This window comes from Pseudomonas sp. MSSRFD41 (assembly GCF_014230245.1).
Classification (GTDB): domain Bacteria; phylum Pseudomonadota; class Gammaproteobacteria; order Pseudomonadales; family Pseudomonadaceae; genus Aquipseudomonas; species Aquipseudomonas piscis.
The window spans coordinates 1-115,343 of record NZ_JACKZK010000016.1 but is presented as its reverse complement, the minus strand read 5'-3'; the positions used below and the strand labels follow the sequence as shown (position 1 = coordinate 115,343).

Sequence of the window (115,343 nt, the reverse complement as noted above, 5' to 3'; positions counted from 1 at the left end):
CCAGAAAGTCACCGGCTCGCGTACCGGCAACGGTGTCTGCCTGAGCGTCGGCCGCGGCTGCCCGAGGGTTGGAGCCATCAGCACTGCCGACGTGCTGAACAAGTCCAGTGACTTCCCTGACCCAACCATCAATAGCTACGCGCTGTTCGCCCAGGACCAGATCAGTTGGAATGCCTGGACCTTCACCCCGGGCCTGCGCTACGACTACATCCAGCTCAAGCCGCATACGACCCAAGAGTTCCTCAATGCCGTCAATCCCAAAGGCACTACCCAGGTCAATGTCGATGAGAAGACCTGGCACCGGGTCTCGCCCAAGTTCGGCCTGACCTACGCCTTCGACAAGCACTACACCGCCTATGGCCAATATGCCGAGGGCTTCCGCACGCCGTCAGCCAAGGCGCTCTACGGGCGTTTCGAGAACCTCGCAGACGGTTATGTGGTCGAGCCCAACTCCAACCTCAAGCCTGAGACCAGCAAAGGCATCGAGACCGGCCTGCGGGGCAAGTTCGACGCCGGTTCCTTCGACATCTCGGTGTTCTACAACCAGTACCGCGACTTCATCAACGAAGACGCGATCAATCCAGGCGCGCAACAAACAGCAGTCATCCAGAGCAACAACATCAAGCGCGCCACCATCAAGGGTGCCGAAGCCAAGGGCCGCTTGAACCTGGATGCCTTCGGCGCCCCCCAGGGCCTGTACAGTATTGGCTCGGTGGCTTACGCCCATGGGCGCAACAACGATACTGGAGAGCCGATCAACAGCGTCAATCCACTCAAGGGCGTGTTCGGCCTGGGCTATGAACAGGACGACTATGGCACGCTGCTGAGCTGGACCCTGGTCAAGCGCAAGGACCGAGTCGACAGCACCACCTTCAAGGCTCCGGATGGCGCCAGCAGCCAGTTCAAGACCCCCGGCTTCGGCATCCTCGACCTCACCGGCTTCTACAAGGTCACCGACGACCTGACCGTCAATGCCGGCCTGTACAACCTCACCGACAAGAAATACTGGAACTGGGATGACGTACGTGGCTACGACGGTGTCGGCGAAGCTGGTGCCACAGCCCCCGCCAACCTCGACCGCCTGACCATGCCCGGCCGTAACTTCTCGGTGAACCTGGTCTGGGATATCTGACCCTGCCCCTCACTGCTCTTTTTCATTCAGGGCAGTGAGGATTTTTTACTGTGTCGCGTCTTCTTGTTCGTCTAGTCACTAAGTGCCTCTCATTCTCAAGGACATCGGTATGACCGCCCAGGCTTGCGCCCAACCTCATCACCTGCGCTCCCAGCGCCTGAACCAGATCACCCACGAGCCGCATTCCAAGCTCGATGCCCTGGTCAAGGCCCACGCGCCCTTCGAAACCCAGGGCGCCTTCGCCCGTTTCGTGGTGGCCCAGTACCTGTTCCAGTCGGAACTGGTGGAGCTGTACAACGATCCCGAGCTGATCGCGATCGTCCCTGACCTGGCCCAGCGTTGCCGCGCCGAAGCGGCCAAGGCCGACCTCGCCGACCTGGACACCGACGTACCGGCGCCGGTCGCCGGTGCCGTGCGCAATCCGAGCAAGGCCGAGGCCCTGGGCTGGATCTTCGTTTCCGAGGGCTCCAAGCTTGGCGCCGCGTTCCTGATCAAGCGCGCCGTGGGCCTGGGCCTGAGCGAAACCTTCGGTGCCCGCCACCTGGGCGAACCGGCCGGTGGCCGCGCCGAAGGCTGGAAGACCTTCACCCGCATCCTCGACGGCCTGGAGTTCAGCGCCGAGGAAGAAGCAGCCGCGGAAAAGGGCGCCCTGGATGCCTTCAATCGCTTCACCGTGCTGCTGGAACAGGCTTACTCCAGCGCGGCACAACCGGCCTGATCCCCCGCGACTGTGGCCAGGGCACGGTGGAGTGTCCTGGCCCACAGCGGTATCCTCTGCCGCGGCCCGTCTCGCGGATCAGCCGTACCACGCGTTACCTCAGCATCGACGCCATGACCCCCATTCGCCCCCCCGCTTCGAAAATCTCCCGCCTGCTGTTCGGCGCGCTGGCCTATGTCAGCCTGGCCATCGGCCTGATCGCCATCGTGGTGCCGGGCCTGCCGACCACCGAGTTCATCCTCCTGGCCGCCTGGGCCGCCACCAAGAGCTCGCCAAGGCTCAGCGCCTGGATGGAGAACCACCGCCTGTTCGGGCCGATCCTGAGCAACTGGCGCAATGGCCGGATCGTCAGCCGCAAGACCAAGGTCAGCGCCACCGTCAGCATGCTGCTGTGCGCCGGCCTGATGCTGGGCCTGCTCAATCACCACTGGACCCTGTATGCCGCCATCGCCGGCATGACCCTGGGCAACCTGTGGATCTGGTCACGCCCCGAGAGCCTGCCGCAAGCCTCCTGAAGCCCGTTATTGGCGGCTATGCCTTATGCCTCGCGGCATATATGCCAAGGACATGACCGTTCGTCGGCGGCGCCTCACGCAAAGGCCACCCGAGCCGATGTTCCGGGCATGGCGCTGAAATGGACTTGGCGAGCGGGGTCGTCCGACTCCGTGCTTTGCATCTGTCCTTTCGCGAGATCGCCCCATGTTCGACTCTCTCTCCATTCGCCTGAAGATCGTGCTGCTGTCCGGACTGTGCCTGCTGGGGGTCGTGGCCCTGATCGTCAGCATGAACCTGTACCAGAGCCGGCAGAACAATCAGCTGGTCAACGCCTCCAGCACGCGCATGCTGACCGCCGGGGTCGAAGACCTGCTGCAGGCCAAGGCGGCCGACCAGGCGGTGCGCATCCAGAAGACCTTCGGCGAGAGCCAGCTGGCGCTCAACGCCCTGGCGGACCAGGTCCGCGACCTGCGCCAGATGGCCAGCAAGCGCGGACTGGAAGCCTCGGCCCTGCGCGAGGAGCTCAACCACAGCCTCAAGACTGCCTTCGAGCGCAACGCCCGGGTGCTCGGTATCTGGCTGGCCTACGAACCCAACGCCCTGGATGGCAAGGACAGTGAGTTCGCCAACGATACGGCCCGCGCCTCCAACGAGCGCGGACGCTTCGCCACCTACTGGAGCCGTTCCGGTGGCCAAGGGCTCAACACGGTGATGGTCGAGGACGACCTGACCAAGACCACCCTCAACCTCAGCGGTACCCCCTACAACATCTGGTACACCTGCCCCCGGGACAACCGCCGCACCTGCCTGCTCGATCCCTATGCCGACACCATCGGCGAGGACAAGAAGCAGGTGCTGATGACCACCATCTCCCAACCCCTGCTGGTGGATGGCAAGGTGATCGGGGTGATGGGCATCGACATCGCCCTGGACTCGCTCCAGGCCGCCGCCGGCGAAGCCCAGCGATTCCTGTTCGATGGCGCCGGGCACATGATGATCGTCGCTGGCAGCGGCTTGCTGGCGGCGGTCGGCGCCGATGCCGGCCAGGTGGGCAAGAGCATCAACGATACCCTGGGCACAGAAGGCAAGGACCTGCTCGCGGCGGTGACCGGCAACCAGGCCAAGACCCTGCAGCAAGGCGAGCTGATCCGCTCGGTCTACCCTTTCAGCCCGATCGCCGATGCCAAGCCCTGGGGCGTGACCATCGACCTGCCCCGGCAGGTGCTGCTGGCCGACTCGGTGAAGCTGCAGACACTGCTGGACGACGCCCAGACCAGCGGCACGCTCAAGACCGTGCTGGTCGCCATCGGCGCCGGCCTGCTGGGCCTGGCGTTGATCTGGCTCAGCGCGTCGGGCGTGACCCGGCCGATCAACAGCGTGGCGCAGATGCTCAAGGCCATCGCCAGCGGCGACGGCGACCTGACCCAGCGCCTGGACTACAGCAAGAAGGACGAGCTGGGTGAGCTGGTGGGCTGGTTCAACCGCTTCCTCGACAAGCTGCAACCGACCATCGCCCAGATCAAGCAAAGCATCATCGAAGCCCGCGGCACCGCCGACCAGTCTTCGGAAATCGCCCGCCAGACCAGCGAAGGTATGCAGGTCCAGTTCCGCGAAATCGACCAGGTGGCCACTGCCTCCAACGAAATGAGCGCCACCGCCCACGAGGTCGCCAGCAGTGCGGCCAACGCCGCCCAGGCCGCCCGCGGCGCCGACCAGTCGGCCAGGGAAGGCCTGACCATCATCGAACGCAGCACCCAGGACATCAGCCTGCTGGCCGACGAGGTGAGCAAGGCGGTGGGTGAAGTCGAGGCCCTGGCGGTGAGCAGCGAGCAGATCGGTTCGGTGCTGGAGGTGATCCGCAGCATCGCCGAGCAGACCAACCTGCTGGCCCTCAACGCCGCCATCGAGGCTGCCCGTGCCGGTGAAAGCGGCCGTGGTTTCGCGGTGGTGGCCGATGAAGTACGCAACCTGGCCAAGCGCACCCAGGACTCGGTGGAAGAGATTCGCGTGGTGATCGAGCGCATCCAGAGCGGCACCCGTGACGTGGTGACCACCATGCATGCCAGCCAGGATCAGGCGCAGAGCAATGCCGGGCAGATCCAGCAAGCGGTCCAGGCCCTGGGCAAGATCAGCGACGCGGTGACGGTGATCAGCGACATGAACTTGCAGATCGCCAGTGCCGCCGAAGAACAGAGCGCGGTGGCCGAAGAGGTCAACCGCAATGTCTCGGCGATCCGCAGCGTCACCGAGACCCTTACCGAACAGGCCAGCGAGTCGGCCCAGGTCAGCAGCCAGCTCAATGCCCTGGCCACCCAGCAGATGCAGCTGATGGACCAGTTCCGCGTCTGAGTCCGGCCCTTGTGACGCGGCAACCCGCGTCACAAGGGCCGCGCCTGCGCCTCGACAGGCCATGGGGTTTCAGGGTGCAATGCCCTCCTCTTGTCGAGAGGAGCCGTCCATGCACCCGCTACTGACATCCATCCAAGCCGCCCTGGACCTGCCGCCGTCCCATCTCACCGAACAAGGCGAGGGCGCCCTGCCCTCGGCCTTCGCCGTCAGTGACCTGGCCAGCGCCAGCATCGGCGCCGCCGGGCAGGCACTCGCCGAATTCTTGTACCACCACACCGGCCGCCGGCCGGCTGTCAGCGTCGACCGGCGCCTGGCCTCGTTCTGGTTCGCCAGCTCGCTACGTCCCCTGGGCTGGAACCCGCCCGCACTCTGGGACCCGATCGCCGGTGACTACGCCACCTGCGATGGCTGGATTCGCCTGCATACCAACGCTCCTCACCATCGAGCCGTGGCCGAACACGTCCTGGGCGCCGCCAGCGACCGCGCGACCATGGCCACCCGGGTGGCCGGCTGGAACGCCCTGGAACTGGAGCAGGCCATGGTCGAGCAAGGTGGCTGCGCGGCGCAGATGCGCAGTTGGGCCCAATGGCAGGCCCACCCCCAGGGCCAGGCAGTGGCCGGCGAGCCCCTGGTGCACTGGCTGCCCGGTGGCGAACCCCGGGGCAAGGCCTGGAGCGGTTGCAGCGAACGGCCACTGGCCGGGCTCAAGGTCCTGGACCTGACCCGGGTCCTGGCCGGCCCCGTGGCCAGCCGCCTGCTGGCCGGGCTCGGCGCCGACGTGCTGCGCATCGATCCACCCTGGTGGAACGAACCGGCCGTCGAACCGGAAATGACCCTGGGCAAGCGCTGCGCCCGCCTGGACCTGCACGATCGCCAAGACCGCGCCACCTTCGAAGGCTTGCTGGCCCAGGCCGACCTGCTGCTGCATGGCTACCGCGGCGACGCCCTGGACGGGCTGGGCTATGACAGCGAGCAGCGCCAGCGCCTAGCCCCGGGGCTGATCGAGGTGAGCCTCAACGCCTACGGCTGGAGCGGTCCGTGGCGCAACCGCCGGGGGTTCGACAGCCTGGTGCAGATGAGCAGCGGGATCGCCGAGGCGGGCATGGCCTGGAAAGCTGCGCAGCGCCCCACGCCATTGCCGGTCCAGGCCCTGGACCACGCCACTGGCTACCTGATGGCCGCCAGTGCCCTGCGGGCCCTGGATCCGTCCTGGCGCCACGGTGGCCAGGCGCGCCTGTCCCTGGCGCGTACCGCGCAGTTGCTGGTCGAGCATTCAGGCCAGGGGCCAGCCACCAGCGGGTTGCGCGGGGAAGATCAGGACGACCAGGGGCTGGTGCTGGAGCAGACCGCCTGGGGCCCGGCCCGTCGCCTGCGCGTGCCCCTGCAGATCAGCGGCACGCCGATCCAGTGGGATTGCCCGGCCGGCCCCCTGGGCGCCCATCGCGCCCGCTGGTGGTAGGCGCCTGGCTCCTCAGCTACCCAATGTCCACAACTGCTGCGCCGCATAACCGCGCCAGGGCCGCCAGGCCTCGGCGCGGGCCAGCAGTTGCCGGGCACTGGGCCGCTGGCCCTGGAGGGTGGCCATGGCATTGAGCAGGCCCACGTCGGCCGCCGGGAAAGCGTCCATCTCACGCATGTGCCGCAAGGCGATGTAATGCGCCGTCCAGTCACCGATGCCCACCAGCCGCAGCAGGCCATCGAGCCCTTGCTGCAAGCTGGCCTTGGGGTCGAGCAAACCCGGATCCGCCAGCAATGCCTGGGCCACGGTGGACAAGGTCCGGCCACGGCTGGCGGGCATGCCCAGGGCAGCCAGGTCCGCCACGGCCAGGGCGGCGGGCGTGGCGAACACCTGGGTCAGGCCCGGCCAGCCGGGATCGGCGAGTGCCAGGGGCTGGCCATGCACGGCCACCAGCCGAGTGGCGAGGCGGATCGCACCCGCTACCGTGATCTGCTGGCCCAGTACCGCGCGGATCGCCAGTTCGAAGCCATCCCAGGCACCCGGAACACGCAACCCGCGACGCGCCTGCAGCAAGGGTTGCAACAACGGGTCGGCGGCCAGCTCATGGTGGATGCGCAGTACGTCGGCATCCAGGTCGAACTGTCGGCGCACGCGCCTCACCACCTGGTCGATCAGCGCCGGGGACGGTTCCTCGCCCCCCAGGTTCAAGCGCAAATCCAACTGCTCGCCAGGCCCGGGCCGCAGGCTCAGGGTGCCCTGTCGCCCGTCGAGCTCGAAGCTGCGAGCGTAGACACCGTCCTGCACCACCTCCAGGCCGCCGATGGCGCGCACCGCGAAGAACCCCAGCATGGCCTGCCAGTCATAGGGCCCCTGGTAGGGCAGCAGGAGCCGCTGCTGCGGATTCATAGCGCCAGCAAGCCGCTGTACAGACCATAGGCGGCCAGCAACGCACCGACGATCACGGCACTGAAGATCAGCTTCTCCGGCAGGGTGAACAACGGCTCGCCCTGCTCGTGCTTGGCCTTGGCGAACAGGATCACTCCCGGCGCGTAGAGCAGCGCCGAGAGCAGCAGGTACTTGACCCCGCCGGCATACAGCAACCAGATGGCATAGCTCAGGGCGACCACGGCGATGCACAGGTCCTTGAAGCGTTCCCCCGAGGCTTGCTCATAGGTTTCGCCGCGGCCACTGAGCAACACCGCATAGGCCGCCGACCACAGGTAGGGCACCAGGATCATCGACGAGGCCAGGTAGATCAGCTTGGTGTAGGTGCCGGCGGACACCAGGGTGATCAACAGGAACGCCTGGATCATCACGTTGGTCAGCCACAGGGCGTTGACCGGTACATGGTTGGCGTTTTCCTTGCGCAAGAAGGCCGGCATGGTCCGGTCGCTCGCGGTGGCGTGGAGGATCTCCGCGCACAACAGGGCCCAGGACAACAGGGCCCCCAGCAGCGATACCGCCAGGCCGACGCTGATCAACAAGGCGCCCCAGGGCCCGACGATATGCTCCAGTACCGCCGCCAGGGACGGGTTCTGCAACCTGGCCAGTTCCGGCTGGCTCATGATCCCCAGCGACAGCACGTTGACCAGCACCAACAACGCCAGCACGCCGAGGAAACCTATCACCGTGGCCCGCCCGACATCCGCGCGCTTCTGCGCCCGCGCCGAATACACACTGGCCCCCTCGATGCCGATGAACACGAATACCGTGACCAGCATCATGTTGCGCACCTGGTCCAGCACTCCGCCGAAATTCGGGTTGGCGCGTCCCCAGATATCGCGGGTGAAGATCTCCGCCTTGAAGGCCACCGCGGCGATCACGATGAACATCACAAGGGGCACGATCTTGGCCACCGTGGTCAGCTGGTTGATGAACGTGGCTTCCTTGATCCCGCGCAGTACCAGAAAGTGCACGGCCCACAGCAGCAGCGATGCACAACCGATGGCCACCGGGGTGTTGCCCTGGCCGAACACCGGGAAGAAGTAGCCCAGGGTGCTGAACAGCAGGACGAAGTAGCCGACGTTGCCCAGCCAGGCGCTGATCCAGTAGCCCCAGGCCGAAGAAAAACCCATGTAGTCGCCGAAGCCGGCCTTGGCATAGGCGTAGACCCCGGAATCCAGTTCAGGCTTGCGATTGGCCAGGGTCTGGAACACGAAGGCCAGGGTCAGCATGCCGACCGCGGTAATCGCCCAGCCGATCAGTACCGCCCCGGCGTCGGCCCGGGCCGCCATGTTCTGCGGCAGGGAAAAGATCCCCCCGCCAATCATCGAGCCCACCACCAACGCGATCAGCGCACCCAATTGAAGTTTCTGTGCCGGTTGTGACATCCCTACTCCTTATATCAGCGAGTCGCCCTGGCGATAAAATTAGACGCAATTAAATAACTTTCTAGGAATTTGATTCTGATAGTAACAGTCAATTAACCATCCTTTATTCGGATACTCTGCCACTACCTGCCAGAACACACTGAATAACCGAGTATTTCGTTAAGAGTATGTACCAAGTGCCATCACCACCTTCGCCTTAATTAGCAAGCGACAGGATTTGCATAATCTTTGAAAGGGTCTAGCGTCAATCGACATCGATAATGGAAGTCACCTCTTGAAAGGAGATCGAAGCCTCATGGGATGGGCCTTGCAGGGCTGCATTCTACCTCTGGCTACAAACCTTAAGTCATTCATTCACAACGAAATGCAGCAATTGACTGATCCAAGTCAGCAGTTTGGATTGGCGACAGACTTAATCTGAAGTCTCTCTTCTCCTGCATTGGAGTCATGCAATGTCTGAATCTCCCGGAAAACTAAAACTGGGCGCATTAGTCGCCCTGGTAGTGGGTTCCATGATTGGCGGGGGGATCTTTTCCCTGCCGCAGAACATGGCAGCCAGCGCCGATGTCGGGGCAGTTCTTATTGGTTGGGCAATTACTGCAGTCGGCATGTTGACATTGGCATTCGTCTTTCAAACCCTGGCCAATCGAAAACCTGACCTGGATGGCGGTGTCTATGCCTACGCCAAGGCCGGATTCGGCGACTACATGGGCTTCTCCTCGGCCTGGGGCTACTGGATCAGCGCCTGGTTGGGCAACGTCGGCTACTTCGTCCTGCTGTTCAGCACCCTGGGTTACTTCTTCCCGATATTTGGGGAGGGAAACACTCCTGCGGCGGTGATCGGTGCCTCCGTCCTGCTCTGGGCCGTGCACTTTCTGGTGCTGCGCGGGATCAAGGAAGCGGCCTTCATCAACCTGGTGACCACGGTGGCCAAGGTGGTGCCGCTGCTGCTGTTCGTACTGATCGCGCTCTTCGCCTTCAAGCTGGACATCTTCACCGCTGACATCTGGGGCGTGAAGAACCCGGACCTGGGCAGCGTGATGAACCAGGTGCGCAACATGATGCTGGTCACCGTCTGGGTGTTCATCGGCATCGAGGGCGCGAGCATCTTCTCTTCCCGGGCGGAAAAACGCTCCGACGTGGGCAAGGCCACCGTCATCGGCTTCATCACCGTGCTGCTGTTCCTGGTGCTGGTGAACGTGCTGTCCCTGGGGATCATGACCCAGCCGGAACTGGCCAAGCTGCAGAACCCATCCATGGCCGCAGTCCTGGAACACGTGGTGGGCCACTGGGGCGCGCTGCTGATCAGCATCGGCCTGATCATCTCGCTGGTGGGAGCGCTGCTGTCGTGGGTCCTGCTGTGCGCCGAGATCATGTTCGCCGCCGCCAAGGACCACACCATGCCGGAGTTCCTGCGCCGCGAGAACGCCAACCACGTACCGGCCAACGCCCTGTGGCTGACCAACGTCATGGTGCAGGTCTTCCTGGTCATCACCCTGTTTTCCAAGGGCACCTACCTGTCGCTGATCTACCTCGCCACCTCGATGATCCTGGTGCCGTACTTCTGGTCGGCGGCTTACGCGGTGCTCCTGGCGGTGCGTGGCGAAAGCTACGAGCAAGCCCTGGCCGAGCGCAAGAAGGACCTGGTGATCGGCGCCATCGCCCTGCTCTACGCGGTGTGGCTGCTGTACGCCGGCGGGGTCAAGTACCTGCTGCTCTCGGCCCTGCTCTACGCCCCCGGCGCGGTGCTCTTCGCCAAGGCCAAGATGGAATTGCACAAACCGGTTTTCACTCCTGTCGAGAAGCTGATCTTCGCGGCCGTGCTCCTGGGCGCCGCCCTGGCGGCCTACGGCCTCTACGACGGCTTCCTGACCCTATAGCTGCACCGGCAACACCCCCTGATTGTTTTGTCTCTGGAGGATCACAGTAATGACCACGGAAAAAGTTAAGTACGGCGTCCATTCCGAAGCCGGCAAACTGCGCAAAGTCATGGTTTGCTCCCCAGGCCTGGCCCATCAGCGGCTGACTCCGAACAACTGCGATGAACTGCTGTTCGACGACGTGCTGTGGGTGGCCCAGGCCAAGCGCGATCACTTCGACTTCGTCACCAAGATGCGCGAGCGGGATATCGATGTGCTGGAGATGCACAACCTGCTGACCGACATCGTCGCCATCCCCGAAGCCCTGGACTGGATCCTGGAGCGCAAGATCACCGCCAACACCGTGGGCCTGGGGCTGGTGGAGGAAGTCGGCTCGTGGTTGCGCAGCCTGGAGCCGCGCAAGATCGCCGAATACCTCATCGGCGGGGTCTCGGCCGACGACCTGCCCAGCAGCTTCGGCGGCAGGACCATCGAGATGTTCCGCGACTTCCTCGGCCACGCCAGCTTCATCCTGCCGCCGCTGCCCAACACCCAGTTCACCCGCGATACCACCTGCTGGATCTATGGCGGCGTGACGCTCAACCCCATGTACTGGCCGGCGCGACGCCAGGAAACCCTGCTGACCACCGCCATCTACAAGTTCCACCCCGAGTTCACCAACGCCGACTTCCAGATCTGGTACGGCGACCCCGACCAGGAACATGGTGCCTCCACCCTGGAAGGCGGTGACGTCATGCCCATTGGCAACGGCGTGGTCCTGATCGGCATGGGCGAGCGTTCGTCCCACCAGGCCATCGGCCAACTGGCGCGCAACCTGTTCAAGAACAAGGCCGTGGAGCGGGTGATCGTTGCCGGCCTGCCGAAATCCCGCGCAGCGATGCACCTGGACACCGTGTTCAGTTTCTGCGACCGCGACCTGGTCACCATCTTCCCCGAAGTGGTCAATCAGATCGTTCCTTTCACCCTGCGCCCTGACGAGAGCAAGCCCCACGGCATCGCTATCCAGCGCGAGAAGACCAACTTCCTCGACACCGTGGCCGCCGCCCTCAACCTCAAGGCCCTGCGGGTCGTGGAGACCGGCGGCAACAGCTTCGCCGCCGAACGCGAGCAATGGGACGACGGCAACAACGTGGTGGCCGTGGAGCCCGGCGTGGTCATCGGCTACGACCGCAACACCTACACCAACACCCTGCTGCGCAAGGCCGGCGTGGAAGTCATCACCATCAGCGCCGGCGAACTGGGCCGCGGCCGTGGCGGCGGCCATTGCATGACCTGCCCGATCGTGCGCGACCCGATCGACTACTGAGCCTTTAGACGACCCACTGTCCGACCGCGCCTGCCCGGCGCCGGTCGGGCCGATCAGCGAATTCGAGGAAAATCACCATGGCCTTCAACATCCACAACCGCAACCTGCTGAGCCTGGAACACCACACCCCGCGTGAGCTGCGCTACCTGCTGGACCTGTCCCGCGACCTCAAGCGCGCCAAGTACACCGGCACCGAGCAGCAGCACCTGAAGGGCAACAACATCGCCCTGATCTTCGAAAAGACCTCCACCCGTACCCGCTGCGCCTTCGAGGTAGCGGCCTATGACCAAGGGGCCAACGTCACCTACATCGACCCCAACTCCTCGCAGATCGGCCACAAGGAAAGCATGAAGGACACCGCCCGGGTGCTGGGGCGCATGTACGACGCCATCGAGTATCGCGGCTTCAAGCAGGAGATCGTCGAGGAACTGGCGAAGTTCGCCGGGGTGCCGGTGTTCAACGGCCTGACCGACGAATACCACCCGACCCAGATGATCGCCGACGTGCTGACCATGCGTGAGCACGCCGACAAGCCGATCCACGAGATCAGCTACGCCTACCTGGGCGATGCTCGCAACAACATGGGCAACTCGCTGCTGCTGGTGGGCGCCAAGCTCGGCATGGACGTGCGCATCTGCGCGCCCAAGGCCCTGTGGCCCCATGACGACCTGGTCGAGCGCTGCAAGAAATACGCTGAGGAAAGCGGTGCGCGCATCACCCTCACCGAGGACCCGAAAGCCGCGGTCAAGGGCGTGGACTTCATCCACACCGACGTCTGGGTCTCCATGGGCGAGCCGGTGGAAGCCTGGGCCGAGCGCATCGAGCAACTGCTGCCCTACCAGGTCAACACCCAGCTGATGAAGGCCACCGGCAACCCTCGGACCAAGTTCATGCACTGCCTGCCGGCCTTCCACAACAGCGACACCAAGGTCGGCAAGCAGATCGCCGAGCAGTATCCGCACCTGGCCAACGGCATCGAAGTCACCGATGACGTATTCGAGTCCCCGGCCTGCATCGCCTTCGAGCAGGCGGAGAACCGCATGCACACCATCAAGGCGATCCTGGTCTCGACCCTGGCCGACCTGTAATTCCCCTTCGGTACCGGCGCTGCCCAGGTAGCGCCGGCACCGGACTCTAGAAGGACTGCATTATGCGTATCGTCGTTGCATTGGGCGGTAACGCCCTGCTCCGCCGTGGTGAGCCCATGACCGCGGACAACCAGCGCGCCAACATCCGCATCGCCACCGAACAGATCGCCAAGATCCATCCCGGCAACCAGCTGGTGATCGCCCACGGCAATGGTCCGCAAGTGGGGCTGCTGTCGCTGCAGGCGGCGGCCTACACCCAGGTCTCGCCCTACCCGCTGGACGTGCTCGGGGCCGAGACCGAGGGCATGATCGGCTACATCATCGAACAGGAACTGGGCAACCTGCTGGACTTCGAGGTGCCGTTCGCCACCCTGCTGACCCAGGTGGAAGTGGACGCCAAGGACCCGGCATTCAAGAACCCGACCAAGCCCATCGGCCCGGTCTATGACAAGGAAGAAGCCGAGCGCCTGGCCAAGGAAAAAGGCTGGGCCATCGCTGCGGACGGCGACAAGTTCCGCCGCGTGGTGGCGAGCCCGAAACCCAAGCGCATCTTCGAGATCCGCCCGATCAAGTGGCTGCTGGAGAAAAGCAGCATCGTGATCTGCGCCGGCGGTGGCGGCATCCCGACCCTGTATGGCGAGGACGGCAAGCTCAAGGGCATCGAGGCGGTGATCGACAAGGACCTGTGCTCGGCACTGCTGGCCCGACAACTGGAAGCCGACCTGCTGGTGATCGCCACCGACGTCAACGCGGCGTTCGTCGACTTCGGCAAGCCGACCCAGAAGGCCATCGCCCAGGCCCATCCGGACGAAATCGAGAAGCTGGGCTTTGCCGCCGGCTCCATGGGCCCCAAGGTCCAGGCGGCCTGCGAATTCGCCCGGCAGACTGGAAAAGTCGCGGTGATCGGTTCACTCTCGGACATCGAAGCCATCGTCCAGGGCCAGGCCGGCACGCGCATCAGCACGGCGAAACCCGGCATCAGCTACCTGTAGACGCCCGCTGCCAGAATACGGGCAGGCCCGCGGCCTGTCCCTTCTTCAACGCCCAGGAGGACAACGCCTATGGCCATGTTTGAGCCCGGTCACCTGCATATCGAGCGCCATGCGCTGAACAAGGACGACTACAGCTACAACCTGTGCATCGACTACGAACTGGCCCAGGACCCCAAGGAGGGCCGGGGCATGCAGTTCACCCTGCACGGCACCATCGAGGACAAGCCCCTCAAGGAACAGTTCTTCCTGGCCAAGGACCAGGCCTTCGATTTCGCTCGCCATGCCGCGCGTATCGCCCAGCAACACGGGATGCCCAAGAGCGCCAATATCTCGTCCCTGCACAAGTACTACGACGAAATGTTCGAAGACGTGCGCAAGCAACTGGACATCAAGTCCGGCGACCCGATGAATCCCGAACACCTGGAATAAGCCCCGGGCAGTTGCCAGCCTGCCGGCGCCAGTCACGCCGGCAGACTTGCGCACCTGCCCCGGACCTTGCGCCGGCGCCGGCCACGGCGATTTCGACTAAGCCCCGCGCCCAAGGCATACTGGCACCCCTCCAGTGCCCCAGAACCCTCCGCCACCCCCATGCGTATCCACGTCAGCTTCATCGACCGCGTCGGCATCACCCAGGAAGTCCTGGCCCTGCTGGGCGGGCGCAACCTCAACCTGGATGCGGTGGAAATGGTGCCGCCCAACGTCTACATCGACGCCCCGACCCTGAGCCCGCAAGTCCTGGATGAACTGCGCGACGCCCTGTTCAACGTGCGCGGCGTGCAAGCGGTGACGGTGGTCGACATCCTCCCCGGGCAACGCCGCCACCTGCAGCTCGATGCCCTGCTGGCCGCCATGACCGACCCGGTGCTGGCCCTGGACAGCGCCGGCAAGGTGCTGCTGGCCAACCCGGCGCTGGTGGCCCTGTACGGCCGCGAGCCTGCGGGAGAAAGCGTGGCCGAGCTGTTCGCCGACCCCGGCCTGCTGGCTACGCTGCTGGAACAGGGGTTTCGCCTGCCGCTGCGGGAGGTCACGGTCAATGGCCAGACCTTGTTGCTCGACGCCATGCCCATCACCGACGCCGGCGCACTGCTGACCCTGTACCAGCCCAATCGCATCGGCGAGCAGTTGTCGGCCCTGCACCACGATCATGCCGAGGGCTTCGATGCCCTGCTCGGCGAGTCGCCGGCGATCCGCACCCTCAAGGCTCGGGCGCAACGGGTCGCGGCCCTGGATGCGCCGTTGCTGATCCAGGGTGAAACCGGCACCGGCAAGGAACTGGTGGCCCGCGCCTGCCACGCCATCAGCGCTCGCCATAGCGCGCCGTTCCTGGCCCTGAACTGCGCGGCGCTGCCGGAAAACCTCGCCGAGAGCGAGTTGTTCGGTTATGCCCCCGGCGCCTTCACCGGAGCCCAGCGCGGGGGCAAGCCAGGGCTGATGGAACTGGCCAACCAGGGCACGGTATTCCTCGATGAAATTGGCGAGATGTCGCCCTACCTGCAAGCCAAGTTGCTGCGCTTTCTCAACGACGGCAGCTTTCGCCGGGTCGGTGGCGACCGCGAGATCAAGGTCGATGTGCGCATCCTCAGCGCTACCCATCGCGACCTGGAGAAAATGGTCGCCGAGGGCAGCTTCCGCGAGGACCTGTTCTACCGCCTCAATGTGCTGACCATCCAAGTACCGCCATTGCGCGAACGCGGCCAGGACATCCTGTTGCTGGCCCGCTACTTCATGCAGCAGGCCTGCACCCAGATCCAGCGCCCGGTATGCCGGCTGACCCCGGGCACCTACCCAGCGCTGCTGGGCAACCGCTGGCCGGGCAATGTGCGCCAGCTGCAGAACGTGATCTTTCGCGCGGCGGCGATCTGCGACGGCAACCTGGTGGACATCGGCGACCTGGACATCGCCGGGACCTCGGTGGCGCGCCAGAACGATGCCGAGGTCGAGAGCCTGGAGCAGGCGGTGGAAGGTTTCGAGAAAGAGCTGCTGGAAAGCCTCTATGTCCATTACCCCTCGACCCGGCAGCTGGCCAACCGCCTGCAGACCTCCCACACCGCCATCGCCCATCGCCTGCGCAAGTACGGTATCCCCGGCAAGCCCTGAAACAGACTGCACTGCTTCTTTAGCAGCGAAGCTCGCTCGCGAAAATCTCAACGACGCCGCGATGCCTGGAGCCTGCGCAGCGCCCTCGGCCTCTATCGCGAGCAAGCTGCGCTCCTACAAAAAACGGGCGAAAAGCGACCTCCATCTGTACTGAAAGCGCTACAGCGGAACGATATCGCTACAGCCGCGCCAAGCCTCTGTTCTCCAAGACTTTGATCCCCAAAGCGTTTTTTTCGCAGCCAGGGCTGTAGCGATTTCGCTACAGCCGATCCAGTCATTTGCTCGCCAAAATAACTCAAGCAATTGATTTATAAAGAATAAATACAAATTGGCCATGTTCTTGCTATGGATATCGCCATTCGGCTCGGCCCCGCACGAGCATTCAATCGCGTCCACCAGACGAAATCTGGCCCCTGAGGAGTTTCCATGAGCGAGTTGCGTTTTACCGAAGATCACGAATGGCTGCGTGCTGAAGCCGATGGCAGCGTCACCGTTGGCATCACGGCTTTCGCGCAGAACGCCCTGGGCGATGTGGTGTTCGTGCAACTGCCCGAATTGCAGGGCTACGACAAGGGCGCCGAAGCCGCCACCGTGGAATCGGTGAAGGCTGCCAGCGGCGTGTACATGCCCCTGGACGGCGAAGTGGTCGCCATCAACCCGGCCCTGGAAGACCGCCCGGAACTGGTCAACGAAGACCCGCTGGGCGAAGGCTGGTTCTTCCGCTTCATTCCTGCCGATGCCGGCACTGTTGGCCAACTGCTCGACCAGGACGCCTACGACCGCCTGATCAAAGCCAACGCCCAAGCCTGAGGAATCCGTGATGACCGTCAACCTCACCACCGCCAACGAATTCATCAGCCGCCATATCGGCCCACGCCAGGACGACGAGCAAGCCATGCTCAACCGCCTGGGCTTCGACTCCCTGGAAGCCCTGAGCGCCAGCGTGATCCCCGAGAGCATCAAGGGCACCAGCGTGCTGGAACTCGGCGCCGGCCAGAGCGAAGCCGATGCCCTGGCTTCGATCAAGGCCATCGCCGCCAACAACCAGCTGTTCAAGACTTATATCGGCCAGGGCTACTACAGCTGCCATACGCCTTCGCCGATCCTGCGCAACCTGCTGGAAAACCCGGCCTGGTACACCGCCTATACCCCATACCAGCCGGAGATTTCCCAAGGCCGCCTGGAAGCCCTGCTGAACTTCCAGACCCTGATCAGCGACCTGACCGGCCTGCCGATCGCCAACGCCTCCTTGCTCGACGAAGGCACCGCCGCCGCCGAAGCCATGACCTTCTGCAAGCGCCTGAGCAAGAACAAGGGCAGCCATGCCTTCTTCGCCTCCGTGCATTGCCACCCGCAGACCCTGGACGTACTGCGCACCCGCGCCGAACCCCTGGGCATCGAAGTGGTGGTGGGCGACGAACGCCAGTTGACCGATGTCAGCCCGTTCTTCGGCGCCCTGCTGCAATACCCGGCCAGTAATGGCGACCTGTTCGACTACCGTGAGCTGGCCGAACGTTTCCATGGGGCCAATGCCCTGGTGGCCGTGGCCGCCGACCTGCTGGCCCTGACCCTGTTGACCCCGCCGGGCGAATTCGGCGCCGACGTAGCCATCGGCAGCGCCCAGCGCTTTGGCGTGCCACTGGGCTTCGGTGGCCCGCACGCGGCCTATTTCTCCACGCGCGATGCGTTCAAGCGCGACATGCCTGGCCGCCTGGTCGGCGTCTCGGTGGACCGTTTCGGCAAGCCGGCGCTGCGCCTGGCCATGCAGACCCGCGAACAGCACATCCGTCGCGAGAAGGCCACCAGCAACATCTGCACCGCCCAGGTCCTGCTGGCCAACATCGCCAGCATGTATGCCGTGTACCACGGTCCCAAGGGCCTGGTGCAGATCGCCCAGCGCATCCACCAGCTGACCGCGATCCTCGCCCAGGGCCTGGCGCAACTCGGCCTGGCCCCGGAACAGCAGGACTTCTTCGATACCCTGAGCCTGCACACCGGCGCCCGCACTGGCGCATTGCATGAACAAGCGCGTGCGCAGCGCATCAACCTGCGGGTGATCGACGCCGAGCGCCTGGGCCTGTCCCTGGACGAGACCTGCTCCCAGGCCGACGTCGAAACCCTGTGGCAGCTGCTGGCCGAAGGCAAGCCGGTACCGGACTTCGCCAGCGTGGCCCAGGCCGTCTCCAGCCGCATTCCAGCGGCGCTGGTACGCCAGTCGGCGATCCTCAGCCACCCGGTGTTCAACCGCTACCACTCGGAAACCGAGCTGATGCGCTACCTGCGCAAGCTGGCGGACAAGGACCTGGCCCTGGATCGCACCATGATCCCGCTGGGCTCGTGCACCATGAAGCTCAACGCCGCCAGCGAGATGATCCCGATCACCTGGGCCGAGTTCGGCGCGTTGCACCCCTTCGCCCCGACCGAGCAAAGCGCCGGCTACCAGCAACTGACCGACGAACTGGAGGCGATGCTCTGCGCCGCCACGGGCTATGACGCCGTGTCGCTGCAGCCCAACGCCGGCTCCCAGGGCGAGTACGCCGGCCTGCTGGCGATCCGTGCCTATCACCAGAGCCGTGGCGAAGGCCGCCGCGATATCTGCCTGATTCCATCCTCGGCCCACGGCACCAACCCGGCCACCGCCAACATGGCCGGCATGCGCGTGGTGGTCACCGCCTGCGACGCCCGGGGCAACGTGGATATCGAGGACCTGCGAGCCAAGGCCATCGAGCATCGTGAGCACCTGGCCGCGCTGATGATCACCTACCCGTCGACCCACGGCGTGTTCGAGGAAGGCATCCGCGAGATCTGCGGCATCATTCATGACAATGGCGGCCAGGTGTACATCGACGGCGCCAACATGAACGCCATGGTCGGCCTCTGCGCCCCGGGCAAGTTCGGCGGCGACGTGTCCCACCTGAACCTGCACAAGACCTTCTGCATTCCCCATGGCGGTGGCGGCCCGGGTGTCGGCCCGATCGGCGTCAAGTCGCACCTGGCACCGTTCATGCCGGGCCACGCGGTGCTGGACAACAAGCAGGGCGCCGTCAGCGCCGCGCCTTTCGGCAGCGCCAGCATCCTGCCGATCACCTGGATGTACATCCGCATGATGGGCGGTGCCGGGCTCAAGCGTGCCTCGCAATTGGCGATCCTCAACGCCAACTACATCGCCCGGCGCCTGGAAGAGCACTACCCCGTGCTCTATACCGGTAGCAACGGCCTGGTGGCCCACGAGTGCATCCTCGACCTGCGTCCACTCAAGGACAGCAGCGGCATCAGCGTCGACGACGTGGCCAAGCGCCTGATCGACTTCGGCTTCCATGCCCCGACCATGTCGTTCCCGGTGGCCGGCACGCTGATGATCGAACCGACCGAAAGCGAGTCCAAGGAAGAACTGGATCGTTTCTGCGACGCCATGATCCGCATCCGCGAGGAGATCCGCGCCGTGGAGAACGGCACCCTGGACAAGGATGACAATCCACTGAAGAACGCTCCGCACACTGCGGCGGAACTGGTGGGCGAGTGGACGCACCCGTACAGCCGCGAGCAGGCGGTGTACCCGGTGGCGTCGCTGGTCGAAGGCAAGTACTGGCCACCGGTGGGCCGGGTCGACAACGTGTTCGGCGACCGCAACCTGGTGTGCGCCTGCCCGTCGATCGAAAACTACGCTTAAGGCAGCCACAAGCTAATAGCCTCAAGCTGCAAGCAAGAGTTGCCCGACTTCTGACTTGCGGCTTGCGGCTTGCGGCTTGCGACTTACAGCTGCCGCTATAACAAGAAACCGGAGAACCAACATGTCCCTGAGCGTGTTCGACCTGTTCAAGATCGGCATCGGCCCCTCCAGCTCCCACACCGTCGGCCCGATGCGCGCAGCCGCGCGCTTCGTCGAGGGCTTGCGGCGTGAACAGCTGCTGGCCGCCACCGCCAGCGTCAAGGTCGAGCTGTATGGCTCGCTGGGCGCCACCGGCAAGGGCCACGGCAGCGACAAGGCCGTGCTGCTGGGTCTGGAAGGCGAACACCCGGACACCGTGGATACCGAAAGCATCGGCGCTCGCCTGCACGCGATACGCAGCAGCGCAAGCATCAACCTGCTCGGCGAACAACGCATCGCGTTCAACGAGAAAGAACACCTGGCGCTGATCCGCAAGCCCCTGCCCTATCACCCCAACGGCATGATCTTCCGTGCCTTCGATAGCGCCGGATTGCAGATCCGCAGCCGCGAGTACTACTCCGTGGGCGGTGGTTTCGTCGTCGATGAAGACGCCGCCGGCGCCGACCGCATCGTCGAGGACGCCACGCCACTCACCTTTCCTTTCAAGACCGCCCGGGAGCTGATGCAGCATTGCAGCACCTACGGCCTGTCCATCAGCCAGGTGATGCTGGGCAACGAAAGCGCCTGGCGCCCGGAAGCCCAGACCCGCGAGGGCCTGCTGAAGATCTGGCAGGTCATGCAGGATTGCGTGGATGCCGGCTGCCGGCATGAAGGGATATTGCCCGGCGGGCTCAAGGTCAAGCGCCGGGCCCCGGCCCTGTACCGGCAGTTGTGCAAGCACCCGGAAGCCGCGCTGCGCGATGCGCTGTCGGTACTGGATTGGGTCAACCTCTACGCCCTGGCGGTCAACGAGGAAAACGCCAATGGCGGTCGGGTGGTCACCGCCCCCACCAACGGCGCGGCCGGCATCATCCCGGCGGTCCTGCACTACTACATGCGCTTCATTCCCGGGGCCAATGAGGACGGGGTGGTGCGTTTTCTCCTGACTGCCGCCGCCATCGGCATCCTGTACAAGGAAAACGCCTCGATCTCCGGCGCCGAAGTCGGCTGCCAGGGTGAAGTGGGCGTGGCCTGCTCGATGGCCGCCGGTGCCCTGTGCGAAGTCCTGGGCGGCAGCGTGCAGCAAGTGGAGAACGCCGCGGAAATCGGCATGGAGCACAACCTCGGGCTGACCTGCGATCCCATCGGCGGACTGGTGCAGGTGCCCTGCATCGAGCGCAACGCCATGGGTTCGGTGAAAGCCATCAACGCGGTGCGCATGGCCTTGCGCGGAGACGGGCAGCACTTCGTGTCCCTGGACAAGGTCATCCGCACCATGCGCCAGACCGGCGCCGACATGAAAAGCAAATACAAGGAGACCGCCCGTGGCGGTCTGGCCGTGAACATCATCGAGTGCTGATACCCACACTGGGTCTCGGTCCATTTTTCAGGAGTCGTCATGTCCACCCAAACACTGTTGAAAACCCCATTGCACAGCCTGCACCTGGAACTCGGCGCGCGCATGGTGCCGTTCGCCGGCTACGACATGCCGGTGCAGTACCCATTGGGCGTGATGAAGGAACACCAGCACAGCCGCGAGCAGGCCGGGCTGTTCGATGTGTCCCACATGGGCCAGATGCTGCTGCGCGGCGCCAACGCCGCCCAGGCCCTGGAGACCCTGGTGCCGGTGGATATCATCGACCTGCCGGTGGGCATGCAGCGCTACGCCATGTTCACCAATGAACAAGGCGGCATTCTCGACGACCTGATGGTGGCCAACCTGGGCGACGAGCAACTGTTCCTGGTGGTCAACGCCGCCTGCAAGGACCAGGACCTGGCCCACCTGCGCCGGCACATTGGCGAGCAGTGCGAGATCCAGCCGCTGTTCGAGGAGCGTGCCCTGCTGGCCCTGCAAGGCCCGGCGGCAGTCACCGTGCTGGCGCGCCTGGCGCCGCAAGTGGCGCAGATGACCTTCATGCAGTTCAAGCCGGTGACGCTGCTGGGCGTCGACTGCTTCGTCAGTCGTTCGGGCTACACCGGCGAAGACGGCTTCGAAATCTCGATCCCCACGGCCCAGGCCGAGAAGATCGCCCGCGCCCTGCTGGCCGAACCGGAAGTGGCCCCGATCGGCCTCGGCGCCCGCGATTCGCTGCGCCTGGAAGCCGGCCTTTGCCTCTATGGCCATGACATGAACGAACAGACCACGCCGATCCAGGCCAGCCTGCTCTGGGCCATCTCCAAGGCCCGTCGGGCCGACGGCCCACGGGCGGGTGGCTTCCCCGGTGCCGCAGTGATCTTCGCCCAGCAGCAAGAGGGCGTGGCGCGCAAGCGTGTCGGCCTGCTGCCCCAGGAGCGCACGCCGGTTCGCGAAGGTGCGGAAATCGTCGATGCCGACGGCAATATCATCGGCAGTGTCTGCAGCGGCGGTTTCGGCCCGACCCTGGGCGGCCCGCTGGCCATGGGTTACCTGGATATCCGGTACACAGCGCTCGACACGCAGGTTTGCGCAATAGTTCGTGGGAAAAAGGTGCCAATGCTTGTAAGCAAAATGCCATTCGTGCCTCAACGCTACTATCGCGGCTAAACGACTGTTTCTATAAGTAACGCGGTTGCGTTAAAAGTGCACTAATCTGTAACGCCACCGCCATAAAACAGTGCATATTTTCGATACTGAAAGGCACTTATAACGCTCGAAAACAATTGAACAACTCTATCGAATAAGCCGTGCACGCTAGTTCCGCCAAACCTCGGCAAGCTGTGTAAAACCGGGGCTTCGCGGGGCTTGTTTTTTCTCCCATAGTTGGCGTAGAGTCTCCCCACTGTGTTTGCATGGGTCGCTTGGAATCGTGACCTGGGCAGTAGCTAACAAGTTTGCTACACCCGTTCGACGTCTCTTACTTTCCTGCAACCCAGCCCAGTACTCTTCCCCAAGGAAGAGACTGTCATTAATTTTTTAGCGTCAAAGGAAATAAGAAATGTCCCAACGTCAGAGCGGTACCGTCAAGTGGTTTAACGACGAGAAAGGTTTTGGTTTTATCACTCCAGAGAGCGGTCCGGATCTGTTCGTACACTTCCGCGCCATTCAAGGTAACGGCTTCAAGAGCCTGAAAGAAGGCCAGAAAGTGACCTTCATCGCTGTGCAAGGCCAGAAAGGCATGCAGGCTGACGAAGTACAAGCTGAAGCTTAATCGTCTGCAACGAAAAAGCCCCTGATGCTGACATCAGGGGCTTTTTTGTGCGCGCAAATCCGTAAAATGGCTTCTTTTTCCAGACGAGAGCCTGTCATGCCCAAACACCTGCTAAGCCCCCAGGGCGAATACCCCGCCGCCGGCCTGGGCCGTCGCCTGGCAGCGATGTTCTATGACTTCCTGTTGTGCGTCGCCCTGCTGATCGTCACGGGCGGCATCTACAAGCTGATCCAGATGCAGATCATTGGCGAAACCCGCATGCGCGCCCTGACCGAGTCCGGGGCCCTGGATGGTGATCCGCTGTACTCCACGGTCCTGTTGTTCGTGCTGTTCGGTTTCTTCGCCAAGTTCTGGACCCACTCCGGCCAGACCCTGGGCATGCAGGTCTGGGGCATCCGGGTACAGAACGCCGACGGCAGCCGTATCAGCCTGTGGCAAGCGCTGCTGCGCTTCATGGTGTCCATCGCCTCCTGGCTATGTGCCGGCCTGGGCTTTTTCTGGGTGCTGGTGGACAAGCAGAAACGCAGCTGGCACGACATCTATTCCAACACCCAGTTGGTGCGCATCCCCAAGCGGAAGAAATAATCCGTCCCCAATGAAAAACGCCCCGACGGATCGGGGCGTTTTCTTGTCCGTGACAACAGCCTCAGGCGTTGCCGGCCAGCTTCATCCGCGCGGCCTGGGTGAAATCCAGCATGCGCTTGAGCGGGCGGATGGCGTTGGGGATCAGCGCCGGGTCCACATGGATCTCGTTGCTGCCCTGCTGCAGGCAATGCAGGGTACGCTCCAGGGTGTTCATGGCCATCCACGGGCAGTGGGCACAACTGCGGCAGGCCGCGCCGTTGCCCGCAGTAGGTGCCTCGATGAACACCTTGTCCGGACACAGCTGCTGCATCTTGTAGAAAATGCCGCGGTCGGTGGCGACGATGAAGGTCTTGTTCGGCAGGCGCTGCGCCGCAGCGATCAACTGGCTGGTGGAACCCACCGCATCGGCCAGTTCGATCACCGAGCTGGGCGACTCCGGGTGCACCAGGATCGCCGCATCCGGATACAACGCCCGCATGTCTTCGAGCTGCTTGGACTTGAACTCTTCGTGGACGATGCAGGCACCGTCCCACAGCAGCATGTCGGCGCCGGTCTGGCGCTGGATGTAGGTGCCCAGGTGCTTGTCGGGCCCCCAGATGATCTTCTCGCCGTTGTCCATCAGGCTCTCGACGATCTCCAGGGCGCAGCTGGAAGTCACCACCCAGTCGGCCCGGGCCTTCACCGCAGCGGAGGTGTTGGCATACACCACCACGGTGCGCTCGGGATGCTGGTCGCAGAACGCCGAGAACTCATCCACCGGGCACCCCAGGTCCAGGGAACAGGTGGCTTCCAGGGTCGGCATGAGCACGCGTTTTTCGGGGTTGAGGATCTTCGCCGTCTCGCCCATGAAGCGCACCCCGGCCACCACCACGGTCTTGGCCGGATGGGCATTGCCGAAACGGGCCATTTCCAGGGAGTCGGAAACACAGCCACCGGTCTCTTCGGCCAGGGCCTGGATCACCGGATCGCAATAGAAGTGGGCAACCAGCACCGCGTCCTGGGCCTTGAGCTCAGCCGCGATGGCGGTACGGAAATGGGCTTCTTGCTCGGCACTCAACGGCACGGGTTGCTTGGCGTCGAGGTGGGCTTGAACCAGAAGGCGTTCGGAAATTTGCGTCATGTTCGCAAGACCTGCAGGCGCTTGGGCGCGAAAGTCGAGTATACCACCGGCTCCGGACCGCTCAGGGCCCCGCCGGGAGAGTGAATTCATCAGGCACGGACAACGTTGGAGCCGCGCAAGGCTACAGAATATCCCGGGTATTCAAAAGCTTATTCTGTCCGCCGGCTGATCTTCACAGTGCATACCGACTGACGGGCAAAACGCTGTTGGCCCGGCTAGCGGCTCGACCGGGCCAACGGCCATTGGCACTCAGTCGGCGCCCAAGCTGGAGGGCTCCTCCAGTACCCGCTTGGGATGCATGCCATTGACCATGCCCATGAACGGCGCATGGATCGAGTAGCCCAGCAAACGCTGGATGTGTTCGCTGCACTGGCGCACGGTATCGCGCGGGATCGACAGGCTGAAGTTCTCCTGCTGGCGTGCCCAGGGCTCGCAATACTGTGCCGTCAGGGCCAAGCGCGGTGCCTGGCTGCGATTGGCGCCACCGCCATGCCAGAGCGTGCCGAGAAAGAACACCACCGATCCCTTGGGCATCACCACCGGTTGCGCGCAGGCCCGCTCCGCCTCGGTGGGTAGGCGACCATCCCAGAGATGGCTACCGGGGATGACCAGGGTGGCGCCGTTGTCCGCGGTGAAGTCATCCACCGCCATGACCGTGGCTGCGCCATAAGGTGGCCGCGGACGCGCCATCGGATAGAACGCATCATCGTAATGCAGGCTCTGCGCGGACTCTCCCGGCAGGATATTGATGGCCTGCAGTTGGGACAGCAGGTAGTTCGGTGCCAGGATCCGATCCAGCAGTCCGAGCACCAGCGGATGCTCCACCAGAGGGTTGCAAGCCAAGGTCTTGGCGATCACCGCATACAAACGCTGGGTACGCATGCCCTCGAAGGCATTGCGTCCGGTGTGATGCGAAAAGAGCCCACCAAGCGCCCTGCGCATCTCATCCACCTGCTGCTCATCGAACAGGCGCTCGAGCACCACGAAGCCATCGCGCTGCAAGTCCCTGACAAGGTTTTCCAGCAGCGCCGGTGCCACGGCTTCCTGGCTGCCGGCGGTCGAGGGATGGGTCCTGGCATAACCGCTGTGCATGTAGTCGTGCTGCTCGGGCAAGGTCTTGTTATTCATTGCGCTGCTCCCGGGTGGTAGGTCGCATCAATTTGTAGGACCCTGGCGCAACCGCCAATGACGCTTTGCCTCAACTGACATGACCGACTGGATCGTTGCCCCGACCATTCCCGCCCGCTTTGCCCGCGAACTGCTGGCCCAGTTGCGCCTGGATGCAACCACCCACGACGCCCTGCTGCAACGCTGCGGGTTGTCCAGGGAGATGCTGCGTGACGGTCATCGGCTGGCTCCTCTCACCTACCGGGCCTTGAGCCGGCTGGCCGTAGGAGCCAGTCACGACGAAGCCTTCGGGTTCTTCGCCCGGCCCGTCCCGCTGGGAAGCTTCGCGCAATTGCTGCGACTGCTGGTGCACCTACCCACCCTGGCCGACGCTCTTGAAGAAGCAGCGCGTTTTTACCAATTGTTCGATGGTGCACGGCCCTGGCAGCTGGAAAAGGACCTCAACAGTGCCCGCTTGGTACTGGTTCCCCGAACAAAAGCCCAGGCCGACTCCACGCTCTGGCCCCATATGTTGCTACTGGCGCTCTGGCACAGCGCAAGCTGGCTCACAGGGCAAACCCTGCCGTTGCGCCAGATTGTCCTTCCCGAGCAACTCGCCACGTTCGCCCCGCAATCGCGCTTCCTGTTCGGCCACCAGCCCCTGTGCGGTACCAGGGCCCTGCTGGAACTACCAGTGGCCAGCCTGCGTGCCCCGATCATGCGTCGCCCCGAGGAAGTGGCACGTTTCACCCGCCACTTGGTGCCGACCCTGATCGCGCAAGCTCCCGCGCCCCACCTCGAGACCCAGCTGCGCAGCCTGCTTTGCGCGGCCGAGCCCTTCGCCAGCCTGTCCGAGATCGCTGCAGCCCAGGCCCTGGGGCTTTCCCGACAAACCCTGGCACGCAAGCTGGCAAGCCTGGGCACCAGCTTCCTCGGTATCCGCGAAGACCTGCGGCGCGACCTGGCCTGCGCCCAACTGGCACGCGGAACGATGAGCGTCGCAGACCTGGCACACCTGCTGGGCTACTCCGAACCCAGTGCGTTCCAACGTGCCTTCAAGCAATGGACTGGGCTTCCGCCAGGAGCCTATCGCGGTGGGCGGCGGGTGAATAGAACCGGCTGACTCTTCCCCTGCGCGAGGTATCGGCAAGCGGCTCTCCACCAACGAGACTCGTGAACCTGGCTACATCACTCTGGTGAGCGATGGTCGTAGCGATATGAGTCACTGAACCGCACAGGTCTCAATCACCCCGCTGCCGTCCAGTTCCCGAAAGGAAGAAGGTCTCGATCATATGGCTGCATCCGGCACGAGCAATCCGCCCTCGCCGCCCGGCATCGATGACCGCCCATACCGTCGCCATGAACAATTCCGACATGGCCACTGCTGACAGCTCGATACGGAAAGCGCCTGCTTGCTGCCCCTGTAGGAAAAACTCGTCCAGGGCCTGGATATAGCCCCGCCAACGCTCGCCACCGTTGGACTCCCTCAAGGTATCGGGGGGAGTCTGGAACATCAGGAAATGAATGAACTCGCTCTGCTCCAGGTGCCTGGCGGTCAAACGTTGCAGGGCGCTACCCGGACTGGAGGCATGCAACTCTGCCCCAATAACCAGATGATTGAGCACCTTCGAAGCATGATCGAGAAGCATCTCGACCAAGTTGTCCCGAGTACCGCAGAACCGATGGAGACTCGCCTTGCTCATCCCCGCCAACGTTGCAAGCTCCCTCAAGGTGGCGTGGGGCCGAGCTGCAATGGCCTGGGCCAATAAGCGCAATGTGCGCTCGTCTGGGCTGTTCCTGAACACTTCCTACTCCCTGCTAGCCGGTGGTGACCCAATCACCTGACGGGAGCACCATGAAACATTTAGCACCAAATGAAACACTGTAAATCATTGTGGATCAATATTGCTCCAAAAAAATCCAAATGACATCATCCCACCCCTTTAAACCGTTAAGCCTTTGAGGGGAAAAATGGATAGCAAAGTCCGCTGCCGAGTCCTGGCACTAGTAACCTGCCTGACGCCGGCCAGCCTTGCGGGATGCCTGCAGGAGCAACCTGCACAAGAGCCGACCATCAAGCTGGTCAGCGTCGAGAGAGTCGCCTCCCAGACACTGCAACTGACCGCCCAGCTACCCGGGCGGGTCGAACCGATACGCGTTGCGGAAATCCGTGCCCGAGTTGCCGGTATCGTCACCAAACGCCATTTCGAAGAAGGGGCCGAGGTCAAGAGCGGAGACCTGCTGTTCGAGATCGACCCGGCCCCCATGAAGGCGGCGCTCGCCCGGGCCCAGGGTGAATTGGCAAAAGCCAGCGCCGATGTCATGGATGCTCAATCGAAGGTCAAGCGCTACGAACCTCTGGTCGCGATCAATGCCATCAGTTCGGAGGATTTCGACACCGCTGTCGCCACGCTGGAACGCGCCAAGGCGGCACAGCACAGCGCACGGGCAGACCTGGAGACGGCCCAACTGAACCTGGGCTACGCCTACGTCAGGGCTCCCATTTCCGGCAAGATCGGCAAGGCTATGGTCACAGAGGGAGCACTGGTCGGCCAGGGCGAGGCCTCGCTAATGGCCGAGATCAAGCAGCTTGACCCGATCTATGTGGACTTCAACCAGTCAGCCTCGCAAGCCATCAGGCTCAAGGCCGCATTGGCCGACGGCACACTCTCGACCGACTCCGACCAACGCCTGCGGGTACAGATAGACGACACCCGATACAACCGCGAAGGCGAGTTGCTGTTTGCCGATGTAGCGGTCGATCCCGGTACCGGACAGGTAACCCTGCGCGGACACTTTGCCAATGAAGATCGCTTGCTGCTGCCTGGCATGTATGTTCGGGTCAGCGCTCCCCAGGGCACCGATCACCAGGCGGTCCTGGTGCCGCAACGGGCCATCCAGCGTGACAAGCAGGGTCAGGCACAGGTCTGGGTGGTGAATGATGAAAATCTGCTCGAACCACGCCTGGTCCAGACGGGAGACATGCATGCATCACGCTGGCACATCACCGAGGGTCTGAAGACCGGCGAGCTGGTGGTGGTGAGCAACCTGGACGGCCTGAGCGCAGGCGACAAGGTCAACCTCACGCCTTCGGCAAATCATCCGCGACAGACGTCGACTGACTGAAGCGGCAAGAAGCAGAGGAACCCACCATGCCTGCGTTTTTTATCCAGCGTCCCAACTTTGCCTGGGTCGTGGCCCTGTTCATCTCGATGTTCGGGCTTTTGCTGATCCCCTCCTTGCCAGTGGCGCAATACCCGGATGTCGCCCCACCACAGATCAACATTTATGCAACCTATCCTGGCGCCTCCGCCACGACGCTGACCAACTCCGTTACCAGTGTCATCGAGGAAGAACTCAGCGGCGCCAAGGGCCTGCTCTATTTCGAGTCCGCCAGTAACTCCAACGGCGTGGCCGAAATCATCGTGACCTTCAGTCCGGGAACCGATCCGGACCTGGCCCAGGTCGACGTGCAGAATCGCCTGAAGCAGGCAGAGGCCAGGCTACCCCAACCGGTGCTCACTCAAGGGCTGGAGGTCGAGCAGACCACTTCCGGCTTCCTGATGATCTACGCCCTCAAGTACAAGAACAGTCAAGCCGGCGATGACACCAGCGCCCTGGCGGACTACATGGCGCGCACCATCAACCCGGAGATCCGCCGCTTGCAGGGAGTCGGCAAGCTGCAGTTCTTTGCCGCAGAGGGGGCCATGCGAGTCTGGGTCGATACCCAGAAGCTGATCGGCTTCGGGTTGTCCATCGACGACGTGAGCAACGCGATCAAAGCCCAGAACGTCGAAGTCCCCGCTGGCAGCTTCGGCGCCGCGCCAACACCCGGCAAACAACAGGTCACCGCGACCCTGGCGGTCAAGGGCACCCTGAGCACGCCAGCCGAATTCGGCGAAATCGTCTTGCGGGCCAACACCGATGGTTCCCAGGTCAAGCTCCGCGACGTGGCACGTGTGGAGATTGGTAGCCAGGACTACAGTTTTGCCACCCGCCTCAACGGACAACCTGCCGTAGGCAGCGCCGTGCAATTGTCGCCAGGTGCCAACGCCCTGGCCACCGCCGAGGCCGTCAAGACACGCCTCGCCGAACTATCCCCGTACTTTCCGGACAACGTCGAGTTCGTCGTGCCCTACGACACTTCCAGATTCGTCAAGGTCGCGATCGAGAAAGTCATCTACACGCTGCTCGAGGCGATGGTTCTGGTGTTCCTGGTGATGTTCCTGTTCCTGCAGAACGTGCGCTACACCCTGATTCCATCCATCGTGGTGCCGGTGTGCCTGCTCGGTACCCTGGCGGTGATGTACCTGCTGGGCTTCTCGGTGAACATGATGACCATGTTCGGCATGGTGTTGGCCATCGGCATCCTGGTGGACGACGCCATCGTGGTGGTGGAGAACGTCGAGCGGATCATGGCCGAGGAGGGCCTGTCTCCGGTCGAGGCCACGGCCAAGGCGATGCAACAAGTGTCCGGCGCCATCATCGGGATCACCCTGGTCCTAGCCGCGGTGTTCCTGCCGCTGGCCCTGATGGGGGGGTCGGTAGGGGTGATCTACCGGCAATTCTCCATCTCGCTGGCCATTTCCATCCTGTTCTCCGGCTTCCTCGCCCTGACCTTCACCCCCGCACTCTGCGCCACCCTACTCAAGCCGGTGATTCACGGCCATGAGCCAAAGCGCGGGTTCTTCGGCGCGTTCAATCGGTATTTCGCTGCCCTGACCGAACGCTACAGCGTGCTCAACACTCGCCTGGTGAAACAGACCGGGCGCTACATGCTGATCTACGCGGGCCTCTTGGCAGTGCTGGGCCTGACCTACCTGCGGCTCCCGGAATCATTCGTGCCCAACGAAGACCAGGGTTATACGATCGTCGACATCCAGTTGCCGCCCGGAGCCACCCGCGAGCGCACATCGGCCGTCAGCGACGAACTGGAACAGTACCTGCTAGCTCGCCCCGCCACGGCGTCCACGTTCCTCTTGATGGGCTACAGCTTCTCGGGGATGGGCGAGAATGCCGCGCTGATTTTCCCTAGCCTCAAGGATTGGGCCGAACGCGACACCGAACAATCCGCTGCCGTCGAAACCCAGAAACTCAACGAACGTTTTGCCCAGGCATCGGACGGCACTGTACTGGCGATCAGTCCGCCGCCCATCGAAGGCCTTGGCAATTCCGGAGGCTTTGCCCTGCGCTTGCAGGATCGCGGCAACGTCGGACGTGAAGCCTTGCTCGAAGCACGGGACCAATTGCTGGAAAAAGCCAACGCCAACCCGAAGATCCTCTACGCCATGATGGAAGGACTGAACGAAGCACCACAATTGCGCGTAGCCATCGATCGAGAAAAAGCCCAGGCCATGGGGGTGGGTTTCGACGCCATCAGCAACGCGCTGGCCAATGCCTTCGGGTCTGCGGTGATCAACGACTTCTCCAATGCCGGACGCCAGCAACGGGTAGTGATCCAAGCCCGGGCCGAGGACCGGGTCCGGCCAGAGACCATCCTCAATCTCTATGTCGGCAACAGCAGCGGCAACCTTGTGCCACTGAGCGCCTTCGTAACGCTGAAATGGGAAGAAGGCCCGGTGCAGATCGTCAGGTACAACGCCTACCCCAGCATCAAGATTGCCGGCGATGCCGCGCCGGGCACCAGCACCGGTGAGGCCATGGCGGAGATGGAGAAGCTGGCCAGCCAGCTACCCGCCGGGATCGGCTACGAGTGGACCGGCCTGTCCTATCAGGAAAAAGTCGCCAGCGGACAGGCCGGTCAGTTGCTGCTTCTAGCGGTTGTCGTGGTGTTCCTGCTGCTGGTGGCGCTCTACGAGAGCTGGGCCATTCCCATGAGTGTCATGCTCATCGTTCCCATCGGAGCCCTCGGTGCCGTGGCTGCGGTGACCATCGCCGGCATGCCCAACGACGTCTATTTCAAGGTGGGACTGATCACCATCATCGGGCTGGCGGCGAAGAACGCGATCCTGATCGTCGAGTTCGCCAAGGATCTGCTCGAACAAGGCCGCTCATTGAAGGAGGCAGCCGTTGAGGCGGCGCGCCTGCGCTTTCGCCCGATCATCATGACCTCGATGGCCTTCATCCTCGGCGTGATACCCCTGACTCTGGCCGTCGGCGCCGGCGCAGCCAGCCAGAAGGCGATCGGGACCGGGGTCATTGGCGGGATGATCTCAGCCACCTTCCTGGGGGTAATACTCGTACCGATCTTCTTCGTCTCGGTCCTGGGCCTGTTGCCCAGGAAGCGGCCCATGCAGCAGCCAAACGACACGGTTCCAGAAGCACTGAAGGAGTAACTCCGGTGACACGTATTCATCACCAACACCCAGCCCTGGTGGCTTTGCTCCTGGCACTCGCCGGCTGCTCGCTGGCGCCCGAGCACCAACGCCCGGGCTTGCCCGTGGCCGAGCAATGGCCACAGTCGCCGGAGCAGGTATCCCCAGGCCAGGCTCGGCACCAGGGATATCGGGCGTTCATCACCGACCCGCACTTGCTCAAGGTGGTCGAGACGGCGCTGGGCAACAACCGCTCGCTCCGCCAGACCCTGCTGGATATCGAGGCTGCCAGGGCGCAATACCGCATCCAGCGCAGTGAACGCCTGCCATCGCTGAACGCCGATGCCAGTGCCCATCGCGCCCATGTGCCAGCCGACCTTTCCAGCTCAGGCAAGGAAGGCGTCGCATCCAGCTACAAGGTCGGCTTGAGTCTCCCCGAATATGAACTGGATCTGTTCGGCCGGCTCAACAGCCTGAGCGACTCGGCACTGGAGCACTTCCTGGCAGCACAAGAAACGGCAGCAAGCGCACGCATTGCCCTGATTGCCGAGACAATCCAAGGCTATCTCAATCTGGAGGGAGCCCAGCGTCAACGCCTGCTGACCCACCAGACTCTCCTGGCACGCCAAGCTTCGCTGAATCTGGTCAGGCAACAGCTGGCCAACGGTACGGCTACCGCCCTGGACTTTCAGGAAGCACGTGGCCTGGTGGAACATGCCAGGGCCGACCTGGAAAACAGCGAACGCCTGCTGCGCCAGGCACGCAATGCCCTGGTCCTGCTGGTGGGTACACAGGATGCTGCCAAGCTGTTGCCCACCCGACCGGGCGAGCAGAGGCGCATCCTCCAGCAACTCTCCCCCGGGGCACCCTCGCAGTTGCTGGAGCAACGCCCCGACATCCTCGCCAGCGAACATGTACTAAGGGCCAGGAATGCCGATATCGGAGCCGCCCGGGCGGCGTTCTTCCCGCGTATCACCCTGACCGGCTCCTTCGGCAGTTCCAGTACCGAGATGTCTCGGCTGTTCGACGGCGGCTCGCGTGCCTGGACCTTCATCCCGAACCTGGAGCTGCCTCTGTTCCACGGCGGGCGCAACCGCGCCAACCTGGACCTGGCCAAGGTACGCAAGGACTCCGCCGTGGCCAGCTACGAACAGACCGTACAAACCGCGTTCCGGGAAGTGGCCGATGCGTTGGATGCCACCGACACCCTGCACCGGGAGGTCCAGGCAAGAAACGAACTGGCCGGAGCCAGTGGCGAGGCCCTGGTCCTGGCCAAGGCTCGCTACGAGCGGGGCGTGGACAATCACCTGCGTTACCTGGAGGCCCAGCGCAGCCACTTCAATGATCAGCTCGGCCTGATCCGGATCAGCACTGAGCAGCAACTGGCACTGGTTGCCCTGTACCGGGCGCTGGGAGGTGCCTGGTACTGAACCCGCAATGCCGCGCTATGGGGAACCGATAGCGCGGCATCCGCCAATTTGCCCCAATCACCGACTGGCCATGTAGACTTTTGCGTTTGTCCCAGTGAAGGAAGGAACTCACATGCGAACAGCAGTCATTGACGAGCACGTCATCAGCGAACTCGTCATTGCCTTGGCTCGTAATCCACGTGCCTCCCTGCAGGAGCTGGCTACAACCGTACGCATCGGCAAGACCACCCTCTACCGATACGCCAAGACGCGCGAAGAGCTGATCGACACACTGCGCGAGCGCTGCGTCAGCACCATGCTGGAGGCCGCGCAATCAGCCCTGCAGGATAGCTTGCCGTTGGTGGAGGCCTTCTCCAGGCTGGTGCACAACCACCTGGCCCACAAGGACGCCTGCGCCTTTCTGCTGAGCTATGGACGCTCCCCGCAGACCCCGCGTGCACAGGAGGTCGACCAGAAACTGCAGACCTATGAACAGATCATGGAAGCCTTCTTCATCCGAGGGCAAAAAGAGGGGCTGTTCAAGATCGGCCTCACGGCGATCGGCCTGACCGACCTCTTCAACTACGCCCTCGCCGGCCTGGCAGAGTCGGCCCTGGCGGGCCGTGTTGCATCACTGGGCCTGGAGAACATCGCCACAGACCTGTTGCTCAATGGACTGCGTGCCTAAAAGGCTCGCGGAACACCGGCCTGCCGATATTCTCGGGCAGGCCGTCCTTCTCCCTCAATAACCCGCCACGTAGTCGGTAATCTCCTGCTGGTACGCAGCCTTCCTGTCAGCCGACGCCCAACTGGCATCGAAGGAGTTCCGCGCCAGTTGCACCATCTCGGCCGGGGTCATCGGGTAGTTCTGCGCCAGGGCGAACATGTCGTCGGACACATAGCTCTGGAAGTACGCCGGGTCATCGGAGTTGACCGTGACCTTCACCCCGGCCCTGAGCAATTGCAGGATCTCATTGCCCTTCATGTCGCCGACGAAGCCATTGGACACCGGGCAGCACGTCAGGCCGATCCCCTTGTCCCGCACATAGGCCACCAGCTCCGGGTCCTCGACGATGTTGGTGCCGTGATCCAGGCGGTCGACCTGGATGTCCAGCAAGGCCTGGCGAATATTGCCGATGGAATTGTGCTGGTCGATGTCGCAATGCATGGTCAGGTGGAAACCCGCCTGCCTGGCCTTGCCGAACACCTCGCGGAATTTGCTTGGCGGGTTGCCGTTCTCGTCGGAGTCCAGGCCGACCCCGAGGATCTTGTCCCGGTGCACCAAGGCCTGTTCCAGGGTGTCGGCGGCCGACTGTGCGGACATGTCCCGCAAAAAGCGCATGACCAGGGCGGTTTCCACGCCAAGGGCACGGCTCTCGCGGACAGCCCGGTGATAGCCGTCGATGACGGTTTCGAAAGCGATGCCACGGCTGGTGTGGGCCTGGGGATCGAAGAACAGCTCGACATAGCGGACATTGTGTTCCCGGGCCTTGTGCAGGTAGGCCATGGCCAATTGATAGAAGTCCTCCTCCTGCTGCAGGACGTTCATCGCCGGGTAGTACACCTGCAGGAATGACGACAGCGAATCGAACCTGTAGCTGCGCTTGATCTCCTCGATGGTGGTTTGGCCGATATCGACCCGGTTCCTCTCTGCCAGGGCCAGCTTCAGTTCGGGCTCCAGCGTGCCCTCCAGGTGCAGGTGCAATTCGGCCTTCGGCAGGCCCTTGATGAAATCGTGGGTAAGGGTGGTCGGTAACATCGGATCAGGCTCCTGTTTTTATTATCACGTCGGGTTCATTGCGTTGAGTGGGGCCCTGGTCGCCCGTGGCGGCTATCGGCCGGTCGACCAAGAGGAAATAGGCCAAGGCCGACAGGCAGGCCACGCCCGCCGCCAATACGAAGGCCAGGGCAATGGAGTGGGTACGGTCGATGATCCAGCCGCTCACCACCGGGGCGAACGAGCCGCCGAAAAAGCCGATGAAATTCTGGATGCTGCCCAGCGACGCCACCAGCTGGGGCGGCGCCGCCACGCTCACCAGGCCCCAGGCCGAACCACCCGCCAAGTTGACGAAGAACATCGCCAGCGACAGGTAGGCGATGCAGGCAACGATGCTGTCGACGAACACCGAAGGCACGCAGAACAACGCGCCGCCCAACAAGCCGGCGATCAATGGCAGCTTCCTGCTGGCGATGGGACTGGTACCGGCTGCGATCAAGCGATCGGCCACCCAGCCGCTGCTGAACATGCCCAGTGTCGCGAACAGGTAGGGAATGGTCAGCACCCAGCCGGTGCCTTCCACGCCCAATTGGCGCTCTCCGGCCAGGTACCCGGGCAACCAGGCCAGGGTCAGCAGCACCATGTACATCACGCCGACGAACCCCAGGGCGATGCCCCAGGTGGTGCGATGCAGGAACAAGCCCTTCCAGTCGGCGAAGCTGGCCTTGGGCACCGCTACCTCGGTGTCGTCCTGGAAGTAGGCCTGGTCCTCGGGGCCGAGCCGCCCCTCGTTGCGATCGCGATAAACCACCAGCCAGACCACCGCCAGCAAGCCGCCCACCACGCCCATGATGACGAACATGCCGCGCCAGCCGAAAGTGACCATCAAGCTGGTCAGCAACGGCGGCGCAATCATCGAGCCCAGGGTGGTGGAAGCCAGGAACGCACCGGTGGGCAGGCCGCGTTCGCTCACCGGGAACCAGTCGCTGACCACCTTGACCCCGCCGGTGTATTGCGGTGACTCGCCGACGCCCAGGCAGACCCGCGCCACCAGCAACTGCGACATCGAGGTGGCCAGGCCACAGACCGCCTGGGCCGCGGACCATGCCGCCAGGGCCCAGCCGAGCACCAGTCGCGCCCCCTTGCGGTCCACCAGGGCCCCACTGGGCAATTGCGCAAAGGCATAGGCCCAGGAGAAGGCCGAGAAAATCCAGCCCATCTGCGTGGCGGACAGCGACAGGTCGGCGCTCAACAAATGGTTGGCGATCGCCACCGTGCTTCTGTCGAAATAATTGACGATGCCCATCAACATCAACAGCACCACCGCCGTCCACTGTGAGCGGCGCAGGTGCCGGGGCTTGGCATGGCTCATCATGATGACTCCCGAACGTCGCGACAGCTTGGCCTAGGCGGCCCGTGCGCCGATGTAGGGCGGCTTGATCCGGGACCAGACCTGGACGATGAGCCGGTCGATTTCCCGGGAGAATGTCTCATGCAACGTCCGCTTGGCAGCAGCATCCAGCCAGCAGGCATCGACCCCGGCCAGGGCCAGCTGGCGAGCCTGGTGGATACCCCAGCCGCAGTGGCTGAACAGTTTGGCCCAGGAGTGTTCCAGGTCGGTGTGGTGCAGGTAGGGATCGTCGGTACCGATGTTCAAGCGCAGGCCGGCATCGTGCATCAGCTTGATTGCGTCCATGCGGTTGCCCAGGTTGCTTTTCTTGGCGGTGCACACGGTGACATTGAAGGCAATGCCCTGCTCCCGGGCCGCAATCACCGCTTCCGGGTCGGCCAGCAGGTTGTAGCCATGGTCGACGCGATCGCAGGCCAGCGCCTCGATGCAGGTCCGCAGGTGAGTGGGCGGCGCCAGCGCCAGGGGCTGGTTGTCCTCGCAGACATGGGCGGTGCGCCGCAGGCCATGGCGCGCCGCCAGTTGGTAGGCCTCGATGAACCGTTGCGGCGGCCCCTTGCCCTCGGCGAAGTCCATGCCGATGCCGGCCACTTCGTCACGTCGATGCTCCAGCACTTGCTCGACCATGGCCCGGGCCACCCCTGCCGGACGTTCGCGGTCGATACAGGGAACCAGCAAGCTGGACATGGCGAAATCGCTCCGGGCGGCGTTCATGCCGTCGATCAGGCCATCCACCACCACGCGGTAGCGCACCTGGTTATCGAGGAACACCGTGGGGTTGAACGACAACTCCAGGTGCCGGCAATTGCCCTTGCGGTGGGCGTCTTCCAACAGTTCGTAGGCCACCCGGGCAAAGTCCTCCCGGTCCACCAGGCATTGCCCGGCCAGGCGCAGGACATTCAGGAAGCCTGGAAAGTCCCGGTATCGATAGATTTGCCGCGCGTCACCGGCCGGCAACGACAGGCCATGCTTACGCCCCAGGGCCACGAGGGTATCCGGGCGAATGGCGCCCAGCAGATGGATATGCAGGTCGGTCTTGGGAATACGCCGCAGGAAGTCACCCAGGACGGGATCTTGAATCATGGTCGAGTGCCCTTCTGATCATTATTGTTGTTCTGTCATCCGCATGTCTTGGCGGCCCAGCGAGCGGGGCCTGGGGTTTGAGTATATGCCGGCAACTTATTAGAAAAAGTTGTTAATTCTACATATTCATTAGATTTTAATTAACAGAATGGCAAACTGTCCGGCCCACCCTTCGCGCCAGGAACATCCCATGAACTCCAAGGAAACAAGTGGCGTCTCCAAGCGCCCGCTCGCTGCCCTGTCGCTGCGCCACCTGCACTACTTCGCCACCCTCAGCCGAGTCCTGCATTTTCGCCTGGCGGCCGAGGAACTGGCCCTGACCGCCTCCGCCCTGAGCACCTCGATCAGGGAAACCGAACGCCTGATCGGCGCCCAGCTGTTCATCCGCAAGGGCCACCAGGTCACCCTGTCGGAGATCGGCGCGGCGATCCTGCCCATCGCCGAGCACCTGCTGAACACCGCGGGCAACGCCGTGGCCGACATGGTCCACATCAGCCAGGAACGCCAGCAGACGATCCGCATCGGCCTGGTGCCGTCGGTGGCCCACCGGATCCTGCCCAAGCTCCAGGAGCTGCAACGACAGCATGCCGATCTGCGTTTCGACTTCATCGACTTGCCCACCCGGGCGCTGATCAATGACGTGCGCAGCGCCAAGGTGGATTTCGGCATCGGTGCCGGCGACGCGACGGCCGCATTGCCCATGCATCGCTTGCTGGTCGACGAACTGGTGGCGGTGGTACGCAAGGACGACCCACTGTGTGCCGCCCCCACCGTAAGCTGGGCCCAGCTCGATAACCGGCCAGTGGCGCATTTCCTGTTGGGCAGCGTCGCCGACCTGGCGCTGGGTTCGCCCAAGGCCCAGGAAGTCATCGTCAAGGCGACGTACCGGGTCTCTTTCACCGAAACCCTGTACAGCCTGATCCGCGCCGGATTCTGTGTCGGCATCGTGCCGCGCCTGACCGCAGAGGGCCTGCTGTCCGACGAGCTGACCTGGCTGCCCATCGTCAAGCCACGGATCCAGCGTGACATCGTGCTGTTCGAAACCAGCCACGGGCCACGCACCCCGGCGGTCGCCACCTGCCTGGCTTTTCTCAAGGCCCAGGCCGCCGAGGCACCTGCAGCGGACAGCCAAGGAACGCACTGAACATGCACCACCACTGGGAAAACGATCCGCAGCTACAAGCTGCACTGGCACTCCTCAGGCAAGTGCTCGGCCCCAACCTGCTGGCGCTGTACCTGCACGGCTCGGCCGTCACCGGGGGCCTGCGGCCACAGAGCGACATCGATCTGCTGGCGACGGTCGAACAGGGCCTGGACCAGCAGCAACGCAAGGCCCTGACCGCCGGACTGCTGCGCCTTTCGGCACGGCACCCGGCCATCGCCGGTGGGCCGCGTTGCCTCGAACTGCTGGTCTTTCGCCAGGCCGACCTGGACGAACCGGATTGTGCGCCACGGGCCGAGCTGGTCTATGGAGAATGGCTACGAACGGACTTCGAGAACGGCAAGTTGCCCATGCCCCATGCCGATCCGGAATACCGCTTGCTGCTGGCCCAGGCCCGGCTCCAGGCCGTTGCGCTGCTGGGGACGAACGCTGCACGGATGCTGCCGGACATATCCCCGGAGCAGGTCCGCCAGGCCATGGCCCAGGCACTGCCGGCGTTGCTACAGGGGCTGCACGGAGATGAGCGCAACGTCTTGCTGACCCTGGCCAGGATGTGGCGCACCGCCCAGGCCGGGGACTTCCTTGGCAAGGACCAAGCCGCGACCTGGGCCATCGCGCAGCTTCCGGCACAACTGGCCGGCACCCTGGAGTACGCGCGCAGTGCCTACCTGGGGCAACGGGTGGACGATTGGTCCGACAAGCAGGCCCAGGCAGGGCAACTGGCCCAAGCCTTGCGCGAGCGAATCGGCGAGCGGCTCTAAGGGGCGCGCAGGTTCAGACCGGCTCGCCCAGCACCCGGCGCGCCTCGCGCCAGCCCGATAGCAGCGCGCCATGGACCGTCGCGCTGTAGTCCGGATGGGTCGCTTCCCCGGCGAACAGCAAGGTGTTGCCGACCGGAGCTGCAAGATCCTCGCGGTCGGACGGCCGCGCCCCGACCTGGGGAAAGGAATAACTGCCGCGGGCAAAGGGATCCGCATGCCAGCGAGTGATGTGCATATCGCTCGGCAGCGGGATCGAGGAACCGAACATCTGGCGCAGGTGGGCCATGGCGTCTTCCTGGATCTGCTGGTTCGACATGCCTTCGAGCAACCGGGCCGGGGTGCCGCCATGCAGGGCGCAGAGCACGGGTTGCTTGGCGTAGTGGTTCAAGGGGTACCAGTTGGCCCACAGCCCCTTGTCGGTATTCAACTGGCTGATGATCGCGGCCTGGCCCCAGAACACCTCCGGAAACAGGAACACCGCCTTGTTGTAGACCCCCATGCCCAGGCGCTCGATGGCACCGCGCTTGGCCACGGGCAGTGCCGGCGAAAACGTGACCCCGCCTTCCTTGAGCACTCCCAGGGGCAAGGTGACGATCGCGATATCCCCCGCCAGCTCGCCATGGCTGGTAGCCACGCGCACGCCCGATGGGTCATGCCGGATGCCGGTGACCCGATGGTTGAAGCGAATCTCCAGGCCCTCGGCCAGCCGGTCCACCAGTTGTCCGTAGCCCTTGGGAAAAATCACTTCATGGCCATCGAAGCCACTGCCTTCCTGCAGCCCCCAGGCAGCGATGTCCTGTGGGTCGGCGGCGAGCCCGTCCTCCAGTTCGCGACTGAACAGCTCCATGACCGTGGCCTTTTCGGCCTGCGTACCGGCCAACCCGGCGAGCACCTGGAGCATTTCATCCCGGGCGTTGCGCTCCGGCGCGGCGCCTTGCACTTTGTCCCCGAGGAGCGTGTTCGCCTGCTCTTGAAGTTGCGTGAGCCCCTCCAGTTCCTGGCTGCCCAGCTTGCGTCCAGCGGCGTCGTAGACCAGGTTCGACGCAGGTCTTTCCACGTCATACACCAGGGTTTCGATCCCCAGTTGCCGGGCCAGGTTGGCGACCGGGTTGCCATCGACGCCATGGATCCAGGAGGCCCCCAGGTCCACCGGGGCATCCCACCAGCTGCGATTGGTCCATATCCGGCCACCCACCCGGTCACGGCCCTCGATCACCGTCACGCGATGACCGGCCGCGTGCAGCATCCTGGCGGCGGCCAGCCCGGAAATACCGGCACCGATCACCAGGACGCTCTTGGCAGCGGGGGCTGGCGCGCCCCTGGCGATGACGGGAGCCACCCATGGCGATGCCGCCAGCAGGCTCAGCTTGATCAGGGTTCTACGGGAAAAATCAGGCATGGCCCAAACTCCAGGATCGAACAATCCGAATGGTCCAGCCTTGTACCATGCAGAAACTTGTATTCATTAGGCCTCGAGGTCCCATGCTCCACGCAGCGGACTCATCGAGGTCTCGATCAACAGCGGGTAACTTGCAACCGAGCAACCAGAAGTATGCTAACGGTCAGCCCTGATCCCTATCTCGCTAGTTCAATATCTACTTGATATCAAAACCTGGCATGGCACATCCATTAGATAAGCCACAAGCCCTGGATTCATTGGTATTGACGCTCGACCAGCCACTTCAGGCAAAGCCCGAAAGCCCCCGTATAACTTGCCCGAGGTAAAAATCCGGTAAACGCAGGTATAACGTCGCGAAACTTATTCGAACATCTGGTCATTGCAATTAAAACCACAAGCCATCGCGAGCGTTACTTTAAAAGCCAGGAAAAATGACAGTTGTAAATATAAGTAAAAATGAACTCAGCCATATTCACGGAGTGCGGGACTAGGCCATCCCATATCCCTGTTCGACGGTGCTCTCAATGGCTGGAACACTCCTGCACTTGCTGGCGCAACCAGCGATGCACCTGGTCGTTGTTGACCCGTGGGTGCCAGGCCTGGGAGAACTCGCCGCTGGGGGTCACCACCGGCAGGGTGAAGATGCTCAGCGGCAGCAGCGGCAAGGACCATTCGACGAAACGCCGGGGAATCACCGCCACCAGCTCCGAGGTGCTGGCCAACTGCATGGCCGCCTGGAAGCCGGGCACCACCAACGGCACCTTGCGTTGCAGGCCGATCTTCTCCAGCTCCAGGTCCAGCGGGCCACGGGTTCGCCCCCGACGCGAGACCGACAGGTGCGGATAGGCCACCAGGTCCTCGGCGCTGACATGGGCCAGGCGAGCCAGCGGATGCTGGTTGTTGACCACCCCGACGAAGCTGTCGATGTACAAGCGCTGCTTGTATACCTCGGGGCCCAGCGGCCCGGCGATGCCAATGTCCAGATCGCTCAAGCCATCGCGCAGGGCGGCGACATCCTCGTTGCCCTGGGACATGAAGCGCAGGGTGACATGGGGCGCCTGCTCGGCGACCCGCTGGCTCAGGCGCAAGGCCCAGGCACCGGTGAAACCGTCCTCGGCGCGCAGGGTGAACACCCGCTTGATGGTGCCCAGGTTGAGTTCCTGCTTGTTGCCCAGGACATTGCGCGCCTCTTCCAGAAGGCCATGGACCTGGGGCGCCAGTTCCAGGGCCAGCGGCGTGGGTACCAAGCGCCGCCCCGCCAGGACGAACAGCGGATCGCCCATGGTCTCGCGCAGGTTGGCCAAGCGCCGGCTCATGGCCGGGATGCTCAGGTTCATGCGTTCGGCGGCACCGGTGACGCTGCCTTCGCGCAGCATCGCGTCGAAGGTCAAGAGCAGGTTGAGGTCGGGAAAGTTCATCGCGGCGTCTCGTTTGCATTTTGCGCAAATCTAAACTCCGTTATTTGCAATTTTCAATACACCTGGGCCTCTCTAGCATCCCGTCACAACCTAATCGTTCAAGGACGTTGTGATGGCTCCTCATCGTTTGCTCCAGTCGGCAACCCTGCTGGGCCTGTTGCTGACACTGCCGGCCTGCATCAACCCCGGGCACACGCCCGAACTGCCCAAGCGGCTGTCCGCCGACGCCCTCGCGGCCGGCCAGGACATCACCCGGGCCACACCCCGGACACCGGCCAGCGACCTGTGGTGGCGAACCTTCCAGGACCCGGACCTGGATCGCCTGCTCGACGCCGCCCTGGACAGTTCGCCCAGCCTGGCGATCGCCAGTGCGCGCATCAGCCGGGCCGAGGCCGAGGCCAACGTCGCCCAGGCCAATACCCGGCCCGGCCTGTCGGCCATGACCCAGATCCTGCGCAGCCAGGATTCGCAGCACTACAAGACCAGCGCCAGCGAGTCCGGCACTTGGCATAGCGACGGCCAGGCCTTGCTGCAAGGTCGCTACAACCTCGACCTCTGGGGTCTGAACCGCGCGTTGAACGAAGCGGCGGTGGATAGCCTGCGGGCCGCCGAGGCCGACCGCGCGGTGGCGCGCCTGGCCCTGAGCGGCAGCCTGGTGGAAACCTGGTTCGCCCTGGCCGGCGTGCTGGAACAGCAGACCGTGGTCGACCAGGCCCTGGAGCAGCGGCGCAGCATCCACCGCATCAGCGAACGACGCTTGCAGTCCGGATTGGGCACCCAAGTCGACGTGGTCCGTGCCCGCGGCCCCATCCCTTTGCTCGAGGCCGAGCAGGCCCGGCTGCAGGGCGCTGCCCGCGTTTATCAACTGCGCCTGGCGGCCCTGGCCGGCAAGGGCCCGGGCTGGGGCGAACAATGGCGGCCCCGCGGCACGGACCTGCGACGCAGCGTGGTATTGCCCGGGCAGCTGCCAGCCGAGCTGGTGGGCAACCGCCCGGACGTCATCGCCCAGCGCTGGCGCGTCGAAGTCCAGGCCCAGCGTGTTGGCGCGGCACGCGCGGCGTTCTACCCGAACATCGACCTGCTGGCCTTCGCCGGATTCCAGAGTTTCAGCTTCCAGAACTTGTTCCACCACGACAGCCGCACCTACGGCGTCGGCCCGGCGCTGACCCTGCCGATCTTCGATGCCGGCCGCCTGCGCGGCCAGTACCAGGCCCAACAGGCCGGCTATGCCGAGGCCGTGGCGAACTACAACCAGGTGCTGGTGGATGCCCTGGCCGACGTCGCCCGCTGTCTCTCGCAATTGCAGGCCCTTGAGGCCCAGCGGGTGAAGACCGTGCAGGGCCTGGACGAAGCCGAACGGGCCTATGACCTGGAACACCTGCGCTACCGCCAGAGCCTCACCGACTTCCTGCATGTGCTCGACGCCCAGACCCGGGTGCTCGATACCCGCATGCAACTGGTCCAGCTCAACACGGCCGCGCGACAGAACCATGCCGGCCTGTTGCGTGCCTTGGGCGGCCGGACCGAAACCGACCAGAACGTCACCCGACTTGCAGAGACCTCCCATGACTGATGCCTCCCCAACCCCGACCCCGGCCCCGGCCAAGTCGCGCCGTGGCCTGAACTTCCTGATCATCACCCTGGTGGCCCTGGCCCTGATCATCGCGGCCGGTGCCTGGTGGCTGCTCTACGGCCGCCTCTACGAAAGCACCGACAACGCCTACGTGCGCGGCGACGTGATCCTGGTCTCGGCCCAGACCCGTGGCACCGCTACGGCGGTGCACATCCAGAACACCGACACGGTGAAGGCCGGCGACGCCCTGGTGGAGATCGACCCGGTCGATGCCCGCCTGGGCCTGGATGCCGCGACCCATCAACTGGCCCTGACCGTGCGTGCGGTCAACAGCCTGTATGCCGAGGAAAACGACCTGGCGGCCCAGGTCAAGTTGCGCCAGGCCGAGGCCAGCCGCGCCAGCCAGGACCTGCAGCGGCGGCGCGCGGTGATCGCCCAGGGCGGGGTCTCCGGCGAAGACCTGCACCACGCCGAGGAAGCGGCGCAGGTGGCCCAGTCCGGATTGCGTGCCGCCGAGGCCAAGCTGGTGGCCCTGCAGGCACGGATTCAGGGGACCACGGTGGAGAATCATCCGCAGGTTGGCGCGGCGGCCGAACGGGTGCGCGAGGCCTACCTGGCCCTGGCCCGGACCAAGGTTCCCGCGCCGGCCGATGGCCTGATCACCAAGCGTGCCGTGCAAGTGGGCCAGCACATCGAGCCCGGCACCGTGCTGATGGGGCTGGTGCCATTGGACAAGGTCTGGGTGGAAGCCAACTTCAAGGAATCGCAGTTGGGGCAGATCAAGGTCGGCCAGGCGGTGGAACTGTTCGCCGACCTGTATGGCCAGAAAGTGATGTACCACGGACGCATCCAGGGCATCGAGGCCGGCAGCGGCGCCGCCTTCGCCACCATCCCGGCGCAGAACGCCACCGGCAACTGGATCAAGGTGGTGCAGCGGGTGCCGGTGCGTATCGCCCTGGACCGCGAGGAAGTGCTGCGCCACCCACTGCGCATCGGCCTGTCGATGACCGTCAAGGCGATCCTCGGTGAACCCGGGGAACAGCCCGCGCAAGCCAAGGTGCAAGACAGCACCGGGGTCTACGACAACCTCGAGCAGGGTAGCCAGGCGCTGGTCGAGCAGATCATCGCGCAGAACCTGCAAGCGTCGAAACTCAGCCTGTCGAGGAACGAACGATGATCGCCAAGCGTCCCATCGAACCACTGAGCGGCGGCACGCTGTTCCTGGGCGCGCTGGCGATCGGCATGGCCAACTTCATGATGGTGCTCGACACCACCATCGCCAACGTCGCGGTGCCGACCATCTCCGGCAACCTCGGCGTGGCCCCCGACCAGGGCACCTGGGTGCTGACTTCGTTCAGCATTTCCCTGGCCATCGGCCTGCCCTTGACCGGCTGGCTGGTGCAGCGCTTCGGCCAGGTCAAGCTGTTCATGACCGCGGTCGCCCTGTTCGTGCTGGCCTCGGTGTGCTGCGCCCTGGCGCCGAACCTTGGTTCGCTGCTGCTGTTCCGGATCTTCCAGGGAGCGGTGTGCGGCCCCCTGGCCCCGTTGTCCCAGGCCCTGCTGGTGGCGATCTTCCCGCCCGAGCGACGCACCTCGGCGCTGGTGGTGTGGTCGATGACCACCTTCCTCGGGCCGGTGTGCGGCCCGATCCTGGGTGGCTACCTGACCGACAACATCAGTTGGCCGTGGATCTTCTACATCAACGTGCCGGTCGGGGCGTTCATCCTGCTGACCCTCGGCCAGGTCCTGCATGGCCGGGACAACCCGACCCGCAAGCTGCCGGTGGATGTGGTCGGCTTGCTGCTGCTGATGGTCGCGGTCGGTTCGCTGCAGATCCTCCTCGACAAGGGTCAGGACCTGGACTGGTTCGCCTCCACGCCGATCCGCGTACTGGCGGTGGTGGCGGTGCTGGGTTTTGCGTCATTGATCAGCTGGGAACTGACCGAGCAGCATCCGATTCTCGACCTGCGCCTGTTCCAGGAGCGCAACTACGCCATCGGCACCCTGTGCGTGACCCTGGGCTTTTCCCTGTACTTCGCCTCGCTGGTGCTGGTGCCGCTGTGGCTGCAGACGGAGATGGGCTACACCGCGACCTGGGCCGGGATCGCCACCGCGCCGCTGGGGATCGCCGGGGTGGTGCTGGCGCCCTTCATCGGGCGGCTGATGCAGCACCTGGATGCGCGGATGCTGGCGAGCATGGCCTTCATCTGCTGGATCGGCGCCTCGTTGTGGCGCATGGGCTTCGAGACCGGCCTGGACATCCAGTTCATCGGTTGGAACTCGGTGCTGATGGGCGCCGGCACGGCTTTCCTGTTCACCCCGCTGGTGGCCATTTCGCTGTCGCGCCTGCCACCGGAAAAGATCCCCGCGGCCCTCGGCTTGCAGAACGCCCTGCGCATGACCGGCGCCAGCTTCGCCGTGTCCCTCGGCCCGGCGTTCTGGGACCACCGGGCCCGCGGCCACCAGGTCGACCTGGCCGAACGCATGAGCCCTTTCGATCACTGGAGCGGCCAGGCCCGGGCCAACCTCGACAGCCTCGGCCTGTCACCCGAGGGTGCCCTGGAATGGCTGGGCCGGGCCATCGATCGCCAGGCCCACATGTTGGCGCTCAACGACTTCTCGCTGGCCAGCGCATGGCTGTTCTTCGCCGTGCTCAGCATCGTCTGGCTGGCTCATTCACCCAAGGCGAAAGCCAAGTAGATCCGGAGTATTCATGTTCCTGCGTAAAAAAATGAAGTACGACATCGAAGTCACCGCCATCCATGACCTCACCCCCCTGGTACGGCGCGTCACCTTCAGGGGCGAGCTGTTCGGCGGTGACCTGAAGTGCCAGCCGGCCCAATGGCTGAAGCTGTTCCTGCCCAATGGCGGCAACCCCGCCAGCCGTGCCTACAGCATCCGCCGGCATGATCGGCAAGCGTCCAGCGTCGATATCGATTTCGTCCGCCATGGCCAGGGCCCGGCCGGGCGCTGGGCGGAACAGGCCCGGGTCGGCGACTGGATCGGCTGCTCGGCATTGCGTGGTGGTTTCCAGCCCCAGGAAGAGGCCGAATGGTTACTGCTGGCCGCCGATGAAACCGGCACCCCGGCGGTGATGAGCATCCTCGAGAGCCTGGCCCCCGGCGACCGCGCGGTGGTGGTGCTGGAAGCGGCGAGCATGACCGAGCTGCAGGCCATGGACACCCTGGCCACGGTCAACTACGAATGGATGTTCCGCGACGAGCATCCGCACGCCACCAACCTGCTGCTCGAAGGCATCGACAAGCTCCAGCTGCCTTCGGGGGTCGGGCAGTTCTGGATCGCCGCCGAAGCCCAGGCGATCAACGAAGTCCGCGACTACCTCACCGACGCCTGCTCGATCCAGCGCCGCCTAGTACGCAGCAAGGGCTACTGGATGCGCGGCGTCGCCGACCACCGCGACCGCGACTGAAGCACCCTCCTGCCACTTCCCTGGGCCACGGCGTCCAGTCGTGGGCCCGGCGCCGAGCCGGGCCCCAGGTCCTAGTCGATCCGCGGGTGCTGCTGCACCAGGTTCTTGCGCTTGGCCTCAAGCTCGGCGATCTGCGCATCGATGTCTTCGATCTTCTGCTCGATGTTGTCGTGGTGCTCTTGCAACAACTCCCGAGCCTCCTCGATATCGGCCGCCGCCGGGGCCGCGCCACGCAATGGCTTGTTGGCCGTCTCGCGCATGGAAATACCGGTGATCAAGCCGATCACCGCGATCACCATCAGGTAGTAGGCGGGCATGTACAGGTTCTCGGTGGTTTCCACCAGCCAGGCCGCGATCGTCGGGGTCAGGCCGGCAATCAGCACCGAGATGTTGAACGCACTGGCCAGGGCGCTGTAGCGGATACGCGTGGGGAACATCGCCGGCAGCGTAGAAGCCATCACACCGATGAAGAAGTTCAGCAACACGGCCAGGATCAGCAGGCCGGCGAAGATCACCCCCAGCACCCCGCTGTTGATCAGCATGAAGGCCGGGATGGCCAGCACGAACAGGCCGACGCTGCCGAAGATGATGAAGGGCCGGCGTCCGATCTTGTCGCTCATGAAGCCGATCATCGGTTGCACGAACAGCATGCCGACCATGATCGCGATGATGATCAGCACCCCGTGGTCTTCACTGTAGTGCAGGTTGTGCGACAGGTAGCTGGGCATGTAGGTCAGCAGCATGTAGTAGGTGACGTTGGTCGCCACCACCACGCCGACACAGGTCACCAGGCTGCGCCAATGCTGGGTCGCCACCTCCTTGAACGACACCGCCGGGCCCGAGGCCAGGCCTTCGCGGTCACCTTGCTCGAGCTTGTCGACATGCTGCTGGAAGGCCGGGGTCTCCTCCAGGGCATGGCGCAGGTAGAGACCGATGATGCCCAGGGGCAAGGCCAGGAAGAACGGCAGGCGCCAGCCCCATTCGAGGAATTTTTCTTCACCGAGGATGGTGGAGATCAGCACCACCAGGCCCGCGCCGAGGACGAAGCCGGCGATCGAGCCGAAGTCCAGCCAGCTGCCGAGGAACCCGCGCTTGCGGTCCGGGGCGTATTCGGCGACGAAAATCGAAGCGCCGGTGTACTCCCCGCCCACGGAAAAGCCCTGGGCCATCTTGGCCAGCAACAACAGGATCGGCGCCCAGATGCCGATCGAGGCATAGGATGGGATCAGGCCGATGGCGAAGGTGCTCAGGGACATGATCACGATGGTCGCCGCCAGGACTTTCTGCCGCCCGTAGCGGTCGCCCAGGACCCCGAAGAACAACCCGCCCAGGGGCCGGATCAGGAAAGGCACGGAAAAGGTCGCCAGGGCGGCGATCATCTGCACGCCGGGGCTGGCATTGGGGAAGAAGACCTTGCCCAACGCATAGGCGACGAAACCATAGACACCAAAGTCGAACCACTCCATGGCATTGCCCAGCGCGGCGGCGGTGATCGCCTTGCGCATCTTGGCGTCGTCGACGATGGTGATGTCCTTCAAGCCGATCGGCTTGACCCTTTTCTTGCGCGACTTCATAGCAGTTTCCCTATGGCTGACTGTGCTCATGCATACCTTTGCCCCGGGCCCGGATGGTGACAGGCACGAGCGGACAGCGAGATGACCAGTGTTCTACCGGCCGGGGCTCCATGCCATCAGATAGCCAGGGATTCGAAAAAATTCACTGCTCATGGCAATTGGCGATTATTGGGGCTACCGCCCTGTTGCTAGTGCGTGCGCCGCCGACCAGGGCGGAAGGCATGGCGCCGGCTGGACCAGGCCAGCCCCAGGGTGCCCGCCAGCAGGGCCAGGATCACCCAGGGAAAGACCCGCACACCGGTGGTTTGCAGGAGAACCCCGCCCAGCGCCCCGCTACCGGCAAAGGCCAGGTTGAACACCGTGACCAGCATCGACTGGGCGGCGGTGGCATGTTCCGCGGCGGCATCGGCCAGCGCGGTCTGCAATAGGGTCGGCGCGCCGCTGAAACTCAGCCCCCAGATCACCATCACCAGGTACACCATGGGCAGGGACAAGCCACCGCTGCCCAACAACAGCGCCACCAGGCAGAAGGCCGAAAGACTCAGCAGCACAAGGACACGCAGGCAGCGATCCACCAGCAGACCGACCGCCCAGACGCCCACCAGGGCCGCCAGGCCGAACACGAACAACAGCTGGCCCAGTTGGCTGGCCATGCCCAGGCTCTGCAGATACGCCGACAAGTAGGTATAGAGGATGTAATGGGCCAGGATCCAGCCCGTCACGACCCCCAGTACCGCGCCGACCCCAGGGGTCGACAGTACCTGGCGGAAGCTGGCGGGAGTCTTCCGGGCCTCGCCGACGCGATCCGGCAAGCCCCGGGCGATGCCGAGCATCAGCAACAGGTCGAGGCCGCCCAGGACCGCGAAGACGGCGCGCCAGCCGAGCAGCTCACTGGCCCAACTGGCCAGCGGTACTCCCAGGGACAACGCCAGGGGGATGCCGAACATCGCCAGTGCCAGGGCCCGTCCTTGCTGCGGCACGGCCACCAGGCTGCGGGCATAGGTGGCCAGCAGGCTCCAGGCCAGGCCGGTGGCCAGGCCCACCAGCAACCGCACCGCCAGGGTCAGCCACAGGTTGCTGGACCCTGCACTGACCAGGCTGGCGATGCAGAACACCGCGAGCACCGCCAGCAGCACCCGGCGTTGGTTGCAGCCGCGAGTCGCCGCGCTCAGGGGAATGGCGGCCAGGCCCGCGCCCAGCGAACAGAAGGTCACCCACTGCCCTGCCCCGGCCTGGGAGATGCCGAAATCCGCGGCCAATTGCGGCAACAAGCCGGCGGGAAAGGTCAGGTTGGCCTCGGCCAGGAAACTGGCCATGCACAACAGCAGCAGGCGGCCTGAAGGGAAGTCGCCGGCCTGCGAGGCGACAGCGGCCGCAGGATCGATCGAAGATGCACGCATGGGGTTGGGCTCCACGGGTGGAATGAAGGTCGATGGGAGCCGGTATGGTGCGACTTGAATCCATATTTGATAATTGAGCCAACCATTCAATGACTTTCAAATCTGGATGAACAATGGCGACCGATCGACTGGGTGACATACGTTTGTTCGTCGAAGCCGCCACCTTGGGCGGCCTTTCCGCGGCCGGGCGCAAGCTGGGCTTCTCCGCGGCGGCGGCCAGCGCGCGCCTGGCCAAGCTGGAAGCGGCGCTGCAGGTGAAACTGTTCGACCGCACCACCCGCACCTTGCGCCTGACCGACGAAGGGCGGCTGTACCTGCAGCACTGCCGGATCGCCCTGGAATCCCTGGCCGATGCCGAGCAGGCCCTGCAGGCAGGCCAGGGCCGGGTCCAGGGCAAGGTACGCATTGGCGCCTCGGCCGACTTCGGACGCCACCAGCTCAACCACTGGCTGGAGGCCTTCAGCCAGGCCCATCCGCAGTTGCAGTTGGCACTGACCCTGACGGACTCGCTGTCCAGGCTGCTGGAGGACGACATGGACATCGCCATCCGCTTCGGCCAGCCCCAGGACAGTTCCCTGGTCGCCCGCTTGCTGGCGCCGAACTGGCGGGTGCTGTGCGCATCCCCGGCCTACCTGGAGCAATACGGCACGCCGCAGACGCCGGAGGATCTGGCGCAGCACCGGTTCATCATCCTGGTCACGGCCTCGGGCCCGCTCAACGACTACCATTTCAACGTCGCCGGCCAGCGCCAGACCCTGCGCATCGCACTGGATCAAGCCTGGGAGACCAACGACGGGGCCCTGGCCCGGCAGTGGGCGCTGTCTGGCCGCGGCATCACCCGCAAGACCATCTGGGATGCGGTAGAAGACTTGCGGGCAGGCCGGCTCAGAGTGGTGCTGCCCGACTATGCGGTGGCGGAACCTGGCATCTACGCCCTGCTCCATCGCAACCGCTACCAGGTGCCACGAGTGCGGGTATTGCTGGACTTCCTGCTGGAGCGCTTCCGGCAAGCCAGCCAGGAATTGCCGCCGGCTCCGGAGAACATCGTGCGCTTTCCATCCCTGGGGCTTTAATGCTATTGAAAACGCCGATCAGGCTGTTCGACAGTGACCCAGTCGAAGGCAGGTTGGAACTCCCGGTGCTGCCCATCCACTCACTTCGGTCGCCGCAACCCCAGTACCCCGTCATGGCCTAGTGCCGATAAGGACATCCAATGAAAACTCTAAAAAGCCTGCGTCCCTTGGCAATCCTGGCCCCCGCCAGCTTGTTGGCAGCCTGTGCCTCGATTGGCGGCCCCGCCAGCCCACCGCAACAGAACCCCACCAACCAGCTGCTGGACATGCTCGACCAGGCCACCCGCGAAGGCATGTCCGTGGTGCTGGTGCCGGCGCTGATGCCCAACAAGAGCGTGACCGATCTTTCCAGCTATTCGCACCGGGTCATTTTCAAGAACAAGGACATGCCCGGCATCGCCTACATGCAGGCCTTCGCCAACAACGACCTGGAGAAGATCAAGGAGGCGGTCTATCTGTGGGACTTCCTCGAGGTCAACATCATCCCGCCGGGGACCTACCTGTTGTCCGGCGGGATCGACTACAAGATCGACAGCACCCTGGCCGACATCAAGGCGCCCAAGGGCCAGCCGGGGGCCACCCCCTTGGGCGCGGTGAACCTGTCCGCCGTGCTGTATCGCCGGTTCGTCAAGGAAGACTATTGGCGTGATGCCTCCTATGCCGACAGGACCTACTCCCAGAACGTCTGCAGTGCCGTGCACATGGCGTCCGGCCAATGCGTGAGCTGGTCACAACAGAACTACACCCAGCGCGAGCAGGTCTCCCAGGGCGGCTGGACCGAAGGCACGAAGATCCAGGACGTCCAATCCATCAAGCTGCAAGCGCAGATACCCGACGCCTATGCCCCGCTGGCCTTCACCATCAAGCCGGGCCAGATCCTGCTCAGCGACCGCTTCCACCTGAAGACTCCGGGCGTGCACTACGACCCGAAAACCTGCAAGGCCGTGGACACGCAGAACATCAAGTGTGCCCTGCGGGACATCCAGGTCTACATGCGCCCCGCCCCCATGGAGTTGACGAAGAGGTTCATCGGCAAAGAGCAGCCGACCCTGGGCGAGGCGGCCCGCCAGGTGCTGGCGCGCATCGAGCCGATGAAGACCCAGGTACTGGGTGAGAAAGGCATGGAGGACCTGGTCTGGGGCCTGCCGGTCAGCCTGAAGAAACCGGGCAAGTAGAACCGTCGTCGCACCGCTCCTGCCCTACGAAGCCGGCTCGCCATCGGGCCGAGCTTCGCCCCTGATTCCCCCTAACGCCTCGGCACCTCCAGACTGCAAATAAAATTTTGCATCCCAATACGGCACTAGGATTACTAGCAAGCTCGAAATCAAGGAGCTTGACGAAGCTATTCATTAAAAAGAACCATTTGATTTGAGTTAATTAAAAATTCAATTGCCCTTAGTCTCCCCGTGCCAGAGCCAAACCGGGCAAATCTCACCATTGCCTTACAAGCTTACAACTTGTACTAGCAGCCTAACCTTCTCAGAAATCGGGGAGCTTCTTGTGGATTGATTTTATAATTGAAGTATTAGTTTCAGCCAGGGGTGTAATCTTTTGCAGCGTAATATCCAGATGGCTGACAGAATCAATATAAAGATGACAGACAAAGCTGTCCTCCCCGGTGATCTTATAGCAAACGACACACTCTGCCATTTCTGCTAGCAATTGTTCCACAGAGTGAAAGTTTCCGGTAAAGGGTTTTACCCTTACCAGGACCTGTAGCGTGTAGCCAAGAGCTTGGGCATTCAACTCTACGTTGAATCCACTAATAACACCTGTGGCCTCAAGACGTTTAAGACGCTCGCTACAACCGGGAGCCGACAACCCCACCTGTCGACTGAGCGAACGTATGGATGCCCGGGCGTTCTGGTGAATGGCAATAATCAATGCGCGATCTATGGGGTCTAGTCTCTGATCGATTTTTGTAAGCTTCTTCATTAATTTCACCTTACAAATATTGATGAAACGCCAGGAGAATCTTACATACCACAATTTTATAAAAAAATAATGGTTTTTTTGGAGTTCGCTGCCTATTGTTTTTCCTGCAGTCACAAGCAGTATTTAGCGGTACATTTTCCAAAGGGCGTTCCGCGATACCTCTATTTCAACTTGATGAATTTTATCTTTATCGAGGGTTTGAAATGAACTACTTGCCTGATGAGACTCGCCTACAACAACATCACTGCAAAATCTTCACAGAGGATAAAATCTTTTCATTACGCCATGAATTTTCTCGCAATGGATTTTTAAAGCTACGAGACATCGTTGACGATCAATTACGTGAAAAAATAACCATAGAAGTTAACAAACTTATAGACCGTCAACTCGAACGTCGAGACTTGCACCTTGCCACTACTGACAACACACCTCGTTATATGAGTGTAGTGCGCAGTGAGTTCATCGCAGAAAACAGCCCACTGATCAACGCACTATCGAAGTCCAAAGTACTGCTAGACACCCTCTCTCGGATTGCGGACACACAAATTATTGCCTCGGTCTCCAAGGACGAGGAATTCTTAATCACCAAGCAAGAACGTAAAGGAGACACCCATGGCTGGCATTGGGGCGATTATAGTTTCGCGTTGATCTGGATCATCGAAACACCGCCGATCGCCAAAGGAGGGATGCTGCAATGTGTGCCTCATACCTCATGGGATAAGACCAATCCAAGGATTCACGAGCTTCTGTGTAGCAATCCAATTGCGACTTACGGTTTCAAGACGGGGGATATTTATTTCCTGCGTACGGACACCACGCTGCACCGCACCATCCCGCTCAACGAAGACGCCATTCGAATAATCCTCAACATGACCTGGGCTGCCGAAAAAGACCTCGCCCGCAGCCTGCATGGCAATGATCGCTGGTGGGAAGATCAGAACGCGGAGGCAGCCAAAAGCCTGAGGTAAGGTGCGGTCAGCCAGTCGTTACGTGGTTCCAGGAGAGGATAATCATGCACGATACCCGATGCCTCCAGCAGGCCAGTGCCTTACTCAAACAGGCTCGATCTCACGCGGCGATGGCTGACCTGGTCAGAGCGGCAGTCGCTCGAAACGAACAGTGGCGCGCTCGGCAATGCATCAATCTCGTAGCCGCTGAGTCGCCTACCAGCCCATCCGTGCGCGCGTTGCTATCCAGTGAAGTTGGCACGCGCGCATCGGGCGGCCATATAGGACGCGACAATCGATTTTTTTCGGGCATGAAGAATATCGATGAATTGGAATCGCTCTGTGTAGAGCTGTTGAAAATTGTCTTTCGCACCCAGTATGCCGACCATCGACTGATGGGAGGAATGGTCGCGGTGCTCGCGGCTTACACGGCCCTGACCCACCCAGGTGATTGCATCATGAGCGTGCCTGTGCCCCAGGGTGGGGATACGAGCAATAGAAGCAAAGGCCCTCCCGGCGTGCGTGGACTCAAGGTAATGGACATTCCCTTTATGCACGACACCCTAGACATCGACCTTACGCGGCTCAGCGAAATAGCCCGAGTCGCTAAACCAGCAGTGATTGGCCTGGGGATGACGTTGACTCTGTTCCCCCTACCTGTTGCCGACATCAAGGGCATCGTCTCTTCATGGAATGGAAAAGTATATTTCGATGCCGCCCACCAGTTGGGTTTGATCAGCGCAGGCTTGTTCCAGAACCCGCTGACAGAGGGTGCAGACCTGATGACCGGTTCTACCGGGAAGACCTTCAGTGGCCCCCAAGGCGGCCTGATTGTCTGGAACGAAGCGTCATTGACTCCAGCAGTACATGAAACGATTTTCCCGACGTTGACAGGCAGTCACCAAATCAACCGGGTAGCGGCTCTCGCCGTGGCGGCCACCGAGATGCTGGAATATGGACAGACCTATATGAGACAGGTGGTAAAAAACGCACAAGCGTTGGCTGAAAGTCTAGAGAACCGGGGCGTGATGGTTTTCCATCGAGAGCGGGGTTACACCCGCACCCATCAGATTGTGATTGACTCAAAACCCTTTATCAGTGGCCGCGAGGCGGTACAGCGCCTGGAGGCCGCGAACATCATCGCCAATGAAATGCCACTGCCTTGGGATAACGGCCCGGAGACAGGAATTAGGCTAGGCACCGTCGAAGCAACTCGTCTGGGGATGAAAGAACGGGAAATGGCATGGATCGCCGAGCAGATTGCCAAGGTTCTACTGCATAACGAGGACCCAATGGCCGTCGCCAACGCCGTGATTGACTTCATGAAGAACCACAGAACTGTCTACTACTGCCACGAGAACGGACTCCCTCGATAAGCCACTACGCGTTTTTTCAGCGGGACATCCCCCTATGCCCAACACCGTACTGCCCATTTACCAGGCGACATTGACATTTACCATTGCCGCCGTTGCGTTACTGGCAAGCCCTGGCCCAGCGACACTGGCCCTGGCTGCGAGTGGGGCAACTTATGGCATAAGACGATCAACTCCATTCTTTGTCGGTATCACGCTGGGCCTGATGATTGCCATGGTATTGGTTGCTACGGGGCTGTACGTCATTCTCCAGGAGTTCCCCAAGTTAGCGACGGCACTGACGGCCGTCTCCGTTGTGTATATCTTGCTGCTTGCCTACAACATTGGTAGCGCGCCGCCCATCAAGGATGAACAGTCAGTGGTCGTACCCGGCTGGGGCGCCGGTTTTATCCTGGGCGTCGCGAATATCAAGGCATACGCTGCGTTTGCGGCGCTGCTGGGCGGCTTCACGCTAGGTATTGCGCCTGCTTGGGAACAAGGCGCAAAAGTACTGATCTGCCTGCTGGTTTGTGCGGGATTCGATTTCTTGTGGCTCTTTGCGGGCAGCAAGATGCGCCAGTTCTTCATCCACCCCACTTGGAATCGATTACTTAACATCAGCTTCGCGTTTTTGATGATAGCGACGACCGTCTGGTCATTTATGCTGAGCTAGCAGCGCAATCCATCGAAAGACAGGAAATCGCTTTCGAGTGAGGATCGACTGCATATGTTGGGCAAAAATCGGCACTTGTATTGCTACTGATCGTTCCTGGCCTAACAAATACGCTGTTAATGCGCTCCGGAGCACTGTTTGGGTTTGCCGTTCATGGCGCATGACATTTATCGAGAGTCTGGCGTATTTGCTTCAGGTTTCTGTCTGGGGGATTTTATTCCATATGCCCTGTTGGTCTCCCTGGGCCATGAGAGGCATGCAGCTAGCCACCGCCTGCTACTTGCTTCAACTTTCTTGTACTGTGTGGCGACGCAAAAACAGCACCCTCGATCCGGAACGGAATCGTTTATCCGGCCTGCACTTATTCTGATTGGCCGTGCCCCCAAAGGCCTGCTAATTGCTTCGCTCATCGCGCCGATAAGCGCCTTTGCCAGCCTGAAAGAATAGGCCGGGTTCATGGGCATGCACGCACTGCTGGTGATACCAGTAGATCTGCCTGGACCTTACTCGGCAGTCGAGTCCAAAAAACTTGGCTAACACCTCTAGAGATCAATCGAATCATCTCGGTGGTCACGGGTTCTTTTACTGCTTATTCGCCTGGCTGGCTCAGGTCACAGTTGACGTAGGCATCACTCCACTCCATACGAGAAAGAAAAGACTTATCAAGCGGTAAAAAATTTCGATCTGTCACTGTGACTATGATCCATGACCGGTTAAATACAATTATTTGCAAAAATAAAGCATTTTCAGATCAGCAATGGCACCAAGGCTGAGGACTCGGGCTATCTAGTGCACAGAGGCGGCCTGAGAATCCATAAAGATGGTGCGATTAGCCTAGTTGTTATCAACATGCCTTGTTTGGTTTCCCTGCAACTGTGCGATGACAACTGCCAGGAGCCTTTTCTGCTCAATCCGCTTTCAGCTGCACCCAGAGCTTGCCAAGAACCTTTTGCAGCAGCGCGCATTCATCCTCGTCCAGGCTGCTGGTCAGGGATTCACACATCCCCCAGAACACCGGCAAGGACCGCTCCAGCAACTCACGCCCCTGCTCGGTCAACTCCAGAGCGAAGCTGCGCCGGTCCTCGGTACTCAAGCGGCGCCTGAGCAGGTCGCGCTTCTCCAGCCAATCGAGCAGGCCAGTCACCGTCGAGCGGGTCACGCCAAAGTAATCCGCAATGTAGGACGGCGTGACCGCCTGGCTTTCTATCAGGCCCCGCTCAGCCAGGCCGAAGAACATCAGCAGGTCGAACTTGCTTTCCGATAGCCCGAACGGCGCCAGGCTGGCATTGGCGCGTTGCTCGATGTCATCGCACAGCCAGAGCATCAGCAGACCCAATCCGGCACGGGATCGATCGGTCGCGCCTTCGGCGGTATCGCGCATCAGGGCGAGGTGTGGACGGGTCGCGGCGGATGCGGCGAAAGATCTTCCGGAGCCTTGCTCGGGACTGGTGACAGGCTTGGATGCAGGTGGTTTTGAGCGGGACATGGGCGACATGGGTCAATGAGGAGGTTGCCAATCATACCAAGGGGAAATAGTATTTTATCCGTATAGTACGCCACTCGTACTATATTTCGATATTGCTATCACGCCCCTTCCCGGGGCCAGCGCGTGCAAACCAACAAGGAAAACGCAATGTCCGTGAAAGTTGTTGAGCTTCACCACGTAGGCTTCGGCGTGAACAACGCCCAGGCCGATGCCATGCTGGACTTCTATCGCAATGTCCTTTCACTGCCCCAGGACCCGGCCCGCTGGAAGATCCCGGGTATCTACGGCTCGTGGTTCAACCTGCCCAATGGCACCCAATTGCACATCCTGGGGTGCGATGGCGTTTCGCAATACGCCAAGCGCCCTGACCAGGACCCGGTCTCCAACCACTTCGCGCTTGCGGTGGAGGATGTGCAGGTAGCCGAGAAGGTGCTCGTGGAGCGGGGTATCGAGTACTTCACCCTCGACAATGTGGCCTCGCCATCCTTGAAACAGCTGTTCTTGCGCGATCCGGCCGGCAACCTGATCGAGTTGCACCAGGCCAGCGAGCGGCGCCCTGGCGTCGACTCGGCCAACCAGGACAAGACCCCCACCGCCAATCGTTGAAACCGTTCAGGACATAGCCATGTATTTTGATATGAAGGCGCTGAGCCCGGAGCAGCGCAGCAACCTGGTGCATTCCACCGTGATCCCTCGCCCCATCGCCTGGGTCAGTTCCCGCGATGGATCGGGGGCGGTCAATGTCGCGCCATTTTCCTTTTTCAACGTGATGTCGGGAGACCCACCGCTGCTGTGCCTGTGCATCGGCTCGCGCTCGGGAGAACCCAAGGACACCGCGCGCAATATCATCGAGCGTGGGGAGTTCGTGGTTAACCTGGTCTCGGCCCCGATGGCCGGGCGCATGACCGTCACCTCCATCGATTTCGATGCCCACGTCAACGAGGCCCTCGAGGCCGGCCTGCAGATGCTGCCCGGCCAGCAAGTGAGTGTTCCACGCATCGCCTCGAGCCCTTGCTCGATGGAGTGCCGGGTTCGCCAACTGATCGACATCGATGGCGTGCGTACCTTCATCCTCGCCGACATCGTCGGTACGCACCTGTGCGAGGAAGCGATCATCGACGTGACCCGCATGTTCATCGACCCGACCTCCATGGCCCTGATCGGCCGGCTGCACAGTCCCGGCTGGTACTGCGAAGTGTCTGCGGACTTCCAGATGCCGACACCGACGCCACAGGCCTGGCAGTCCTTGAAGGCCCAGGGCCGCGAACAGGAACTGCTGGCATGGCGGGAACCCTCCACCTCGCAAACAGGCGCAAAAGAACGATGCTGAATGCCCATGAAATACAGGAATGCGCCCATCGCCTGGATGCCGCCGAACGCTCGCGCGAACAGATTCGCCAGCTCTCACTCACCCATCCGGACATGACCATCGCCGATGCCTACGCCATCCAGCGTGCCTGGGTCGAGACGAAACTGGGTCGTGGCCGGAGGATCATCGGGCACAAGATCGGCCTGACCTCCAGGGCGATGCAGATGGCCTCGCAGATCGATGAGCCCGACTACGGCGTGCTGCTCGACGACATGCTCTGGCCCGATGGCGGCGAGATTGCCCGCGAGCGCCTGATATTGCCCCGGGTCGAGGTCGAACTGGCCTTCATCCTCGATCGTCGCCTGGCGGGCCCGGAGGTGACGATGCTGGATGTGCTGGATGCGACGCGCTATGTCGTGCCGGCACTGGAGATCATCGATGCCCGTTCGGAACAGCTCGACCCCGACACCCAGCGACCGCGCAAGGTGGTCGATACCATTTCCGACAACGCCGCCAATGCCGGGATCATCCTCGGCGGGCGCCCGGTGCGCGTCGACGACCTGGACCTGCGCTGGATCGGCGCCATGCTCCTGCGCAACGGCGTGATCGAGGAAACCGGCCTGGCGGCAGGCGTGCTGAACCATCCGGCCAACGGCGTTGCCTGGCTCTCCCGGCGCCTGGCGGTGTTCGACACCGCCCTGGAGAAAGGACACATCGTGCTGTCCGGCTCCTTCATTCGCCCGGTGCGGGCGGAGGCTGGCGATACATTCCACGCCGACTTCGGTGCATTGGGCAGCGTGGGTTGCCGTTTTATCTGAGCACTGCAGGTGCAAGAGGTAGTCATGCATAACGAATTCAAGCAGGCCCTGGTGACGGGGGCTCCCCTGATCGGCCTGTGGCTCGGCCTGGCCAACGGGTACACCGCGGAAATGCTTGGGGGCACCGGTTATGACTGGTTGGTGATCGACAACGAACATGCTCCCAATACGCTGCAATCGACCCTGGCCCAGTTGCAGTGCCTGGCGGCGTCCCCTACCCACGCGGTGGTGCGGGCGGCCAGCGACGATGCCGTGGAGATCAAGCACTTGCTCGACCTGGGGGCCCAGACGTTGCTGGTTCCCATGGTGGAAAGCGCCGAGCAGGCGGCCAGCATCGTTGCCGCCACCCGCTATCCTCCCCATGGCATCCGCGGCGTGGGAGCGGCATTGGCCCGCGCTTCGCGATGGCAGCAGATCCCCGGCTACCTGGCGACGGCCGATGAACAGATCTGCACCCTGGTGCAGGTGGAAAGCCGGGCTGGCATCCAGGCCTTGGCGGACATTGCCCGGGTCCCGGGGGTCGATGGCGTGTTCATCGGGCCTGCCGACCTGGCCGCCTCCCTCGGTCACCTGGGCAACCCGGCGCACCCCGAGGTGCAGGACGCCATCGCAGGGGCCATCCGGGACATCCGCGCGGCCGGCAAGGCGCCGGGCATCCTTACCAGCGACCCGGTGCTGGCTCGCCACTACTTGCAGCTGGGTGCCGTGTTTGTCGCGGTAGGCTCCGATGTGGGGCTGCTGGTAAGTGGTGCCAAGGCACTCAGGGAAACGTTTGGGCAGTTGTGTTGAGGCGGCTTTTGCACAGCGCTGGCAAGGCTCCCAAGGCCGTCTCGCGGCGACCTGGGAGTGGCTGGGCTCGACGCCGCTACTTGGACAACGACAATGGCACGCCCCAGATCGGGTCTTCCATGCCTTGCTTGCCCAGCGGCGTGATCTGCATGGGCTGGAGCCTGGACAGCAGTTGCCGGTGCTTGTCGCTCAGGACGCGTTGCTCGATGAGATTCTGCGTAAAGCTCATGGGCGCCGGCCAGGTGTAGACGGTCAGGTTGTCAAGCGGACACTCGATCTTCTTCGGATCGATCGCCCGGCACTTGGACTGCTGGTACTTGTAGCCAGGGGTCTTGAGGTGCATGCGCGGGGCCAGCAGCAATTGCCCGCCCTGGACGGTGAAGCTGGCCAGCGCCTTGTCCACCGGCAGGCGCGCCTGGACCTTGATCGACGGTACATCGCGGGAATCGGTCTGTTGGTAATACCCGGCCCCAGAACCCTGCGTGGTCTGGGTATATTGCTGCTCGCCCCAGGCCACGCAGGCGCCAGACGCCACGTGCACGGCGGTACAGACCTTCTCGGTCTTGATCTCGCTGCCATAGGTGGCGTCCTTCCAGACCTCTTCCCGGTAGTACTCGCGATACAGCTCGGGGGACAGGTAGGCGGTGCCATTGGCGCCACGCCCCGAACCGGGCGGGCCGCTACGGGCGCCGATCTGGTCGAGCAAGCCGTGGATCTGGTAGTCGTCGCCACCGGTCAGCAGGTATTTGCCGGGGGGCAGGATATGCACCTCGAAGGCCTTGAACAGGTAGGTCTCGCCAGGCTTTCTCTGCAACGCGTTGGTCTGGAACTTGCGACCGAAGGTTATCTTCGGGTCCTTCTCGTATTCCCAGATCGCTGTCGGCGTCCACTGGGTCATGGTCAGCGCATCGCTCAGCGACTTGTGCGGCATCACATCGGCCACCAATACCACCGCCATGTTCGCCTTCAGCGCCGCGTCCACCTGGTCCAGCAACTGCGCGTAACGCGGATCGTCCATGCTGCCGTAGGCGCCTGATTCAAGATCGGACACGCAGCCGGAAAGGGAAAGAGAAAGAAGCAATGCGGCGGGCAGGGTAAAACGCGGCCAGGACAGTTTCATGTATCGATCCTTGATAAGCGTTGGTACGGGACGTCGAGCGGCCATGATTACTGGCTTGGGGACGCAGCGCAATATTTGCCAGAGTGCGCCGAATGAAATGCAGATGCGAGCGCCTCACTTCGCTCCTCGTGCAAAGCTATCCCCTGCCCCTGGACGGCAACTCGAACCTGTTGCCCGGCGGGCATTCAGCGGAACGCTTCAAGTCCAGCGCAGCCCGCAGAGAATTCCGGCAGGTCTCATGGGATCGGGTTCGCATCCAGTTCGTTCTTGCGTGATGTTCAATCGCCCGCAACCTGGTCATCGACCAGTGGCGTCGCTAACGCATCAAACAGGCTTATCTGGAAGCCTGGCCGCCATGACCGAAGCGGAAAGCCCCTCGCTGGAAACCCGCGCAATCCTGATCGAAACCCTGATGCAGATCGACGCCATGCTCGACAGCATGCCGACCAAGGTGCGCAAGGCCTTCCTGCTGGCCGGAGGCAGTGGCTATCTCGTCCAGTCGCAACTCCCCTGCCACTCACCGGTGTCTTCCCCCCTGATAGACACCGACCGCGTGCTGGCCGCCTTGCAGCGGTTGTAGTGGTCAACTAATCCCGGACACGGCGTTAAGTTTTTCTCGGCCTGATCGGCGCCGGGCATCGTCAAGTCGATGTTTGCGCGAGGGTTCCAGATACGAGCGTCGAATTGGAGCAGTTCGTGCCAAGGCGAAACTGATTTCTAGACTGCTAAAACGAAAAAGCCCACTGACCGTCACCGGTAGTGGGCTTTTCATGTGTACATCATCCAGGAACGTGGCTTTGCTCGTTCCAGACGTCTGCGCTACTAGCGGAACGGCTTGTATCGCCTGGTTCCTGGTCTCGCATCCGACCTTGAATATGGTGGGTCGTGTAGGATTCGAACCTACGACCAATTGGTTAAAAGACAATTGGACTGAACTGCTCTAGGAAGGGGTTTTCACGGCACCCTAGGACTAGTTTGCGAGCCCAGCAGCCTCTAATGACATTCACATTAGAGGCATCACGATGAAAAAGAAGGCGAAAAAAGCAGGAAAAATCTCCACCAAAGGTGGAACTGGCAAAACAACCGGCTCGACCAACCTCGGTGCGTTCACTGCAGATGCAGGTTTGCGCACTCTGCTGATCGATCTGGATCCCGTCCAACCCTCAGCGTCATCCTATTTCCCCCTGATTCACGAAGCTCCGGGCGGAATTTATGAGCTCCTGGCCTTCAATGAAACCGATCCGGCCCGGGTTATTTCCCGTACCAACATCCCCAACCTCGATGTCATAGTCTCGAACGACGTCAACAATCAGCTCAACAACCTCCTGCTACAGGCACCTGATGGCCGGCTTCGCCTGGCTAATTTGATGCCGGAGTTCGAGTCCCAGTACGACCTGATTATCTTCGATACTCAGGGCGCCCGCTCGGCCATGCTTGAGATGGTCGTTCTGGCTTCTGACATAATTTTATCCCCCCTCCCTCCTAACATGCTGGCGGCACGCGAGTTCAACCGCGGCACCATCCACATGATGGAAGGCCTGCGCAGCTATGCGCGCCTCGGCCTGACCATTCCTCATATCAACATAATCATCAATGGGTTGGATCAAACCGTTGATGCCCGCCAAATACACGAAACAGTCAGGGAAGTGTTTGACGGCACCCCTGAAGTTTCCGTGCTCCACACCACCATACCCCACGCTGTTGTTTTCAAAACCGCCGCATCCAAAGGCATCCCGGCACACCGTTTGGAGTACCGGCAGCCATCGAATCGCCTTGCGCCCTCGGCGCTGAGCATCCTCCGACAATTGGCCACTGAGGCCTTTCCGGAATGGCATGAACGCTTCGCTGCAATGACTGAGGAGCGTGTAGCCCAGATCGTCAAAGGGGGGAACTGAAGTGACTAAATCCCCCATAACCCAGCCAACAGGGATCACATCTGAGTTCCTGCAGAACCTGAATAGCCGTTATGGCTCAACTGAGCTGCGCAGCGTCCAAACAAGACTCACCAGTACCGCACGCGAAGTACGCAAGCTCGGTTCCGGAGGCTCCATGGGTTCCGGCCTGTCGGGGCGGATTAGCGAGCAGCTCAGCTATGAGCAACGCCAACTACTACTTGATGCCGCCACGCTCATCGAGTCAGTGAACAACCACATTGAGCACGCCAAGGAGAAGCGAGTTCGAGACGAAAAAGCCACAAAACGCCGCCAAGATGCGCGTAATGCACAGGCGAAACAGTTGATCGCTGCTGAGTTCCCACTGCTTCATGAAACAGTTGAGCAGCAATTAGAAGTGCTGAAAGACGCGCTGGTATTCAACCGGGCAGGGGTCCATATCGGCTTCTACGATCCGATTAAGTACAACCAGGAATGGATGAAGTGCCTGGATGACGCCCATAAAGCAGGAAGTTGGACAACTCCCCTGGGATACCTGAAAAGCCGCATCGTCTCAGCACGCTCCGAGCTCATTCAAGCCCTAGCCAGTGATATTGCCTATGACGATGGCTCAGACGTTGAAGAGCGTCTGAACGCACTGAAACAGAAGGTAGCTGACTGCCTGGCCCGGGCTCCCCTCACCGCTGCGGAAGAAACAACGCTTCTGCATTGGAAGAGCGCTTTGACCCTGAATGCATGGGGTGAAGTATGAGCCGCTCCTATGCAAGTAAAAGCATCCGGCCTGTCACCCTCCAGATGCTACGTGCCCGGCTGGGCACCATCATTCGCCGAAATGAAGCCCTCACGAACCAGCAACTCATGCTGAGCCTGGATGGACAGAAGTATCCGGTAGACAGCGACAACCTGAAGATCAGCGACGACGGAGTGATCGAGCTGGAGCTTTACCAGCCCAATGCTGCTGTAGCTGCCATAGCCTACGCCCTGGCCAATCCATGTGAATCCCCTCTGGATTTTCTTCGCTGCTGGAACTCCGGCGACTTCGAGGCAATACGCCAAGAATGGGACGACGTGCCAGAAGAGGTATTCCTCGGCGCCGACCCTCTCCACAAGGTTATGGAGGATCGCTCATGAGCCCAAGACGCCTGTTTCACTGTGCGGGCTTTCTGTGCCTGTACGCCATGAACTGTTCAGCAGCGTTTGCGTTGGCCTATTGCCTCGCTGCGATCTACAAGGAGCCTTACGCAGGCTTAGCGCTGCAGGGCGCCATCTTCTGCGCATACCTTCTTGCTGCGCTGAGCGTCCTTACCCTGGTGTGCGTGACTGTCTTGGCTGCGGCCCGTTGGTATGCAAAAGCAGCCGCATTGTCAGCTAGAACTGGCCAAGCTCCATTGCCCCAGGAGCTGAAGCCATGACGCACGTTACCGATGCCCAGCTCAAGCTCTTGTGGCACACGCTCGGTTTGTCTCCGAACGACTGTGACAAACGATCGGTATGCCGCAACCACTTCCTTACCGGCCCAGATGGCGACGACGCCCGGCAGCTCGATGAGCTTGTCAGTGTGGGGCTCATGATCGTTGGTAAACCTCCCGCCTTCTGCCCTCAGGATGAAGTCGTTTATCGCGCAACGCGAGAAGGCGAAAGGTTCGCTATCGACAGCTTACCTCCCCTGTCATCAACGGAGGTCGCGTGATGGATAAGCAGAAAGTCCTCGACAAGGTCAGCAAGCTACTCGCGCTGGCAAACGACTGTGGCGCCAGTCCGAACGAAGCAGAAACAGCACTTCGGCAGGCCCGCCACCTCATGAAACAGTACAACCTCGAGTCCCTTGAGGTGGCTGCACATGCAGTTGAGGAGGTTTGTGTCCCCACTCGCACCGCTCTCCCACCTAAAGACTGGCTGCACCGTCTTGCGGCGACCTGTGCCCGTGCCTTCGATTGTGAGCACTTAGCGTTCCATTCTGGCCTGGAGAGCTGGTCGATCAAGTTCATGGGCATCGGCATCGGCCCTGAGTTAGCGGCCTATGCGTACTCTGCCTTGCACCACCAACTGGTGATGCAACGCAAGGCACATGTCGCTCTGCAGAAGCGCTGCCAGCTCAAAACCAAACGCCGCCGAGGGGAGCTCTTCGTCGATGGTTGGTTGAGCGCTATCAGCTACAAAGTCGCCCAGTTCGCAGGGGCTGACGCGGAACCCCGCGATGAAATCAAGGCTTACATCAGCCTCCATCACCCAACTCTTGAATACATGGACCTGGACCGGCCAGAGGCCAAGGGACATGACATTCGGTCCCGGCAGGCAGGTTGGCAACAGGGCAAGCAAGCAAATTTGGGCCGAGGCCTCAGCCACAAAGAACGGATGTCGATTGGGGGTGGACGATGACTCACACCACAACAGCCCATCCAGCTCTGCTCCCAACCTCCCATGCACTGAGGGGACGCACCATGCCCGAAGGTCTTCGTATGAACAAGGCAGCACACAGCGTGATCACAGAGCGTCACCGCCAGGTGACAGAGGAAGGCTACTCCATCCATCGTGATGACGTGTACGTGCGAAACGAGCTGGCAGAAGCCGCTGCGGTGTACGCAGTCTTGGCAGGAAAGCCTGGATGCAGCAGCAGTGCCTGGCCATGGGACAAAAAGACATTCAAACCCAGCGATGACCGTCGCCGCGATCTGGTGAAAGCGGGGGCTCTAATCCTTGCGGAGATCGAGCGACTCGATCGGATGCAGTTGATCCAGCCCTACCCTGTTCAGCGGGATGACGAGGGGATGTTCGCCCATCCCGACCTTCCAAACTTTGACGAAGATCCTGACAAATCCAAACTCTGGCTGCAGGAGCAAGGCCTAGAAATCTGTTCAGTCAGTCTTGAAACAGACGCGCCTGAAGAAATTGCCGATCGCTATTTCAGTTCTGATAGTCCCGACTGCAGTTACTGGGAGCCCTCTATGCCTGCCGGCGAGGGCTGGTTCTGCCTGGCTATTCATGACACTGAAGAAGGCGGACCCTACTGCTTCTGGGCACGCCGGGAGGTCACTCCGTGAACCCTCTCGACTTTACGCCGCCTCATTCGACAGAAGCCGAACAGGGTGTCCTGGGCGGTCTGATGCTCGACAACAATACTTGGGATCTCATTGCCGACCTGCTTGTGCCTGAAGACTTCTTCAAACGTGAGCATCGGTTGATTTTCCAGGCCATAGCCTCCCTAGCCGATAAGGATCATCCATTCGATATCGTGACGGTATCCGAGTCGATGTCTCAACCAGAGGAAGTTGGTGGCCTGGCCTACCTTGGAGATCTCGCAAGAAATACTCCATCAGTGGCCAACATCGAGCGCTACGCAGAAATCGTTCGGAACAGATCTCACCTGCGCAGTCTCATGTCCCTCGGCTACCAATGCTCTCGCGACGCTGCTGAAAGCACAGCAGTAGCTACTGACGTCCAGGAATCGATCGAGCAGCAACTCTTTGCACTCGCTCAGAACAGAACACGCTCCGACTTCGTCGACGTCAACCAAGCCCTCGGAGAGGTGGTCAACAAGATTGACGAGCATTTCAACGGGAATGTGACTGTGACCGGAGTGTCGTCCGGAATCGACGATCTAGACGAGATGACCTCAGGTTTTCAACCGACCGACCTCATCATTCTTGCCGGCAGGCCGTCGATGGGAAAAACGGCTCTAGCCTTAAAGTTCGTCCACGCGGCTTTACGTCAATGCTCAGACAATGAATCGGTCCAGGTCTACAGCATCGAAATGCCGGCCCAGGCCCTGCTATTTCGTTTGATCTCCAGCATCGGCCACGTAGATCTGACCAAGCTCTTAAAGGGGAAGCTTGAGGATGAGGATTGGCCGAAGCTAACAAATGCAGTCCATCAGCTTAATGGCTTCGGGGATAGGCTTGTAATTGATGACGGCAGCTCACTGACCCCACCTGCGCTACGGGCAAAGGCCAGGAGGGCAAGCCGGCGCTTCGGCAAGCCAAAGCTGATCCTCATCGACTACCTGCAGCTAATGAGCGCGGTAGGTGAGGAAAACAGGAACAACGAAATCAGTGTGATTTCTCGTTCACTGAAAGCGCTTGGCAAAGAAATGGACTGCCCAGTTATTGCCCTCTCTCAACTCAACCGGAGCGTTGAGGGACGTCCAAATAAACGCCCGGTCAACGCTGATTTGCGCGAAAGCGGTGCTATTGAACAAGACGCTGACGTGATCATGTTCGTTTACCGAGATGAGTATTACCACCCGGAGTCCGAGCATAAAGGCATCGCCGAAATCATCATCGGCAAACAACGCCAGGGACCGGTCGGTTTTGCACGGGCAGCTTTCATCCCACAGCAGACTCGCTTCGAAAATCTGGCCCCTGCCAGTTGGCAAGGAGGCTGCGCATGACCTCGCAAAGCATAAGCGCACTCACTCACTGGTGCCGATCATGCAACACCCATCACTCCCTCAAGCAAGTTCAGCACTGGCTTCCAGAGCCACACAAGTTTTGTGATGAGACCGAGGTGTGGATCTGCCCACTGTGCAATAGCTACGACGTCGAGCCACTGCAGGAGGTGCTAGATGAGAAGTAGCACCACCTATTTTCCTAAGATCCATGCCGACGCTGAGTTCAATCAGTCGGCACTAGTACACGCTCATAGAGCAGGCGTGAATGCAGTGGAGCTGGATCTGCTTTCACAAGCGATAACCAGGCTGGTACGTGACCATAGCACGATCGTTCCTGGAGCCATGTGCGACAACTTCGCAGAGATGGAGAACCTTGGCTATGTGCGTCTGACCCCAACTTCATCCGGAACACTGGAGGTTGCCCTTCTGTGCCCAGGCCCGCTTCTGTCGAATTACTTCTGGTCGGTGTGGGTACCGCGGCACCTGTTCGAGTGCTCGATGAAGGTCACGGTTCTTCCGCGACTGGATGATGACGCCATCACTCAATACTGCACAGTTGCGTTTCGCATACCTGGCGATAGAGAGGCCGCGAGGTTCTTCCTCATGGATCTCGGTTCGAAGTACCCAGGCCACGATCCAGAAATTATTGCCATACAAGCAGGGAACCAACTCAGGACAGAACTTAATGAGTAGGCCCCCGAAGGTACACGAACGCTTACGCCATCTCGTCGAGTTTGCGATCAGCAATGGCTGGGACGTCTCCCGCTCGGCAGGGGGGCACCTCAGATTCAAAAAGACAGGTTGCTCTGACATCTACACGTCCGCGACACCGGGCGATCACAGATCAGAGCGAAATGCTCGAGCACACCTGCGCCGTGCGGACCGCACCACTCTACTTTCGAAGGAAATCAGCTGATGCCAATTCGTCACCTCATTATCCATCACATCGACAAGCAGCCTGACGGCACCCCAGCGGTTCTGCACGCCCGCGACTCGGAGCTGGCAGAGTCCGCGGCCATCGAGAACATGCTCGCCGACCTCAACGAAAGCTATAACGCCAAGCAGGGCAAGGCCTGGGGCCTTTTCCATCCAGAGTCCGGTGCCTTTCCCCTCAGCGGCTGGCTGAAGGAGTTCTTCAACGGAGAGTTGGACTTCACAGCTTTCAGTCACAAGGCTGTGGACCACCTGCAGAAACTGATGGAGGAGTCCAACCTGTCGGTGGGCGGTCACGTGCTGTTCGCTCACTACCAACAGGGCATGACCGACTACCTGGCCATCGCCCTGCTGCACCACAGCGAAGGCGTGGCGGTGACCGACCAGCTGGACGTGACGCCCTCCCGTTACCTGGATCTGGGCCAACTGCACCTGGCGGCGCGGATCAACGTCTCCGAGTGGCAGAACAACAAGCAGTCCAAGCAGTACATTTCATTCATCAAGGGCAAGAACGGCAAGAAGGTCTCGGAATACTTCCGCGACTTCATCGGTTGCCAGGAAGGCGTCGACGGCCCGGGCGAGACCCGCACCCTGCTCAAGGCCTTCAGCGACTTCGTCGAAAGCGAAGACCTGCCCGAGGACTCGGCGCGGGAGAAGACCAAGGCCCTGGTGGACTACGCCAGCAGCCAGGCCAAGCTCGGCGAACCGGTAGGCCTGGAAGAACTGTCGGAGTTGATCGACGAAGACCGGCCGAAGGCGTTCTACGACCATATCCGCAACAAGGACTACGGCCTGTCGACGGAATTCCCGGCAGACAAGCGCACCCTCAACGAGTTCCGCCGCTTCACCGGCCGCGCCGAGGGCCTGTCCATCACTTTCGAAGCTCACCTTCTAGACACGAATGTGATCTACGACGCCGATAGCGGCGCATTGACTATCAAAAATCTTCCTACCCAGCTCGTCGATCAGCTCAAGCGCCGTTGATCATCAGGAGACATTGTATGGACCAGACTACTTCCCGCACTGCAGACAAATTCGTCGTCCGACTTCCTGATGGTATGCGTGATCGTATTGCCCAGGTCGCACGGGAAAACACCCGCTCCATGAACAGCGAGATTATTAACCGGTTGGAACAATCACTCCTGGTTGGCCAGGTTTATGCAGCCAACCCGCTCCAGGCAGATCTTGAGCGCGCATACAGGATCATTGATCGGCTGCTTCAAGCCAACTCCCCTACCACTGAAGACGTCCAGGAGATTCTGGAGCTGTTCAAGTGCGGTACTCCGGGTGCGTCATTCCCTGCTATGAACTCCAGCGCGGGGGTGTAACGTGACAGATCTTAAAGCACGACTATTAGCCCCGGGCTTCTCCCCTTCTGCTGCTACAACGGTCCTCAGCGATCCCTTAGCCGATACTCCAATCGTGGCTACCATCGATGAGGTACTGCCTTGGGAGGACAACCCAAGGACGACCCGTAACCCAAAGTATGACGAGATCAAGGAGTCGATCCGTAATCGGGGGCTGGACACACCTCCACCCGTAACTCGTCGACCAGGTGAGGAGAAGTATCGGATCCGCAACGGCGGTAATACGCGCATCTCAATTCTGAAAGAGCTCTACCAGGAAACCGGTGATGAGCAGTATTACAGGATCAATTTGCTATTCAGGCCTTGGGACCAGGCTCGAGGTGAGATCGTCATGCTCACGGGGCATCTGGCCGAGGACCTGAAAGGCGAGCTCAAATTCATCGAACGTGCAGTCGGGGTCGGCCGGGCTAAAGCTCTGTACGAGTCAGAAACAGGGGGGTCTATTGGGATCCGGGAGTTGGCTCGTCAGTTGACGAAGGATGGCTACCCGATTTCCCCATCACATATCAGTCGGATGCTCGACACTTTGCAGCATCTGCTGCCTAGCGCTCCTAACCTACTGTACTCAGGTCTTGGTTATGATCGTATTACCAAGATTCTTGCCTTGAGAAAGACCTCCTCCCTCTGCTGGAACAAGCACTACGCAGGTACTGGCGTTGACTTTGAAATGCTGTTCCAAGATGTTTTGGCTCAATTCGACGGGGAGGCAGAAGAGTTTCTGTATCAGCGCTTCCAGGATGAACTCATTGGAACAATGAAAAAGTCCCTCCCACTGGGCTATGAGGACATCCTGCTAGAAATCACTCAAGAACAAGATCACCTAAGACGCTCTACCCCAGTTGTTCAACTGCCAACCAATGACCCCGTGCCAGCCGCTGCCCCTCTGCCGTCGGCGCCGAGCGAGAAACCAGCACCCTCCCCTCAAGGATCCACTGCCCCAGGAAACAATCAACCCTCTCGCCCGAATACCAGCCAGTTGAGTTCTAGTCCAAACGAACTACCTCTTTCACCCGAGGAGATGCAGGCTCGTATAGATGGGCATATCGCCTCGCCCGTTACCCAGACGGCTCGAGTTATCGAGATGAAAAGGAAGCTGGCCGCAATCGAAGGTGAGCAGTTGCCCGACTTCAACTCTAACTGCCTTCAATCGATTCCAGTGCAAGCAGGCGGGCTCAACCCGATCAGTGACCTCTGGTACATCGAACGCGAGATTGATTCGTCGGAACAGCTCAGAAAACACATCGCACAGCTCGCGTTGGAGATTCAAGAGTCGGTGAATGCCCCAGGGCAAATTACCGAAATTCCAGCCGGCATTGGATATTCCTATAGACAGCCAACTGAGGAGTCTGAAGTCACTGCCACGGCTGTGCACACCATGACCCTCCTCCAGTCGTTAAGCGGGGCAGTTTCAATCGCATTACAAATGATCAGGGAGAATCCTGATGCGGACTTGAGCTCGTTGGAAGACTTTGAATTTGCAGCTGGCCTGGGCCAATTGCTCATCGGTCAGCCATCAACAAAAGATCTTGAGCCTCACGATCAAGGTCGCATTAACGACGGCGCTCTAGTGAAGCTTTTCAGAATCATCCGACTTGCACGCCGATTGATCGACATCGAGATCAAGCAGTCCGCGTAGGCCAGGGCCGGACAATCCGGATGGGATGAATAGGAGGGGGTCCATGACCAAGTCAACGATCAATGAGGCTGTTCTGTCTCAGCTTCTCGACCTGGTGCGCAACGGCCAGTTGCAACGTTGTAGGGAAATGGGGTTAGAACCTGAGGTGCTGGGCCAGATCCAGCACCCGACAGTGCTGAGCCTACTTCGCAATACGCCGGTCACCTGGGTAAACGTCAGCATCAACAGTTCAATGATTCAGAAGCTGCTGTCGAATGCAGCTCGGACTGAAGAAGAAGCGCGCGTTATTGAACGTGCAATTCGTTTGGGTGCGACCACCAAGTTACTCAAAAACTTCTTTGGGCTCTCGCCGCAGGAAATTGCGTTGCAGAGGGCAGTGATCGGCGTCAAAGCCCCACATGGCCGATGGCCGGCAGTATCCGAGGATCAGGAACATCAGATCTGGTATCGCTGGACTAACTTGATGAAGCAAAACCAGGTTTCGCTAGAGGACAGCCTGGCCATGCTCGATATTGCAATGCTGGTAGCGGAAGAGTTGATCGCTGACGGGTTAACACTGGCCCAGATCTGGTCCTTCATTACCCACTGGATTGAAAACCGCATCTACCCCGAGAACAACAATCGAGATCGGCAAGCGAGGCGACTTGAGCAAGGCGAACATACGCAATGAAGCTTGCTCGGTTCCCCATTTCTACGCTACTCGATTCTGCCTCGGGTCACCTCGAGGCACACCTGCTGAAAAAGAAAGCTGAAGATGTCGCTCTCAACACCGCATCACCGACTACCTACGCGGGCATTATTTTTAGTGGTAACCCGCACGAAACCGTACCGCGCAAACTCCTCCTCGATGACCGTTTAACCCCGTTGGAGCGGAATTGCTGGCAAGTGTTTCGCTTGCTCATCAATGAAGACGGCATAACCGCCTTTCCAACATATGACCAGCTTCGTCCATATCTTGGAATGACACCTAGTAAACATGCCTCACGTGAAACCGTTGCGAAGGCACTCACTGTTCTTCGGCTTACTAGGTGGTTGAGCCTTGGCCGAAAGGTACGCAACGAGATCAGCGGTCAGGTGCAGGGTAACGTTTATCTACTGCATGACGAACCAGTCACACCAGCCGAAGCCTTGGAGTTCGATAAGGACTACATGACATTGCTCATGCAGTCTAAAGAACACCAGAACAGAGCGATCCAAGAAGTCGCAGCAATGGCCTGGCGAGAGTTCACCGATGATGCTGATGTCGGCCGCCGCCTTCCCTCTCGCATCGAGACCATAAGCGATCGGCTAAACGCACAACCTTGGGCAGTAAAAAGTCAACTTGAAGCGATTCCTGCACCTGAGTTCGGAATCCGAACTCAGTCAGATATTGCCGCGTCTGGTCTGAGTTCGGATTCCGAACTCAGTGAAAACTCAGGGAAACAGACCGCTCTCCCGCTCAGTTCGGATTCCGAACTCAGTGGAAAACAGCCGAGTTCGGACTCAGTTCGGAATCCGAACTCATATAGTACGTATACAAATACAAACAAGTCTGTATCTAAAAGCTTTGTACAAGACAACGACTCCATCGGCGCGAATTGGCTCATCGCTCTCGAATCGCTGCCACCTGACACTCGAGGGAAAGTTCGAGTGATCATGCAGTCAGTACCTGAGGCATTACGCGATGCAGTGATCAACCAGTGGTCCCACAGATGCCAAGTGGGCGGACTGAGCAAGCCCTTGGCCTACCTCAAGACCCTTGCCGACAAAGCAAAACGTGGGGACTTCAACTCTGACTGGCAACCAATCGTAGCTCCAGCAGCCCCTCCCACCACTGCCCTGCCGACGGAAGTTACACCGAGCGTTCCTCCAACCCCTGAGGCGACTCAAGCTGCCCAACTGGCGCTAAGTGGCTTACAGAAACTGCTGAACATCCGCGGTAGTAGACGTCGTGGGTGAGGGCATAGCTTCGATAAGCGATTCACTACTGTCAGTGATATCACTGATCAGGTCGCTCATCGGAGCCGAGAGCAAGTGTTGTGAGCCCCAACACTTCACCAGGACCAGAATCTGCCGAGCGCTCCAGCAATGCAGTGGTGTGGGCCACACCACTCCACCAAGACCGGAATCTGCTGAACGCTCCGGTGGTGCCACTGACACCAATCCAGGCCAGCCAACGGTGCCGATCAAGTGTTGTGGGCCACAACACTCCACCAGGACCGGATTCTGCTGAGCGCTTCGGTGTTGCCAGTGACAACACTGCCAAGGATAGCCACCGGGGGCCGCCCAAGTGTTGTGGGCCACAACACTCCACCAGGACCGGATTCTGCTGAGCGCTTCGGTGTTGCCAGTGACAACACTGCCAAGGATAGCCACCGGGGGCCGCCCAAGTGTTGTGGGCCACAACACTCCACCAGGACCGGATTCTGCTGAGCGCTTCGGTGTTGCCACTGGCAACACTGCCAAGGACAGCCACTGGGGTCATCCAGATGTTGTGGGCCCCAACACCTCACCAAGACCGGAATCTGCTGAGCGCTCCGGTGTTGCCACTGGCAACACTGGTCGGGGCAACCATCGGGGGCCGCCCAAGTGTTGTGGGCCACAACACTTCGCCAGGACCGGAATCTGCCGAGCGCTCCAGTGGTGCCACTGGCACCAGTCCCCCAGTTCATCCATTGGCATCGACCAAGTGTTGTGGGCCCCAACACTTCATCAGGACCGGAATCTGCCGAGCGCTCCGGTGGTGCCACTGGCAACACTGCCAAGGACAGCCACTGGGGTCATCCAGATGTTGTGGGCCCCAACACCTCACCAAGACCGGAATCTGCTGAGCGCTCCGGTGTTGCCACTGGCAACACTGGCCGGGGCAACCATCGGCGCCTACCAGGTGTTGCGGTCCGCAACACCTCACCAGGACCGGAGTCTGCTGAGCGCTCCGGTGGTAAGGGGCGCGACACACTCACACGCTTATCCCCAAAACCAAAACACCTCGGCTATTCATTTACTACTGCACGCGCATCCTTACAAAAGCAGCATGGGCTGGCATCCCCACCTTATTCAAGGAATCCATGCCCATGGCTGACAACTTTCAGCTCAACATCGGCTCACTTCGGAGCCAGGTTCAACTGACCCTTCACACGCATCACGCTGCAAGGATCTGGCTGGGACGCCAGCAAAGCGAATCCAAGAACAGCATCCTTGGGCTCGCCGGCTTCTGCTCCAGAGTCAATCAGATGGACCGTGGTGCCAGTCAGGACGACCCATTTTCGGACTGGTGGATCATCCGGATTGAAGACAAGATCGCCGAGTCTGATGCAGCCCTGACAGAGATCGATAAGCGCCTCGATGATGTCATGGCCCAGCTACCGGCCATGATCGACATCGGCACCAACCTGTCGACTCATCCCATGAAACTGCCCCTCTTCATCTCCAACCCCCTGGGCTTCAAGTCGGTCTACCTGCTGACCAAATACGACGAGATCGTGCGCCGCATTCTGCTGGCCAAGCATGTCGGCCTTATTGGTAGACGGGATGGGGAAGTCTGGATCGATGACGGGGCTCATATCCTGCGCAGCCTGTTTGGACTGGCCCAGCAATATCGTTTCTCAGGTGCAAGCCGCGATGACTTCGCAGCCAATAACGCCCGGGCAGAGCAGGCCCGGCAGATGTACCAACGGGCCGGCGAGATCCCTCAAGACATCCTTGAAGGGACTCGCCGCTCGTCCTTCGCGCCCGAGATCCGACGTGGCCAACCGACCTTGTCCGAACGACTCGAAGCTGAGCCTTTTGATGAAGGTGAGGAATGACCCAAAGCATCGGTGGCCGCGCCTTGGGAAACCTGCAACAGGGTGCCTTCAAACCTCTGCAACAGGGTGCCTATCAGGGGCTGCAACAAGGTGCCTCACTAAAAGGCCTTTTAAAGCCCTTTAAAGGTAAGGGGGAGCTGGACCAGTTAGACGAGCAATGCACAGCACTGGAGGCAGGTTTGCGCGCTCTAGTTCATGAGGTGCTGGCCCAGGTCCGCGAACATCCATTCGCCCTTCTACCCGTTCGACTCATCGAGCAGAACACATCGGCTGGCACAACTTTCCTGCGCTGGCAAAGCGTTCAAGACCGGCGCATGGGGTTCGGTGTATGGGCGGCAATGGTTCAACACCCCAAGACACCAGCCAACTTGCTGCAGGATCTGCTTGCCCTGGAGCAACACCGAATCACATTGAATATGCAAATCAGCCTTGTCCACTTCATCGGCAAGCAGGCCGCCGAGTGCGCCGAAAAAATGGGCCAGGCCGAGGCCGTGTATACCGCTCGCCTGCAGCAGCTCACACACCACCAGAAACCATCGCAATCGGAGAGACCAGCATGACCACCCCCCATAAAGCCCCAAAAACCGTCAGTACCAATGCCAACGCAAACCCCCAAGAGGTCGCGGTGGAGTTCGTTGACGGCAAAGCCACCACCACCAGCCTGGATGTGGCCAAGCATTTTCGTAAGCGGCACGACAATGTGATGCGCGATATCAAAAACCTTGAATGCCCTGATGACTTTACACTCCTCAATTTTGAGGAGTGTTCACGACCAGGCTCTAATAACAAACCCGAGCCGTACTACCGGATGACTCGCGATGGTTTCACCCTTCTCTGCATGGGTTTTACCGGCACAGAAGCCATGCGCTGGAAGATCGCTTACCTCAACGCCTTCAACAAGATGGAGCAGGTGCTCATCGAGCAACCCGAGATCCTCAGCCATAAACATCTGCTCAACTTCGCCCTGAAAACTCTCGAGCTCATGCGACATCGTGAACTCAACCAACCACCCAGCCCCGACACCGAACAGGTGGTCATCAACTATCTGAACCTCGAGTCTCTTGACCAGGCCACGCCTGAACAGACGGAAAAAGCGATCAGTTTTTTGCAGGGGCAAATGATCGGTGAAGGTACTGCAGCCAAATCTCTTCCTGGGGTTGCAGGCACCTCAGTAGCGAAAGATCTTCTTTACGGTCTCCTTCGCTCCTCACACGACGCCGAGCTGCTCTTCAACTCGCTGTATGACAAAGGCATCGAGAAGCTCACCAGCGAGGTTTTCAAGAGTCACATGTCCGACAAGCTGGCCGAAACTTCGCGCCATGCCCGGGACCTTCTTGGTTACCTCACTCGCAACGCCCTCCGTACACCTTACTCCCCCAAATCAACACACTGAGGAAGACACCATGGGTACTCCCGTAGTCTGGGAAGGCAACATCGGCAATCCGCCGGAACACAAATCCTTCTCCAACGGCAACAACGAGCCGCGGCAACTGCTGCGGTTGAATGTGATGTTCGACAACTCGATTCCCGACGGATCCGGTGGCTTCAAGGACCGTGGTGGCTTTTGGGCGAACGTTGAATGGTGGCATCCCGATGCTGAGCGGTTTGCTCAATTGTTCAGCAAAGGCATGCGAGTCGTCGTCACTGGCCGAGCCATCATGGATACCTGGAAGGACAAAGAAACTGGGGACGATGTTTGGGCGCTTAAGGTCGAAGCGAACCGTGTGGCCATCCTGCCTCACCGGGTTAACCAGGTGACCATGACGCAATCGAACAATACCGGCCAACGGCAAAACGCCCAGCAAAACAGCAGGCCGGAACGCCAGCAGAACCCAGCCCAACAACAAGTACAACACACTGACGACCTGAGCCAATACGGCAATGGGTTTGATGACGATATTCCTGTGTGACCCCCTCGTTAATTTTGGCGCGCCATTCGTGCAGCCTCTGGTGACAAGGACGTCAATCCGTGATTATCCTTCACCGATAAACCCGCCTGTTTCACACTTGCGCCTCCAATAGGGACATTGGAGGCGTTCTTCGTGCAGCCGATGAGGCGGGAGCTTTTCACCGTTATCTCTCGACAGAACATTGGTCCCATGTCTCATAAACGAAACCCCAGCGAACCAGACCTACTGGAGCTCTATCGCAAGCTGTCAAAGGACCAGCAGGCCTTGTTGACGGACATCCTTGAGGATCGTATTGACGGGAAACTCACAGCCCTAGAGTTCGTAGACAAGCTGCGTCAGATCCCTGTGCAGGACAGCTCGGATTGAGTGTTGCGGGCCGCAACACTCCACCAAGACAGGAACTCCTGAGCGCTCCGGTGCTGGCACTGCCCCCTTGGAAAAATCCGCCGCGCACTTCGTGAAGCCACTTCGACAAGAACGGATGAGGCGTAATCAAATGCTTAACTGCATAGACTTGCCCCCCCAATGTGCATTCGGCTTCAGCAGTCGTTCGTGTGCATCGAATTTGACCTACACAATGGGTGTGCACTGACTAACAGAAATCGGCCACTAACAGCCGTTCATGACAGGCCGGTTTCGCCCAGTAGCAGCCTGTGACCGGAGGTCTCTATCGGCCGAAAGTAGCGGGCACTGTACGCTGACAAACTAAACTTATGGGCCTAGCAGGCACGGTCAGGTAGGGTTCAGGTTGATGTTGCGCTGAGCGAACCCTGAGCCTTTATGAACAGCGCGAACAGTTCAGGCTGCGACTTGATGTTGAGTTTGGCGTAGAGATGCCGTCGGTGAACCTTCACCGTCTCGGTAGAGATATCCAGCTTGCGCGCGACTTCCTTGTTTGAGCAGCCGGCCAGCATCAAGCGAACCACATCCACTTCGCGCAACGTCAGCGCTGCACCTAAGCGCTGCATGAACATCTCCATTCCAGCCTCCTGCGCCATCTGCTCGGCCACGGGCTCGGCAGGCTCTGGTTCGAAGGCCATGCGCTGGCGCATCAAGGCGATTAGCCAAGGGCGGATCAATTCCAACAGGGCGATCTGCTCGGGGGTGAAGCGGAGCTTGCTGCCCAGAGACAGGCACAGGGTGCTGTCCGCATTCAACTGAACATTGAATTGCACCTCGTCGGCGACCACGTTGTGGGTGAAGTACAGACGGTAGTAGTCGGTTTGCTCGAAACACTCGGGAGCTACTTCGGCCAGACGTACCAGGCCGCTGCCGGGGTGCTCGCGACAGGCGATGTAGAATGGGTCGAGCAGATACAGGCCCTTGAGGTAGTCGCAGTACAGCGGATCGCTGCTCTCCCCCTTATATGGGCTCTCGGCAAATACCCGGGGGCGACCCTGGCTGAACAGCAGGACGACCCAGCTGTCGGCGGGTACGTAGTCCTGCAGCAGGCGACTCAATGCCAGCCAGAAGCCTGGGTGATCAAGGCGCTCGATCAGCTGACCGACAGCGCGGTGCCACGCCAGATCCTGCAGGGTCAGCCCCATGTCTAATACTCCCTGGGTTAGCTAATCCGGGTTATATGAAATTCAAAATGAAAACACATACTTACATCTCCCCTCCGGAAAGTCTTGGTGTTTCCGGAGCCCACGCCTAATCGCATAACAACAAGGTTTGCTCATGAAACTCGAGCTCGTACAAATGGCCGGCCGCGATGGTGATACTGCCTACAACCTGCAGCGTACGCTGGAAGCCATTGCCTCCTGCCAGGACGACACCGACATTCTGATTTTTCCTGAGTCGCTGATCACCGGTTTCCCCAGTCCGCACAACATCGCCAGCCTGGCCGAGCCACTGCATGGTCCGAGCCTGAGCACGCTTCAGCAGATGGTACGCGAGCGCGATATCGCCGTGGTGGTCGGCTTGACCGAGAACGACCAAGGCCATTACTACAACACTAGCGTACTCATCACCCCGGACGGCATCGCCCTGAGCTACCGCAAGACCCACCTGTGGGTCGGTGAAGGCGAACTGGTGAAGGCCGGCGATCGCTACACCACGGTGGAGTGGCGCGGCGTGCGTATCGGCCTACTGATCTGCTACGACTGCGAGTTCCCAGAGAGCGCTCGCGCCCTCGCCGAACTGGGCGCCGAGCTACTTCTGATCACGGACGGCAACATGCAGCCCTATGGCTACATACACCGCACTGCGGTGGCCGCGCGCGCACAGGAAAACCAGGTATTCGCCGCCATGGTGAACCGGGTAGGCCCAGGTATCGACGAGCTGACCTTTGCTGGCGGTAGCACCGTGGTAGATCCCTTTGGCCACCTGCTGTTCGAGGCGGGCCAGGAAGAGTGTAGGCATAGCCTGCGTCTGGACATGACGCGCATCGCCAGCGCTCGCCAGCTTTACGACTACCAGGTCGACCGACGCTTCACCCTACCCGGCGAACACTGTCGCCATGCCGACGGCCGTCGCGAGCTGCTGATTCCCTCACGCGCCTGATCCTCAGGTCCTCGAATAAGAACACGTCAAGGAATCACCATGCATTGCAAACCTTTGCTCACCCTCAGCCTGGTCGGTTTGCTCTCCGGCCTGGGTCACGCGCAAGCAGATACGCCCAGCGTGCATCTGTATAACTGGTCCGACTTCATTGCCCCGGAAACGACTAGAGAGTTCAAGCAGGAAACCGGCATCGCCCCCATCCTCGATGTGTTCGATGACGCCGAAGTGATGGAAAGCAAGCTCATGGCCGGGCGCAGCGGCTATGACGTGGTGGTGGTGTCGGACGATCTGCTGCCCAACTTTGCTAAAGCCGGGCTGCTGCAGGAGCTGGATCGCTCGCAGCTCGCCAACTGGTCCCACCTGGCCCCGAACATGATGCGCAAACTAGAGGTCAACGATCCCGGTAACCGCTACGCGATTCCCTACATGTGGGGCACCACAGGCATCGGCTACAACATCGACAAGGTCCGCGAACTGCTCGGCAACAACGCGCCGGTCGACTCCTGGGATCTGATCTTTAAGAAGGACAACATCGCCAAGCTCAGCCAGTGCGGCGTTGCCATGCTCGATGCGCCGGTCGAGATCATCCCCATCGCCCTGCATTACCTGGGGCTGCCCAGCAACAGCAAGAACCCAGACGACTACCAGCGGGCTGAGGCGCTGCTGCACGAGATCCGTCCCTACATTCGCTATTTCAACTCTGCGAAGTTCGGCACCGACCTTGCCAATGGTGATATCTGCGTCGTGGTGGGCTGGGGTGGATCGGTCTACAGCGCCAAGCTCAACGCCGAGAACGCCCACAACGGCGTCAACCTGGCCTACAGCATCCCGCGCGAGGGCGCGCCCCTGTGGATCAACACCCTGGTGGTCCTCAAGGACAGCCCCAATCCGCAGCCTGCCTACAAATTTCTCGACTACATGCTGCGCCCTGAGATCATCGCCAAGAACTCCAACTACGTCGGCTACCCAAACGGAAATCAGGCTGCCACTGCGCTAGTTGATGAGCATTTGCGCAACGACCCAATGTTGTATCCACCGCAGTCAGTCATGGACAACCTGTTTCCCCTGGAAACTCTGCCATTGAAGCTGGAGCGTGTACGAACCCGCACTTGGAGCAGGATCAAGAACGACACTTGATGGGACAAAACAACATCTTGAGGTCTGAGTGAGCTTGCTCATCTGCTCGGTAGGTCTGATGAAAGCCTCGGCAATGCTGAGGCTTTTGTACTAGCCTTCGTAGTTCACCATCTGCGCCTGAATCTATTAGAAGCAAGCAGCAGGTGGTCGATAACCCTCGCCTTCGTTTGTCTGCTTGTGGCCGATAACTGTCCTTCGTGAAGGGCAACTATGGGGCGCCTACTGCCCTTCGCGAAGGGCAGCTATGTGTCGAGTACGGCAACACCCGACTCAATGCGGACCGTCAGCGGTCACAGGAACAGCCGCACCTACCCGTATTAACGGTGCCGTTGCGCTCGACTTCTGCTAGGGGACACTCAGTGGGCTGAATAAATTAGATGCAAACGGATGGTCAGGTGGAATGCAATTACCCAACCCAAAGGGACGCTGCGAGCAGCGCTGCCCAAGAGCGCGGTTAAATCCCTTCCTATTCAAGGACTCTTTCTCGCTAGCAACTTCGGCCTTCTACGTCTAGCTTGTGTGCATGTGGAGCGCTTGAATCAAAAAATCGCGCCACATCGCGAACCTACTGCTGGCAAGATCATTCTATTCGTAGATCGCCAGTCACGACCGTGAGGAAGCTGTGATGACTGACCAGCCTGCCCGAGTCAAAATTGACAGGCGTAAGTTCAACAATCCCCACCCCACTGTCGAAGCCGCTGGAGCAGCAGCCGCGCAGAAAGGGTTCCCTGTACATGCCTGCCCCTACAAGCACCCCGCCATGCTCAGCTCCTGGTTGAAAGGGTATAAGCGCGCCCAGCAGCTGACATTTGCGTTTAGCTGATCCACAAATTAAGCCCTCCTCAAGAACCCTTTTCACGTTGTGGGCCGTTTACCCGCAGGCAACAGTGCGTCCTGAATACGACTACGGGGACGTACATGAAGCTCATGATCATCGAAGCGCCGGGCAAGCTGAAAAAGCTGGCCCCGATGCTCAAGAAACTACGGCCGGGCGAGCATTGGGAGGTGGTCGCCAGTGGCGGCCACATACGGGATCTTCCCGAGAAGGGACACGACGACACGATGATTACTGCCGGGGTGCTCAGGGACCTGCGCCCCGTGTACACGATCAGGGACAAGAGTTCCGGCAGGATCAAGACGATGCGCGCAGCTCTTGCCCGGGCAACAGAAATCTACATCGCAACTGACCCCGATCGGGAAGGTGAAAGTATCGCTTGGCACATCCAGCAGACACTGCGGATCCGCGACTACAAGCGCATTGCCTTCAACGAGGTCACCCAATCGCGGGTGAAGGAGGCGCTGGCCAATCCGCGCAAGATTGACGCCCAGCTGGTGGCTTCCCAGGAGTGCCGGCGAGTCCTCGATAGGCTCGTTGGCTATCTGGTGACTGGTGAGCTACGGAGGGTGCTTGGACTGCCCACAACAGCAGGCAGGGTGCAGTCGGTTGCCGTTTACCTAGTGGTGTTGAGAGAGCGCGAGATCCGCAACTTCAAGGTCGTTCATCACTTTGGCGTTCGCCTGCAGTTCCAGAACCAAATGACTAGTAGCTCCTGGATGGCTGACTGGGTGACCGTTCCAGACTTCGCCTCCAAGGAACACCCGTATGTGCAGGATGGCACCCTGGCTGCACAGGTCGCCGGGGTCAGGAACGTCATTGTGGAGTCCTGCGAAGATTCCAAGGAACGCCGAGCCCCCTACCCTCCCTACATATCCTCAACCCTTCAACAAGCGGCGAGCGTTGCGTTGAAGTGGGACCCTGACAAGACCATGCAGATCGCTCAGAGGCTGTATGAACAGGGCGTGATCACCTACCACAGAACAGACAACCCGAATGTCGGTGATGATGTCATGGGTGACATCCGCGCTGTTGCACAAGCTCTTGGTATACCAGCGGTTGAGAAGCGAAGGGAGTTCAGGGCAGCGGAGGGAGCCCAACTGGGTCACCCCGCGATCGCCCCAACGATCTGGGCGGACGAGGTTGCAGGGGAAGATGATGAGCAGCGTCAGCTGTACAAGCTCATCCGGATCCGGGCTCTGGCAAGTCAGCTCGCTGATGCCATCTATGACGCCAGGATTGTGAAGCTCTTGGCGAAAGGCCCAGGTCAACGCCCTCTGCGTTTCAGTGGATCTTGTAGGACTGTTGCTTACCGCGGATGGATGCAGCTTCTGGCGGGAGACGACACGGATGAAGAAGGCGCTGAAGCAGCCAATAACGAGATCCCAAAGCTGGAGCCAAAGCAGATCTTGCCTGTGCTGAATGGCGAAGTGCTGAACCTGAAAACCAAGGCACCGCCGCGCTACACGAAAGCCAGCCTGGTCAAGGAGCTTGAGCGTCAGGGCATTGGGCGGCCGGGAACTTTCGCCTCGATCATCAAGAACATCACCAGCAGATCCCAAGTGATTGAGGAGAAGCGAAAGCTTGTACCAGGTCCGCTCGGCGAGCAGACCATTGCCCAACTCGAAGGCCGGTTTAGCTTCGTGCAGACCCAGTTCACCAGCAGCATGGAACGGGCTTTGGACAAGATTGCTGACGGCCAGAGTACCTACAACGCGGTGGTTTCCAAGTTTTACGAACACCTGCAGAGGGAACTGTCATCGCTCAAAGACGCTCCTTCACTCCGTATGCAATCAGCACGCTCGAGCGCCTCAACAACGACAGAGCCGGAACATCAGTACCTGTGCGGCAAATGCGGCAAGCACCTGGTCAGGCGACAGAAACGAGGTGAAGGCGGGTATGACTTCTGGGCGTGTTCCGGGTACCGGGATACGGGATGCAAGGTCAGCTACCCATCGATCAAAGGAAAGCCCGACCTGACTAAGGCCAGAGGGCTCTAGCCAGGAATGCCCAGGCCTTCCGTTATCCATTTCCGCTGTTTGGGTCCAATACGGACTGCGAACCTGCTCGCTCCTCGAGGAGCGAGCCCATGGAAGCACCGCAAGACACCACCCACCCTTTCGAAGCCGACCCAACCTTAAAGTGCTACTCGGCCAAGCAGGTCGCGGTAGCCAGTACCTGGGCCGAGCACTTTTGCATCCCGGCAGCACGACGCCGCCAGTTTTTGCGCGACTACCTGCGCTCTACAAGTTCAACTCGCTGCTGGACGACATCGGTTGTGCACCAGGGGCAAACGCTGGTGATCTGTCGACTCGGTAGCATGCTGCAATGGTTCGACGGTAGGTCCATAAAGGCAGCAATCATTACCAAGCAGAGTCGGATCCCGCTGAGTACGCCCTCGAGCCGAGCAGCCCTGGGCTTGGCAGGGCGGCTTGAAAATTTGAGGAGGATAAGCGCCGATGCTGTTTTGACCTCGTTCTGCAGGAGCGCTCGACATTTGGGGCAGCAGCTTGTCCAGGAGGACCTTGGTGAAACTTTTGCAGGCGTTACGCTGCAGAGCGATGAAGTGAGGGGGCCGCACAGACGTTACACCCGGCCGCGCACGAACTTCTATATGAAGCAGATTGGAAGCTCTATCAAAGCCTTCTGCTCACATCTTGACCCTGCGATTTTGTTTGCGCTTCGATCTGCTCGATGCCCTGATCCCAGGGTCTATAACTGGCTGGCCGCTGGCGATCAGACCAGACGTCTCCAAGCGCTCAAAGCTCAACCAGTCTTGATTCCACTGATAGTCATCCTGAGCTACTCCAGCGACGATTTACCCCTGTGGCCAACTCAAGTAGAACTCAAGTACGAAGCCCCACCTTGGCCCACAGTACAAGAGTTGACCCCTGCTCACGGCACAATCACTCCAGGTGCAGAAGCCAACCTCATCGGCGCAGCCGCAGACCAGGGGATCTCAATTTCTGATGTTCTGTCCTGGCTATTCAAGGCCCCCAAATCATCAATCCGCTTTCTCGGCACCTGTCGCCCTGGACACATAGGCGGTGCTCTTTCGCAGTTGCAGCGTGAGGGCCGCAATGCTGGATGGCATCACCTATTACTCGGCGCGACTGCCGGTAATAGACGGCCCCGGAACCGTTCAGACTGGAAAGTGTTCCTGGATCTTATCCAACAACTGCCTTATGAAATCCTCTTTCATGTAAGTCAGCAGAAGTTAAATCTGAATCTACTGTTCAAAGGATGCCCGACTTCCTGGAATGACTCCACTTGGCCCTATGTAATTGCAGGTATCAAGGACTACACCGAGATTTATAGAAATCTCGAACACAAGAAACTGGATGCGAGAAAAAAAGTCAGTGACTTCTTCCTTAGAAGCAATTATGCAGAGATTGCAAATAAGGTTGAATTGTTTCACCAAGACTTACCCAGAATCCGCGCCCAGATTGATAACGCACTGGGAGCCCTGGAAGAAGCCGATGAACTTTTTGAATGGCCACCATTATTGTTGAGCGGTCCTATCACCTGCCCCAACGGAATTGAAATCGTTGAACTTCTCTGTCCAAATGATTTATTTGAAGAAGAACTCAGGATGCGTCATTGCGTGGGAAGTTACGACTACTCCACATACAGGGGAGACTGCCGAATAATTTCTCTACGCCACAACAGCAACTCCCTTGCTACAGCAGAACTACGCATTGATAAAAAGACTACATCCTCATCGAAAAACCCCAGGGTTCTCTGCGCACAATTACGAGCCCACCGTAATGCACCAGTCTCAACTGGTACTCCCGCGAAAACAGCTTTTGACTGGTTTCTCACTCAACTGAACTCAGGAGCAATCACTTCCAATCTGAGCTGGCCGAACCTGACCCGAGGAATGGCTCGATATACACGCTCATCGAGACAAGAGTTGCTGGAGGAAGAGGTCGCAAATTGGGTTGACCGTCACTTGGTGGGCCGCGCATGAGCCGCCCTCGCATGATGAACAGACAGCCCGTACTCATTGAGAAAGCCGTGTTTGACGGCTATGACTTCGGGATCCAGATGCCTTTCATCGAAGGGGCAAACAAGGTGCTACTCCGTCGTGGTGGATTCTTCATCCGCCGTGGCGAACATCCGCTCAACCGACATTGGAGGATCCCCAAGAACAAACTCAACAGCGAGCTCGACCTGGTGTTCCACGAACTCATCGAGCTGGGCCAAGACCGGTTCACAGAGTCCTGGCAGAGCTTTCAAGAGAAACTGGAACAGGCTCAAGCATCTCCTCAGCGCGATGCGTTCATCTGGGGCATGCAACTGCGAATTGCGCCGCTGGCTGGAAGGGGAGTCCTGCTGTCAGGTGACTACCATCCCGGCGTCGTGGCCGTGGCCAGGCGAATGCGCGGGGTGTTTCTCGGAAAATCCACGTCCTGGCGCATCGATGCTTCCGCTGAGCTGGTTCGAAGCAACCTCATCTTGGAGCTAGGGCTCGCGGAAGAACAAATCGAGCTCCTGGATATTGTTCAGGAGCTTCTGGACGATGGTTCCGTAGCACCGGCAGAGGGTATGCCTAGGATCAGCCTAGGAGGCCCTCCACAAGAGGCTACGGAGGCTACCACCACCGAAGAGGTCTCAAATGAGATCTACCTGGCAGCCGTGTCGCCTATCGAGCGCACCGAATACTCTGCGCAGGCGATTTCCAAGGCCCTGGAGGGGTATTCCTTACTCGACCATCAACCTGCCGGCATTGCTCATCTGCTACAGCGCACAAGCGCGCTCCTGGCGGACGACATGGGATTGGGTAAAACGCGCCAAGCGGTGATTGCTGCCCACATCAGGGCCGAAGGCCTACCCATCTTAGTCGTCACCCTTTCGTCATTGCTCATCAACTGGGAGCGCGAAATCCACGCCGTATACCCCGCTGCTACGGTCGCGCAGCAGAAGTTCGCCCCTGAGGCGCAGTGGATGATCATCAACTACGAGCGCCTGGGAGACTACGTGACCGTCGCTGAGCGCTATGCCGTGATGGTGATCGATGAGGCCCACCGCCTGAAAGAACCGAGCGCGTTATGGACACGTCACGGTTTCGACATTGCAGCAAAGATCCCCAACCGCTACTTGTTGACCGGCACTCCTATCCTTAACAGAGAAACCGAACTGCACACCTTGTTGCGGCTTTCTGGGCACCCGATCGGCCAGTTACCACTCAAGGATTTCTGTGAGCAATTCTCCGGCAGCCCAGAATTTCGCCAGAATTTGCGAGCCCAACTCGGGGACTGGATGCTTCGCCGGCGCAAGGATGTTTTACCTGGTCTGAAAGGTAAGCAACGACAACTCCTGCCGGTTGCGATGAGCGATGAGGAGCGGCGCCAGTATGATGTCATCCGCCTCGAGGACAAGCCGATTTTCGCCCGGCTTGGAGCGCTGCGCTTCTATCTCGAACAGCTGAAGATCCGCATCGCGATGGATCTGCTCAGCGAGCTGGACCCAGACGACAAGGTCATCCTGTTCTGCGAATTCAAGCCAACCGTAGCCGCGTTGAAAGCACTCTGCGAAGAAGCAGGGATCGGCCACATCACTCTGGTGGGTAGCGACTCACCCGCGAAACGTCAGAAGGCAATCGACCGGTTCCAACAGGATCCAGAGTGCCGTGTGTTCATCTGCACCACATCGGCCGCCGGCACTGGAAACAACCTCACCGCAGCAAACTATGTGTTCTTCCTGGGACTACCATGGACTCCTGGTCAACAAGATCAGGCCGAAGACCGGGCCTATCGCAATGGTCAGCTGCGCATGGTCATTGTCAAAATACCGCTGATAGAGGCCAGCATTGACCAACAGTTGTGGGAACTGCTGTTAGCCAAACGCCAGGTCAGCCTTGAGCTGATCGAGCCCGAGGGCCAGCAGGAGGCAATGGCTAAAACAGTGCTCGCGGCGACTATTACAGCGTAGAGCTCCTGCTGGTACAGCTGCGTGAGGATCCAATAGATATTTTCTTTGGGCCATTATTACGTTAAGAGAGCGCTAAATTGTCAGCGATCATCAGATCAAAATAAGCGTCTTGCAAACTATGGCCATGAACTTTACTAAGGCACTCTCATCCTTTGGTAACGCATTGCGACTAATATTTATTCTTCACTAGCGTTGTATTTAGAGAGGCAACGTCGTTGTCCCCCACCGCTTAATGATTATTTGCTTAAGATGGCCATGAGCCATCTTTGCCTGGCGGGTATTTTCACCTGGGCCTAAATAGATATCCGATTTGATTTAACCACTAAATTTCGGGAGCTTGCGACCAGTGATTTAGGTGATATGCGAGCAAGCGGAAATTGTAGCAAGCGATGTAACGCCATGATTTCTCTCGATTTCCAGATGGGCAAAGTGTGGATAGTGAAACACTTTCATAAGGCTCGTAGAGGCTTAACGATATCATTACGCTACCACTATCACGCTTCAGCAGATATAACAAATGAGTATAGCGAAAAAATTTAATTCTCTTGCCCTGCTGAAATCATGGTCTACCCTCGTTAGCGTCGTTTGGAAGCGACAATTGTTAAATTCAACTGAGGAAAAGAAAATGAAAGAAGTGAAGATTGAGCCAACTTTGTTGAACCAATCCAACAGCGCATATACCAACCCATCGTTCTCCGTAGTAAAAGTTAGGGTTCCGCAGTTTCAGTTCTCCCCTCCCTCTGAAATCAACTCGAAGCTCATTAGCCGGCAGGCTGTGAAATCCCATTGACAAACCTTGAGCAGGCGCTTAGCAGAAATTGCTAGGCGCCTCTATATTACTTTACTGGTAAGTCTTTATTATGGAAACCAATGAAATAAAAAAATGGCTTTCGAGCGATATATTTATATTCTTCAAACAAGGCAAACCATATCTTTGGGATTTTAGAAACCATCGTCAATTTGAAATATCTGCAGAAGAATTTGCGAGACTGTCTGAATTTGCTGAAGGCTCGGAGATCAAACAAGATAACGTAGATCAAGCGATAACTGAGGCAGGAATATTAACCAATAGCCCGTCTAATGAGGAGGAGTGGGGTTGGGATTTTCTGGCAAGGATCTATCACATTGGTACATCACACCCGAACGCACCATCTCCCTATGAACCTTCTCAACATATAGAATACGCTAAAAGCTATTTAGATTTTTGCCAATCAATCCATGCCTCTTCTCCGGAAGTGCTAATAAAAAAAGGAGGAACAAAAAGTTTATTACCAACTCCAAATTATCAAGAGCTAATCAATGCGAGCCTATGGCACACACTAGTTAAAAGGCAAACCTGTAGAGATTTTTATGATGAAAACATTTCCCTTGAATCACTTTCAACCATCCTTGGAGGCACCCTCGGAGCAGTGGATCGAGGCGAATACGATTCACCTGTAGGAGTGCAACGTTTTGGTTATAGACGTACGTCACCTTCTGCTGGGGGACTCCAAGCTACTGAAGGTTATGTATGGGTAAGAAAAGTTAAAGATATCACTCCAGGCATTTACCACTATGTAAATGACGAACACTATTTAGAAGAGATATCCCCTCTACCTAAAGATCCGTTATCCACGCTTTTATGCAACCAGCACTGGTGCGATGATTTAGCCTTCGCCATATTTTTCGTTGCAAAATTCGATGTAATGTGGTGGAAGTACCCTCACTCTAGGGCTTATCGTCCTATGCTCATGGACATAGGACATCTATCTCAAACTTTTCAGCTACTCGCAACAGCCTTAGGTCTGCAAACATGGTTGACCGGTTATTTCCATGATAAAGAAATCAACAGTCTACTTAAATTAACAGAACCGAAGGAACAAGCAATATTTGTTGTGGGTGCTGGGCACGGTAGTGGCAGTGGTTATGATCGAACTGTTAAAAGGTTACTCGATGAAAACAGCTGAGCTAACTCCAAAAGAAACTGACAACAATTCTGGATTGAAAATCCTTAGCATGAAGGAAGGGCATGATGGGAGCATAGCTTTAATTAACAATGGAAAATTGGAGTTTGCTTTAGAGGCTGAAAAAGATAATGGATACCGATATGGCTGGGCCTCCCCTAGTACTTTTATTAAAGCATTAGAACTTTGCAATGAAACTCCAGACGTGATCGCCATGAGTGGCTGGAGTAAAGGAGCTAGCCCTGATGGGAGCCCAATCGGAGCAGGATACTCTGGTCTTGATAATCAACAAATAACAACCCAAAAATCGCTGGGTAAAGAAATCAACTTTTTCTCATCTTCCCATGAACGCTCGCACCTTTTATGCGCATATGGCATGTCCCCATTTCCCCAGGGGCAACCGTGTTACGCTCTACTTTGGGAGGGTCATTTTGGCTCATTTTATTATATCGACGAAAATATCAAAATCACCAAGCTTGGCAATATCTTAGACCACCCAGGAAATAGATTTGCATTTCTTTATGCGATTGCCGATCCACTGTTTAACCTTGGAGCGGGCCAAATACGCTTGAGCGACGCTGGGAAACTTATGGCTTTAACTGCATACAGTTCCAAGGGGCCTATCGACCCTGAAGGCCAACACATAATAAATACGCTTCTGGATGGTTCACTAGATTTTTCTTGCATTAAAAAAGATATATTCAAAGATAGCCCATACTATAACCTCGGAGTCAATAATGAACGCTTTGCAACTCTCGTCGCACACTTTTCAAATGCACTTTATGAGGTATTCTTTTCCTTCGTAAGAGGAAAAGTAAGGAGCAGCGCTCCTCTGCTTATCTCTGGCGGGTGCGGTCTTAATTGTGACTGGAACACAAAATGGATAGAGAGTAAATTATTTTCAGACGTTTTTATTCCCCCCTGCACTAATGACAGCGGTTCGGCGATAGGTACTGCCATCGACGCCCAATTCTTCTTTAGTGGAAATGCAAAAATACATTGGTCTCCCTATTCAGGAGAAGAGCCTTTACGGGACACTATAAAAGTTGAAGGGTTCACTCGGGAGACTTATAACGCTTCGCGCTTAGCCTCTTTACTCAGCAAGGGGTCAATATTTGGTTGGATTCAAGGACGCTACGAATTAGGCCCTCGAGCTCTTGGCAACCGATCACTTATTGCAGCTCCATACCCTAGGGATAACTTGGATAGACTTAATGCAATAAAGCTGAGAGAGAAATTCAGACCCATTGCCCCTGTCTGCTGTGAAGATGACATGGAAGAATATTTCAGCCCAGCATTCCCTTCTCCTTACATGCTTGAATTTAGGAAAGTAATCTCCCCTGCAATTCCAGCTGTTACTCATGCAGACAGCTCAGCCAGACCTCAATCTGTATCACATCATCAAAACCCAATGATGTATGAGCTATTAAAATCCTTTAAAGAACAGACAGGCATAGCCGTACTGTGTAACACCTCACTTAATTTCAACGGCTATGGATTTATAAATAGCCTTTCAGATCTGAGAGCCTTTGCAGTACAAAACAATCTAGATGGATTTGTTTTCGAGAACGATATTTATCTGAAGATAGAAGCATAAACATGAACAATATGAGAGCACTCCTAACCATAAATGCCCTGTCATCTCTTTCTCTCTGGATTGATTTCTTTCTTATTTTCTTGGTCCCAATTTATTTATGGAATTCTCAACCATATGAAATAGCAACTCTCGCTTTTTCATTAGGCTCAGCCTCACTATTTTTAGGACCTATAGCCGGCGTCATGCTTGATAGAATACATATTAAAACTAGTTTACTTACAGGAATTTCGTTACGCTTCGCCACTACATTAGGCTTTTTTCTGGCACCTAGCTTCGAATGGTTTTTAATAATAGCCATACTTAAAGGCCTTTCTAATATGCTATATTTCCCAACAATTTCAATATCAATAAAGCAATTGATCCCAGCAGATTCTAGAACGGATTTTTTTAGTTACTCAAGTCTACTAGACCAGATCACTAAAATTGCCACCCCACTTTTAGCTGGAATCCTCACTCTTTGGCTTCCCACGCAATCCATTTTTTTGATTTCAGCCGCACTGCTGCTCACGACCATATCTTTTCTAAAATGCATCTGGTCCAGATTAGAGCCTGCCCCATCAAATAACAAACTCACTATTAAAGGTGTTCTTATTGACCTTTCAGATGGAGCTAAAATATTTCGATCTTTAGATTTTCAGTTAAAAATAGGTTTTTTCTACTCGTTATTAACATCACTTGCTCTAGCTTGCTATGACCCTCACCTTGCATCACTCCTAACATCTCTTCAGTTCCCAGCTGTAGTGTTTTCCTTGGTAGTATCTTCGACAGCAGCTGGAGCTGTATTCGCGGCCATCGGGGTTAAGACAAAATTTATAAAACTTAATGAGATTAAGCTTCGAACTCTAGGCTTAGCCCTTTTTAGCGTAGCTATTTTAGCGGCGTGTATCACCTTATATTTCGCCCCTATTATTCATCCTGCTTATCTAATGTTTTTTTGGTTTGTAAATGGATTCGGTTACGAATTATTGATGATATCGTCCAATGTAATACTCCAAAATCTTTGCCCCGCTGCTAAACTAGGAAGAGTATCAGCATCATTCAGAAGCCTTCAGATGCTCTGCATTGTATTAGGGCCAACTCTAGGCAGCCTACTTATTTCAGCATTCAGCCGAGCCTCTCCTTTTATCTTAGCATCCGCATTAATGCTATTTGCGACAACAATAGCAATCTACTTTCAATACTTCGCAAAGCGCCTTGACAACACAGAGTCTCAAACAACTTAATTAAACATTGGGCTTTTTATCTCGGACATACTGGATGCAGCCCTGGACATCCGCGGGCGCATTTGCTTGACTCAGGAGTTGATATCCCTGAGTCACCAAATATCCTTTGACGACGGTTTTCCGAAGCCAATCGACCTGGCTCCAAAAAACACAGCCCTCTCCACAAATCATTTTCTACTGCGCCATAGTTTTTCGACTGTCATCGTGGCCCCCATCATTAAAGGGGGCCTAAATGATCAGGCAGTTGACCACTCTCTCGCTTGTCGCACTCATCGCAGGCTGTGCGAGCCAAAAGGCTGAATCACCCAAGCCGACATCCGCGTTCGATAGAAGTCGCAATCCTGAGTGGCTGTCTCCGGACCTGTATCCCAACGGTGCAGTTCCAGCGAAAGAACCCGTTGTTCGGTACGGCCGCTACACCCTGGTCAGCACCGAACCTGGTTCCAGCCAACGGGACCTCATGGCCCAGATCATCGACGTGACTATCCCCTCAGGGATGAGCCCAAGCATTCGAGATGCCATGCTCTACGTCGTGGACCGGTCGGGTTACACGCTCTGCTCACCGAGCACGCCTCACGTCAACATCCTGTACACCCGCCCTCTTCCAGCGGCCCAGTACAAGCTTGGGCCTATGACCTTGCGCAATACGCTGCAGGTTCTGGCCGGCCCTGCCTGGCAGGTTAAAGTCGATGAGGTGAATCGGCAGGTCTGCTTTGTACTGCGCCCGGGATACCAGCTACCAGATCCTGTCGCCTCATCTGCGCAGCTCTATGCCGCTAAGTCGTCGACCACACTGCCCCCGGCGCCTCCATCTGCTGACAAGGCAAGTGCCGTTGTTGTAACCGCCGTGCCTTCCGCCTCGGCAATCACAGCTGTAACGCCAACGGGTGTGCTGGGATCATCCGCCGCCACCCAAACGCTTTCCCCAGTGGTACCCGCCAAGGACGGCCCTACTATCCCTAAAGCGGTGCCCAGCGAGGCTCCGAGCTCCAGTGCTGCACCAGTTACGTCACTCGCCAGTTCCTCTGCAGAGGCTTCGAAGAAGGCCGCCCCTGCAGTTACCACTGCGCCTCAACAGTCCCCCATCCCAAAGCCGGCGCCCGTGCCAGCGAAGCCTCTGCCGGAGATCTGGACGGCCAGTACCGGATCAACTCTTCGCCAGAGCGTTGAGGCCTGGGCACAGAAGGCCAACTGGACGTTGCTGTGGGAGCCGGAGGACCTGGACTACCCCATTGCTGCTCCATTGCGCTTTGAAGGCTCGTTCGAAGAAGCAATCAAGCAGGTGTTCCCCCTCTACGACAAAGCGCCGCGCTCATTCGTAGTCGATGGCAGCGCTGCACAGCGGCTCATACATATCGCTGAGAGAAAGAAAAAATGACTCCATTGTTCCGGTTTCGCTGGGCCGCGGTCCTTGTGACCTTACCCCTGATCAGCAGCTGCGCCGTGCAGCGCGTGAACGACTCCGCGAGTCGCGCAGAGAACGAGGCGTCAACCGCTCGCCAGTACAACGGCTACCTCCAAAACCAGCAGCCCGAGCCCGCTCGAGATACCGTCATTTTCAGTGAAAAACCCTGGGTGTCGACCCAACCACTGGTGACCAAGCGTGGTCTCCCTCTGAATCTCGACAGGGACATTGCCTATCGACCGGCATCGGCGGTTTCTCTCTCTGAAGTCGCTCAGTTCATCACGCGAGAAACCGGCCTGCCGGTGGTTGTCGCACCCGATGCACTAACCCCATCCATCTTGTCCTCCCGCCCCGGCAACAGCGGCGCCGCTGCGGCTCCTCCTGCCGTCAACATGAGCAATCCGGATAACTTGGCTGCGCTGATGCCAACTGGGCTGGCAGGCAGCCTTCCTAGCGGCGCAAGAAGCTTGGAGAGTGAGTTGCTATCGGGTACACCTGGCCTGATCAGTGGAATCAAGTTCTCCGGCCCAGTCTCAGCACTGTTGAACCAGGTCACGTCTCGCTTGGGCCTTTCCTGGCACTACGACCCCCAGCTGCAGGGTGCTCGAATCACCTACTTCGACACCAGGACCTTCGACGTCTGGGCCTTTGGTGACGACCAGGTCATCGAAAGTGTCGTCAAGTCCGGGTTGATCACCTCGACAGGGAGTGGGTCTAACGGATCCAGTGGCACTTCGTCTGGCACTGGAGCATCGGGGGACTCCGGCAGTAACCAAAGCACAACGGTTCAGATCAAGACATCGCTGCTCAGCGACATCGAGAACAACATCAAAGCCATGCTCAGCACCCAGCCTGCTGGGCGGATTTTCCTCTCGCGCTCGACTGGTACGCTGACCGTAAGTGACCGTCCTGAGGTCCTCAACCGCATCGCAAGCTACCTGCAGAGTACAAACCGAAACATCACCAGGCAGGTGCTGTTCAACGTCAAGATCTTCGAAGTCAACTTCACCGATCGCGACCAGACCGCTGTCAACTGGAAAGCCGTCTACAAGTCGGTCTCAGGAAAGTGGGGGCTCTCTCTCGCCAATAAGGTCGCCGGTATCAGTACCGATGCCATCTCCGGCTCTGTCAGTATCCTCGACACGTCCAGTTCGCCTTGGGCCGGCTCCAGCGCCGTAATCCAGGCCCTTTCAGAACAGGGTCGGATCTCGGACGTTCGCTCGCCTTCCATCACCACCCTGAATTTACAGCCGGCGCCTATCCAAATTGGCAACGTAAAAAGTTACGTGGCCTCCAGCTCTACCACCACCACGGCATCGGTCGGATCCAGCACCTCTCTCACGCCTGCAACAATCACCAGTGGCTTCAACATGATGCTGCTGCCGAAGATCATCGACCGAGACAACATGTTGCTGATGATCAGCATCAGTATGAGCAGCAAGCCAACGTTCACGACGTTCACCAGCAATGGTTCCAGTGTCCAAACTGCTGACTTCGACACCAAGAACGCAGCGCCCAAGGTCCTACTGCGCTCAGGTCAGACGCTGGTTCTCACAGGCTTCGAAGAGAACACCGAGAACGCCAACAAAACAGGGGTTGGTGATGCAAGTTTCTTCGGCCTGGGTGGCAGCCGCACACGCAGTAGCGATCATTCGGCTCTCGTTGTCCTGGTGACACCTGTGGTGCTGCCTGACGACTTAGGCGCCAGTACCCAAAGCCAGCCTTCACCGGTTCCCGTCACAGCTCAGGCTATCAATACCGTCCCCTCAACCTTCTGCAGGCCTCCTATGCGTGCCTGCCATACGTTGTAAGGGCCTGATCATGAGCTCAGAAGCCCCTGCGCCGAAGACAACCCGATCCCGAGTACAGCTGCTGTCACACGGCGGCTACACATTCGTGACCGGACTCCGCTGGCAGCCGCTAGATAGTGTCACCGGCTACATGAAAGAAGCCCGGCAATTCGGCAAGGAAAACCAGCTCGACATCGTCACCATTAGACGATCTACGCGGACTATCCAAGCGGGTTTCGTCTCCCGAAACGATGGTGTGACGAAAGGAATGTACTCACTGGCCTCCACCTTGGCAGGCCAGCTGGGCGAGTCATGGGTAGCAGCCTGGCGTGTGTCAGATGAGGATGATCGCTTCGCTGTCGTCGCGGTGCATGACGGAGGCGTCATCCCGGGTTGCGACGTCATGGGTACTGAAGCGGAAGTTCGCAAGCGGGTCTCTCAGCAACGCAGTCGTGGCATTGAGTTCGAAGCCTGGTATCTGCCAACAGAGTTCGGCATGGGTGGTACTCCTCTAGACGTCGAGGAGTTACTACACCCCTCAAAGCTCAAGCGCGAGTATCGCCTCAGGCCACTGGTGTTCGGCCTCTCCAAAGCAGAGATATTGCAACTGAGCATTATCGGCCTACTGATCGGCGGGGCCTTTATCGGCTGGTTGCAGTGGAATGCTCACAAGCAAAGGATCGCTCAAGAAGCACTGATCGAAGCAGAGAAGCGTCGTCTGGCAGATCTGGAGAAACTCCAAGCCGAGACTGGGACGCAACAGCCAGCTCAGGCCCTCGATCACCCTTGGGCAACACTGCCGTCCGTCACAACGTTCATCCAGGGTTGCAGCGAAGTGCTGTACCAACTGCCGCTGAACATCTCCGGCTGGTCCTTCGCTGATGCCCAGTGCGATGGGAATCAAGTCCTAGCATCTTACAAACGGACGGGTAACAGCACCGCTGCAGAACTCATCAATGCGAGCAAAGGATATTTCTCTGATCACCCCGCGTTCTTTGATGAAGGTAGCTCAGCCACCCTTCAGTTCAGCCTTTCACTGCCGGCTGCAGGCGATGAGCCTCTGATCGACGCCATAGACGCGCTTGCAGACCTCTCAACCTGGCTGCATCGCTTCTCACAAGAACCCAAGCTGAAAGAAGTGCCTGTCGTTGTGCCTCAACAACCGGCGCTTCCAGGGCAGCCTGCTCCCCCTCCTCCACCACCTCCGCAGTGGAAGCAATTTCAGCTTGATGTTGTGAGCGGCGTTCTTCCATACGACGCACTCGGAGATGCGCCCAGCCAGGGGCTACGGCTGCGCGAAATCAAGACCGAATACAAAGCTGGCCACCTCATGTGGTCTGTCAAAGGAGATCTCTATGCGAAATGACTCATGGCTACTTGGCTTGCTTGCCCTGGCCAGCTCTTACGCGACCGCATCTCCACCCGATCTCTCTGGGATCAACGTGGGTGAACTCGGCAAGGTACAAAGCGAAACGATTCTGTACAGAGCCCAGGCCGAGCGTGCCAAAGCTGAAAGAGATATCGGCGCAGCTGTGACCCCCTCGTCTACTGCAGTAGGTGGACTTGAAGGGCGGACATCGCAGCCAACGCCAATACTTCGCGAGCCCGGCGAGCCAGCTCTACCAGTCGTTCGGACCATTTCCGGATCGTCCAAGAAGCTGCAGGCAACGTTGCTATTTGCTGGGGGGATTGAGCTCGATACCACGGCCGGCAGGGAGATTCCTGGTGGGTACCGGGTGGTCCAAGTCTCCCTGGATGGAGTAACCGTAGAGCGCAAAGGAAAGCGCTACCAGTTGGGCTTCTCCAACCAAGCTCCAACAGGTGTGTCCGCGGTCCCGACAGCACTACCTGGCCAGGCCATACCTCAGTGGGAGCAGCGTCCATGACGATCTTAGAAAGCCCACCACTGACGAGTTCGATATCGGCCTCCTCCGAGTTCTCTGGTCTTGTGCTAACCGCGCAGGGAGAACGCTTCGAGCTCAAACCCGACCAGCGACAGATCTGCGCCCTGACCGAAGACGGCACACTGCATATTTCAGCGCAGCACCAGGCCGACCCGCATGTCATGGCCTTCATGGATAAGCTCGAGCATGAGCAGTTCGAGTACGTGATCAAGCCTTGCTCGATGACCGATATCAAGTCGATCTATCAAGCATCAAGCCAGACCATCGGTTCAGATCAAGTCGATACTGTCCGCCAAGCGCATGCACTAAGGATCTTGGCGGACGCACACAAGCGAGGAGCAAGCGACATCCACATCGTGGTCGGATATGAGATCACCAAGATCTTTTATCGTATCCACGGCTTGCTGTGGGAGGCAGCCCAGGAAAAAAGCGGCGTGGGACTGGAGCTGTGTTCTGCGCTGTACAACAGCATGTGCGACGTCACCAAAGATCACTTTCAGCCGACCATCCCACAAGATGCCCGTGTTGCCCGCAGCTTTGTAGAAACCCTCGGTTTATTTGGTGCTCGCCTTTCGACCCGGCCGTTAGTCGATGGACCGCTGATGGTGATGCGTCTGCTCTACGACGATGAGTCGAAGGCATCGCTTGAGGATCTCGGTTTTCTACCTGAACAGATTGCTCAGTATGCACGCCTGCGCAGCCTCCCCTACGGCGTCAATCTGATCACCGGCCCTACCGGATCCGGTAAATCGAAGTCGCTGCAGATCAACCTGAATCTCCTCTTCGAAGAAACCGAGGGCACGCGCCACATCCTCACGATCGAGGACCCTCCCGAATACCCACTCAAAGCCAACCAGTCCCCGCTGGGACCTAGTGAAAGCTGGCAAGCAGGGATCAAAAACTCGGTACGGCTTGATCCAGACGTGCTCATGTACGGTGAGATTCGTGATCTCGAGTCCGCACAAGCCGCTTACAGTGGCGGAATGACCGGCCACTTGGTCTGGAGCACACTGCATACCAACAACGCAGTTGCGTCACTCCAGCGCCTTATCGACATGGGTGTACCAGATTACCTGGTGACCGATCCAGCGCTGACAACGGGGCTCATCAATCAGTCGCTTCTCCCTTTGCTGTGTCAGTCCTGCTGCGTGCCCCTGCGAGATCATCTCGATAGCGTAAGCCAAGGCCTACTTGAACGACTGGAGCAACTCCAGATCATCGACCAGGTGAACCTGGTCGGCCCAGGGTGCCCTGATTGCAAAAATCTAGGGGTGGCAGGCCGCACCGTAGTGGCCGAGATCCTTATGACAGACCTGCTTTTCATGAAGATCTTCTCCGAGAAGGGAGCGAGTGCTGCTCGCCGGCACTGGGTCAAGGAGATGGGCGGCATCACCAAGATCGATCACGCCATTAGAAAGATCAAAGCCGGCACAGTGGATCCGCGACATGCTGAAACACTGATTGGCCCTCTGGACTTTGACCGCCAGTTGGTGGAGCTCAGCCATGCTTGATCACCTTCAGGATCTAATCACTGGTCTCAAAGAGGCCACACGCGACTGGGTGGCCAGGTTCTACGCTGCCCAGTTTGGAAAAAAGGAGCGCATTCAGTTCTACGAGAGCCTGATGGGCGTGCTCGAGGACGGTATTTCGATCGAGGTAGCACTTGAAACAGTTCAAAAAGCCTTCAGCAATGACGGTAAAGAACTGCATCCAGTTTCAATCGTTTGCTCCGAGATCGCGATGTCCGTTCGTGGAGGGAAGTCCCTGGCCCAATCCTGCCGGCGCCGGCTGCCTTACGAGGAAGTCTCGCTCATTGAGACCGGTGAGGAGACCGGCAAGCTGGTTCAGGCATTCCGGGACTGTGTGCGGATCATCGAGATACGTCAACGAATTGCCCGACTCATACAGTCGGTGATTGCTATGCCTTCTCTTACCTGGAGTCTGATGTGGGCATTGCTTTACGTGATTGCACTATGGATGGTGCCGTCGATGACCAAACGCTCAGATCCAGATGCCTGGACCGGAGTACCAGCGCTTCTCTACCACCTTTCAAATCTGGTGAGCCATTACGGGTTCTTCATTCTGGGTGCGGTGGTGATCGTCATTCTCACATCAACTCTAACCTTGCCTGTCTTTTGCGGCCTTGCGCTCGAGCCAACCAGTCCTAGTTGGAAGATTCAGTTGAGCAGGATCTTACAGAGAGCGCGGCTGAAGCTTGAGTCCGCGCCGCCCTGGAGCATCTACAAGGTCCTTCATGGGTCGATCTTTCTGATGAACATGTCAGTAATGCTGCGCAGCGGCATCAACCAGCTCGACGCGCTGACCATCCTCAAGCGGGGGGCACCCCCATGGCTACGAGAGCGCTTAGACGCCATTCACTACGGCGTTCGCTCCGGCAAGAACTTCGGCCAAGCGCTGAAACTTGCTGGCCATAAGTTTCCTGACGCCATGGCCATTCATTACCTGGAAGTGCTGGCCGTGCGCAAAGGTTTTGCCGAATCCATGGAGCGTTTCGCATCTCGCTGGCTTGAGCAGACCCTCCGAAAGGTCGAGGCAACCTCCAAATTTCTTATCGCTTTTTCATCGGTATGCATGGGCGTTTTGATGATCCTGGTCGTAGTGGGGATCTTCGAAATGGCCCGTGGCGTGATGGACTCGGCAAGTTTCTAAGCAGTCAAAAAGGTAAATGACATGGCTATTCGTTCCCCCAAAAAACAAGGCGGTTTTCTTTCGATTGACGGCGTGTTTTGGCTGATGCTGATCGCCGTCGCACTGGGCTTCATTCTGGTAATCGCTTGGTCAATGCTAGGCAACTCCGACACAGCGATTGAGCAGAGCAACATCAGCACCATGGTTGCAAGCACCAAAAAACTCAAAGGCTCAGGCGGTTACGGGACGTCCGGCGCGAACATGGTTCCATCCCTCATCAAACTCGAGGGCATTGGCACCATGGGCAAGAATGGCAACACCCTGGTCAACCAGTGGAACGGAGCTGTGACCGTTGTGAGTAATGGCATGACCTTCACCATCACCGAGACCAACCTGCCGGCGAACGCTTGCATTGTGCTTGCCACAAAGGTCGCAAAAGACCAAAAGACTACGACCTCGATCAATGGCGGCTCCGCTACCGCTGGCGAGATTCTCGGCACGACCGCTTCAACCAGTTGCTCTGGAGACACCAATACCATTGCCTGGACCTTCTTCTAGTCAGGACGAAGGATCACCGGATGAGCACTATCTCTGAAGCCACCTTCGTCGACCTCTATCTCGGAGACGGCTTCGCTGACGTGAAGGGACTTCCTGACCACCCTCCTCGGGCACCCGCTCCAGGAGAGTGGTTAGAGGAGATCCAGGTGCTACGTGAACGCTGCCATGAACACTTCACCGCAACCCAGGAACCTGAATTTTCGCTGATTCATGAGGGTGTTGCTTTCCGCGTTACCCAGCTATCGGACCTCAACAACAAGTCCCTCTTTGTGTTGAGTAAATCAGCCGTAAAAATTCTTCCATTGGATGATCTGGGGCTGTCCGATGAGCTCCACGACACGCTCCTAAGCCAAGCGCTTAGGGGGCTCATTTTCATCTGCGGAGAGATGGGATCGGGCAAGACATCAAGTGCCGCTTCGCTGGTCAAGGCACGTCTCGAAAAATGGGGTGGTATGGCTCTCACGATCGAGGATCCTCCAGAGCCTCTGTTGCACGGCGTGCATGGAGAAGGCAGGTGTGTGCAGGTTCCGGTTTCGCGCCGCCAGGGTGGTTATGAGGAGGCACTCATCCGGGCACTTCGCACCAGGGCCGAGATGATCCTTGTCGGTGAGGTTCGAGACACCCCTCCAGCTGCACAGGTTGTGCAGGCATCGATCAACGGGCACTTCATCATCTGTACAGGGCATTCAGGCTCTGTGATTCAGGGGATAGAGCGTCTCGCCGTGCTGGCCCAACCAGTGCTGCCGAACGCGCTCCAGATACTTGCTCAAGGGCTCATCGCCGTCATTCATCAAACGCTGCTGAAAGACGGCAGTGGATTCAAACGTCTCAAGCTGCAGTGTCTCTCCTTGGCCTCCAGCGAAAGTAACGGGATTAGAGAAAAGATCCGATCAGACAAGATGCAGATGCTCGAGCAAGACATAGCGAGCCAGGCTGCGAGGAGCCTCTGGAATGACCAGTAGTAAACGCAAGCAAGCAGGGATGCTGACCATTGATGCAGTGATGGCGCTGGTGGTGCTAGCGCTGATGACGACACTTGCGACAGGTCTGATCATCAGGCAACAGGATTCGCAAGATTATGAAATAGCCGCAAATAAGCAAAAGACCATCGCCCAAGCCCTCAGCAAATACGTCAAAGACAATTACAGCACCGTCCTGGCCAACGCGACGGCGACAGCCCCGGTGCAAATCACCGTCCCGATGCTCATCAATACAAAATACTTGCCAGCGGGGTTCACTGATTCGAATAGCTTCGGCCAGACCATTGTCGGGCTGGCCCGCAAGCCAAATCCCAATCAGCTAGAAGTCATCGCACTATCAATCGGTGGCCAGGTAATTCCAGAGCTCGGGATCCGGAGCATGGCTGAGCATCTGGGCGGCCCTGGCGGTTTTATCTCCTCGACCTCGCCGAATGTCATCCAAGGGGTTAGGGGTGGATGGCAGCTCGCACTGAGCAACTACGCCATCAATCCTGGTCCAGGCCATACAGCCAGCGCGCTATTTTTAATGGACGGTGATCTGGCCAACGACTACTTGTACCGAAACGCAGTACCTAATCGGCCTGAACTCAACAGGATGAATACCCACATCGACATGGGCGGCAACGACATCAACAACACGGGCACTCTCAATGCAACAACGGCGAACGTGTCTGGAGAAACCTACACGGGAGGCTGGTTCAGGACCCGCGGGGATACCGGCTGGTACAGCGAAAAATGGGGAGGCGGCATCTACCAGTCTGACGCTGACTACGTGCGCATTTTCAACAACAAGGGACTCGCCACAGGAGGTGAAGTAGCCGCTGGCAAGGTCACCTCCTCGAGCACGATCACAGCAAGCGGCCGGCTCGCAACGAACGAATACCTGTCGATCGGGGGGCTTGCTAAAGAGGGTGATGCCTGCAGCGACAACAAGCTCATAGCTAAGAACTCAGCCGGCCTCACACTATCTTGCCAATCCGGGGTGTGGAAGAAACAGAACGGATGGGAGCCTGTACCCTTGTCAGATGCTTCTCCATTCAATCCTCTTTGTGAGTACCGATTCTCATATGGATCGACTTTTACTGCTGTGGCCGGCTGGGTATCGGCTGCCCTCATACAGATCTCCGATACGAATGCTTACTACCAGGTTTTCTCCTCCAACAAGCGAGTCCTGCTGGGCTACATGATAGGTAATAACTATCCAATCAACTGGCTACAGTCTCGCTGTCCATAAACTAACTCGCCCGGGCACGTGTGCCTCTACCTATAAGTGTCTAAAGGACGATCAGGCCTAGGTCGAACACACTCTTGGGATTGCTAACTGAGGATCAAATCATGTGGTTCTATTGGGCGGTTTTCACAGTGCTTCTGCTGGTCACCAGTCTGTCTGTACGGTACCAAAATAACTCAACAATGCTTTCAGATCAGGCGGATTTGGACTCTTTGAGCCGGAACATGCTCGTATATCGGTCCGCTGTAGCCGAGTATGCCCAAAAAAATCCCGGGTACTCCGGTATCCCCCAAGATGGGCTACTGAATCTACCATCGTGGTTTGTGAAGCCCTCAGGTGTCAGTGCCTATCTGGCCATGGGCCAGAGTTACACGTTCATCGCAGATTCTGCACCAGTTGGGCTTTCTGCAACGCTTTTTGAACGAACTCAGTCGACAACCGTAGGAGTGAACCGTGCCGGCCTCCTGATTTCACCATCGTCCGGACAAACCTCAATCACCATTCCCTTAGCAGTTCCCGAGGGAGCAGTAGTGGCGGTCAATTGACTACAATCATGTGAAACAGGTGGCCCCTCGCTTGCATATGCGTAAGTCCGACAACATAATGACATCAATATTGGTTCAACCCCGCTGGCTACTGACGGTCATCAGTAGCGCCCAGGTGTTGCGGTTCGCTTCAACACCAAACCTAAGCACGTTTAGCTCCGGGAAGGACGTGTGGATCCTGTAACTCTCCCTGTGTCTCCCTGCTCTCCTAGTCGCGCAGCCGTCTAACTCGTGATCGAGTTCACAGGCACATAGAGTTTGAAAGGGTTCGGTGCATATCTAATCGAAGGGCCACTTTGGTAAGGTGGCCCATCCTTTTTTCCCCTATTTGGGTGTAGTTCTTCACTGCCGGTGGCCCGCCGGCGAAAAGCTGGGCTCCTTTTGTGCGCGGATGCGTGCCCCACGTTTGCTGGCCAAAGCCACGAAAATGGTCAGGTGGAGAGAATCGAGGCGATCAAAGCCCAGGGATCGACGATTCCAACACAGGTGGCTCCTTCAACCTTTTTTCTAGACACGGCTGGACCTGCCTCGAACGGCGGCTCCAGCCGGCCTTCCCCTTTTCCCCATCAGCCCTCCATATCTCCCCCCGCTTGACACAACCCGCTCCCACTCTGATTATTAGGATGTGATCTGCTGACGTCGTCAGCAACATGCCCAAAGGTCGTTCAGCTTCTGGTAGTACGATCAATCGACTGCAGTCGATAGAAGCCCCTTCCGCAAATCCCGCAGGGAACCACGTCCCTGTAGGGCGTAGTGCTTCTCTGCCTTTTCTTACAGCTCATTCAAAACACACCCAGCGGGGAATTCACTCCCCAGTAGGGTCAGTGTTTCTCCGCATTTCAACCGCAGGAGAAGCACTATGAATGATATGCCTTCACCGTCGTCTTACTTCCGTATTGGCTATGCGCTCGGCACTCTCACCAGAGTGTTCCTGCGTGCGCTAAAAGGTCCCTCACAAGCTGAATTTGTTCACTCCATACCCACAGCTACCGTCGTGGCAGCTGCATTTGATACTCGCAATGACTGGGAGGAGCTCAGTCGTGTGCCTACGCTCGCTCGCCGCGGCGTAGACCTGAATCAGTGGTTTGATAGCAATACCAAGCCTGCTGCCCCGGCGAAACGTCGTACACGTAAACCGGCGAAACCTAAAAAGCCGCTCCTTGGCTCCCTGGATGAACTCATAGCCCCAGTAGCACCGCTGTAAATCCACTCCCTCTCATGCCAGGCACCTCACCTGGCAGGGTGAAGGCCTGGCGATCTAAGGAAAGCTATGGTCAACAAAAAAAGAGCTGTGATTGCAGATGACCTTCGCAAGATCGGCACCACCTCCGTCGCCGCTGGCATCGTAGGTATCTTCCTCAGTGATCATCGCCTGCTAACGGCTTTCGCGCTTGTTGTAGGTGTTGTAATCTGGATCACAGGCATTTGCCTCACTCCGGAGGACTGACATGAGCCAGACAACCTTTGGCCTCATCATGCTGACTGGCCTGCTGCTTGTTTGCGTAAGCATGGCTGTGTGGGCCGACTGGCCGAACGTAAAACGTAAGTGCCAAAAATTGCTTCGTGCCCATTAATTCTCAGACCAAGCCCTCCACCCGGAGGGCTTTTTCTTTCTGGGGGCTTGACAAGCGAATATTCCGTTTCCATTCTTGTAGGCGTGTGCTGCTGACGTCGTCAGTAACTCAAGCCCGAGCAGTCATGATCTGAAAGACTGCCCACCTTCACAGGTGTTGATTAACCCAAGATCGCCAAGCTTCCGGAAGCGCGATCAATCAGTCAGCAATGATTGATGGAAGCAGCCAAACTAAGCTACATCAGCATACCCACCATCCCGAGCTCTAACCCTCGCGGGGAATACTTTCCCCCATGGGCGAAGTGTTTCTCCGCTTTCAACCGAAATAGGAGATTCACCATGAGCAATGACACTAAATACTTTGACCTGCACACCACTGGCATCGGCTACCTGAACCGTATCCGCGAAGTAACGCCACGTAAAGGCAACCCCTTCATCGCTACAACCATCGCCGCTCTTCATGGAGCCAGCGATGCTGTCGAGTATTCTTACATCGACTGCAATGTCGTCGGTACCGAAGCGACCAAACTCGTCAGCCGCTGCAAAGAAGCGGTCGAAGCTGGTAAGAAAGTCCTTGTCTCTTTCCGCATCGGTGATATCTGGGCAGACTCGTTCACTTACGATAAAGGTGAAAAAAAGGGTCAGTCTGGTGCAAGCCTCAAAGGCCGGCTGCTATTTTTGGGATGGATCAAAGTTGATGGTGAAACCGTCTACGAAGCCAAACCCAAAGACAATAGTGAAAACGTCCGCGAAGCCGAACCCAAAGACGCTGCTGATTCCGATGCCTCTGGAAATGCTCAACAAAACGCCGCATAACTTTCGGCAACTTCAAATCAAGGCGCCGCCTCAGGCGCCTTTGTTCTTACAAAAGGAATTGTCTATGAACACAATGTTCAAGTTAAACCTCATCGCATTCGCCGCCAGCGTAGTTCTCGGAGACCTGGTGCTGATGAGCTTCTCCCTGATTGGCCTTGTAGGTCATTACTTTCACAATAAAAACGAGACACAAGAGCATTCGTTTATCGCTTAATTCTTAGCTCCTACTTCCCCTAATCGAAGCACCGCTATTTAACCAAGGAAAAGCCCATGTGTATCGACGAGAACGAGTTAGATGGCTTTGAGCTGTCTTACAGCGTGCAAGTTGGCACTCAACAACTTGAGCTTTTGGTGGTTGGCCCCCAACTGCTTGCAATATTGGTAGACGAACTAGAATCGGGCGAATGCTATTGGCAGCTCACCGACGCTTGCGGACAAGTTCTGCAACGCTCCAACCGTTACGAGGACCAGGCACTCTGCTTGCGCGATGGCCTGAACTATGTGCTTCCAACGCGGTAGGAAAATCCCGGTACCGCCCAAGGTCGGTTATACGCTGGCCGGTTAACTTATCAATACCCTCTACGGGCTCATCGCCCGTTGGGCTGGTGACCCTCTTTCTCAGGAGAATCACCATGTCTCAAGCCACTCAGATCTTCGCTGGTCAAGTTTTCGTCACTAACCCCTTTGTCTCGAATTCCTTTCTGCGTCTCGACATCCTCGAGCAGCGATTTGCCGAACAGATTGAGGAATTCCAAGAAGAGGCAATGCATGCTTGTGGCCTGTACTTCGAAATATACGAGGCTCACCTGCTCAACTCATTGCATAAGCAAGCGGCTTCCTATCAGTTCCCTCATGACGAGTTGTTCAAGCGAGTAGCTGCACAGCAAGGCATCAAGCTGGACAGCCAGCACCACCTCCTTGCAAAAAAGGCCGCTCTTACCTTGATGGACGATATTTACTAAGACATGCCGTTCTAGCGCTAACTCTCCCTATTCCAACATTAGCTCTTGGGGGTAATTCTCAAGAGCTAGCTCACATTCACTGCATCACCCGACGGGATCATCAACCTTCGGGCTGGTGACCTTCTTTCTCAGGAGAATCACCATGCATCAAAACACTCAGGCTTTTACTCTTGCGCTGAATGCCCGTACCGATTACGAAAAAGCTGTCATTGTCGGATCCGAAGAGGATCTCCTACAAGGGCTGATTGACGCGGAAGCCCTAGGCCATAGTTCCTACCGGATCGGCAGTCACCTGCCCCCCGTTTTACTAACGTCGGTGCCTGACCTCAAGAACGCTTGGGTACTAGGCTGGGAATCTGCCGCTTATGGCGCAAAAATAGCTCGCTGCTCTCTTTGTGCAAATTCCCTTGGCCATCCTTGCCCCATCCATGACTGATCCTCTGCATCACCGCGTCACCTGGCACGACGATCTCGTCGCGCCACCCATTCCGGATTGGTTCGCTGTCGTCGACAGCGCCTCCAAAGGAGCCAGGGTTTAAGGCTCCGGCGCACTGCGTTAACCCAAACCAAAGATCGCATAGCACTCGGAAGCGCGATCGCATCGGCCAGTTGGTCGGTGGAGTGTTTCAACTTTACCTACCTGCGAGGATCTCATCCTCGCGGACGAGGCCTCGCTCCATGGAGACCTCGCATGTCACCTTCCACTGCATCACCAGTCGCCTATCACACCTACCCTGTAATACTGGACAACGCCGCTTGGATGCGTGCGGTTTACCTAAAAAACCCATTACGGGTTGCTGAAATGAGCCAGCGCCTAGCAAGCGTTGTTCAAGCTGCGTGGCAAGAGCTAAAGCTGCACCAGCACGCCTCTCCGATCTCATTCGGGGTTTATGCAAAACGGAGTTCTGGACGCACACGCGACTGGATCCCGCTTTCGCTGCAAGTCAACTTCCCAGCTGGGGAGTCGCCATACATCTCAATCGAGCTCCAGCAAGTCTGAACCAACAGCTTGCCTTTCACTTCACACCACCCAGAGGGGCCGCCCTCTGGGCGACTCCTCCCTTAGAGGACGTCTCATGACCCACTCCCGATCAAACCCCTTCTTCCGTGGTTACCAAAATTTCCTCCTTACCCGTGAACTGATGATCACCCCTGACATATCTGGCGAGGTCTATGAGCCTTGTTATCGATCACTCATCAGCCATCAGGAATCGCTCCAAGACTGGCAGATTATCGGTAAAGAGTGCGTGTACAACGATACTCATGCTGCTGCCATTAACGGTCCGTCCTCAGCCGAAACCGAGGCCCTGACGAACCAGGGCTTTATCCATACCGTGGTTTACTCATTGCACGGAGAAAACAATGGCACCTCACAGCAGATCTGTGATTTTGGTTCCGCTGAAATTGCACAGGTACTGATCAACCAGTTGTCCTTCGAAACCGGCTTTTACAGCCGCGTTTTCGAGGTTACATCTGCCCATTTGCCTGATGAGGAATGGGACGAACTTCGGCACCTCGTAGAACACGCAGATACGACTCAACTCATGTTCGAGTGCTTTGCCCTTCCAGATAGCGATGCTGTTGGCTTCAAACTAATCGGCACTCCCTGGACGGACAAACACCTGAATGCAATTGAGGGTTTCGGTCTTTCAACACTGCAGGCCCAACAGGCAGAAGAAGGTTTTCCCGAGGAGTTCATTCGTGTACTCACTTTGGCAGGGCAAGCTGATGTTCGAGTCCTGATCATCGACCCCAACGGCTGCCGATTAGAAGGATTGCCGGTCTTCTAGGTTCTTTTCTTTAACCACCCTCGCGGGAGCACCCGCAGGTGCTCCTCTGGCATTTCGGGGAGTCCCTATGATCACTATCAAAGGCCAACTGGCCATTCGTACTGTCTCCGGCCGGCTTGGCCTCTTCAACGTTGGACGTCTTGCTACGTCAATCGGTGAGTTCACCATCAAGGATGCCCTGCTTGATCAATACCAGGAGGGTAAGTACCAGGGCGACTTTGCTATCAAGCAGATCCGCCCTTCGTACTACTCACATGGTGGGCGGCTGGTCGTGGAGATCAGGGCCGAACTCGAAGGAATGACCCTCGATGAAGTAACGACACTCAGCGAAGAAGATGAGGAGCAACTGTCGACGAACGTTCCCGATCCGTTGGAGGAGGAAACGGCGACACCCCTTGCGTCCCCACCGGTTTCTGAACCCGCGACTCAAAAAACATCTAACGGCGCTCTCGCGTCGGATGAACCATTCGGAATGGTGCCCAAAACTCCTGCGGCAACAATCGACACAGCAACCGATGCGGATTTGTTCGGCACTGTTTGGCCACTGACAGGAACAGTGAAGCTCGACACCACCGTCGACCGAAAGCGCCTACGAGCTCAATGCGCCCGTATGGAGCAACTCGGTTACATCATGGATTTCAAAACCCAAACCTGGACCCGGAAAGCGGCTTGAGCCTCTAGGTCTATCACTTCTTTTTTCATCGCTGTTCAACCACACCCTGAAGGGCCTCCTCAGGGGGCTCCTCATTTCAATCAGGAGCAACCCAATGAACCCACTGTTCAGCAATCTGAGCGAACAAACCCTTTCAAATATTGAAGAAGAGTTGTCCAACAACGACTCGGCAACAAACGAGGAATTGGTCGACTTTTTTATCGAAGAACTCGGCTTGTCCTTAGAACAGGCCGAAGCTGCTGTAGAGCTGCGTAGCCAATACCTGATTCAGATTTTTCATCAGGGTCAAGGACCGCTTCGACAGACAACTGCAACCGCGTTCGACCCAAGCACCGGAACATTCCAGTAAACCTCTACCACCACTCACCCCAGGGGGCGTTCACGCCCCTTGGGAGTGCGCCTCCTCTCTGGAGGCAAACATGCGTTCCACTTCGCTGTATCAAATTGAGGAATGCCCTGACCTGTATGTCGATGCTTGCGTCTGCGATGAGCAACGCAATCTAGTCTTCATGTCGGCCTGGGGCCGCGACACCGCATTGCAGGAGTTCCTGGCCAGGCTCACGCTCGGACGGGATGAGAATGGTCTCGACCAGTTTCACATCCTCATGGACGGTCGAAGCATTCCCGTATTTCCCAACCATGACATGCTTGAAAAGCGCACAACGCGGCAGTTCCGCGGGACCTTATTCGGCAGCATGTTGCACCTCTGGCTTTTCGATCGACGAGCCTCGGCGCCCGACCAGGCCAATCACTTTGCCTTTGCGCTCCTGGAGCGCGACCAGGATCCCCAGCTTCGGCTGTGGCCGCTGGTCATGGAGACATGCCCGCTTCCCCTACTCCCACACTGGCGTGAGCCGGTGATGGACGTCCTCACCCAGCAGCAGATGCTGACGGCTCTACCTGGCGCGATCGGCAACGTCAGCGCCTGGCGGCTTGCTCTCCAGCTCGACGTCCTCGAGCCGCAACTTGGCGACCTCATTCGCCAAGGTCACCTAACAACCGAAGCTCAGGCGCAGGCCTGAGCTCTCTCACTCAAGGAACCATCATGGCCCTAATGTTTCCCCGCCTTGCACGAAACTTTGCTCGCAATGGCTACTATCCAACCGACGAAGTCACCCTCGAGCGCGCTCTGCAGGCGCTCGTTCAAGCTCAATCCGGAAAAATGAGAATCTTCGACCCCTGTGGCGGTGAAGGTGTAGCGCTGGCTGAAGCAGCTCATCTGCTCGGTCGCGACCAGGTCCAAGCATTCGCCGTCGAATACGATGCCGAGCGCGCAGACCATGCTCGAGGCCTACTCGATCGAGTGCTGCACAGCGATCTCTTCGACACCCTGATCAGCCGACAGTCGTTCGGCTTGCTCTGGCTCAACCCACCCTACGGCGATCTGGTCGCGGATCACTCCGGTGCCTCGCAGTACCAGGGCACCGGCCGGCGGCGTCTGGAAAAAGCGTTCTACCAGCGCAGCCTTCCCCTCCTGCAGTACGGTGGGGTGATGGTGTTGATCGTTCCGCACTATGTGCTTGACGACGAACTATCAGGATGGCTCAGCAACCACTTTGCCAGCCTGCGCATTTACAACGCTGCGGACCCCACATTCAAGCAGGTAGTGATCTTCGGCATCCGAGTGCGCCGGCAGGATCTGGCCAGGACTCACGTTAACCAGGTGAAGTCTCAACTGCAGGCAATCGGCGCAGGTCAGGAACAGGCGGAACTAATACCGGCCTCATGGCCATGGGAATCGTACCTGATCCCATCATCTGCAAACGAGCTGGAACACTTCTACCGTGTCACGTTGGAGCCTACGCAGTTCGCATCCGAGATACAGCGACTGCGAGGCCTTTGGCCTGATTTCAACCTGCACTTCGGGCAAATCGGCCTACAACTCAGGCCGCCAGTCCGTGAACTCTCGCGCTGGCACCTGGCACTAGCCCTAGCGGCCGGCGCAATCTCAGGCGTTGTACGCTCGAAGTCTGGGCGTACCTTGGTCGTGAAGGGTGACACCTACAAGGACAAGGTGCGCAAGACCGAATTCACCGAGGATGAGAAAGGCAACGTCACAGAGGTCAGGATCCTCACCGATCGATTTATCCCAATCATCCGAGCGTGGGACATGACGCCTTCGTCAGTGAATCTTGGCCGAGTGCTGACCATCAGCTCTTCGGCAGGGACCAATGACGAAGCATCTGTGCCTGAAGAACGAGCAGCAGGACCGCTTTTCAATCCGGGCCGGATCGTAATGACCTCCACTCTCAGCCACCTGGTGGAAACTGAATACCTCGATCCTACCCAATTCCTCAGACGTCATCTGTCCGGCGACTGGGGGGAACTATGCGATGACGACCGGACTTCGAATCAGAACGCGCTGGTACACGGTGACAGGCTGTTCTCCAGCTACGACATCGATGCCGGCGGTGAAACCAAGCTCTGGATCATCACCGAAGCGGATCGCAGTTACACAACTTTGCTGCTCCCCAGCGATTACTAAACCCCGTCCATAACTCCCAAACCAACCCGCAGGGTATGCCGCTACCCGTAGGGGTCGTGCATGCCCTGCTTTTCACCTGCAGGAGATGCACATGAACGCTTTAACTCAGCCACTGGCTACTTCCCCCCTGAACATCAACCTCACCGATTTCATCGATGAATTTGGTGATGAACTCCTTGAGTCGTTGAACCGCTCCAACCCTCCTGTTTACACCGGGATTGCTCACGAACAGCGCCAGGCAGTAATGGACAACCTCAAGCGCAAGCCATTTGCGGCCCAGGCTGATGTCGTCCAAGCCATTGCAGCACTGCTACTCGATCGCAATGAGCAGGCCGCGATCATCAACGCCGAGATGGGTACCGGGAAAACGATGATGGCCATCGCTGTTGCTGCCGTTATGCACTCAGCAGGCTATCGTCGAACTCTCGTCATTTCCCCACCTCACCTGGTCTACAAATGGCGCCGTGAGATCCTAGAGACCATCCCTGATGCCCGTGTGTGGGTATTGAATGGCCCCGATACGCTGATCAAACTGCTCAAGCTGCGTGAGCAGTTGGGGCAAACCTATGACGGTCGCCAGGAGTTCTTCATCCTCGGTCGCGTGCGGATGCGCATGGGGTTTCACTGGCGGCTCGCCTGCTCTAAAAGGCGCGCTGCCGGCGGACAGCGACTCGCTGCTTGCCCAGATTGCGGCCATGTCCTCGAGGACCTGGAGGGCAACCTGGTTACCGTGGACGAGTTCGAACGTGGTGATCGCCGCCGCAACTGCAACGCCTGCAATGCGGCTCTCTGGACACTCATGCGCCCGGGTAAAGCAGATGGCGGCGACCGGCGCTCAACGATTCTGAAATCGATGTGCCGTATACCCACGATCGGCCCAGTCCGGGCAGAGCGGCTACTCAATGACTTTGGCGAAGACTTTCTGGCCTCGATGTTGGTTGACAACGTTTCCGAGTTCATCAACCTAATGGACACCAAGGGCAACTTCATCTTCAGCGATCGCCAGGCCAAGCGCATGGAGCGAGCGATGGCCAACATCGAATTCGGGTTCGGCGAAGGCGGCTATCAACCAACAGAGTTCATCAAGCGCTACCTACCGGATGGGTTCTTCGACCTACTGGTTGTCGATGAGGGGCATGAGTACAAGAACAGCGGATCGGCCCAGGGCCAAGCTATGGGTGTTCTCGCGGCAAAGGCACGCAAAACCGTGCTGTTGACCGGGACGCTCATGGGCGGCTACGCCGACGACCTGTTCTACCTTCTGTTCCGTATTCTGACCCGCCGAATGATCGAGGACGGCTATCGGCCTAACGCCCGTGGCAGCACGGCGCCCGCGGCTATGGCGTTCATGCGCGATCACGGGGTCCTGAAAGACATCTATACCGAGCACGATGGAGATTCGCACAAGACAGCCAAAGGCAAGAAGCTCTCAGTTCGAACAGTGAAAGCCCCGGGCTTCGGCCCGAAAGGCATCCACCGCTTCGTACTGCCCTTCACCGTGTTCCTCAAGCTGAAAGACATCGGCGGGAACATCCTACCCACCTACAACGAGGAGTTTATCGATGTACTAATGGCGCCTGGTCAGGCATCCGCCTACCAGAGCCTGGCCTCCAAGCTGACAGCGGAGCTTAGACAAGCCCTTGCACGACGAGACACTACCCTTCTGGGCGTAGTCCTCAATGTGCTGCTGGCCTGGCCAGACTGCTGCTTCCGATCGGAGATGGTCAAGCACCCACGCACTCGCGATAGCCTGGCCTTCGTGCCGGCGATTTTCAACGACGAGCAGATGATGCCTAAGGAGCAGGCTTTGTTAAGCCTTTGCATCGAGGAGAAAGCGAAAGGCCGCAAGGTCCTCGCCTACACCGTCTACAGCGGAACACGCGACACAACGTCCAGGCTGAAGAGGGTCCTCGAGCAGGCCGGTCTCAAGGTGGCGGTACTACGAGCCAGCGTTGACACCTGGCGCCGTGAAGACTGGATCCTCGATCAGGTCGACCGTGGCATTGATGTGCTGATCACCAACCCGGAGCTGGTCAAGACCGGGCTGGACTTGCTTGATTTTCCAACCATCGTGTTTCTGCAGACGGGATACAACGTTTACACCCTACAGCAAGCAGCACGACGGTCTTGGCGTATCGGGCAGAAACACCCAGTGCGCGTGATTTTTTTGGGCTATACCGGCAGCTCGCAGATTACCTGCCTGCAGCTTATGGCCAAGAAGATCGCAGTAGCACAAAGCACGTCAGGGGATGTGCCGGAATCAGGATTGGACTCTTTGAACCAAGATGGAGACTCGGTTGAAATGGCCCTGGCCAGACATTTAGTGGCGGCATAGTCTACGGTCGCCTTCGGGCGACCTGCTACTCTCACTTACCGAAGCCCCGGAAGAGTTGTGGTATCTAAACGAGATGCCTTATTCACGCTCACCCCAAATATTTTCCAAAGCTTGTTATCACAGCGATATACAAACACTCGTATAAAGGAGTAATAACCAAATTCTAAAGGTAGTCAGGTGCTCGTGAAATAGGTCGGCTGGATCGCTTCAGCCGACCTATAGCGCGCTTCCTACTTGATCAACGGTATGCGGTTCCCGGTGTGTAACACTTCCATCGCATCCAGCTGGGCCTCGATTTGCAGGAAGCGCATGGCGATCACCGGCGACATTCGTACCGATATCTGATCAATGTAGCGAAATAGCACCTTGTGCTGTTTACCCTGTAAGGCCTTATAGGTCTTGATCATTCCCGCCGCGTCATCGTTGGTGACCGCACCGGAGCCATATGCCCGTGCGTACTCCACCAGCAATTGGAACGACTCCTTGCTCAAGCCATCCATCTCGCTGCGATAGCGGCCGTAGATTGGCCAGAACGTCTCGGCCTGCTCGCTATCGAGCCCCATGTTGGCTTCCACCATGCGCTTACGCTTGTAATTGAGGGACTCGATCTGGTTCTTGATCTTCTCCTTGTTTTCGCTCATCACCTCCTGGACCGAAGGCAAAGGCTCCTGTGCTTGCACGGTAAAGCACATGCTGGCGGTGAATAGTGCGGCACAGAACAGTCGCCTGGACATCAGCTGTCTCCTTTTGGATTGATATTGCATATACAGGTGCGCTCACTGCGCGGCTTCCTTGAGGGAAATCTTCGGCGCCCACTGCAGCCACTGTTCGTCGACGGCATCGAACAGGGCGAAGGTC

At 59.0% G+C, this 115,343-nt stretch carries 105 protein-coding genes and 1 pseudogene (1 of these 106 running past the window's edge); 89 read left to right on the top strand and 17 right to left on the bottom strand.

Annotated features, from left to right (window positions below):
• The 5 genes from H7A76_RS22390 to H7A76_RS22370 all read left to right on the top strand — a co-directional run.
• Positions 1-1,132, top strand: partial view of a TonB-dependent receptor gene (locus tag H7A76_RS22390; protein WP_185700518.1) — the 3' portion only. It extends 1,484 nt beyond the left edge of the window; only the last 1,132 of its 2,616 coding nucleotides appear in the window; its start codon lies beyond the left edge, outside the window; the stop codon is at positions 1,130-1,132.
• Positions 1,133-1,241: 109 nt separating this feature from the next.
• Positions 1,242-1,850 carry a biliverdin-producing heme oxygenase gene (locus H7A76_RS22385; RefSeq protein ID WP_185700517.1) on the top strand — a complete coding sequence of 203 codons (609 nt, stop codon included), beginning with the start codon at positions 1,242-1,244 and terminating at the stop codon, positions 1,848-1,850.
• Between the two features lie 113 nt (positions 1,851-1,963).
• The gene (locus H7A76_RS22380) at positions 1,964-2,365 is read left to right on the top strand and encodes a YbaN family protein (protein ID WP_185700516.1); all 402 of its coding nucleotides are present in this window, start codon (positions 1,964-1,966) and stop codon (positions 2,363-2,365) included.
• A 184-nt stretch (positions 2,366-2,549) separates the two neighbouring features.
• Positions 2,550-4,694 (top strand): methyl-accepting chemotaxis protein, encoded by a 2,145-nt coding sequence (locus tag H7A76_RS22375; RefSeq protein WP_185700515.1) that lies wholly within the window; start codon positions 2,550-2,552, stop codon positions 4,692-4,694.
• 109 nt (positions 4,695-4,803) lie between these two features.
• On the top strand, positions 4,804-6,153 hold the full coding sequence (locus tag H7A76_RS22370; protein WP_185700514.1) for a CoA transferase: 1,350 nt from the start codon (positions 4,804-4,806) through the stop codon (positions 6,151-6,153).
• A 12-nt stretch (positions 6,154-6,165) separates the two neighbouring features.
• On the opposite strand, the gene H7A76_RS22365 is transcribed toward H7A76_RS22370, so the two are convergent.
• Together H7A76_RS22365 and arcD (H7A76_RS22360) are read right to left on the bottom strand one after the other, a co-directional pair.
• Positions 6,166-7,059: a DNA-3-methyladenine glycosylase family protein gene (locus tag H7A76_RS22365; protein ID WP_185700513.1), complete on the bottom strand. Its 894-nt coding sequence runs from the start codon at positions 7,057-7,059 to the stop codon at positions 6,166-6,168.
• A complete protein-coding gene (arcD, locus tag H7A76_RS22360; RefSeq protein WP_185700512.1) occupies positions 7,056-8,483 on the bottom strand; it encodes an arginine-ornithine antiporter in 1,428 nt (475 codons plus the stop codon). The genes H7A76_RS22365 and arcD (H7A76_RS22360) overlap by 4 nt, the downstream gene beginning before the upstream one ends.
• 452 nt (positions 8,484-8,935) lie before the next feature.
• Here arcD (H7A76_RS22360) and arcD (H7A76_RS22355) point away from each other — a divergent pair, with 452 nt between their 5' ends.
• From arcD (H7A76_RS22355) to H7A76_RS22300, 12 genes are all read left to right on the top strand, one after another.
• Positions 8,936-10,363 (top strand): arginine-ornithine antiporter, encoded by a 1,428-nt coding sequence (gene arcD / locus H7A76_RS22355; protein WP_185700511.1) that lies wholly within the window; start codon positions 8,936-8,938, stop codon positions 10,361-10,363.
• A gap of 49 nt (positions 10,364-10,412) precedes the next feature.
• On the top strand, positions 10,413-11,669 hold the full coding sequence (gene arcA / locus H7A76_RS22350) for an arginine deiminase (RefSeq protein ID WP_185700510.1): 1,257 nt from the start codon (positions 10,413-10,415) through the stop codon (positions 11,667-11,669).
• A gap of 77 nt (positions 11,670-11,746) precedes the next feature.
• Complete coding sequence (locus H7A76_RS22345; protein ID WP_022640460.1) at positions 11,747-12,757, top strand: ornithine carbamoyltransferase; 1,011 nt, start codon at positions 11,747-11,749, stop codon at positions 12,755-12,757.
• Between the two features lie 62 nt (positions 12,758-12,819).
• Positions 12,820-13,749, top strand: a complete 930-nt coding sequence (gene arcC, locus H7A76_RS22340; protein WP_185700509.1) for a carbamate kinase — start codon at positions 12,820-12,822, stop codon at positions 13,747-13,749.
• Between the two features lie 69 nt (positions 13,750-13,818).
• On the top strand, positions 13,819-14,178 hold the full coding sequence (locus H7A76_RS22335) for a DUF5064 family protein (RefSeq protein WP_185700508.1): 360 nt from the start codon (positions 13,819-13,821) through the stop codon (positions 14,176-14,178).
• A gap of 159 nt (positions 14,179-14,337) precedes the next feature.
• Positions 14,338-15,846, top strand: a complete 1,509-nt coding sequence (locus tag H7A76_RS22330; RefSeq protein WP_185700507.1) for a sigma-54-dependent transcriptional regulator — start codon at positions 14,338-14,340, stop codon at positions 15,844-15,846.
• 426 nt (positions 15,847-16,272) lie between these two features.
• Complete coding sequence (gcvH, locus tag H7A76_RS22325; protein ID WP_185700506.1) at positions 16,273-16,656, top strand: glycine cleavage system protein GcvH; 384 nt, start codon at positions 16,273-16,275, stop codon at positions 16,654-16,656.
• 10 nt (positions 16,657-16,666) lie between these two features.
• A complete protein-coding gene (gcvP, locus tag H7A76_RS22320) occupies positions 16,667-19,516 on the top strand; it encodes an aminomethyl-transferring glycine dehydrogenase (protein ID WP_185700505.1) in 2,850 nt (949 codons plus the stop codon).
• A 121-nt stretch (positions 19,517-19,637) separates the two neighbouring features.
• Positions 19,638-21,014, top strand: a complete 1,377-nt coding sequence (locus H7A76_RS22315; protein ID WP_185700504.1) for an L-serine ammonia-lyase — start codon at positions 19,638-19,640, stop codon at positions 21,012-21,014.
• A 39-nt stretch (positions 21,015-21,053) separates the two neighbouring features.
• On the top strand, positions 21,054-22,178 hold the full coding sequence (gcvT, locus tag H7A76_RS22310; RefSeq protein WP_185700503.1) for a glycine cleavage system aminomethyltransferase GcvT: 1,125 nt from the start codon (positions 21,054-21,056) through the stop codon (positions 22,176-22,178).
• 391 nt (positions 22,179-22,569) lie between these two features.
• Complete coding sequence (locus H7A76_RS22305) at positions 22,570-22,782, top strand: cold-shock protein (protein WP_007977299.1); 213 nt, start codon at positions 22,570-22,572, stop codon at positions 22,780-22,782.
• A gap of 96 nt (positions 22,783-22,878) precedes the next feature.
• Positions 22,879-23,367, top strand: a complete 489-nt coding sequence (locus H7A76_RS22300; protein WP_185700502.1) for an RDD family protein — start codon at positions 22,879-22,881, stop codon at positions 23,365-23,367.
• Between the two features lie 61 nt (positions 23,368-23,428).
• Here the strand turns inward: H7A76_RS22300 and nadA are convergent, their stop codons facing one another.
• Positions 23,429-24,487, bottom strand: coding sequence for a quinolinate synthase NadA (gene nadA / locus H7A76_RS22295; protein WP_185700501.1), 1,059 nt, complete (start codon positions 24,485-24,487; stop codon positions 23,429-23,431).
• A gap of 249 nt (positions 24,488-24,736) precedes the next feature.
• Positions 24,737-25,615 carry a phytanoyl-CoA dioxygenase family protein gene (locus H7A76_RS22290; RefSeq protein WP_185700500.1) on the bottom strand — a complete coding sequence of 293 codons (879 nt, stop codon included), beginning with the start codon at positions 25,613-25,615 and terminating at the stop codon, positions 24,737-24,739.
• A gap of 79 nt (positions 25,616-25,694) precedes the next feature.
• On the opposite strand from H7A76_RS22290, the gene H7A76_RS22285 reads away from it, so the two are divergent.
• A complete protein-coding gene (locus H7A76_RS22285) occupies positions 25,695-26,717 on the top strand; it encodes a helix-turn-helix transcriptional regulator (protein WP_185700499.1) in 1,023 nt (340 codons plus the stop codon).
• A 118-nt stretch (positions 26,718-26,835) separates the two neighbouring features.
• Here H7A76_RS22285 and H7A76_RS22280 read toward each other — a convergent pair whose 3' ends face one another.
• Complete coding sequence (locus H7A76_RS22280; RefSeq protein WP_185700498.1) at positions 26,836-27,399, bottom strand: helix-turn-helix domain-containing protein; 564 nt, start codon at positions 27,397-27,399, stop codon at positions 26,836-26,838.
• 166 nt (positions 27,400-27,565) lie between these two features.
• On the opposite strand from H7A76_RS22280, the gene H7A76_RS22275 reads away from it, so the two are divergent.
• The 4 genes from H7A76_RS22275 (at position 27,566) to H7A76_RS22260 (ending at position 33,966) form a co-directional block, all read left to right on the top strand.
• A complete protein-coding gene (locus H7A76_RS22275) occupies positions 27,566-28,720 on the top strand; it encodes an efflux RND transporter periplasmic adaptor subunit (protein ID WP_185700497.1) in 1,155 nt (384 codons plus the stop codon).
• 26 nt (positions 28,721-28,746) lie between these two features.
• A complete protein-coding gene (locus H7A76_RS22270) occupies positions 28,747-31,890 on the top strand; it encodes an efflux RND transporter permease subunit (protein WP_185700496.1) in 3,144 nt (1,047 codons plus the stop codon).
• 5 nt (positions 31,891-31,895) lie between these two features.
• A complete protein-coding gene (locus H7A76_RS22265; RefSeq protein WP_185700495.1) occupies positions 31,896-33,299 on the top strand; it encodes an efflux transporter outer membrane subunit in 1,404 nt (467 codons plus the stop codon).
• 112 nt (positions 33,300-33,411) lie between these two features.
• On the top strand, positions 33,412-33,966 hold the full coding sequence (locus H7A76_RS22260; RefSeq protein WP_185700494.1) for a TetR/AcrR family transcriptional regulator: 555 nt from the start codon (positions 33,412-33,414) through the stop codon (positions 33,964-33,966).
• Positions 33,967-34,020: 54 nt separating this feature from the next.
• On the opposite strand, the gene add is transcribed toward H7A76_RS22260, so the two are convergent.
• From add to H7A76_RS22245, 3 genes are read right to left on the bottom strand one after another with little or no spacing between them, the layout of a single operon-like run.
• Positions 34,021-35,037 (bottom strand): adenosine deaminase, encoded by a 1,017-nt coding sequence (gene add / locus H7A76_RS22255; RefSeq protein WP_185700493.1) that lies wholly within the window; start codon positions 35,035-35,037, stop codon positions 34,021-34,023.
• A gap of 4 nt (positions 35,038-35,041) precedes the next feature.
• On the bottom strand, positions 35,042-36,370 hold the full coding sequence (locus tag H7A76_RS22250) for an MFS transporter (RefSeq protein WP_221775335.1): 1,329 nt from the start codon (positions 36,368-36,370) through the stop codon (positions 35,042-35,044).
• Positions 36,371-36,400: 30 nt separating this feature from the next.
• A complete protein-coding gene (locus H7A76_RS22245; protein WP_185700492.1) occupies positions 36,401-37,486 on the bottom strand; it encodes an adenosine deaminase family protein in 1,086 nt (361 codons plus the stop codon).
• A 190-nt stretch (positions 37,487-37,676) separates the two neighbouring features.
• On the opposite strand from H7A76_RS22245, the gene H7A76_RS22240 reads away from it, so the two are divergent.
• Together H7A76_RS22240 and H7A76_RS22235 are read left to right on the top strand one after the other, a co-directional pair.
• Positions 37,677-38,630 carry a LysR family transcriptional regulator gene (locus H7A76_RS22240; RefSeq protein ID WP_185700491.1) on the top strand — a complete coding sequence of 318 codons (954 nt, stop codon included), beginning with the start codon at positions 37,677-37,679 and terminating at the stop codon, positions 38,628-38,630.
• Positions 38,631-38,632: 2 nt separating this feature from the next.
• Positions 38,633-39,409: an aminoglycoside adenylyltransferase family protein gene (locus H7A76_RS22235; RefSeq protein WP_185700490.1), complete on the top strand. Its 777-nt coding sequence runs from the start codon at positions 38,633-38,635 to the stop codon at positions 39,407-39,409.
• 13 nt (positions 39,410-39,422) lie between these two features.
• Here the strand turns inward: H7A76_RS22235 and H7A76_RS22230 are convergent, their stop codons facing one another.
• Positions 39,423-40,808, bottom strand: coding sequence for an NAD(P)/FAD-dependent oxidoreductase (locus tag H7A76_RS22230; protein ID WP_185700489.1), 1,386 nt, complete (start codon positions 40,806-40,808; stop codon positions 39,423-39,425).
• Positions 40,809-41,329: 521 nt separating this feature from the next.
• Positions 41,330-42,226 (bottom strand): LysR family transcriptional regulator, encoded by an 897-nt coding sequence (locus H7A76_RS22225; RefSeq protein ID WP_185700488.1) that lies wholly within the window; start codon positions 42,224-42,226, stop codon positions 41,330-41,332.
• 112 nt (positions 42,227-42,338) lie between these two features.
• On the opposite strand from H7A76_RS22225, the gene H7A76_RS22220 reads away from it, so the two are divergent.
• Genes H7A76_RS22220 through H7A76_RS22205 form a run of 4 tightly spaced genes read left to right on the top strand, consistent with a single transcriptional unit; the run spans position 42,339 to position 47,229 of the window.
• Positions 42,339-43,799: an efflux transporter outer membrane subunit gene (locus tag H7A76_RS22220; RefSeq protein WP_185700487.1), complete on the top strand. Its 1,461-nt coding sequence runs from the start codon at positions 42,339-42,341 to the stop codon at positions 43,797-43,799.
• Entirely contained in the window at positions 43,792-44,976 is a 1,185-nt protein-coding gene (locus H7A76_RS22215; protein WP_185700486.1) for an HlyD family efflux transporter periplasmic adaptor subunit, read from the top strand. The genes H7A76_RS22220 and H7A76_RS22215 overlap by 8 nt, the downstream gene beginning before the upstream one ends.
• Complete coding sequence (locus H7A76_RS22210; RefSeq protein ID WP_185700485.1) at positions 44,973-46,499, top strand: DHA2 family efflux MFS transporter permease subunit; 1,527 nt, start codon at positions 44,973-44,975, stop codon at positions 46,497-46,499. Before H7A76_RS22215 ends, H7A76_RS22210 begins: the two co-directional genes overlap by 4 nt.
• 13 nt (positions 46,500-46,512) lie before the next feature.
• Positions 46,513-47,229, top strand: coding sequence for a siderophore-interacting protein (locus H7A76_RS22205; protein WP_185700484.1), 717 nt, complete (start codon positions 46,513-46,515; stop codon positions 47,227-47,229).
• Positions 47,230-47,300: 71 nt separating this feature from the next.
• Here H7A76_RS22205 and proP read toward each other — a convergent pair whose 3' ends face one another.
• Positions 47,301-48,803 (bottom strand): glycine betaine/L-proline transporter ProP, encoded by a 1,503-nt coding sequence (gene proP, locus H7A76_RS22200; RefSeq protein WP_185700483.1) that lies wholly within the window; start codon positions 48,801-48,803, stop codon positions 47,301-47,303.
• 188 nt (positions 48,804-48,991) lie between these two features.
• Entirely contained in the window at positions 48,992-50,203 is a 1,212-nt protein-coding gene (locus tag H7A76_RS22195) for an MFS transporter (protein ID WP_185700482.1), read from the bottom strand.
• 113 nt (positions 50,204-50,316) lie between these two features.
• On the opposite strand from H7A76_RS22195, the gene H7A76_RS22190 reads away from it, so the two are divergent.
• Both H7A76_RS22190 and H7A76_RS22185 read left to right on the top strand, forming a co-directional pair.
• Entirely contained in the window at positions 50,317-51,276 is a 960-nt protein-coding gene (locus H7A76_RS22190) for a LysR family transcriptional regulator (RefSeq protein ID WP_185700481.1), read from the top strand.
• A 140-nt stretch (positions 51,277-51,416) separates the two neighbouring features.
• The gene (locus tag H7A76_RS22185; protein WP_185700480.1) at positions 51,417-52,451 is read left to right on the top strand and encodes a hypothetical protein; all 1,035 of its coding nucleotides are present in this window, start codon (positions 51,417-51,419) and stop codon (positions 52,449-52,451) included.
• Between the two features lie 304 nt (positions 52,452-52,755).
• Here H7A76_RS22185 and H7A76_RS22180 read toward each other — a convergent pair whose 3' ends face one another.
• Entirely contained in the window at positions 52,756-53,211 is a 456-nt protein-coding gene (locus H7A76_RS22180) for an Lrp/AsnC family transcriptional regulator (protein ID WP_185700479.1), read from the bottom strand.
• 203 nt (positions 53,212-53,414) lie between these two features.
• Between H7A76_RS22180 and H7A76_RS22175 the strand changes: the two genes are divergently transcribed.
• From H7A76_RS22175 to H7A76_RS32440, 4 genes are all read left to right on the top strand, one after another.
• On the top strand, positions 53,415-54,179 hold the full coding sequence (locus H7A76_RS22175; protein ID WP_185700478.1) for an ArpA protein: 765 nt from the start codon (positions 53,415-53,417) through the stop codon (positions 54,177-54,179).
• Positions 54,180-54,223: 44 nt separating this feature from the next.
• Positions 54,224-55,534, top strand: a complete 1,311-nt coding sequence (gene glyA / locus H7A76_RS22170) for a serine hydroxymethyltransferase (protein ID WP_185700477.1) — start codon at positions 54,224-54,226, stop codon at positions 55,532-55,534.
• Between the two features lie 34 nt (positions 55,535-55,568).
• Positions 55,569-56,183: a LysE family translocator gene (locus tag H7A76_RS22165; RefSeq protein ID WP_185700476.1), complete on the top strand. Its 615-nt coding sequence runs from the start codon at positions 55,569-55,571 to the stop codon at positions 56,181-56,183.
• Positions 56,184-56,321: 138 nt separating this feature from the next.
• On the top strand, positions 56,322-56,630 hold the full coding sequence (locus tag H7A76_RS32440; RefSeq protein ID WP_260498053.1) for a hypothetical protein: 309 nt from the start codon (positions 56,322-56,324) through the stop codon (positions 56,628-56,630).
• A gap of 460 nt (positions 56,631-57,090) precedes the next feature.
• Here H7A76_RS32440 and H7A76_RS22155 read toward each other — a convergent pair whose 3' ends face one another.
• A complete protein-coding gene (locus tag H7A76_RS22155; protein WP_221775334.1) occupies positions 57,091-57,669 on the bottom strand; it encodes a MarR family winged helix-turn-helix transcriptional regulator in 579 nt (192 codons plus the stop codon).
• A 147-nt stretch (positions 57,670-57,816) separates the two neighbouring features.
• Here H7A76_RS22155 and H7A76_RS22150 point away from each other — a divergent pair, with 147 nt between their 5' ends.
• The 4 genes from H7A76_RS22150 to hpaI are packed head-to-tail and all read left to right on the top strand — an operon-like array spanning position 57,817 to position 60,585.
• Positions 57,817-58,275: a VOC family protein gene (locus H7A76_RS22150; protein WP_185700474.1), complete on the top strand. Its 459-nt coding sequence runs from the start codon at positions 57,817-57,819 to the stop codon at positions 58,273-58,275.
• Between the two features lie 19 nt (positions 58,276-58,294).
• Positions 58,295-58,999: a flavin reductase family protein gene (locus H7A76_RS22145; RefSeq protein ID WP_185700473.1), complete on the top strand. Its 705-nt coding sequence runs from the start codon at positions 58,295-58,297 to the stop codon at positions 58,997-58,999.
• On the top strand, positions 58,993-59,796 hold the full coding sequence (hpaH, locus tag H7A76_RS22140; RefSeq protein WP_185700472.1) for a 2-oxo-hept-4-ene-1,7-dioate hydratase: 804 nt from the start codon (positions 58,993-58,995) through the stop codon (positions 59,794-59,796). Before H7A76_RS22145 ends, hpaH begins: the two co-directional genes overlap by 7 nt.
• A gap of 24 nt (positions 59,797-59,820) precedes the next feature.
• The gene (gene hpaI, locus H7A76_RS22135; RefSeq protein WP_185700471.1) at positions 59,821-60,585 is read left to right on the top strand and encodes a 4-hydroxy-2-oxoheptanedioate aldolase; all 765 of its coding nucleotides are present in this window, start codon (positions 59,821-59,823) and stop codon (positions 60,583-60,585) included.
• A gap of 76 nt (positions 60,586-60,661) precedes the next feature.
• On the opposite strand, the gene H7A76_RS22130 is transcribed toward hpaI, so the two are convergent.
• The gene (locus H7A76_RS22130; RefSeq protein ID WP_185700470.1) at positions 60,662-61,705 is read right to left on the bottom strand and encodes a hypothetical protein; all 1,044 of its coding nucleotides are present in this window, start codon (positions 61,703-61,705) and stop codon (positions 60,662-60,664) included.
• A gap of 281 nt (positions 61,706-61,986) precedes the next feature.
• Here H7A76_RS22130 and H7A76_RS22125 point away from each other — a divergent pair.
• The 19 genes and pseudogenes from H7A76_RS22125 to H7A76_RS22040 form a co-directional block, all read left to right on the top strand.
• A pseudogene (locus H7A76_RS22125) lies at positions 61,987-62,192 on the top strand (RNA polymerase subunit sigma); the annotation flags it as partial.
• Between the two features lie 535 nt (positions 62,193-62,727).
• A complete protein-coding gene (locus tag H7A76_RS22120) occupies positions 62,728-63,600 on the top strand; it encodes a ParA family protein (protein ID WP_185700469.1) in 873 nt (290 codons plus the stop codon).
• 1 nt (position 63,601) lies between these two features.
• A complete protein-coding gene (locus H7A76_RS22115; RefSeq protein WP_185700468.1) occupies positions 63,602-64,348 on the top strand; it encodes a hypothetical protein in 747 nt (248 codons plus the stop codon).
• Positions 64,345-64,728: a hypothetical protein gene (locus tag H7A76_RS22110; RefSeq protein ID WP_185700467.1), complete on the top strand. Its 384-nt coding sequence runs from the start codon at positions 64,345-64,347 to the stop codon at positions 64,726-64,728. Before H7A76_RS22115 ends, H7A76_RS22110 begins: the two co-directional genes overlap by 4 nt.
• Positions 64,729-65,005: 277 nt before the next feature.
• Positions 65,006-65,287, top strand: a complete 282-nt coding sequence (locus H7A76_RS22105; protein ID WP_085597407.1) for a hypothetical protein — start codon at positions 65,006-65,008, stop codon at positions 65,285-65,287.
• Positions 65,287-65,976 (top strand): DUF2786 domain-containing protein, encoded by a 690-nt coding sequence (locus H7A76_RS22100; protein ID WP_185700466.1) that lies wholly within the window; start codon positions 65,287-65,289, stop codon positions 65,974-65,976. Before H7A76_RS22105 ends, H7A76_RS22100 begins: the two co-directional genes overlap by 1 nt.
• A 62-nt stretch (positions 65,977-66,038) precedes the next feature.
• Positions 66,039-66,638, top strand: coding sequence for a hypothetical protein (locus H7A76_RS32630; RefSeq protein WP_185700465.1), 600 nt, complete (start codon positions 66,039-66,041; stop codon positions 66,636-66,638).
• Positions 66,635-67,984, top strand: coding sequence for a replicative DNA helicase (gene dnaB / locus H7A76_RS22090; RefSeq protein ID WP_065365356.1), 1,350 nt, complete (start codon positions 66,635-66,637; stop codon positions 67,982-67,984). Before H7A76_RS32630 ends, dnaB begins: the two co-directional genes overlap by 4 nt.
• A gap of 174 nt (positions 67,985-68,158) precedes the next feature.
• A complete protein-coding gene (locus H7A76_RS22085; RefSeq protein WP_185700464.1) occupies positions 68,159-68,677 on the top strand; it encodes a hypothetical protein in 519 nt (172 codons plus the stop codon).
• Positions 68,670-68,900 carry a type II toxin-antitoxin system HicA family toxin gene (locus tag H7A76_RS32430; RefSeq protein ID WP_260498052.1) on the top strand — a complete coding sequence of 77 codons (231 nt, stop codon included), beginning with the start codon at positions 68,670-68,672 and terminating at the stop codon, positions 68,898-68,900. The genes H7A76_RS22085 and H7A76_RS32430 overlap by 8 nt, the downstream gene beginning before the upstream one ends.
• Complete coding sequence (gene yejK, locus H7A76_RS22080) at positions 68,900-69,901, top strand: nucleoid-associated protein YejK (RefSeq protein ID WP_185700463.1); 1,002 nt, start codon at positions 68,900-68,902, stop codon at positions 69,899-69,901. The genes H7A76_RS32430 and yejK overlap by 1 nt, the downstream gene beginning before the upstream one ends.
• Positions 69,902-69,918: 17 nt before the next feature.
• Positions 69,919-70,245: an Arc family DNA-binding protein gene (locus tag H7A76_RS22075; RefSeq protein WP_185700462.1), complete on the top strand. Its 327-nt coding sequence runs from the start codon at positions 69,919-69,921 to the stop codon at positions 70,243-70,245.
• 1 nt (position 70,246) lies between these two features.
• Positions 70,247-71,920 (top strand): ParB family protein, encoded by a 1,674-nt coding sequence (locus H7A76_RS22070; RefSeq protein ID WP_185700461.1) that lies wholly within the window; start codon positions 70,247-70,249, stop codon positions 71,918-71,920.
• 43 nt (positions 71,921-71,963) lie between these two features.
• Positions 71,964-72,590 carry a DUF2857 domain-containing protein gene (locus H7A76_RS22065; RefSeq protein WP_185700460.1) on the top strand — a complete coding sequence of 209 codons (627 nt, stop codon included), beginning with the start codon at positions 71,964-71,966 and terminating at the stop codon, positions 72,588-72,590.
• Positions 72,587-73,858, top strand: a complete 1,272-nt coding sequence (locus H7A76_RS22060) for an STY4528 family pathogenicity island replication protein (RefSeq protein WP_185700459.1) — start codon at positions 72,587-72,589, stop codon at positions 73,856-73,858. The genes H7A76_RS22065 and H7A76_RS22060 overlap by 4 nt, the downstream gene beginning before the upstream one ends.
• A gap of 1,115 nt (positions 73,859-74,973) precedes the next feature.
• Positions 74,974-75,705, top strand: a complete 732-nt coding sequence (locus H7A76_RS22055) for a PFL_4669 family integrating conjugative element protein (RefSeq protein WP_085597419.1) — start codon at positions 74,974-74,976, stop codon at positions 75,703-75,705.
• Positions 75,702-76,265 carry a DUF3158 family protein gene (locus tag H7A76_RS22050; protein ID WP_185700458.1) on the top strand — a complete coding sequence of 188 codons (564 nt, stop codon included), beginning with the start codon at positions 75,702-75,704 and terminating at the stop codon, positions 76,263-76,265. The genes H7A76_RS22055 and H7A76_RS22050 overlap by 4 nt, the downstream gene beginning before the upstream one ends.
• The gene (locus tag H7A76_RS22045; RefSeq protein ID WP_185700457.1) at positions 76,262-77,098 is read left to right on the top strand and encodes a Rha family transcriptional regulator; all 837 of its coding nucleotides are present in this window, start codon (positions 76,262-76,264) and stop codon (positions 77,096-77,098) included. The genes H7A76_RS22050 and H7A76_RS22045 overlap by 4 nt, the downstream gene beginning before the upstream one ends.
• Before the next feature lie 10 nt (positions 77,099-77,108).
• The gene (locus tag H7A76_RS22040; RefSeq protein WP_185700456.1) at positions 77,109-77,615 is read left to right on the top strand and encodes a single-stranded DNA-binding protein; all 507 of its coding nucleotides are present in this window, start codon (positions 77,109-77,111) and stop codon (positions 77,613-77,615) included.
• A 743-nt stretch (positions 77,616-78,358) separates the two neighbouring features.
• Here the strand turns inward: H7A76_RS22040 and H7A76_RS22035 are convergent.
• Positions 78,359-79,162 (bottom strand): LuxR C-terminal-related transcriptional regulator, encoded by an 804-nt coding sequence (locus tag H7A76_RS22035; RefSeq protein WP_085597423.1) that lies wholly within the window; start codon positions 79,160-79,162, stop codon positions 78,359-78,361.
• A 133-nt stretch (positions 79,163-79,295) separates the two neighbouring features.
• On the opposite strand from H7A76_RS22035, the gene H7A76_RS22030 reads away from it, so the two are divergent.
• The 32 genes from H7A76_RS22030 to H7A76_RS21875 all read left to right on the top strand — a co-directional run bounded on the left by H7A76_RS22030 (position 79,296) and on the right by H7A76_RS21875 (position 114,485).
• A complete protein-coding gene (locus tag H7A76_RS22030; protein WP_185700455.1) occupies positions 79,296-80,120 on the top strand; it encodes a carbon-nitrogen hydrolase family protein in 825 nt (274 codons plus the stop codon).
• Positions 80,121-80,159: 39 nt separating this feature from the next.
• Positions 80,160-81,257: a polyamine ABC transporter substrate-binding protein gene (locus H7A76_RS22025; RefSeq protein WP_185700454.1), complete on the top strand. Its 1,098-nt coding sequence runs from the start codon at positions 80,160-80,162 to the stop codon at positions 81,255-81,257.
• 625 nt (positions 81,258-81,882) lie between these two features.
• A complete protein-coding gene (locus H7A76_RS22020; RefSeq protein ID WP_041774418.1) occupies positions 81,883-82,080 on the top strand; it encodes a CrpP family ICE-associated protein in 198 nt (65 codons plus the stop codon).
• Between the two features lie 95 nt (positions 82,081-82,175).
• Entirely contained in the window at positions 82,176-84,092 is a 1,917-nt protein-coding gene (locus tag H7A76_RS22015; RefSeq protein ID WP_185700453.1) for a DNA topoisomerase, read from the top strand.
• An 89-nt stretch (positions 84,093-84,181) separates the two neighbouring features.
• Positions 84,182-86,062, top strand: a complete 1,881-nt coding sequence (locus H7A76_RS22010) for a PcfJ domain-containing protein (protein ID WP_185700452.1) — start codon at positions 84,182-84,184, stop codon at positions 86,060-86,062.
• On the top strand, positions 86,059-88,026 hold the full coding sequence (locus H7A76_RS22005; protein WP_185700451.1) for a DEAD/DEAH box helicase: 1,968 nt from the start codon (positions 86,059-86,061) through the stop codon (positions 88,024-88,026). Before H7A76_RS22010 ends, H7A76_RS22005 begins: the two co-directional genes overlap by 4 nt.
• A gap of 860 nt (positions 88,027-88,886) precedes the next feature.
• A complete protein-coding gene (locus H7A76_RS22000; protein ID WP_185700450.1) occupies positions 88,887-89,972 on the top strand; it encodes a SagB/ThcOx family dehydrogenase in 1,086 nt (361 codons plus the stop codon).
• On the top strand, positions 89,932-91,566 hold the full coding sequence (locus tag H7A76_RS21995) for a carbamoyltransferase C-terminal domain-containing protein (protein ID WP_221775333.1): 1,635 nt from the start codon (positions 89,932-89,934) through the stop codon (positions 91,564-91,566). The genes H7A76_RS22000 and H7A76_RS21995 overlap by 41 nt, the downstream gene beginning before the upstream one ends.
• 2 nt (positions 91,567-91,568) lie before the next feature.
• Entirely contained in the window at positions 91,569-92,789 is a 1,221-nt protein-coding gene (locus H7A76_RS21990; RefSeq protein ID WP_185700449.1) for an MFS transporter, read from the top strand.
• 232 nt (positions 92,790-93,021) lie between these two features.
• Positions 93,022-94,167, top strand: a complete 1,146-nt coding sequence (locus H7A76_RS21985) for a TcpQ domain-containing protein (protein WP_185700448.1) — start codon at positions 93,022-93,024, stop codon at positions 94,165-94,167.
• Entirely contained in the window at positions 94,164-96,005 is a 1,842-nt protein-coding gene (locus H7A76_RS21980; RefSeq protein WP_185700447.1) for a PilN family type IVB pilus formation outer membrane protein, read from the top strand. The genes H7A76_RS21985 and H7A76_RS21980 overlap by 4 nt, the downstream gene beginning before the upstream one ends.
• Positions 96,006-96,015: 10 nt before the next feature.
• Positions 96,016-97,350, top strand: coding sequence for a type 4b pilus protein PilO2 (gene pilO2 / locus H7A76_RS21975; protein ID WP_185700446.1), 1,335 nt, complete (start codon positions 96,016-96,018; stop codon positions 97,348-97,350).
• Positions 97,253-97,870 (top strand): type IV pilus biogenesis protein PilP, encoded by a 618-nt coding sequence (gene pilP / locus H7A76_RS32870; protein ID WP_409519202.1) that lies wholly within the window; start codon positions 97,253-97,255, stop codon positions 97,868-97,870. The genes pilO2 and pilP overlap by 98 nt, the downstream gene beginning before the upstream one ends.
• Positions 97,867-99,399, top strand: a complete 1,533-nt coding sequence (locus H7A76_RS21965; protein WP_185700444.1) for a GspE/PulE family protein — start codon at positions 97,867-97,869, stop codon at positions 99,397-99,399. Before pilP ends, H7A76_RS21965 begins: the two co-directional genes overlap by 4 nt.
• A complete protein-coding gene (locus tag H7A76_RS21960) occupies positions 99,392-100,558 on the top strand; it encodes a type II secretion system F family protein (protein WP_221775332.1) in 1,167 nt (388 codons plus the stop codon). Before H7A76_RS21965 ends, H7A76_RS21960 begins: the two co-directional genes overlap by 8 nt.
• Before the next feature lie 21 nt (positions 100,559-100,579).
• On the top strand, positions 100,580-101,095 hold the full coding sequence (locus H7A76_RS21955) for a type 4 pilus major pilin (protein WP_185700443.1): 516 nt from the start codon (positions 100,580-100,582) through the stop codon (positions 101,093-101,095).
• A gap of 20 nt (positions 101,096-101,115) precedes the next feature.
• Complete coding sequence (locus H7A76_RS21950) at positions 101,116-102,057, top strand: ATPase, T2SS/T4P/T4SS family (RefSeq protein WP_185700442.1); 942 nt, start codon at positions 101,116-101,118, stop codon at positions 102,055-102,057.
• Positions 102,047-103,309, top strand: coding sequence for a shufflon system plasmid conjugative transfer pilus tip adhesin PilV (gene pilV, locus H7A76_RS21945; protein WP_260498051.1), 1,263 nt, complete (start codon positions 102,047-102,049; stop codon positions 103,307-103,309). Before H7A76_RS21950 ends, pilV begins: the two co-directional genes overlap by 11 nt.
• A gap of 101 nt (positions 103,310-103,410) precedes the next feature.
• Positions 103,411-103,851, top strand: coding sequence for a type IV pilus biogenesis protein PilM (gene pilM / locus H7A76_RS21940; protein ID WP_185700441.1), 441 nt, complete (start codon positions 103,411-103,413; stop codon positions 103,849-103,851).
• A gap of 859 nt (positions 103,852-104,710) precedes the next feature.
• Positions 104,711-105,055, top strand: a complete 345-nt coding sequence (locus tag H7A76_RS21935; protein ID WP_185700440.1) for a hypothetical protein — start codon at positions 104,711-104,713, stop codon at positions 105,053-105,055.
• 66 nt (positions 105,056-105,121) lie between these two features.
• The gene (locus H7A76_RS21930; protein ID WP_164487294.1) at positions 105,122-105,298 is read left to right on the top strand and encodes a hypothetical protein; all 177 of its coding nucleotides are present in this window, start codon (positions 105,122-105,124) and stop codon (positions 105,296-105,298) included.
• Positions 105,299-105,763: 465 nt separating this feature from the next.
• Entirely contained in the window at positions 105,764-106,240 is a 477-nt protein-coding gene (locus H7A76_RS21925) for an STY4534 family ICE replication protein (protein WP_260498050.1), read from the top strand.
• A 64-nt stretch (positions 106,241-106,304) separates the two neighbouring features.
• The gene (locus H7A76_RS21920) at positions 106,305-106,454 is read left to right on the top strand and encodes a hypothetical protein (RefSeq protein ID WP_185700439.1); all 150 of its coding nucleotides are present in this window, start codon (positions 106,305-106,307) and stop codon (positions 106,452-106,454) included.
• A 56-nt stretch (positions 106,455-106,510) separates the two neighbouring features.
• The gene (locus tag H7A76_RS21915) at positions 106,511-106,759 is read left to right on the top strand and encodes a hypothetical protein (protein ID WP_185700438.1); all 249 of its coding nucleotides are present in this window, start codon (positions 106,511-106,513) and stop codon (positions 106,757-106,759) included.
• Positions 106,760-106,872: 113 nt separating this feature from the next.
• Complete coding sequence (locus tag H7A76_RS21910) at positions 106,873-107,202, top strand: hypothetical protein (RefSeq protein WP_185700437.1); 330 nt, start codon at positions 106,873-106,875, stop codon at positions 107,200-107,202.
• 142 nt (positions 107,203-107,344) lie between these two features.
• The gene (locus H7A76_RS21905) at positions 107,345-107,638 is read left to right on the top strand and encodes a hypothetical protein (protein WP_185700436.1); all 294 of its coding nucleotides are present in this window, start codon (positions 107,345-107,347) and stop codon (positions 107,636-107,638) included.
• A 640-nt stretch (positions 107,639-108,278) separates the two neighbouring features.
• Positions 108,279-108,992 (top strand): ABC transporter substrate-binding protein, encoded by a 714-nt coding sequence (locus H7A76_RS21900; protein ID WP_185700435.1) that lies wholly within the window; start codon positions 108,279-108,281, stop codon positions 108,990-108,992.
• 67 nt (positions 108,993-109,059) lie between these two features.
• Positions 109,060-109,665, top strand: a complete 606-nt coding sequence (locus H7A76_RS21895; RefSeq protein WP_185700434.1) for a DUF3275 family protein — start codon at positions 109,060-109,062, stop codon at positions 109,663-109,665.
• A gap of 94 nt (positions 109,666-109,759) precedes the next feature.
• Positions 109,760-110,014 (top strand): hypothetical protein, encoded by a 255-nt coding sequence (locus tag H7A76_RS21890; RefSeq protein ID WP_185700433.1) that lies wholly within the window; start codon positions 109,760-109,762, stop codon positions 110,012-110,014.
• Between the two features lie 70 nt (positions 110,015-110,084).
• Complete coding sequence (locus tag H7A76_RS21885; protein WP_185700432.1) at positions 110,085-110,687, top strand: hypothetical protein; 603 nt, start codon at positions 110,085-110,087, stop codon at positions 110,685-110,687.
• Between the two features lie 23 nt (positions 110,688-110,710).
• The gene (locus H7A76_RS21880; protein ID WP_185700431.1) at positions 110,711-112,150 is read left to right on the top strand and encodes a DUF6094 domain-containing protein; all 1,440 of its coding nucleotides are present in this window, start codon (positions 110,711-110,713) and stop codon (positions 112,148-112,150) included.
• Between the two features lie 91 nt (positions 112,151-112,241).
• Positions 112,242-114,485: an SNF2-related protein gene (locus H7A76_RS21875; RefSeq protein WP_185700430.1), complete on the top strand. Its 2,244-nt coding sequence runs from the start codon at positions 112,242-112,244 to the stop codon at positions 114,483-114,485.
• Between the two features lie 230 nt (positions 114,486-114,715).
• On the opposite strand, the gene H7A76_RS21870 is transcribed toward H7A76_RS21875, so the two are convergent.
• Complete coding sequence (locus tag H7A76_RS21870) at positions 114,716-115,219, bottom strand: transcriptional regulator (RefSeq protein WP_185700429.1); 504 nt, start codon at positions 115,217-115,219, stop codon at positions 114,716-114,718.
• Positions 115,220-115,343: the final 124 nt, after the last annotated feature.

Bases quoted from the DNA above. Each gene is read 5' to 3' on its own strand.
- proP (WP_185700483.1), bottom strand. From the start codon at position 48,803: ATGAAGTCGCGCAAGAAAAGGGTCAAGCCGATCGGCTTGAAGGACATC.
- H7A76_RS22185 (WP_185700480.1), top strand. From the start codon at position 51,417: ATGAAAACTCTAAAAAGCCTGCGTCCCTTGGCAATCCTGGCCCCCGCC.
- H7A76_RS21920 (WP_185700439.1), top strand. From the start codon at position 106,305: ATGAACACAATGTTCAAGTTAAACCTCATCGCATTCGCCGCCAGCGTA.
- H7A76_RS22210 (WP_185700485.1), top strand. From the start codon at position 44,973: ATGATCGCCAAGCGTCCCATCGAACCACTGAGCGGCGGCACGCTGTTC.
- nadA (WP_185700501.1), bottom strand. From the start codon at position 24,487: ATGACGCAAATTTCCGAACGCCTTCTGGTTCAAGCCCACCTCGACGCC.
- H7A76_RS22150 (WP_185700474.1), top strand. From the start codon at position 57,817: ATGTCCGTGAAAGTTGTTGAGCTTCACCACGTAGGCTTCGGCGTGAAC.
- H7A76_RS21980 (WP_185700447.1), top strand. From the start codon at position 94,164: ATGACTCCATTGTTCCGGTTTCGCTGGGCCGCGGTCCTTGTGACCTTA.
- H7A76_RS22330 (WP_185700507.1), top strand. From the start codon at position 14,338: ATGCGTATCCACGTCAGCTTCATCGACCGCGTCGGCATCACCCAGGAA.
- gcvH (WP_185700506.1), top strand. From the start codon at position 16,273: ATGAGCGAGTTGCGTTTTACCGAAGATCACGAATGGCTGCGTGCTGAA.
- H7A76_RS22290 (WP_185700500.1), bottom strand. From the start codon at position 25,615: ATGAATAACAAGACCTTGCCCGAGCAGCACGACTACATGCACAGCGGT.
- H7A76_RS22275 (WP_185700497.1), top strand. From the start codon at position 27,566: ATGGATAGCAAAGTCCGCTGCCGAGTCCTGGCACTAGTAACCTGCCTG.
- H7A76_RS22205 (WP_185700484.1), top strand. From the start codon at position 46,513: ATGTTCCTGCGTAAAAAAATGAAGTACGACATCGAAGTCACCGCCATC.
- H7A76_RS21960 (WP_221775332.1), top strand. From the start codon at position 99,392: ATGCTTGATCACCTTCAGGATCTAATCACTGGTCTCAAAGAGGCCACA.
- H7A76_RS21905 (WP_185700436.1), top strand. From the start codon at position 107,345: ATGCATCAAAACACTCAGGCTTTTACTCTTGCGCTGAATGCCCGTACC.
- hpaH (WP_185700472.1), top strand. From the start codon at position 58,993: ATGCTGAATGCCCATGAAATACAGGAATGCGCCCATCGCCTGGATGCC.
- pilO2 (WP_185700446.1), top strand. From the start codon at position 96,016: ATGAGCTCAGAAGCCCCTGCGCCGAAGACAACCCGATCCCGAGTACAG.
- H7A76_RS22105 (WP_085597407.1), top strand. From the start codon at position 65,006: ATGACGCACGTTACCGATGCCCAGCTCAAGCTCTTGTGGCACACGCTC.
- H7A76_RS22335 (WP_185700508.1), top strand. From the start codon at position 13,819: ATGGCCATGTTTGAGCCCGGTCACCTGCATATCGAGCGCCATGCGCTG.
- H7A76_RS21990 (WP_185700449.1), top strand. From the start codon at position 91,569: ATGAACAATATGAGAGCACTCCTAACCATAAATGCCCTGTCATCTCTT.
- H7A76_RS21890 (WP_185700433.1), top strand. From the start codon at position 109,760: ATGAACCCACTGTTCAGCAATCTGAGCGAACAAACCCTTTCAAATATT.
- H7A76_RS22055 (WP_085597419.1), top strand. From the start codon at position 74,974: ATGGCTGACAACTTTCAGCTCAACATCGGCTCACTTCGGAGCCAGGTT.
- H7A76_RS22305 (WP_007977299.1), top strand. From the start codon at position 22,570: ATGTCCCAACGTCAGAGCGGTACCGTCAAGTGGTTTAACGACGAGAAA.
- H7A76_RS21910 (WP_185700437.1), top strand. From the start codon at position 106,873: ATGTCTCAAGCCACTCAGATCTTCGCTGGTCAAGTTTTCGTCACTAAC.
- yejK (WP_185700463.1), top strand. From the start codon at position 68,900: ATGCCAATTCGTCACCTCATTATCCATCACATCGACAAGCAGCCTGAC.
- H7A76_RS22050 (WP_185700458.1), top strand. From the start codon at position 75,702: ATGACCCAAAGCATCGGTGGCCGCGCCTTGGGAAACCTGCAACAGGGT.
- H7A76_RS22235 (WP_185700490.1), top strand. From the start codon at position 38,633: ATGCACCACCACTGGGAAAACGATCCGCAGCTACAAGCTGCACTGGCA.
- H7A76_RS22175 (WP_185700478.1), top strand. From the start codon at position 53,415: ATGAACTACTTGCCTGATGAGACTCGCCTACAACAACATCACTGCAAA.
- H7A76_RS21900 (WP_185700435.1), top strand. From the start codon at position 108,279: ATGACCCACTCCCGATCAAACCCCTTCTTCCGTGGTTACCAAAATTTC.
- H7A76_RS21995 (WP_221775333.1), top strand. From the start codon at position 89,932: ATGATCGAACTGTTAAAAGGTTACTCGATGAAAACAGCTGAGCTAACT.
- H7A76_RS22005 (WP_185700451.1), top strand. From the start codon at position 86,059: ATGAGCCGCCCTCGCATGATGAACAGACAGCCCGTACTCATTGAGAAA.
- H7A76_RS21880 (WP_185700431.1), top strand. From the start codon at position 110,711: ATGGCCCTAATGTTTCCCCGCCTTGCACGAAACTTTGCTCGCAATGGC.
- H7A76_RS22025 (WP_185700454.1), top strand. From the start codon at position 80,160: ATGCATTGCAAACCTTTGCTCACCCTCAGCCTGGTCGGTTTGCTCTCC.
- H7A76_RS22120 (WP_185700469.1), top strand. From the start codon at position 62,728: ATGAAAAAGAAGGCGAAAAAAGCAGGAAAAATCTCCACCAAAGGTGGA.
- hpaI (WP_185700471.1), top strand. From the start codon at position 59,821: ATGCATAACGAATTCAAGCAGGCCCTGGTGACGGGGGCTCCCCTGATC.
- H7A76_RS22165 (WP_185700476.1), top strand. From the start codon at position 55,569: ATGCCCAACACCGTACTGCCCATTTACCAGGCGACATTGACATTTACC.
- H7A76_RS22270 (WP_185700496.1), top strand. From the start codon at position 28,747: ATGCCTGCGTTTTTTATCCAGCGTCCCAACTTTGCCTGGGTCGTGGCC.
- arcD (WP_185700511.1), top strand. From the start codon at position 8,936: ATGTCTGAATCTCCCGGAAAACTAAAACTGGGCGCATTAGTCGCCCTG.
- H7A76_RS22045 (WP_185700457.1), top strand. From the start codon at position 76,262: ATGACCACCCCCCATAAAGCCCCAAAAACCGTCAGTACCAATGCCAAC.
- add (WP_185700493.1), bottom strand. From the start codon at position 35,037: ATGTTACCGACCACCCTTACCCACGATTTCATCAAGGGCCTGCCGAAG.
- H7A76_RS32430 (WP_260498052.1), top strand. From the start codon at position 68,670: ATGAGTAGGCCCCCGAAGGTACACGAACGCTTACGCCATCTCGTCGAG.
- arcC (WP_185700509.1), top strand. From the start codon at position 12,820: ATGCGTATCGTCGTTGCATTGGGCGGTAACGCCCTGCTCCGCCGTGGT.
- H7A76_RS22065 (WP_185700460.1), top strand. From the start codon at position 71,964: ATGACCAAGTCAACGATCAATGAGGCTGTTCTGTCTCAGCTTCTCGAC.
- pilM (WP_185700441.1), top strand. From the start codon at position 103,411: ATGTGGTTCTATTGGGCGGTTTTCACAGTGCTTCTGCTGGTCACCAGT.
- H7A76_RS22130 (WP_185700470.1), bottom strand. From the start codon at position 61,705: ATGAAACTGTCCTGGCCGCGTTTTACCCTGCCCGCCGCATTGCTTCTT.
- H7A76_RS22385 (WP_185700517.1), top strand. From the start codon at position 1,242: ATGACCGCCCAGGCTTGCGCCCAACCTCATCACCTGCGCTCCCAGCGC.
- H7A76_RS22220 (WP_185700487.1), top strand. From the start codon at position 42,339: ATGGCTCCTCATCGTTTGCTCCAGTCGGCAACCCTGCTGGGCCTGTTG.
- H7A76_RS22370 (WP_185700514.1), top strand. From the start codon at position 4,804: ATGCACCCGCTACTGACATCCATCCAAGCCGCCCTGGACCTGCCGCCG.
- H7A76_RS22085 (WP_185700464.1), top strand. From the start codon at position 68,159: ATGAGAAGTAGCACCACCTATTTTCCTAAGATCCATGCCGACGCTGAG.
- gcvP (WP_185700505.1), top strand. From the start codon at position 16,667: ATGACCGTCAACCTCACCACCGCCAACGAATTCATCAGCCGCCATATC.
- H7A76_RS21915 (WP_185700438.1), top strand. From the start codon at position 106,511: ATGTGTATCGACGAGAACGAGTTAGATGGCTTTGAGCTGTCTTACAGC.
- glyA (WP_185700477.1), top strand. From the start codon at position 54,224: ATGCACGATACCCGATGCCTCCAGCAGGCCAGTGCCTTACTCAAACAG.
- H7A76_RS22300 (WP_185700502.1), top strand. From the start codon at position 22,879: ATGCCCAAACACCTGCTAAGCCCCCAGGGCGAATACCCCGCCGCCGGC.
- H7A76_RS22155 (WP_221775334.1), bottom strand. From the start codon at position 57,669: ATGTCCCGCTCAAAACCACCTGCATCCAAGCCTGTCACCAGTCCCGAG.
- H7A76_RS22040 (WP_185700456.1), top strand. From the start codon at position 77,109: ATGGGTACTCCCGTAGTCTGGGAAGGCAACATCGGCAATCCGCCGGAA.
- H7A76_RS22010 (WP_185700452.1), top strand. From the start codon at position 84,182: ATGGAAGCACCGCAAGACACCACCCACCCTTTCGAAGCCGACCCAACC.
- H7A76_RS22110 (WP_185700467.1), top strand. From the start codon at position 64,345: ATGAGCCGCTCCTATGCAAGTAAAAGCATCCGGCCTGTCACCCTCCAG.
- pilV (WP_260498051.1), top strand. From the start codon at position 102,047: ATGACCAGTAGTAAACGCAAGCAAGCAGGGATGCTGACCATTGATGCA.
- H7A76_RS22000 (WP_185700450.1), top strand. From the start codon at position 88,887: ATGGAAACCAATGAAATAAAAAAATGGCTTTCGAGCGATATATTTATA.
- H7A76_RS22225 (WP_185700488.1), bottom strand. From the start codon at position 42,226: ATGAACTTTCCCGACCTCAACCTGCTCTTGACCTTCGACGCGATGCTG.
- H7A76_RS22180 (WP_185700479.1), bottom strand. From the start codon at position 53,211: ATGAAGAAGCTTACAAAAATCGATCAGAGACTAGACCCCATAGATCGC.
- gcvT (WP_185700503.1), top strand. From the start codon at position 21,054: ATGTCCACCCAAACACTGTTGAAAACCCCATTGCACAGCCTGCACCTG.
- H7A76_RS22020 (WP_041774418.1), top strand. From the start codon at position 81,883: ATGACTGACCAGCCTGCCCGAGTCAAAATTGACAGGCGTAAGTTCAAC.
- arcD (WP_185700512.1), bottom strand. From the start codon at position 8,483: ATGTCACAACCGGCACAGAAACTTCAATTGGGTGCGCTGATCGCGTTG.
- H7A76_RS21895 (WP_185700434.1), top strand. From the start codon at position 109,060: ATGATCACTATCAAAGGCCAACTGGCCATTCGTACTGTCTCCGGCCGG.
- H7A76_RS21965 (WP_185700444.1), top strand. From the start codon at position 97,867: ATGACGATCTTAGAAAGCCCACCACTGACGAGTTCGATATCGGCCTCC.
- H7A76_RS32630 (WP_185700465.1), top strand. From the start codon at position 66,039: ATGCCCGAAGGTCTTCGTATGAACAAGGCAGCACACAGCGTGATCACA.
- H7A76_RS21955 (WP_185700443.1), top strand. From the start codon at position 100,580: ATGGCTATTCGTTCCCCCAAAAAACAAGGCGGTTTTCTTTCGATTGAC.
- H7A76_RS21930 (WP_164487294.1), top strand. From the start codon at position 105,122: ATGGTCAACAAAAAAAGAGCTGTGATTGCAGATGACCTTCGCAAGATC.
- H7A76_RS22380 (WP_185700516.1), top strand. From the start codon at position 1,964: ATGACCCCCATTCGCCCCCCCGCTTCGAAAATCTCCCGCCTGCTGTTC.
- H7A76_RS22240 (WP_185700491.1), top strand. From the start codon at position 37,677: ATGAACTCCAAGGAAACAAGTGGCGTCTCCAAGCGCCCGCTCGCTGCC.
- arcA (WP_185700510.1), top strand. From the start codon at position 10,413: ATGACCACGGAAAAAGTTAAGTACGGCGTCCATTCCGAAGCCGGCAAA.
- H7A76_RS22100 (WP_185700466.1), top strand. From the start codon at position 65,287: ATGGATAAGCAGAAAGTCCTCGACAAGGTCAGCAAGCTACTCGCGCTG.
- H7A76_RS22030 (WP_185700455.1), top strand. From the start codon at position 79,296: ATGAAACTCGAGCTCGTACAAATGGCCGGCCGCGATGGTGATACTGCC.
- H7A76_RS21985 (WP_185700448.1), top strand. From the start codon at position 93,022: ATGATCAGGCAGTTGACCACTCTCTCGCTTGTCGCACTCATCGCAGGC.
- H7A76_RS22215 (WP_185700486.1), top strand. From the start codon at position 43,792: ATGACTGATGCCTCCCCAACCCCGACCCCGGCCCCGGCCAAGTCGCGC.
- H7A76_RS22190 (WP_185700481.1), top strand. From the start codon at position 50,317: ATGGCGACCGATCGACTGGGTGACATACGTTTGTTCGTCGAAGCCGCC.
- H7A76_RS22260 (WP_185700494.1), top strand. From the start codon at position 33,412: ATGCGAACAGCAGTCATTGACGAGCACGTCATCAGCGAACTCGTCATT.
- H7A76_RS22195 (WP_185700482.1), bottom strand. From the start codon at position 50,203: ATGCGTGCATCTTCGATCGATCCTGCGGCCGCTGTCGCCTCGCAGGCC.
- H7A76_RS22060 (WP_185700459.1), top strand. From the start codon at position 72,587: ATGAAGCTTGCTCGGTTCCCCATTTCTACGCTACTCGATTCTGCCTCG.
- H7A76_RS22075 (WP_185700462.1), top strand. From the start codon at position 69,919: ATGGACCAGACTACTTCCCGCACTGCAGACAAATTCGTCGTCCGACTT.
- H7A76_RS22015 (WP_185700453.1), top strand. From the start codon at position 82,176: ATGAAGCTCATGATCATCGAAGCGCCGGGCAAGCTGAAAAAGCTGGCC.
- H7A76_RS21870 (WP_185700429.1), bottom strand. From the start codon at position 115,219: ATGTCCAGGCGACTGTTCTGTGCCGCACTATTCACCGCCAGCATGTGC.
- H7A76_RS22245 (WP_185700492.1), bottom strand. From the start codon at position 37,486: ATGATTCAAGATCCCGTCCTGGGTGACTTCCTGCGGCGTATTCCCAAG.
- H7A76_RS22345 (WP_022640460.1), top strand. From the start codon at position 11,747: ATGGCCTTCAACATCCACAACCGCAACCTGCTGAGCCTGGAACACCAC.
- H7A76_RS21875 (WP_185700430.1), top strand. From the start codon at position 112,242: ATGAACGCTTTAACTCAGCCACTGGCTACTTCCCCCCTGAACATCAAC.
- H7A76_RS22375 (WP_185700515.1), top strand. From the start codon at position 2,550: ATGTTCGACTCTCTCTCCATTCGCCTGAAGATCGTGCTGCTGTCCGGA.
- H7A76_RS22365 (WP_185700513.1), bottom strand. From the start codon at position 7,059: ATGAATCCGCAGCAGCGGCTCCTGCTGCCCTACCAGGGGCCCTATGAC.
- H7A76_RS21950 (WP_185700442.1), top strand. From the start codon at position 101,116: ATGAGCACTATCTCTGAAGCCACCTTCGTCGACCTCTATCTCGGAGAC.
- H7A76_RS22315 (WP_185700504.1), top strand. From the start codon at position 19,638: ATGTCCCTGAGCGTGTTCGACCTGTTCAAGATCGGCATCGGCCCCTCC.
- H7A76_RS21885 (WP_185700432.1), top strand. From the start codon at position 110,085: ATGCGTTCCACTTCGCTGTATCAAATTGAGGAATGCCCTGACCTGTAT.
- H7A76_RS22230 (WP_185700489.1), bottom strand. From the start codon at position 40,808: ATGCCTGATTTTTCCCGTAGAACCCTGATCAAGCTGAGCCTGCTGGCG.
- H7A76_RS21935 (WP_185700440.1), top strand. From the start codon at position 104,711: ATGAATGATATGCCTTCACCGTCGTCTTACTTCCGTATTGGCTATGCG.
- H7A76_RS22250 (WP_221775335.1), bottom strand. From the start codon at position 36,370: ATGATGAGCCATGCCAAGCCCCGGCACCTGCGCCGCTCACAGTGGACG.
- pilP (WP_409519202.1), top strand. From the start codon at position 97,253: ATGCGCCCAGCCAGGGGCTACGGCTGCGCGAAATCAAGACCGAATACA.
- H7A76_RS21925 (WP_260498050.1), top strand. From the start codon at position 105,764: ATGAGCAATGACACTAAATACTTTGACCTGCACACCACTGGCATCGGC.
- H7A76_RS22145 (WP_185700473.1), top strand. From the start codon at position 58,295: ATGTATTTTGATATGAAGGCGCTGAGCCCGGAGCAGCGCAGCAACCTG.
- H7A76_RS22285 (WP_185700499.1), top strand. From the start codon at position 25,695: ATGACCGACTGGATCGTTGCCCCGACCATTCCCGCCCGCTTTGCCCGC.
- H7A76_RS22035 (WP_085597423.1), bottom strand. From the start codon at position 79,162: ATGGGGCTGACCCTGCAGGATCTGGCGTGGCACCGCGCTGTCGGTCAG.